Origin of the sequence: Flavobacterium ustbae, assembly GCF_003946915.1 — a bacterium.
In the GTDB taxonomy this organism is placed as follows: domain Bacteria; phylum Bacteroidota; class Bacteroidia; order Flavobacteriales; family Flavobacteriaceae; genus Flavobacterium; species Flavobacterium ustbae.
On sequence record NZ_RPOC01000014.1, the window covers coordinates 1 to 111,179 of the forward strand.

The following is a 111,179-nucleotide window of genomic DNA, read 5'->3' on the forward strand; positions in this document are numbered from 1 at the left end:
AGCTACTGGATGCGAAAGCGCTACAAGATTAACAGTTGACGTAATTGTAAGCGACCCTGGAACTCCGACATTAGTGACAGCAGGAACGCAAAACTTCTGTTTGGAAGATGCTCCTACATTTGCAAGCATTCAGACAAATGAACCAAATATTGTATGGTATACAGCTTTAACAGGAGGAACAGCAATTCCATCTACAACGGCACTTACGACAGGACAATATTTTGCATCGATTTCAGATACAGCGACAGGCTGCGAAAGCGCTACAAGATTAACAGTTGATGTAATTGTAAATGACCCTGGAACTCCAACTTTAGTAACAGCAGGAACGCAAAATTTCTGTACGGTTGACGCTCCAACTTTTGCAAGCATTCAGACTACTCCGGCAGCAAATATTGTTTGGTACACGGCTGCAACTGGCGGAACAGTTATTGCGCCAACAACAGTTTTAACAACAGGACAATATTTTGCGGCGATCTCAGATACAGCGACAGGCTGTGAGAGTGCTACAAGATTAACAGTTGACGTAATTGTAAATGACCCTGGAACTCCAACATTAGTGACAGCAGGAACACAAAACTTCTGTACGGTTGATGCTCCAACTTTTGCAAGTGTTCAGTTTAATGAATCAGCTATTATTTGGTATACAGCTTTAACTGGCGGAACAGCTATTCCATCAGCGACAGCTTTAACTAGCGGTACATATTATGCAGCGATTAGTGATGCTGCAACTGGCTGCGAAAGTGCTACAAGATTAGCAGTTGTAATTAATGTAACAGATCCAGCGACGCCAACAACAACTGCTGCGACACAGACTTTCTGTTCAGGAGAAAATCCAACAGTTGCTAATATTCAAGTAAATGAAAGTAACGTGGTTTGGTATACTACGCAATCAGGCGGAACAGCTTTAGCAACAACAGCGGCATTAACTACAGCAACTTATTATGGAGCTATCAAAGATCCTGCAACAGGTTGCGAAAGCAGTGTAAGATTACAAGTGGCTGTAACAGTTGGTAATACAATTAATCCAACTACAAATAATGCGTCTCAAAGTTTCTGTTCTGCAAATGCACCAACATTTGCTAGTATTCAAGTAAATGAAGCAAACGTAACTTGGTATACTGCTGCTATAGGCGGTACAGCAATTTCGTCAGCAACAGCATTAACTTCAGGAGTTTATTTCGGAAATATAATTGATGCTGCAACAGGCTGCGAAAGTTCAACTCGTTTGCAAGTAACAGTAACAGTAGCAGATCCGGCTGCGACACCAACTACAAATAATGCAACACAGAATTTCTGTACATTAAATTCGCCAACAGTTGCCAATATTCAGGTAAATGAGGCAAATGTGGTTTGGTATGCTACAGCAACAGGAGGAACAGCTATTCCTGCAACTACAGCTCTTGATACAGGTACTTATTATGGCGCTGTTTCAAGTACTGCAGGTTGTGAAAATCCAGTAAGATTAGCTGTTGTTGTAAATGTAAATTCGCCAAGTGTTATTACAACACCACGAACAACACAGAGATTCTGTTTATCAGCTTTGCCAACATTGGCTAGTATTTTGGTAAACGAAGCAAATGTGGTTTGGTATGCAACTGCAACTGGCGGAACACCATTAACAAATACAACTCCGCTTACTGCAACAACATATTATGCAGGTGCTTTAGCTAATACTACAAATGGTTGTGATAGTGGGCCAAGATTAGGAATTACAATTGAATTTGAAAATGATGCTGCAGTGCAATTAGCAACAACAGACGATACTCCTTGTGTATTTAAAGGTGTAACATACTCAATTGCAAATGGTAAATCTAATTATGTATGGACTATCAACGGAGGTACAATTATTTCTGGTGGTGGTACAAATGACGGATCTGTAACAGTTTCTTGGTCAGATATTGGTCCAGGAACGGTAACTGTAGCCTACGTTAATAATTGTGACGAAAGAACTATTAAGACTTTAAATGTTACAGTAGCTAGTTGCTCAGATTTAACAATCACTCATACTGTAGATAATCCAACTCCGAATTTTGGAGATCAGGTAACATTTACCATAACAGTAAACAACGTAGGGGAAGGAGATTTCATAAACGCTCTTGTTAGCGAATTACTTCCTAGTGGTTTACAATATGTAAGTTCATCTACATCTACAGGAACTTATGATCCTACGGCTCAGCTTTGGACAATACCATCACTGCCAGCAGGTCAGAGTGTAGTATTAACAATTGTAGCAGAGGTGTTGCCAGGCGGTACTTATACAAGTGTTGCAACTGTTGAAACTTCAACTCCATTAGATGTTGATGCATCAAACAATTCAGCCTCAGTAACAATAGAGCCAGTTTGTCTAACGGTTTACAATGAGTTCACTCCAAATAATGATGGTAAAAACGATTTGTTCAGAATTGACTGTATTGAATCTTATCCAAACAACGAGCTGAAGGTGTTTAACAGATATGGAGCACTAGTGTATAGTAAAACACATTATGAAAATGATTGGAACGGTACTGCAAATGTATCCGGAGTTGTTAATAGAGGAGATATGCTGCCAACAGGTACTTATTTTTATGTGATAACCATTGGAGATGGAACGGTTAAAAAAGGCTGGTTGTCTATCATGAGATAACCCACTTCTATTAATCATCTAATTAATTAAACTAAATAAGTATCGTTATGAAACTATATATAAAATCATTAGAAACGTATTTTATTCTAATATGTTCTTTTATTACAGTTTGTGCTTCGGCACAGCAAGATCCGGGATATACGCAGTATATGTATAACACTATGGCGGTAAATCCAGCGTATGCTGGATCTACCGGAACCATAGAGGCCGCACTCTTATATCGTTCTCAATGGGTAGGAATGCCGGGAGCACCAGAAACACAATCTTTTTCGGTTCATTCTCCTCTTAGAAATGAAAAATTAGGGATAGGATTAAGTGTTGTGAATGATAAAATTGGACCTTCCAACGAACTCTATCTTGATGGAAACTTCTCTTATTCATTGCCTCTTGGTTATGAAAAAAGACTGGCTTTTGGTATCAAAGCTGGAACAAGAATGTTAAACATCGATTGGTCTAAAGGAAGATATTATGATAATGACGATGTTTTGTTAAATCAGAACATTAACAATCAGATGAAACTAGCAGTTGGAGCAGGAATTTATTACTATACAGAAAAATGGTATGTAGGACTTTCAGTTCCGAGTTTTATTCAGAATGATTACTATGATGATGTTCAAGAATCTATTGATTATGATCGTATGCATTACTATTTAATGGGAGGTTATGTTTTTGACTTAAGTCCAAGTTTGAAATTTAAACCTGCCTTTTTAGTAAAAGCAGTAAGCGGAGCGCCACTTACAGCAGATATATCGGCAAATTTCATGATTCAAGAAAAGTTTGTTATAGGAGGAGCATATCGAACAGATGATTCGGTAAGTATACTGGCAGGTTTTCAAATATCACCAAGTTTCTATCTTGGATATGCTTTTGATTATACTGTGAGCCAATTGAACAAATACAACGATGGTTCTCACGAATTCATCTTACGTTATCAATTTGTGAAAAACCAAAGTAAAATTAAGTCTCCTCGATTCTTCTAAAAATAAAACTTATGAGAAAACTATATATCCTATGTTTAATTTTGAGCGTTACGTTTAGTTTCGCTCAAAAAACAAATTTAAAGAAAGCCGATGCTTTGTTTCGAAACTTTTCTTATGCGGATGCTTCTAAGGCTTACGAAGAAATTTTACAAAACATAAAAGATCCATCAGCGCAGACTTTGAAGAACGCGGCAGATTCCTACTATTTCATTTCAGATTCTAGAAATGCGCTTAAATGGTACAGAAAACTGTATGAAGTTCAAGGAAACAATCTGACTGATATTTACTACTTGCGTTATATCCAATCTATGAAAGCAGTTATGGATTATGATGAAGCAGATAAAATCACAAAAGAATATCTAGATAAAAAAGGAGATAAAGCAGAAATTAATAGATACGTTGCCCAGAAAAAATACATGGACAGCGTTGCCAAAGCAAAACCTCTTTATACCATTAAAAATTTGGATATCAATACGAGTAAATCAGACTTTGGAGCTACATTTTTTAAAGACAATGTAGTGTTTACGTCGGCTCGTGATACAACAAAGTTCAGCGAAAAACTGTATACCTGGAACAATCAGCCCTTTCTTAATCTGTACATTGCAGAAAGAAATCCGGCAGATGGCAGTTTATTCAACGAGACGGTTTTTCTGCCAAATGTAATGACCAAATATCATGAAGCAACAGCAAGTTTTGATAGTGAAGGGAAAACAATTTATTATTCAACCAACATTGTAAAGAAAAATAAACTGGTTGTTGATGAGGCAAAAGTCAATAATTTTCAAATTGTCAAAGGATCGATCGTCAACAATAAATTAGAAAATCCGCAGAAAGTATTTTTTGACAGCGACGATTATTCTGTAGGACATCCTTCATTGAGTGAAGACGGACAATGGCTTTTCTTTGCTTCAGATATGCCTGGAGGTTATGGAGAAACAGATTTGTACATGGTAAAAATAGCGGCAGACGGCACCATGAGTTCGCCTCAGAATTTAGGGCCAAGTATTAATACCATTGGTAATGAGGTATTTCCATTCTTCCAAAACGGAGTATTATATTTCTCTTCTGATGGACACTATGGCTGGGGAGATTTAGATGTATACGAAAGTAAGTTTCTGTCTAATGGAAGTTTTTCAGTACCCAAAAACCTTGGCGCACCAATTAACAGTAACAAGGATGACTTTTCTTTTATAATTGACAGAACAGATGCATACGGTTACTTTTCTTCAAACAGAGCGGAAGGAAAAGGCGATGATGACATTTATTCTTTTGTAAAAGGAAAACCAGTCTGTAACCAAAGTATATCAGGAATGGCTTTCGATCGTAAAACGAAAAAGCCTTTGACAGATGTTACAATAATGGCATACAACTCTTTTAGTGAAGTTTTAGGAGAAACGAAAACCAACTATGAAGGAAAATATGCCATTGAAGTTCCTTGCAACAAAATGGTGAAAATGATTGCCGCAAAACCAAATTACAGCAGTGACGACAAAACAGTAGAAACAACTGGCCAAAATGGCGGAGAAATCACAAATGTAAATTTTGAATTGAGCAATTACGATGATTTGGTAGTTAAGAAACAAGGAGTAGAAAAAGTAGATGTAAACCCAATTTATTTCGATTATGACAAGTATGATATTACGCCAAAAGCCATAGAAGAATTGACCAAAGTAGTTTTTATCATGCAGAAGTTTCCAAACATTAGAATCAAAATTGAGTCGCATACAGATTCACGCGGAAAAGATGCTTATAATTTGAAACTTTCAGATAATAGAGCAAAATCTACACGAGATTATATTCTTTCACAAGGCATAGATGCTTCTAGAATTGAAAGCGCAATTGGTTACGGAGAAAGCCGATTAATTAATAAATGTAAAAATGGTGTAAAATGTACAGAAGAAGAACATGTATTAAATAGACGTTCCGATTTTATCATTATTCAAAAATAGTTTTATATTTGCAGTGTAATTATTTGATTATCAGTAAATAATATAAAACGTCAAAACCATTTGGAAGTTGGTTTTTTTAATTCTTTTTTAGAATAATGGACAAGGAGAGAATCAGACTGCATGAATTTGCAGTCTGATTTTTGATTTTCTAAAACTTTTATTTTTTCTACATTGAAACAAAAATAAATTCTAATTTTGGTATTCAGTTTTTCATCATTATAATCTGCAATATTTTACTATTTATGAGCATTCAAGAGACCATTCAAACATTACGAAATGAACTTAATCAGCACAACTACAATTACTATGTGTTAGACAATGCCACAATTTCAGATTATGATTTTGATATTAAGCTCAAAGAACTTCAGGATTTAGAAAACAAGCATCCAGAATTTTTTGATGAAAACTCACCAACTCAGCGAGTAGGAGGAACTGTCACTAAAAACTTCAAGACAATTGCACACCAATACCGAATGTATTCTTTGGATAATTCGTATTCTAAAGAAGATCTTTTAGATTGGGAAAACCGTATTCAGCGAGTTTTAGGAAATGTAGACTTGCAATATACTTGCGAATTAAAATATGATGGAGCTTCTATAAGCATTACTTACGAAAACGGAAAATTAGTTCAGGCTTTAACCCGCGGAGATGGTTTTCAGGGTGATGAAGTTACAAATAACATCAAAACTATAAAATCAGTTCCGCTACATTTAAAAGGAAATTATCCAGATAAATTTGATATCCGTGGCGAAATTATTCTTCCGTATGCTGGTTTTGAAAAAATGAATCAGGAATTGATTGAAATTGGTGAAACACCCTATTCAAATCCAAGAAATACAGCATCGGGAAGTTTAAAACTGCAAGACAGTGCTGAGGTTGCTAAACGACCGCTGGAGTGTCTCCTTTATTTTGTAACAGGAAACAATTTACCTTTCAAAACCCAACATGAAGGTTTAGAATTGGCTAGAAGCTGGGGATTTAAAGTGCCAAAAGAAGCAAAATTAGTCAACAATATGAATGAAGTTTTTGACTTTATCGATTATTGGGATGTGCACCGTCATAATTTACCTTACGAAACAGATGGTGTAGTAGTCAAAGTAAACAGCATTCAGCATCAAGAAGAATTAGGCTATACGGCAAAATCGCCTCGTTGGGCAATGGCCTATAAATTTAAAGCCGAACAAGTTTCAACCAAATTAAAATCAATTTCTTATCAAGTTGGTAGAACCGGAGCGATAACGCCAGTTGCTAATCTTGAGCCCGTACAGCTTGCAGGAACTATTGTAAAAAGAGCTTCGCTTCATAATGCCGATCAGATTGAAAAATTGGACATTAGAGTAAATGACACTGTTTTTGTAGAAAAAGGAGGAGAAATTATTCCGAAAATCATTGCCGTAGATTTAGAAAAGCGCCCAGAAGATTCAGAAAAAACACATTATATCGCTTATTGCCCAGAATGCCATACAGAATTGGTTAGAAATGTAGGAGAAGCCAATCATTACTGTCCTAATTTTTACGGATGTCCTCCGCAAATTATAGGTAGAGTCCAGCATTATATTTCAAGAAAAGCAATGGATATTGAAGGACTTGGAGGGGAAACTGTTGCCTTACTTTTCAAAAATGATTTAGTGCACAATTATGCCGATTTGTACGAATTGAAAGTAAAAGACATTCTGCATCTAGAAAGAATGGCTCAAAAATCGGCAGAAAACTTGGTAAATGGAGTACAGAAATCAAAAGAAATTCCGTTCGAAAGCGTACTATTTGCGCTTGGAATTCGATTTGTAGGTGAAACAGTGGCAAAAAAACTAGCCAAACATTATAAAAATATCGATGCTCTTAGCCAAGCTTCTTTAATGGATTTGGTTCTGGTTGATGAAATTGGAGAAAGAATCGCCAAAAGTGTTATCGAATTCTTCGAAAATGAAGAAAATAGAAAAATTATTGAACGTTTAAAAAGTTATGGAATTCAATTTGAAATTGAAGAAAAAATAAACCCAAATGCTACTGATAAATTTGTTGGAAAAACTTTTGTGGTTTCCGGCGTTTTTAGTCAATTTTCTAGAGACGAATTAAAGAAAGCCATTGAAGATAACGGAGGAAAAGTAGGAAGCTCAATTTCTGCAAAAACAGATTTTGTAGTGGCGGGAGATAATATGGGACCAGCCAAACTGGAAAAAGCAACAAAGCTGAATATTACCATATTGTCAGAAGATGATTTTATAAACAAATTGAATGAAGCCTAATAAACCATCATTAATTCTGTTTTTTCTAGCCTTATTTTGTACAATCATTTTTGATTGGACAGGACAAGACTTTTTTGCAACGTATGCAAAAGCAATTGTGCTTCCTGCCATTTTTATTTATTTTTTAATTAGTAGCGAGTTCAAAATAGGAAAAACAGAAGGTTTTATTTTCTTTTTTTGTTTTGTTGGGCAAGTTTATGATCTAATGGATGTCGAAAGCTCCGAAATAGGAGGAGTTTTCAGTTTTCTGATTGTTTATAGTTTAATTGTTACCCTATTTATTCGGGAACACGAAAGGATAAAGTTAACCAGACGGGATATTCTGCCTATTTCTATCGTAGTCGTTTTTCTAGTCTACTTATTAGTCTCTGTTCTGAGTCTCCAGCTAGATAGTATGAGAAAGTTTATTCTGATTTATACCGTATACGGAATCGTTCTGAGTCTCTTGAGTTATTTTTGTTTTGTTAGTTATATCACCAAAGGCACACATATAGCTTTATTGATGTCACTTATGGCAATAAGCTACATCTTCTCTGATATCTTTTATATTTTTAATGAATATTTCTCGAATTCTGTTGTTTTACTCCTAATACGAGATACAACTCAAATTCTAGCTTATTTCTTTATGGTAGAATACTTTTTAGAAAAAGCTAGAATTCAAAAAAAGGTTATACAACAATAGTTGCGCTTTGGTTGGTATGGGCTTTGTCTTTATCAAAATAAAAATCGATACGGCCTAAATTAATTCCGTAACAGCCTACTTGATTTACCAAAACTTCTTTACCCGCTTTATTTTTTACAATTGTTGGTTTATCTAAGAAAGTATGTGTATGGCCGCCAATAATTAAATCGATATCCTGAGTTTGTTCAGCAAATTTCAAATCACTTATTTTAGTCGGATCATCTTTGTATTTGTAACCTAAATGCGAAAGGCAAATAACCAAATCACATTTTTGTTCTTTTTTTAAAAGCTGTGCCATGTCTTGGGCAATTTCAACCGGATTGTTATAAACTGTTTCCAAGTACAATTTTTTATCTACTAAACCTTGCAATTCAATTCCAACACCAAAAACACCAACTTTAATTCCGTTTTTATTAAAGATTTTGTACGGCTTAACATGTCCGTCCATAACCGTATTTTTAAAATCATAATTCGAGTTGATAAAATCAAAACTTGCGTGCGGAAGCTGAGCATATAATCCGTCAAGGCCATTATCAAAATCATGATTTCCAATTGTAGAAGCATCATATTTCATCATGCTCATCAATTTGAATTCTAATTCTCCTCCGTAATAATTAAAATATGGTGTTCCTTGAAAAATATCTCCAGCATCCAACAAAAGCACATTCGGATTTTCTTTTCGGATTGTTTCAATTAAAGCTGCACGGCGAGACACTCCACCTTTATTAGGATTACGCGGATCATCAGCAGGAAAAGGATCAATGTGACTGTGCACATCATTAGTATGTAGAATCGTTAAATGCTTATTATCGTTACTTTCAAAACTGCTCAAAGACAATCCTAAACTTAATAGGGCAGTACTTGCTGCTGTTTTTTCGATAAACTCTCTTCTTTTCATTTTTTATGTTTTTTGCAGGAATGCTATACTTGTTTTTGTGATTTTATTCTTCTGTGATTCTGATATTTTTTGGAGCAACAACCGTGTCTACTTCTTTAAAATAATCAATCAATACATCTCTAAGCTTATAATTTAAGTCAAATTTTTGAGTGTTTTTTGCAAAGAAAGTCATGCTGTCGCCACCGTTTGCTAAATAGTCATTTGTGGCAACATAATACGTTTTACTTAAATCAAGCGGTTTGCCTTGCACCATGATGTTTTTTGCTTTTTCGTCTTTAGTAATCGTAAAAGTCATTCCAGACAAAGGTTGAGGTTTTTTCTCCTTAATAATATAAGCAGCAATTTCTGAGATTTGTTCTCCTTTTAATGCCAAAACCACCAAGCTATTTTCAAAAGGCATAATTTCAAAAGCATTTCTTGAGGTAACATTTCCTTTTGGAAGAATAGCACGAATACCACCGTGATTTAAAAGGCAAACATCAATATCTTTCTTTTCACGTTTATTAAAAACGAGGTTTCCTCTCTGCAGACAAACATCAGCCATCAAGCTTCCAATTCCAGTCTGCCATTTTCCAGTGCTTTTGTCAAGTGTTTCAGGGCAATACGCCAATACGTTATCCAAATCCTTATTAATATGATCGCGATAAGGCTTAATGAAGTTTTCAATATCAGGAGTTTCTCCAGTCTTTTCAGTAACAGGAAGTTGCTTTCCTTCAATTTTAGTTAAGTTGTAGTTTTTGGGGCTACAAGAAGAGATTAAAAAAAGTGTTAAGAATATAACAAAAAGTTTTAAAAATCCGTTATACTTTTTTAGTTTTACCATTTTAAATGCAATTGAAATAATTAATTTTGTAATCGAGTAAAAGTAGTATGTTTTTGAATTATATAAAGGAATTTTTCGTAAAAAAATCATTAAAATTTCATTTAAATAATGAAAAACGCGAAGTATTCTCTAAAAACGTTCAAACAATTGGTTTATTGATAGATGAGAGCAATTTTGAGCATTCAGAAGCACTAATAAAGGAGTTAACGCTTCAAGGAATCGCTTTAGAAAACATAAAAGTTGTCGCTTACAGAGAAAAATTCAAAGAAAAAGAGACCTATTCACGTCCGACTTTTGGTAAAAAACATATCAATTGGAGAGGTGAAATTTCAGAAGATTTTTTGAATGAATTTATAGATTCAGAATTTGATCTTTTGCTAAGTTATTACAATGTTGAAGATGTTTTTTTAATGTTGATAACAAGCAAGTCAAAAGCTAAGTTCAAAGTCGGATTCTCTACTATAGATCAAAATCTGAACCGCTGGATGATTCATACAGAATTAGGAAACTATAAACTATTCGTTTCAGAATTGTTTAAGTATTTAAAAAATATAAAATAAATTATAATTAATAATATGCAATCATTGATAGGAACTGGTGTTGCGCTTGTAACGCCATTTAAAAAAGATTTTTCAGTTGACATTGAAGCTTTACAACGTATTGTAAACTTTTCTATAGATGGCGGAGTGGAGTATCTTGTTGTAATGGGTACAACTGCAGAAAATGCAACCCTTACAGCAGAAGAGAAAGAACTGGTTATAAAGACTGTAATCGATGTAAATAAAGGAAGACTGCCTCTAGTTTTAGGAGTTGGAGGTAACAATACTATGCAGATTGTTGAAGAATTAAAGACAAGAGATTTTGCTGCTTTTGAAGCGATTTTGTCTGTTTCTCCATATTATAATAAACCGACTCAGGAAGGAATATATCAGCATTTTAAAGCAATTGCCGAAGCTTCTCCAGTTCCGGTAATCTTATATAACGTTCCAGGAAGAACTTCAAGTAATATGCTTCCGTCAACAGTGGTGCGTTTGGCTAACGATTTTAAGAATGTTGTAGCTATTAAAGAAGCTGCAGGAGATATGGCTCAAGCCATGCAGATTATCAAAAATGCTCCAAAAGATTTCTTGGTGATTTCTGGAGATGATATGCTGGCATTACCTATCGTTTTGGCAGGTGGAGCAGGAGTAATTTCTGTAATTGGACAAGGTTTTCCTAAAGAATTTTCAGAAATGATTCGTTTAGGACTAAATAAAAAAGCTGTCGACGCTTTTAAAACACATTATTTCTTGTCAGATAGTATTGATATGATTTTTGAGCAGGGAAATCCAGCTGGAATCAAACAAATCTTCCAAGCCCTTGGAATTGCTGAAAACACAGTTCGTCTTCCGCTAGTTTCTGTAGATGATTCGCTAGCAACAAGACTGAATGAGTTTGTAAAAAACAGCATTAAATAATTGTTAAAGTGTTAGTATTTTAAGATACTAAAAAATTATTTTGCAGTAGCTAAATTAATAACTAAATTTGCCACCGAAACTTCGGTGCGATTTCACTTTGGCATAATTGTCTGAGAGATTCTAATAACAGTAAGAAAATGAAAAAAATACTATCGCTATTAATTGTTGTAACTCTTTTTTATTCTTGTGGAGAATATCAAAAAGCGTTGAAAAATGAAGACGTTGCAGCAAAATTTGAAATGGCGACAAAAATGTATGATGCTGGCAAATACACAAAAGCGATTCGTCTTTTTGAGCAATTAGCAACTTCTTACAGAGGAAAGCCGCAGGCAGAAAAGCTGTTTTACATGTTTTCTCAGTCTTATTATAAAACAAAACAATATTATCTAGCTGGTTATCAGTTTGAAGCTTTTGTTTCGGGTTATCCAAGAAGTGAAAAAGTACAGGAAGCTGCTTTTTTAGGTGCATATAGCTACTCTAAATTGTCACCAGTTTATAGCTTAGATCAAGCAGATACGGTAAAAGCATTAGAAAAATTACAAACTTTTATCGATAATTATCCAAATTCAGAATACATTCCTCAAGCAAATGAGACTGTACAAAAGTTAAACGGGAAGTTAGAGAAAAAAGCATACGAAAATGCTAAAGGATACAATACGATTTCAGATTACAAATCAGCTTTAATTGCTTTTGATAATTTTATTGCAGATTTTCCTGGAACACCTTTCAAAGAAGATGCATTGTTTTACAAATATGATTCAGCATATAAATTAGCAATTAATAGTGTTCAGTCAAAAATGGAAGACCGTTTGCATGTTGCTCAAACAGCGTATGCCAATTTGATCAAGTTTAAAAGCGATACGAAATATAGAAAAGAGGCAGACGAAATGAATGCCAGAGTTGAAACAGATTTACAAAAATTTACTAAATAAATAAAGTCATGGATTTAAAAAAGACGAATGCTCCTGTTAATACAATAACTTACAATAAAACAGTTATTGAAGAGCCAACAGGAAATGTGTATGAGGCAATTACCATTATGGCTAAAAGAGCAAATCAAATTAATTCAGAGATTAAAAAAGAATTGACTGAAAAATTAGAAGAGTTTGCTACTTATAATGATAGTCTAGAGGAAGTTTTTGAAAATAAAGAACAAATTGAAGTTTCTAAATTTTACGAAAAATTACCAAAACCACACGCTTTAGCTGTTCAAGAATGGTTAGACGGTAAAACTTACCACAGAAGTTCAAACAAATAATAGTACAATGTCAGTTTTAAACGGGAAAAAGATTTTGCTGGGGGTTTCTGGCGGAATTGCAGCGTATAAAACAGCCACTTTAGTACGACTTTTTATAAAAGCAGGTGCACATGTCCAAGTGATCATGACACCTGCTTCTAAGGATTTTGTAACCCCGCTTACATTATCTACTTTATCTAAAAATCCAGTACATTCAAGTTTCTTTAACGAAGATGATGCAGATGCAGTTTGGAACAATCATGTTGAATTAGGTCTTTGGGCTGATTTGATGCTGGTTGCGCCCGCGACTGCCAATACGTTATCTAAAATGGCGACAGGAAACTGCGACAATCTTCTAATTGCAACTTACTTATCGGCAAAATGTCCGGTTTATTTTGCTCCTGCAATGGACTTGGATATGTACAAACATCCTTCAACTTTATCCAGCTTTGCTGCATTAAAACAGTACGGAAATAGTATGATTCCGGCTGAAAATGGAGAATTGGCTAGCGGTTTATCGGGAGAAGGCCGTATGGCTGAACCTGAGAATATTGTCGCTTTCTTAGAAGCTGATTTAGAAAGTAAATTGCCTTTAAAAGGAAAAAAAATACTAGTAACGGCAGGTCCGACATACGAAGCGATAGATCCAGTACGTTTTATTGGAAATCATTCTTCTGGTAAGATGGGGTTTGATATTGCAAATGAAGCGGCAAGTTTAGGAGCTGAAGTTTTTTTAATTGCAGGCCCTACTCATTTTAAAGCAAAAAATAGTCTGATAAAAGTGGTAGATGTAGTTTCTGCCCAAGAAATGTACGACGCTTGCCATTTGTATTTTAATGAAGTTGATGTAGCTATTGCGGCGGCAGCTGTTGCAGATTACAGACCTAAATTTGTTGCAGATCAAAAGATTAAAAAAAATACAGAAGAGTTTTCGATAGAGCTGGAGAAAACAAAAGATATCTTGTCTTCTTTGGGAACCATTAAAAAAAATCAGTTTTTAATTGGTTTTGCATTAGAAACAGAAAATGAAATTGAAAATGCTAAGCTGAAAATTCAGAAAAAAAACTTAGATTTGATTGTTTTAAATTCCTTACAAGATAAAGGGGCAGGTTTTAAAAAAGAAACCAATAAAGTAACTTTTATTGATAAAAATTTTGAAATTGAACCTATGGAATTAAAATCAAAAGAATCTGTTGCGGCTGATATTTTGAATAAAGTTATTCTGCATTTTTCAAAATCATAAATTTAAAATATACGCCGAAAGCATAATTTGGAAGCAATTTATGTTTGTAAAATTTAATATTAGACGATTATGAATAAGATAGTTATACTATTTATGTTTTTAAGTTTTGGTTTTGTACAAGGGCAACAGTTAAACTGTACAGTAACTATTAATACAGATCGTCTAACAAATCCCAATAATCAGGTTTTTAAAACACTTCAGACTTCTTTGGCCGAATTTGTTAATAAAACAGATTGGACAGGATCGGTTTTAAAACAAAACGAAAGAATAAACTGTTCGATGTATATTACTTTGTCGTCAAACAGTTCAGATCAATTTACAGGAACAATTCAGGTTCAGTCTTCAAGATTGATCTTTAATTCTACCTATTCTTCTCCAGTTTTAAATTACAACGATAAAGATTTTAATTTCAGATATACAGAATACGAACCATTATTATTCAATCCAAATACTTACGATTCTAATTTGGTTTCTGTTATATCTTTTTATGCTTATCTAATATTAGGAATGGATGCAGATACTTTTCAAATGGGAGCTGGAAATCCGTACCTTCAAACGGCGCAGAATATTGCCAATGTGGCGCAACAGGGAGGTTTTAAAGGCTGGAATCAATCTGACGGACTTCAAAATCGTTATTATTTGATTAATGATATGATTGCGCCAACCTACAGTGACTTACGTCAAACTACTTATGCCTACCATACAGGATTAGATGCAATGACGCTAGATACAAAAGCGGCTAAAGAAAAAATAAAAAACTCATTATTGCTTATAGGCAAATTAAATTCGGTTAAGCCAAATGCTTTTATAACCCGAGTTTTCTTTGACGCAAAATCAGATGAAATTGTTTCTATTTTTTCTGGAGGACCAAGTATCACAATTACAGATTTAACCGATGTCTTAAATAAAGTTTCGCCGTTAAATTCTACCAAATGGTCGCAGATTAAATACTAATCTTCTTTTTTTATAATCTTAGTTAACTTACATTTTTACAAAACTGCTCTATGATTACATCATTGTCAATTAAAAATTATGCTCTTATTGAAAAACTAGCCATAGATTTTTCTAAAGGTTTTTCTATAATTACAGGTGAGACAGGTGCAGGAAAATCGATTATTTTAGGAGCTATTGGTCTTGTTCTAGGTAAAAGAGCAGATCTTACTTCGTTAAAAAATAAAGAAGAAAAATGCGTAATTGAAGCGCAATTTGAGATTGGAAAATACAATTTAAAGGATTTTTTTGAAGCGAATGATCTGGATTATGAAGATGAAACTATTATTAGAAGAGAAATTTTGCCTTCTGGTAAATCTCGTGCTTTTATAAATGACAGTCCCGTTAATCTTCAGGAACTGCAAGATTTGAGTTTGTATTTGATCGATATCCATTCGCAGCAGCAAACTCAGGAATTATCAGATGAAAATGTTCAGTTTAAAATTATAGATGCCATAGCAGGCAATACAGATATAATTGCTGAATATCAAAAACTGCTAAAATCGTATAAATCAGATAAATCTAAGTTAAACGCGTTGCTTAAAAAACAAAGCGATGCTGGAAAAGAGCAGGAATATCATACTTTTTTATTGAATGAATTGGTTGCTGCTCAATTAAAATCGGGAGAGCAAGAAGAATTAGAAGCAGATTATGAAAAGCTGAATAATGTTGAGATCATTAAAGAATCTTTAGATAAATCTTTAGCAATTGCAAATGAAGAACAGTTTGGTGTTTTTCATAATTTGAACGAAATTAAAAATGCATTGCAAAAAGTAGCTCCTTTTGCTTCAGAATACCAAAATTTATTTGAGAGAATTACTAGTCTAACTATTGAATTTGATGATGTTTCGAAAGAATTAGAAAACTCTTCAGAAAAATTATTGAATGATCCTACGCAATTAGAATTGATAAATCAGAAATTGCAGTCGATTTATAATTTGCAGAAAAAGCATCAGGTGAGTTCTGTTGATGAATTGATTCAGATTCAGGCAGATTTAGGAAATTCTTTATTGGAGTTGGACAATATGGATGAAGAAATTGCTTTTTTGTCTACAATTATCGAAGAAAAAGCGGTAGAATTAGATACTTACGCATCAAAAATTCATCAGAATAGAGTAAATGCAATTCCGAAATTGTCAGAACAATTGGTTTCAATTTTAGAAACATTAGGAATGCCAAATGCTCGTTTTAATATGGAATTATTGCCATCTGAAACGTATTTTCAAAACGGAAAAGACGAATTGCAATTTTTGTTTTCTGCAAATAAAGGAACCGATTTTGGCTTGTTGAAAAAAGTAGCCTCAGGCGGTGAAATGTCTCGTATTATGCTAGCTGTAAAAGCGATTTTAGCTAAATATTCAAAACTGCCAACTTTAATTTTTGATGAAATTGATACTGGAGTTTCTGGAGAAATCGCCATTAGAATGGGAGAGATTATGAAAGAAATGAGTACAACAATGCAGATATTTGCCATTACGCATTTACCACAGATTGCAGCAAAAGGAGATTCGCATTTTAAAGTTTCAAAAGCCACAGTTGGAAATGATACATTGTCTGAGTTGAAACTTCTATCACAAGAAGACCGAATTATAGAAATTGCTCAGATGCTATCAGGAGCAAATATTTCTGACTCCGCTTTAAATCACGCAAAACAATTATTGAATTAAAAAAGAGAAATGGAAAGTTTGAGTTTTTACGAAAATCAATTTATAAAAGCAGATTCATTAATTTCTGAAGGAAATTCAGCAGATGCAAAAGAGCTTCTTGAAGAAATCCTGTCGCAGTATCCAGATTTTGGAAAAGCGCACAATCATTTGGGTTGGATTTATTATAATAAACTGAATGATTATGATAAAGGAGTTTATCATTATAAATTGGCAATGAAATTCGATCCAAAATATTCTGCACCCTATTTAAATTATACGTATTTGCTAATTGATATTGGAAGATATGCAGAGGCAAAAGAGCATATTAAATTTACGTTAGAAAATTTAGAAAATGCAGATAACTCTACTTATAACAGTGAATTAGGAAGAATGGCAGAGTATGAGAATCAATATTCAGCTGCTTATAGCTATTATAAAGACGCGATGAAAAATGCATTAAACCCAAATTTTATTGACAATATGAAGGCTAATATGAAAAGGGTTAAGGATAAAATGTCTATTTTTGAAAAATTAAAACTGAAATTGAAATAATACAAAAAAAATAAATTGCAAGATGATTATAGAACCTAGAATGAGAGGATTTATTTGCTTGACTGCCCACCCAACGGGAGCTGAGCAAAATGTAAAAAATCAAATCGAATACGTAAAATCTAAAGGCGAAATCGCTGGTGCTAAAAAAGTTTTAGTTATTGGTGCTTCTACAGGTTTCGGATTAGCTTCAAGAATTACTAGTGCTTTTGGTTCTGGTGCATCAACAATTGGAGTCTTTTTTGAAAAACCGCCAGTTGAAGGAAAAACAGCTTCTCCAGGATGGTATAATTCTGCAGCATTCGAAAAAGAGGCTCATAAAGCAGGTTTATATGCAAAAAGTATCAATGGTGATGCATTTTCAAACGAAATTAAAAGAGAAACTCTAGAATTGATTAAAGCAGATTTAGGTCAGGTAGATCTTATCATTTATAGTTTAGCTTCTCCAGTACGTACAAATCCAAATACAGGTGTTACGCATCGTTCAGTTTTAAAACCGATCGGACAAACTTTTACCAATAAAACAGTTGATTTCCATACAGGTAAAGTTTCAGATGTTTCTATCGCTCCTGCAAATGAGGAAGATATTGAAAACACTGTAGCGGTTATGGGAGGTGAAGACTGGGCAATGTGGATCGAGGCTTTAAAAAATGAAAATTTATTAGCTGAAGGCGCTACAACAGTTGCTTATTCTTATATCGGGCCATCATTGACTGAGGCTGTTTACCGTAAAGGAACTATTGGCCGCGCAAAAGATCATTTAGAGGCTACAGCTTTTACAATTTCAGATAGTTTAGAATCTTTAGGAGGAAAAGCATATGTTTCTGTAAACAAAGCTTTGGTAACTCAGGCAAGTTCTGCAATTCCGGTAATTCCGTTATATATTTCTCTTTTATACAAAATCATGAAAGAAGAAGGTATTCACGAAGGATGTATCGAGCAAATCCAGCGTTTGTTCCAAGATAGATTATACAATGGTTCTGAAGTTCCTGTTGACGAAAAAGGAAGAATCAGAATTGATGACTGGGAAATGCGTGACGATGTTCAGGAAAAAGTAGCAAAACTTTGGTTGGAAGCTACAACTGAAACATTGCCAGAAATTGGTGATTTAGCAGGTTATAGAAGCGATTTCTTAAATTTATTCGGATTCGAAGTTCCTGGTGTTGATTACAATGCAGATACTAACGAAGTTGTTACTATAGAAAGTATCAAATAATACTATTTTACTTAGTAAAACGAAAAACCATCAGCTAAAAGTTGATGGTTTTTTTGTTAATATACCATATCTTTGTTAAAATTTTGAAACGATAAAAATATACCCTTTAATACGCATATTCTGCTATGATTTTTTCTTTAATTATACCCGTGTATAATCGTCCAGATGAAGTTGATGAGCTTTTGGAAAGTCTCTCAAAATCTGATTATAATGAAGCCTTTGAAATTGTTCTTGTCGAAGATGGATCTTCTGTTCCATGCCGAGATGTGGTGATGAATTATCAAGGAAAATTAAACATATCATATTATTTTAAAGAAAATTCAGGTCCTGGAGATTCTAGAAATTACGGAATGCAGCATGCTAGAGGTGATTACTTTATCATTTTTGACTCAGATTGTATTATTCCGTCGCAATATCTGACCGAAGTTCGTAAAGAATTAGATGAAAAATACGTTGACTGTTTTGGAGGGCCAGATAAAGCTTTAGACAGTTTTTCTGATATTCAAAAAGCAATCAATTTTGCCATGACTTCTTTCTTGACTACAGGCGGAATTAGAGGCGGTTCTGAGAAGATAAACAAATTTCAGCCCCGTAGTTTTAATATGGGTATTTCTAGAAAAGCTTTTGAGGCTTCAAAAGGTTTTGGAAACATACATCCTGGAGAAGATCCAGATTTATCGATCCGTTTATGGAATTTAGGTTTTGAAACAAGGCTGTTTAAAGAGGCTTATGTATACCATAAAAGAAGAATTGACTGGGAAAAATTCTCTACTCAAGTAAATAAATTTGGTATTGCTCGTCCTATTTTAAATAGTTGGTATCCAGAACATAATAAGCTAACTTTTTTCTTTCCTACACTGTTTATACTCGGATTATTATTAGCTTTTTTATTGTTAATTTTCAATATTGATATTTTATTACAATTATATTTCGTATATTTCGTTATAATTTTTCTTACAGCCAGTATTCAAAATAAAAGTATTAAGATTGGGTATCTGTCTGTAATAGCAGTGTGGAAACAGTTTTATGGTTACGGAACCGGTTTTTTAAAATCATATATAAAAGTGATTTTATTAAAGAAAAAACCACAGGAAGCTTTTCCGCGTATGTTTTTTAAATTATAAGAATGACAAAGGTTATTGGTCTTACAGGAGGAATTGGCAGTGGAAAAACAACTATTGCAAATTATTTTGAAGAAATGGGGGTTCCTGTTTACATAGCAGATGACGGAGCCAAAAGAGTAATGCAATCGGCATCCATTTTAGAACAGGTAAGATATGAGTTTGGGGAAAATATTTTTGACGGAGAGGTTTTAAATCGTGCCAAGTTAGCAAGTGTTGTATTTAATGATAAAGGGCAATTGGCCAAATTAAATGCAATTGTTCATCCAGTAGTCAAATTAGATTTTGAAGAATGGATAAAAAAGCACGAAAATCATGATTACGTAATTTATGAAGCTGCAATTTTATTTGAAAGTGGCCGATATAAAGATTGTGATGTAATTATAACCGTTACAGCACCAGAAGAAGTGAGAATTGAAAGGGTTATAAAACGAGATAAAACTAACCGTGAACAGGTTTTAAGTAGAATGAAAATGCAGTGGAATGACGAAAAACGAATTTCTAACAGCAATTTCGTGATTAATAACAATAATCTTAAAAAAGCTAAAGAAGAAGTTGTTGAAATTCTTAAAATTTTAAATATAAAACAAAAACAGTCTTAAATGTTAATATTTGGTTAATGTATTATTTAGTATATTGTTAAAATATTAATTTTGTTTCGATGAATAAATTATTTTTTAGAATACTTGTTTTATTGATGAGTCTGTCCTTAATCGGGATAATTCTAGTTCAAGTATTTTGGTTCAATTCTTCGTTCAAAAATAATGAAGAACAATTTAAATACCACGTTACTCAAGTAATTGGAAATGTTGCAGATAAACTGGAACAGCAAGAAGAGTACAGTTTCTACGACAAATACAACCGTATTAAAGACAGTACGGGTAAAATTCCAAAAAAAGAAGATTTACTAGAAGTACTTTATGTGCAGCGTAACACCAAAACGAATAAAACAATCGTTTATTCAAATACATTGACATCAGAAGATTACGATATTGATGGCTCAGTTTTTAATAAAAAATTCAGTAGCGAACGTTTTAAAAGCTTTAGTTCAAAAAGGATAACGGAAGTTTATAATAACAATGGCGGAATTGACAATAATAATTTGGGACAAAGTATTATTCCGGATCAAAGATTTGAAAAATCAGGAAGTTTAGATATTTTAAATAAAGTTCAGCAGCAGATTCAATATAAAGATATTGCTTCTTTAACTCCAATTGAAGGGAGGATTACAAAAGATAAGCTTTATAAATTATTAAAAAAAGAGCTGGAAGAATACGGCGTTAAAACAAAATTTGAATTCGGAATATACAGTAGTGGCGTTCCAACGAAGATTAAATCGGATGGATTTCATTTTGATAAAGAATCTACATATGATATTCCAATTTATACAGATAATGAAGGAAATAGTAAATATGAATTATCAGTTACTTTCCCTCACAAAAAGAAATTCTTATTATCTGAACTATTAAGTATTACTATTTTATCAATAGTATTTACATTAATTATTATAGTTGCCTATACGAGTGCGTTAAACCAATTATTGCGTCAGAAGCATATTTCTGAAATCAAGACGGATTTTATTAATAATATGACGCATGAGTTTAAAACTCCAATTGCAACAATAAATTTAGCACTAGATGCTATAAGGAGTCCAAAAGTTATTGAAGATAAAGAAAAGGTTTATCGTTATCTTCAAATGATAAGAGACGAAAATAAAAGAATGCACGCTCAGGTTGAAAACGTATTGCGTATTTCAAAATTAGAAAAACGAGAGCTTGATATTACAAAAGAACCAACTGTAATTACAGATATAATTGACGATGCTATTGAGCATGTGAATCTTATCTTAGAAGACAGAAAAGGTACTGTAGTAAAGCATTATAACGCAGCAAGAACTACCTGTTTGATAAACGAAGTTCACTTTACAAACGTACTGGTAAATATTTTGGAAAATGCCATTAAATATTCTCCAGATGCACCAGAGATCGAAATCTTTACTGAAAATATTAAGGATATGATTTTGATTAAAGTAAGAGATCATGGTTTGGGAATGAGTAAGATAGCTCAAAAACGAGTATTTGAGAAATTTTATAGAGAACATACAGGAGATCTTCATAATGTAAAAGGACATGGTTTAGGGCTTGCATACGTAAAAAGAATAGTAGAGGATCACAATGGTCAAGTATATGTAGAAAGCGAAAAAGGGAAGGGTAGCACCTTTATAATAAAAATACCATTAATAAATTAAAATATGGAAAATAATAACAAAAGAATACTTTTAGTAGAAGATGACCTAAATTTTGGGGCAGTTCTTAAAGATTATCTAATGTTAAATGACTTTGAAGTTACTTTAGCTAAAAACGGTATGGAAGGTTTCGAAAAATTCAAGAAAGATGTATATGATTTATGTATTCTTGATGTAATGATGCCTTATAAAGATGGTTACACATTAGCCAAAGAAATTAGAGAGAAGAACAGTGAAGTGCCAATTATCTTTTTAACAGCAAAATCTATGAAAGAAGATGTGTTAAAAGGATACAAAGCTGGTGCAGATGATTATTTAAATAAACCTTTTGATTCTGAAGTTCTTTTGATGAAAATTAAAGCAATCATTCAAAGAAAATCAGCTGATACAAAAGCAGAACAAGTGCAGTTTGAGTTTAATATTGGTAAATTCCATTTAAATTCAAAATTAAGATTCTTGACTTTCCAAGATGAAGAGCCAATTAAATTGTCTCCAAAAGAAAATGAGTTGCTTAAAATGCTTATTCTTCATGAAAATGATTTAATGCCGAGAGAATTAGCGTTAACTAAAATCTGGAGAGACGACAACTACTTTACATCAAGAAGTATGGACGTTTACATCGCTAAATTGAGAAAATATCTAAAAGCAGATGAAGACGTTGAAATCTTAAATATTCACGGAGAAGGTTTCAGGTTAGTGATTAAAAGCAAAGTTTCTGAATAATAATAATTCACCCAAAAATATATAAGCTCTGAGAAATCAGGGCTTTTTTTTATTTAGGGACAAAGACACAAAGAGACAAAGACGCAAAGAGGTTAAACTTTGTGCCTTTGCGCCTTTGCCCCTTTGCAACTTATAACCTTTTTACAATGATTTTCTTAAAATAAATTTGGAAAATTAAAAAAGTATTATGAATATTTGCAGACGAAAAAAATAATAACCCTTTAAAACGAAGAAATAGTGTTTGTACTTACATCGACATCTCAGAGCTTTACACCAAACGGATTTGGTGAAGCAATTCTTCGTGGCTTATTTCAATCTTAGAAATACATTTTTAGATATATAAAAAAGCCCGAAGACATTAAGTTTCGGGCTTTTTTTTTTATTCTAGACTCTTCAAAATTTTCCCGAAAAAGATCTAATAATTTATCCAAAACGGATAAAAGATATTGCGCACTAATGTTTCATTCTAAACACATTAGTTTTAGAATTCATTAGTACGCCCAAATGAATTATAAAAAAAATCATGGGAAATAAATTGTCTGGAAAAGACCTGATTAAATTGGGTTTTCCAAAGAACAATTCAATAAATATAGCCTTAGGGCAAATAAATAGATATAGAAAAAGAGAGAAAAAAGAATCTATTCTAACAGAAGCAAAAGACGTTCTTCTAAATCCTGAAAAATACGAAGGAAACGGAACTTGGGGCAAAGTAGCAGAAGGTTTGATAAAACCAGTTCAGGTAAGAATGCATCAGCTGAATAATACTAGAGCACCTTTTACCATTTTTGGTGAAAACGAAATTGATCAGCAGGCAAAATTTCAATTGTATGATTCTTTGAAACTGCCTATTTCAGTTGCAGGAGCTTTAATGCCCGACGCGCATTCGGGTTACGGACTTCCAATTGGCGGTGTGTTAGCGACTGAGAATGCGGTGATCCCGTATGGAGTTGGAGTTGATATTGGTTGCCGAATGAGCCTTTCAATTTTTGATTTACCAGCTTCTCATTTTAAAGGTAGAGAACATCAGCTGGAAGCAATTTTAAAAGATAATACCAAATTTGGAATGTATGAAGTTCATGCGAATAGAGTAGATCATGAAGTTTTTTATAAAAGTGAATTTCAAGATATTCCGCTGTTAAAGAATCTTTTACCAAAAGCTTATAAGCAATTGGGAACTTCTGGCGGAGGAAACCATTTTGTAGAATTTGGAATTGCAAAAATTGATAATCCAGAAAACGAATGGAAACTGGAAAAAGGCGAATATTTTGCTGTTCTGTCTCACAGTGGTTCACGCGGATTGGGTGCCAATATTGCTAAACATTATACCTATTTGGCAACAAAACAATGTCCGTTGCCAAAGAATGTGCAACATTTAGCTTGGTTAGATTTAAATACGCATGACGGTCAGGAATATTGGATGGCTATGAATTTAGCGGGAGAATATGCAAAAGCTTGTCACGACGATATTCATAGGAGAATTGCTAAAGCGATTGGAAAAAGAGTAGTAGTGACAATTGAAAACCATCACAATTTTGCTTGGAAAGAAATGGTTAATGGACAGGAATGTATTGTCCATAGAAAAGGAGCAACACCAGCCAATGAAGGTCAGTTGGGGATTATTCCAGGTTCGATGACAGCTCCCGGTTTTATTGTAAAAGGAAAAGGAAATGCAGAGAGTTTAAACTCGGCTTCGCATGGTGCTGGACGTTTGTTTTCGAGAGCAAAATGTAAAAGTACTTTCACGCAGAGTTTGATAAATAAAGAGTTGAAAAAACACGAGGTAACTTTGATTGGAGGAAATATTGATGAAGCTCCAATGGCTTACAAGGATATTGAAAAAGTAATGGCAAATCAAACTGAGTTGGTGGAAGTTTTAGGAACTTTTACGCCTAAGATTGTTAGAATGGACCGCTAAAAAGAAAAGTTATGGAAAGATTTCAAGATGAAAATAAGTTTTTAAGAAGTTTTAATGATGAAATTTTGGTGAAATGTCCAAACTGTGACTCTAAAGCTTCTATTGTAGCAAAACTTAAAGAAAATTGTCAATGTGGTAAATGTAAAGTAATGTCTTTTGAATGTAAACATTGTTTTACCAAACCTAAGCAGCCAATTGTAAAGTATGTTGCTTACGGAAAGAGATATTGTATGAATTGCAGGGAACCTTATGAATTTAAATCGCAGGCTTTCAAAAATAAGCCTTTGGTCTATAAAACAAAATGTCCTCATTGTAATTTTGAGGAAGAAGGAAAACCTAAGATTAATGAAATTACCGAAGGATCAAAACTAGACGATGGATTAATGAGAGAATGGTGGTATAACTTACCGCTTTGGTTTCAGAAAGAGTTTGATAATGAAATTTTTTGGGCTTACAATCTGGATCATATTGATTATCTGGAGCGATACATTGGTGCTGGTTTAAGAGAACGCAATTCAAAAGCAAATTACACTTCAAGTTTGGTGGCGAGATTGCCAAAATTTGTAAAAGCAGCAAAGAACAGAGAAAAGCTGCTCAAAATTTTAATGAAATGGAAAGAATAATTCAGATAACAGCGGGTCGCGGACCTGCAGAATGCACTTGGGTAGTCGCCCAAGTGCTTAAAAAAGTTTTGGATGAAGCGCGCGAACAAGGACTTGAAACGGTTTTACTGCAAAGAGAAGCTGGCGAAGAAAACGGAACGATTGAAACGGCTACAGTTGCTGTAAAAGGTAAAAATACTGATCAGTTTGTGAATTCCTGGATTGGAACCATTCAATGGATTGGCCAAAGCCAATTTCGGAAAATGCACAAACGTAAAAACTGGTTTATTGGCATTTTTGAAATTGAGCAGCAGAAAAATGCTGGATATTCAGAAAATGATATTCAGTATCAAGCTATGAGAAGTTCTGGTGCAGGCGGACAGCACGTAAACAAAGTAAGTTCGGCAATTCGTGCAACTCATGTTCCGACAGGAATTGCAGTTGTGGCAATGGATAGCCGTTCGCAACATCAAAACAAAAAATTGGCAACAGAAAGATTAATTAAAAAACTAGAAGACGAGAAGCTTATTCAGCTTAAAAATCATGTAGGAAAGCAATGGGAAAACCAGCTCAATGTACAGCGCGGAAATCCTGTGAGAGTTTTTGCAGGAAGTGATTTTAAAAAGAATAAAATAGAAAAAAGCTACAAAGGAACTCGTCAGAAATTAAAAAACGATTTACGAAATGAAAACAATTGATAAATATCTTTTTCAGGCTTTGGATAATTACCCATATTGGCTGGAAGGAACAATAGAATCTTTAGATTATGCTTTTTCTTATGATGCAAAAAACACCATGATTCTGTGTTTATACGGACGGATTCAGACAGAACAGCTAATGAATTATGAGGAAGCAAAATCTTATTTTCAGGAAGCTTTATCGATTAATATTCATGCGCTTGAAGTGTATCCGTATTATTTACAGACACTGATTTTGAATGAAGATTATGAAGAAGCACAAAAACTGATTGATTTCGCGCTGACTGTTAAGGGAATAAATAAAGCTGAAATTTTTATTAAGAAAGCAATGCTGTTAGAAGTGCAGCATAAATTTAAAGAAGCTTTGAAAGAAATTAAGCAGGCAAAATTATGCTCTATGCAGCACGATTATGATTCTGGAATTAGTGAAGTTGAAAAGCGAATTAAAAGTAAAATAGATTTATTGGAAAACAAGAAATCTAAAAAAAAATAAGAAAGGTTCTAAAAAGAAATCAAAATGATTTTAATGCAACAAAAAACGATGCAATTTTGCATCGTTTTTTGTTGTTATTTGGATGCTATTTGATTTCCTGCAAGATTTCTAAAACCTTGTAGGTTTGTGGCGTATAATTGTATACTTACAAGGTTTTGGAAACCTTGCAGGAGTTGAGCCGTTTTAGTTATTTCCAATGTAATTCTAAAGCAAAACAAGTTTTTTCGCCTTTTGTAATGGTAAAAGTAGTTTCGGTTTGCTCTTCATTATCGCTTTCGTGAATGATAACTTTGTCGTTTAAAGAAAGTTCTTTCAGAAAGTTCATTTCAAAACTTTTTACTTCCTGTTTTAAAATTCTTTTTGGGTTAACGTGATCGAGGCACCATTCCAAATATTTTACGTTATTGGCGTGATTTACAATGTCTAAGTCTGATAAATAAACGGTTTTTTCAAAAACGGATTCTTTATCAGAATGAATATTTATTTTAGAAAAACCTTCAACTGTAGCTCTATTTTCTGGAAATAATTCGAAATGTTCAAAAGGTAATGCCAAGGCTTCTGGACGACGTGCTTTTGTGTTGAAAACGGCCCAATAGGTTTCGCTTCCCACGATTTTTTTACCATTTACATGCATTTCAAGGGCACGTACAGAACGTGAATTTTCCAGACTGTTAATCCATGTTTTTACCGTTACGACATCTTGCCATTTTGGTAAAGCAGTAATTTCTACACGCATACGGCTTAAAACCCAAGCTTGATCAAATTCCTGCATATCGGTAAAGCTGATGCCGCCAACTTCTGAATGCGCAGCAGCAGTAAGCTGTAAAAGATTACACAAATCGGTATATTTTAAATATCCGTTTGGTGTACATTGTGTGAAATTGATTTCCCAGTCTTTGCTTAAAACTGATGTGAAATTGGGAGATATTGGCATTTTTTAATTTTAGATTTCTGATATTAGATTTTTCTTGAGAAAATAGATAGAAGAAAGATTTTACTTTGTGAGATTTTCTATATAGTCTATAATGTTTTTTCTATCTATCGAATAATCAAACCATTTGGTGTTTTCATTTCGTTTGAACCACGTTAATTGTCTTTTTGAAAATCTTCTTGTATTTTTTTTGATTTCTTCAATTGCAAAAGGCAAAGTGAATTCTCCGTCAAAATAACTAAATAATTCTCTATAACCGACCGTTTGTAAAGCATTTAACTCTTTGTTAGGATAAAGTGCTTTTGCTTCTTCCAGCAATCCCATATTCATCATAATGTCGACGCGCTGGTTGATTCGGCTGTAAATTACTTCACGATCTGCATCTAAACCTATTAAAATAGGAGTGAAGTTTCGATTGTTTTTCTTTAGATTTAAAAAAGAAGAATACGGTTTTTGCGATCCAATACAAACTTCTACAAAACGCATCATTCGCTGCGGGTTTTGTAAAGTCTGAGGGTTTTCAATTGTTATTTTTTGATAATAATCTGGGTCTAAATTTTTCAATTGTTCCTGAAGATATTCAATTCCGAATTTTTCGTATTTGTAATTGACTTCCGTACGAACTTCTGGAGCAATTTCAGGAAATTCGTCAAAACCTTTTAAAACGGCATCGACGTATAATCCTGATCCGCCAATTAGAATGGCAAAATCATTATTTTGATATAATTCCTCCAGTTTTGAAAGCGCTTCTTTTTCGTAATCGCCTACAGTATAATTTTCGAAAATGGATTTGTTTTGGATGAAATGATGTTTGGCGGCGTTTAATTCTTCTTGACTAGGAACAGCTGTCCCAATTGTCATTTCTTTAAAAAACTGACGGCTGTCGCAAGAGATTATTTCACACTTGAAATGCTGTGCCAAAGCAATGCTCAAGGCTGTTTTGCCTATAGCTGTTGGTCCGACAATGGTAATTAGGTATTTCATATTTTTTTAGCCCAGATGGAAATGGAAACCCCGGACTTATATTTGTGTGTTTTTTTTGGAATAAAAAAGCGACCGGAGGAAGCTCTTTTTATGACTTAAAAAAACAGCAAAGATAAGGAGGAGTTGCAATGTACAGCTGGATTAGCTTCTTAAATTAATTATTTGGCAGTTCTGATCCACATTCATGGCAATATTTTGCGTTGTCAAAATGAACTTGAGATTGGCATATTCCGCATGTTTTTTTACTGTTTACCGTATTGTTTTTTAGGCTCTTTTTGGCAAATTCAGCCGTTACAATTCCTGTAGGAACAGCGATTATTCCGTAACCTAAAATCATAACAAATGCTGCAATGAATTGTCCTAATGGAGTTTGAGGAGAAATATCTCCGTATCCAACGGTTGTCAAGGTAACAATTGTCCAATAAATTCCCATTGGAATGCTTGTAAATCCTGATTCTTTTCCTTCGACCAAATACATTATGGAGCCAATAATTATTGTGCTGATTAAGACGAAGTAAATAAAAACTAGAATTTTTTCTTTACTCGCGTCAATGGCTTCTTTAAGCTGTAAAGATTGATGGTTAATTTGCGGAATGTGCAAAATTTTGAATAATCGGAGAAAACGAAGTGCTCTTACAATCGATAAAATACTTGCGCCAGGAAAAAATATAGACAAATACATGGGTAAAACGGCCAGTAAATCGATGATTCCGTAAAAGCTGAAAATATATTTTACGGGTTTTTGAATGGAAATAACTCGCAATATATATTCAACGGTAAAAAATACTGTGATGACCCATTCGCAAATAATCAATTGTTGGTGGTATTTAGAACTGATTCCTTCAACGGTGTCGAGCATTATTAAAAGAACGCTCAATAAGATCAAACCTAAAAGAACTAAGTCAAACATTCTTCCTAAAATGGTATTGGTGCCATAAAGGATGATTTTGACTTTTTCTCTGAAAATTTCGTATTGTGATTTTTTCTTTTTCATATCTTAAAGATAATGAAAGTTTTAGTTGTTAGAAATGAAGGATTTTTAATGATTTACTTTTGCGAATGTAATTCTGAATTATGTTTTTTACATCGCGATTGTGCTGCATTGGAATCAGAATGTTTCTGAGAATATCGATATTCGTAATTTGATAGTTTAAATCGTAATACGCATATCCTTTATACAATCCATTTTCTATTAAGATTGCGCTACGTTCGTTTATATTACGGCCTCTGTCTATTAAGATCATGCTTCTGTTTTCGAAGCTATTTTCAGAGATAAACTGTTGTACTCTTAAATTATAAACTTCTGGAGTTACTTCGCCTATACAAGCGCCGTCACATTCTTTAATTTTATATTGAAAGCACTCGTTTTTGGTTTGATATAAACCTGTCAGTTTTTGGCATAAGTGATATTTTGCCGTAAATTTAAAAAGGGCATTTTTTGCTTCCTGTAAAGATGCAAATGATGTAATTTCTTTTTTACGTCCGTCAGCTTTTTCGAGTTTAAGATTAATGTAACCGTTCTCATCTTTTTCGGAATATAACGCGAATGGAAAGAACGTTTTTTTCTGCGAACGATTGTATCTCGGGCGATTGATTTTTACTTCTTGACTTTCTTTTAAAAGCGCAATAAGCTCACTGCCAGTTTCATCGTACGTAATCGTAAAAACTTCTGCTTGAATTCGTTTGCTTTTGGTTGTAACTCCAGTAAAATGCTGATTGACTCTTTTTTTGATGTTTTGGCTTTTGCCGATGTAAATAAGCGTACCAGCTTCATTATAAATATAATAAACGCCTGTTTTGGTTGGCATTTGGCTTAAAAGATCTAAGAATTTTGGAGAAATTCCTTTTTCGACTTCGAGTTTTATAAAATCTTTTACGATTGTTTTCTCGGTGTCTTTTTCCAGAAGCATTTTAAAAAGTTTTGTAGTTGCCATGGCGTCTCCGCTGGCACGATGTCTGTCTGCCATCGGAATTCCGAGTGCTCGTACCAATTTTCCTAAACTGTAAGACGGCTGTTCTGGAATTAGTTTTTTGGCTAATTCTACCGTACAAAGGGTTCTGGCTTCGAAATCGTAGCCTAAACGTCTAAATTCGGTGCGAAGGATTCTGTAGTCAAAAGATGCGTTGTGAGCTACAATAACACAGTCTGAGGTAATTTCGATAATTCGTTTGGCAACTTCATAAAATTTTGGTGCCGACTGTAACATAGCATTATTAATTCCAGTCAGTTTTACCACAAACGGTTGAATCGGAATTTCGGGATTGACAAGGCTAATGAATTGGTCAACTACTTCATGACCATCAAATTTGTAGATAGCGATTTCGGTAATTCCTTCTTCATTAAATTGTCCCCCAGTGGTTTCTATGTCTAATATCGCGTACAAATTCAGTATTCGGTGTTCAGTTTTTAGTATTCAGTTTTTGTAGAGGCGAACCGCAGTGCGCCTTACGATGGGTATTTTTGAAAATTAACGACCTCCAAAAATGCTGCTTCCAATACGTACCATTGTGCTTCCGCATTCAATTGCCAATTGGTAATCTCCAGACATTCCCATTGATATAGTGTTCAGGTCGCAGTTAACAGTTTTCAGTGTTTTGATGGAATCAAAAATCGTTTTTAAATGTGTAAATTCTTTTTTAATTTGGTTTTGGTCTTCGGTGAAAGTTGCCATTCCCATCAAACCTAAGATACGAATATTTTTCAATTCTCTGAACTCAACAGACGTTAAAAGTTCGCTTAATTCCTTTTCATCCAAACCAAATTTAGATTCTTCTCCCGCAATGTAAATTTGAAGAAGACAATCTATAATTCTATTATTTTTTAAAGCTTGCTTATTGATTTCCTGTAGTAATTTCAAACTGTCAACGCCGTGAATCAAAGTCACGTAAGGCGCCATAAATTTGACTTTATTAGACTGAACATGACCAATCATATGCCATTGAATGTCTTTTGGCATTTGTTCCCATTTTTCAGTCATTTCCTGAATTTTGTTTTCTCCAAAAATACGCTGACCTGCTTCATAAGCCTGCATCAAGTCTGAAACAGGTTTTGTTTTTGAAACTGCAACTAGAGTTACGTATTCAGGTAAGGTTGCTTTGATTGTATTTAAATTCGATTGAATCGACATGATTTTTCTTTTTTATAAAAACTGTTTAGAGATTTTCTCTGCTTTTTTACTTTCGCTGTAATCATAAAAACCTTCACCAGATTTCACTCCTAATTTTCCGGCGCGAACCATATTTACCAAAAGTGGGCAAGGAGCATATTTTGGGTTTTTAAATCCATCGTACATTACATTAAGAATAGCAAGACAAACGTCAAGTCCAATAAAATCTGCTAATTGAAGTGGTCCCATTGGGTGTCCCATTCCTAATTTCATAACCGTATCAATTTCGTAAACTCCAGCAACTCCATTGTATAAAGTTTCAATTGCCTCGTTTAGCATTGGCATTAAAATTCTGTTTGCCACAAAACCTGGATAATCGTTTACTTCAACTGGAACTTTACCTAATTTTTCAGATAAAGACATGATAATTTTAGTGACTTCATCGCTTGTATTGTATCCGCGAATGATTTCAACTAATTTCATAATCGGCACTGGATTCATAAAGTGCATTCCGATAACACGCTCAGGATGTGCCACAACTGCTCCAATTTGTGTAATAGAAATAGAAGAAGTATTCGTCGCTAAAATGGTATTGTGAGAACAATATTCGTTTAATTGCTTGAAGATGTTCAGTTTTAATTCCACATTTTCAGTTGCCGCTTCTACAACTAAATCAACGCCTACAACACCATCTTTTAGATCTGTATACGTGATAATATTGGTGATTGTTTTGGCTACATCTTCTTGAGTAATCGTTCCTTTAGACAGCATACGGTCTAAGTTAGCCGCAATAGTTGCCATTCCTTTGTCTAATGATTTTTCAGAAACGTCGATTAATTTAACGGTAAATCCGCTTTGCGCAAAAGTATGTGCAATTCCGTTCCCCATTGTTCCTGCTCCAATTACAGCTATTGTTTTCATAGTATATCTTGAAATTATATTTTATGATTTAGCCACGAGTTCACCGATTAATTTGTGAATTCGTGGCTATTTTATTTTTTTGAAATTTTATTATTTGTTGAAACAATCAATAATTTGATACGCCACTCTTAAAGCATCTGTAGCTTGTTCCAATGTTACTACAGGAGTTGTATCGGTATTAATTGCATTTGCAAAAGACTCTAATTCGTCCAAAATGGCATTGTTTGCTTCAACATCTGGGTTTGTGAAATAGATTTGTTTTTTTACACCTTCAGCATTTTGAAGAATCATATCAAAATCTCCAGGAACTTCTGGCGCATCTTTCATTCTAACCACTTCGCATTTCTTTTCTAAAAAGTCGACAGAAATGTAGGCGTCTTTTTGAAAGAAACGTGATTTACGCATATTTTTTAACGAAATTCTGCTTGCAGTTAAGTTAGCAACGCAGCCATTTTCAAATTCGATTCTAGCATTCGCAATATCTGGTGTATCACTAATTACAGAAACGCCACTTGCGTGAATGTCTTTCACTTTTGAATTTACAACACTCAAAATTGCATCGATATCATGAATCATTAAATCTAAAACCACAGGAACGTCTGTACCACGCGGGTTAAATTCAGCCAAACGATGCGTTTCTATAAACATCGGATTTTCGATCATGTTTTTTGTAGCAATAAAAGCAGGGTTAAAACGCTCTACGTGACCAACTTGCCCTTTTACATTGTATTCTTTAGCTAAAGCGATAATTTCTTCGGCTTCTTCTATAGTGTTGGCAATTGGTTTTTCTATAAAGATATGTTTTCCTGATTTGATGGCAACTTTAGCACATTTGTAGTGCGAAAGTGTTGGAGTTACAATGTCAATCACGTCGACAGCGTGAATGAGTTTTGCAATTGTGCTGAAGTTTTTATAGCCAAACTCTTTTGAGATTCTTTCGGCATTTTCTTGATTTTCGTCGTAAAATCCAACTAATTCGTATTGGTCAGATTGCTGTAATAAGCGTAAATGTATTTTACCAAGATGACCAGCACCTAAAACTCCTACTTTTAACATGAGAATGTATTTTAAACAAAAATATAATTTATTTGTTGAAAGTGAAAATGAATTTTGGTAATTGTGAGTTAGAAGTTATGAGTTATGAGTTATGAGTTATGAGTTATGAGTTATGAGTTATGGGTTATGGGTTATGGGTTATGGGTTATGGGTTATGGGTTGTGGGTTGTGGGTTGTGGGTTGTGGGTTGTGGGTTTTGGATTGTGAGTTATGAGTTGTGGGTTATGGATTGTGGGTTAAGGGTTAGAGGTTAAAGGTTAAAGGTTGTGAGTTATGGATATGGGTTTCGATTTCTAAGATCTGCGTGTACATAACTTCTAATCCATAACTTCTAACTCATAACTCATAACTCATAACTCATAACTCATAACTCATAACTCATAACGTTATTTATTTAAAAATCAATATTTGAAATCCTGTTTTGTTTCTTATTTTTGCGAAAATAAAACCTACCCATTTTGAAAGATACAGCCAAACATCAAGGACTTCGTAATCAATTAGTAAGCACTTTAGAACAAAAAGGAATTACTGATAGAGCTGTTCTAGAAGCGATAAAAAAAATCCCAAGACACCTATTTTTAAATTCAAGTTTTGAAGATTTCGCTTATCAGGACAAAGCTTTCCCAATTGGAGCAGGGCAGACTATTTCGCAACCTTATACTGTTGCTTTTCAGTCGCAATTGCTTGAAGTTAAGAAAGATCATAAAGTTTTAGAAATTGGAACAGGTTCTGGTTATCAGACGGCTGTTTTATTTATGCTAGGTGCAAAAGTGTACACGATTGAAAGACAAAATGAATTGTTTAAAACGACTTCTAATCTTTTTCCGAAATTAAATATCCGTCCAAAGCATGTTACTTTTGGCGATGGTTACAAAGGATTGCCAAATTTTGCTCCATTTGACAGCATTATAGTTACAGCAGGTGCACCGTTTATTCCGCAGCCTTTAATGGCGCAATTAAAAATAGGAGGAAGATTGGTGATTCCGTTAGGAGAAGATGTTCAGATTATGACATTATTGATAAGAAAAAATGAAACTCAATTTGAAAAACATGAGTTTGGAGAATTTAGATTTGTTCCCTTATTAGAAGATAAAAATTAAAAAATGAAACCCGTTTATACGGGTTTTATTTTGTAGTTAAGTCTATTGCATTTTTAAGGTTTTCTTTTTGGATTTTGAACATATAATTGATAAAAACAGATTTGTCGTTTTTGATTTTATATATGTCTAAAGCAGAAAAATATTCTATGTCATTATTTTTATCCGTCGGAACTAATGCGTAAACATAATTATTTTGAAGTAAGATCCAATTCATTATTATGTTTGCAATTTGAAGATTTCCCTTTTCGAAAGGGTTGATGTCAAGTATTTTTAAATATATTTCAGAAGCTAGAATTATTGGGTTGAGATTATTTTTGTGTGTTTCATACCAATTAAAAAGTAAATTCATCTCGCGTAAAATCAGCGGATCATTTTTGTATTTCCCTATATTTTCAGATTGAATTCCTTTGAAAATTAAATTATGAAGCGATAGAAGTTCTTTTTCGCTTAAACCTGCCTTCTTTTGACTTAAATCTTTTATGTATGCTGAAATTTCTTGAAAATTAATTGCTTCGAGATGTTCTCGCATACTTTTTCCTGAAACGGTAATACCATCATTAATAACTGATTTAGTTTCTTCTAAAGTTAGAGAGTTACAGTTTAAATGAATGCTTCTAAAGATAAAATCCAATTCTAATGTTTTGGAAATTTGACGCAGCTGAAAATGATTAAAAGATTGAAATTGATTTTTCAGTTTCTCTATTTTGTCTAAAATGTTCTGATTAGAAGATAGTATTGCTGAATCGATTTCCTTTTTATTTTTCTGAATTTCTTGTTCAGCAAGAAGTAAAGCCTTCAAAGCAAATTCTTCGTCACCAATTTCATAAATAATTTTCTCCTTAAGCCAAGCAATCATCAACGTTTCATAATCAATTTCTAAAAGTTGAGCCAGTTTTATAATTTGATCTTTAGTTGGTTTTCTAGTCCCCGATTCAAATTTACTGATCAATGCCTGGTCGATATTGGCAAGTTGAGCCAATTCACGCGTTTTAAAACCTTTTTGTTCTCTAGCGTTTTTTAAAAGCGATTTCATTTGATGAAAAATTAAGTCTTGACAAAATTAGTCATTTTCTTAAATAAAAGAAAAGCAGCATTTTAAAATACTGCTTTCTAATTTTTATTTTGGAGGAAGCGAACCGTCTTTTCTCATTTCTTTTACAACAGCTTGCATTATAGCATCAACAGTTTGTCCTAAATCAGTAACATATTGTGATTCGGTCGTTCCTGTCCATATTAATTTGTTTTGTTTTAATGAAAATACATTGGTTTCGACCATATAAGAAGTTGTTTCCTGATAATATCCAGGATCATAGAAGTTTGGAGAATACATTCCGTACCAGTTTCCAAAACCGTAGCCGTACATTCCCGTATACAATCCGTCGAAACCTCCATAATACATTCCGGTATAAGTTCCGGGAACATAGGTGGTTTCTTTTTCTTTACTTACTAAACGCATGCTGACAACTCCGTCAAAATTTTCGTCTTGTAAAACCTTTAGTTTTTCTTCTTTCGATAATTGTGAAGCGGCGTTTAAGTACTGGTAGGAAGTTTTAAATACTGGATTACTCGCTGCAATTCTATTTTCGGCAATTCGTCTCGAAGCTTCGTCTTTAACCAAAGCTACAACCAAAACTTTTTTAAATTGTTCTTGAGTGATCGTTACATCAGGATCTCTCCAGCTATTTACAATAGATGTATTACTGCCACAACTTGAAAACGCTGCAATAGCGAAAAACAAAACTAAGTACTTTTTCATATTTTACAGTTGAATTATTTGTAATAAAAATAACAATAAAATATTATAAATACGTAATTAAGAGAGAATTAATTTGTTTTTAATTATAAGCTTTTTTAATACGATCCAAATCACGTTTTGTGTCTTGCTCTTTTAGAGATTCACGTTTGTCATAGTTTTTCTTTCCTTTGCAAAGACCAATCTGTAATTTGGCTAATCCTTTCTCATTTGTGAACAATTTCAAAGGAATAATAGTAAGTCCTTTTGCTTGAACACTTTTATGAAGTGTTTTTAGTTCTTTTTTATTTAAAAGCAATTTTCTTTCGCTTCGCGATTTATGATTGAATTGATTTCCAAAAGAATATTCTTCTATATAGGTATTAATAGCAAAAAGTTCCATGCCGCTGAATTCACAAAAGCTCTCTGTAATATTGGCTTTTCCTAAACGTATTGACTTTATTTCTGTTCCCGCCAAAACAATTCCAGCAGTATATGTATCGATTATTTCGTAATCGAATCTGGCTCTTTTGTTAAGTATATTAACTGATTTTATCATAATTGCAAATGTAAACAAAATTGAAAAAAAATGTAGTAGTTAAAGATAATTAAAGTTTTTTTTCAATATATGATTTTAATCATTTTTAAGGAAAAAGCTTACTCATAAGTTTGTCCCGACAAAAAATCATATTTTAAATTTATTCTTTATTTGATTAACGTAAAATTCTATTTTAGTAATTTTACAAAAAAAAGACCGTACTTATAGAAGTACGGTCTTTTGATATTATTTAAAAAGTTTAAGATGCAAAACCAAAAAGATCCATTACATGGAATTACACTTCAAAAAATTGTCGAAACGTTAGTCGATTATTATGGATTTGATACTCTAGGAGAGTTAATCCCTATTAAATGCTTTACTTCGAATCCTAGCGTAAAATCAAGTCTCACTTTTTTAAGAAAAACAGATTGGGCTCGTAAAAAAGTGGAAAACCTCTATATTAAAATACTTCCTAAGTTGAGCTGATTTATAATTTGTAAGAAATCATAACTCCTCCACGATACGGAAGCCATTCACCGCTTTTATTATAATTTGGTGCTTTTTCATATCTTCCAGGAGTTCCATCATTGTAATACCCGTGATAAAATCCTTGGTGCCATCCGCCACCGACAAAAAAGTCGAGTAAAAATTTATCGTTTAATTTAAGATTGTAGCCAACCGTAGCTCCAATTCTATATCCAAAACCATCTTCATATCTATTACTATCCCAGTAATTCCACTTTTGCAGTTCATATTTGTCAGCTCCAATATGGGCTCCAGCATAAAAGCCATTGTATTTTTCTTTGAAATGGTATCGAATTTCTGGAGTTACGGTAATAAATTTCATCGGATGATGTCCATCAAAAGATTCCCAGAAAGAAACCATTACATCTGCACTAAATGTTGTTTTTTTTCCAATACTGGTTTCTATTCCAATATTTGGAACTAAAAGTAAAGCAGTAGCTCCGTTAAATTTTACAAATGTCTGGCTATGTAATTGAATACAAAATAAAAGAACTAGAAGGGCGTGTATTTTTTTCATAAATTTTAGAATTCAAAAGCAGCAGTTTTTTTACTGATTTTGAGCGCAAATATAGCCTATAATGATAGAAATTAATTTTTTATATGATTATTTTAACAGGAATAAAAAGCTACTTTTCTAGCAATGAGTAGATTACCTTGTCTAGGAATTTTCCTTCCCAAAATTCTGATTCTTTTAAATGCGCTTCTTTAACAAATCCGCATTTTTGTAATACCTTTTCAGAGGCATAATTTTCAGGGTCAATTACCGCTTCAATAGAGTGTAGTTTTAATTCTTTGAAGCCATAATTTGTCAATGCATTTACAGCTTCTGGAACAATCCCTTTGCCATGAGAATCAGAATTTAGCATATACCCAATTTCTGATCTATAATTTTCAAATTGTGTTCTGTAGAATCCAATTATTCCTAATAGTTTTGGATCTCCTTTAAGTCTAATCGCCCAATTTATGCCAATATTTTTGTCGATATTTTCGTTAATAGTATTGATGTGAGCCAATGCATCTTCATGATTTTTTGCCAAAGGACGCGGAATATATTTCATGATTTCAGCATCAGAACGCATTTCGAAAACTTCTTTTACATCAGTTTCATTAAGTCTGTCCAAAATCAGACGCTCGGTTTCTATTACAGGAAATGGAGTAAAATTAAATTCTAGCATTTTGTTTCTTATAATATAGTAATACTAAATTTTGCACTGAAATCTTTGCTTTCATCCAAAGTCAAAATTCCTTCTTTTTCGTATAAATCACCTGTATTTTCATTAGTGTCAGAATAGCCCAACCAAGGTTCAATACATACAAATGGCGCATTCTCTTTGGTCCAGATTCCTAGACTTGGAAAATCATTATAATCCACTTTTACATAGGGTTTTGCATTGTTGAGAATAGTCAATGACTTGGATTTTAATATTTTAAAAATTAAAGCATCATTTTTAAACAAGTCATAATTTAAAGGAACAATGTTATTTTTTGTTTCTAAAATTTTAGTTTGAGATGAAATCAAATCATTTTCAAGAAGATAATATTTTAAATTTTCTTCTTTTTCGAATTGAAAAGCATAATTTTCAAAATCGTCTGGAAGCGCAATTGCAGGATGAGCGCCAATTGAAAAAGGCATTTTTTCTTTTCCATTATTGATTACTTTGTACTCAAGTTCCAATGAGTTTTCTGTAAGCGTATAAATAAGCTGTAATTCAAATTCAAAAGGATATTTCTGTAATGTTTTTTCAGAAGATTTGAGAGAGAAAATAGCTTTGTTTTCCGCTTTTTCAATCAGATTAAATTCCATATCACGAGCAAAACCATGACGTGGCAAATGATATTCTTTTTCATTGATTTTGTATGCATTGTTTTTTAAAGTTCCCACAATAGGAAAGAGAACAGGTGAATGTTTTCCCCAAAAATCGGGATTTCCTTCCCAGATATATTCGTTGTTTTGATTGTCTTTTATCGAAAATAATTCGGCTCCTGCATGTTTGATTGAAGCTGTGAGTATTGAGTTTGAAATAGTTGTAGTCACAATATTGAATATAAAATGAATAATTTTTATAGAGATGTAAATATATTTTATAAAATTTAGTTTTTAAGAAAAAAAGCCTAAATTATTTTATTAATAAAATTTTGCTAAAATTGAATTTATGTTTTAAAATTTCTCCGCAAATAGCTTTTTTTTTCATTAATTTGCTACATAAATAGCTAAAAATATGAAAAAGCAATCTGCGAAAGCCATTTTAACCACGGCTTTATTTTTTGGGATTTCTTCAGTATGGGCGCAGCAAACTCCGTCAGCAACAAATCCAGTAAGCAATTACAATTACCACGATGCCTTTGGGCCTCATTTCTACACTAAAAACGCTACAGCTACACGTACTGCTAGCGGGGAACCGGGAGTAGAGTATTGGCAAAACAGAGCCGATTATCAGATTACGGCAAAATTAAATGGAACTACAAATGAAATTGTAGGTACAGACGAAATTACCTATACAAATAATAGTCCTCAAAAATTATCATTTCTTTGGTTGAATTTAGATCAGAATTTGTTTAAAGAAGACTCAAGAGGAAATGCACTTGTGCCTTTAACAGGAAGCCGTAATGGCGCTCAAGGACAAGTTTTTGATGGCGGAAATAAAATTAAATCTGTAAAAGTAATTTCTGGAGGTAAAACTAAGACCGAAACAACGGCTAAATATATAGTTACAGATACAAGAATGCAGATTTTCCTTCCTCAGGAGTTGGCTGCAAAAGGAGGTTCTGTAAAGATTAAAATCGAATTCTCTTTCATCGCGCCTTTTGAAGGATCGGATAGAATGGGAGTTTTGGAAACTAAAAACGGAAAAATCTTCACTATTGCGCAATGGTACCCACGTATGTGTGTGTACGATGACGTAAGAGGATGGAATACAGCTCCATATTTAGGCGCTTCAGAGTTTTATTTGGAATATGGAGATTTTGATGTAAAACTTACTGTTCCAGGAAATCACTACGTTGTGGCTTCTGGTGAATTGCTAAACGGTCAGGAAGTATTCTCTGCCGAGCAATTGAAAAGATATAAAGAAGCTTCTAACAGCGATAAAACAGTTATGATTCGTACTGCAGACGAAGTGAATTCTACTGCAACTGCAACTGCAGGAACTGAAAAAACTTGGCATTATAAAATCAAAAATGCACGTGATTTCTCTTGGGCATCATCTCCAGCTTTTATTTTAGATGGAGCAAAAATTAATCTTCCAAGCGGTAAAAAATCTTTAGCATTATCTGCTTATCCTGTTGAAAGTGATGGGCGAGATGGTTACGGACGTTCTACAGAATATGTAAAAGCATCTATCGAACATTATTCTAAACAATGGTTTGAATATCCTTATCCAGCGGCTACAAACGTTGCAGGAAATGAAGGAGGAATGGAATATCCAGGAATTGTTTTCTGCGGATGGAAATCTAAAGGACAAGATCTTTGGGGAGTTACAGATCACGAATTTGGCCACATTTGGTTTCCTATGATTGTAGGTTCAAACGAAAGATTATTTGCTTGGATGGATGAAGGATTCAATACCTTTATTAATTCATTAAGTACAGCTGCATTTAATAATGGCGAATACAAAGAACAGCCAACAGATTTGCACGAAATGGCAGAACCGTTTACAAGACCTGATCTTGAAACGATTATGAGTTCTCCAGATAATATGAAGGAAGCCAATATTGGTATGTTATGTTACTTTAAACCAAGTGCAGGTTTAGTCATTTTAAGAGAACAGATTTTAGGAAAAGAGCGTTTTGATACTGCTTTTAGAACTTATATTCAGCGTTGGGCTTACAAACATCCACAACCAGATGATTTCTTTAGAAGTATGGAAAATGTAGCTGGAGAAGATTTAAGCTGGTTTTGGAGAAGCTGGTACGTAAATAACTGGCGTTTTGACCAAGGAGTTAATTCAGTTAAATATGTGAAAAACGATCCAGCAAAAGGCGCTGTAATTACAGTTGAAAATTTTGATAAAATGCCAATGCCAATTGTTTTAGATGTAAAAACAAAAAGCGGAAAAGTAACAAGAGTTAATATTCCTGTAGAAATCTGGCAAAGAAACAATTCTTGGTCTTTCAAACACAATTCGACAGAAGAAATTGAAAGCATCACGTTAGATCCAGATCATGTTTTTCCGGATAATAACACCTCTAACAATGTTTGGAAAGCAGAAAGCGGAAAAATTGAAAAAGACATTATTCTAGACGGATACTTAGGCAATTATGTTACTTCTAAATCTCCATTGACAATTGAATTGACAGAGAAAAATAGTGTTTTATATGCTGAGCTTCCAAATTATCCTAAATTTACTTTAGCTCCTGTTGCAAATGAAAAAGATACATTTGAATCAAAAAGAGCAGGATTAAAATTTAAATTTAATGAAGCTAAAACAGGTTTTGATATGACGCTTATGGATAATGGACAAGTAATTCCATTTACAAAAAAATAAATTTTAGAAATATAAAATATTTAAAACCCGATAGTTAGAGATGATTATCGGGTTTTGTTTTATGCGTATATTCACAAAACGTAAAAAAAATGTTAGAATTTAAATTTTTTGTTTTGTAAATAAAAAAATAATGTACTTTTGCATCGATGAATAAAATAAGTTTACATATAACTTCTTTGTCACGGACAAACTCACCGATTACTTCTCCCGAAGTACGGACACTATCTCTATAGTATCCACTGAGTTTTATAGCCGTATATTTATTCATACCCTTTTTTCATTTTGAAATCACACAATTTGTCCATTGGACAAACATATCCTAAAACTATATATAATTTTGTGAATTTTCTTGATCAAGTTTTTGATTTTGAAGATGTTACTTCTTTTATTCTTATTTTTATCGGATTCAATTCTGGATTTCAATCTAAGCAACACATTTTAATTTTTAACGCTAAACTTCAATTATTGAAATGAAGATCTCTATTGTTGTTACCCAGGAAGAACACTTCAAATTCGCACAAGAAATCTGCGATACGATAGAATCATCTGCCTTGTTAAGAGGTACGGGGATTGCTAAAAGAACTCCTGAGTATATTCAGAAAAAAATGGCAAACGGTGATGCAATGATTGCACTGGCTGATGGAAAGTTTGCAGGTTTTTGCTACATAGAAAGCTGGCAGCACGGAAAATTCGTGGCGCACTCGGGATTAATCGTACACCCAGATTACAGAAGCCACGGTTTGGCTAAAAAGATAAAATCTAAAGTATTTGATTATTCTTTAAAAAGATTTCCAGATGCTAAAATATTCGGAATCACAACTGGTTTGGCGGTAATGAAAATTAACTCTGAATTAGGATACAAGCCAGTTCCTTTCTCAGAATTAACAACCGATCCAAGTTTTTGGGCTGGCTGTAAAACCTGTACCAATTTCCCAATTTTACAAAGCAAAGAAAACAAAATGTGTCTTTGTACTGGAATGTTGTACGATCCAAAAGAAAAACAAAAAACACCGCCAAGACATCCTTTTAATGAGGCTGTTTTAAGCAGACTTAAAAAAATTAAACAAGCATTATTCTTAAATAAAATAATAGCATTTTTTGTTTAACCAATTAATTAGAAAAAATCTCAAACTGCTACATACGAAAGTATTAGCCTAAATTATAAAAAATGAAAAAAGTAGTATTAGCTTATAGCGGAGGATTAGATACCTCGTATTGTTTGAAATATTTAAAAAATGAAAAAGGATACGAAGTTCATACTGTTCTTGTAGACACAGGAGGATTTTCTGCTGAAGAATTAACAGCTATTGAATCAAGAGCTTACGAGTTAGGAAGTGCGCAACACGCCAACCTTACAATCGTAGACAAATATTATGATAAAGCAATAAAATATTTGATTTTCGGAAATGTATTAAAAAACAATACTTATCCGTTATCAGTTAGTGCAGAGCGTGTTTTTCAGGCAATTGAGGCTATAAAATATGCTAAAAAAGTGGGAGCAAGCGCGATCGCACACGGAAGTACAGGTGCAGGAAACGACCAAATTCGTTTCGATTTGATTTTCCAGACTATCGCTCCGGAAATTGAAATCATTACACCAATTAGAGATTTAAAACTTTCAAGACAAGAAGAAGTAGATTATTTAGCTCAAAATGGAGTTCACTATTCTTGGGGAAAAGCGCAATATTCTATCAATAAAGGACTTTGGGGAACAAGTGTTGGAGGAAAAGAAACTTTAACTTCTGGACAGCCATTGCCAAGTGAAGCTTATCCTTCGCAATTGCAAAAAGAAGGAGAAGAGAAAGTAACGCTTCATTTCGAACAAGGTGAATTAGTTGGTCTGAACGGAAAAACGGATAAACCTTCAAACAATATTGTAGCTTTAGAAAAATTAGCAAACGCTTACGCAATCGGTAGAGATATTCACGTTGGTGATACGATTATCGGAATTAAAGGTAGAGTTGGTTTTGAAGCTGCAGCGCCTTTAATTATCATCAAAGCGCACCATTTATTAGAAAAACATACTTTAGGTAAATGGCAGCAATACTGGAAAGAACAACTAGGAAACTGGTACGGAATGTTATTTCATGAAGGTCAATTTCTTGATCCTGTTATGAGAAACATCGAAACTTTCCTTCAAGATACTCAAAAAACAGTAAACGGAACAGTAACTGTTTCGTTAAAACCATATCATTTCTCACTTGACGGAATCGAATCTGAAAATGATTTAATGAACACAGGTTTCGGTCAATACGGCGAAATGAACAATGCTTGGACATCTGAAGATGCAAAAGGATTTATTAAGATTTTAGGAAATGCTCAAAACATTTTTTCATCTGTAAACAAATTAGACCATGATTAATTATAATACATTATTCACAAATAAAACTAATTTGAAAACAAAGATATTTTTTTTGCTCCCATTTCTCTTAATGTTTTTTGCATGTTCAAGTGATAATGATTCTAATCAGGAAAAAGAAACTTTAAAGGCAATCACGTATGAAGTCTTACTATTTGAATATACACCTGATACTGGTAACAATACATCTAGGCTACGTTATGAAATAAAGTTTACTAATCATAATAATGTTGCTGTAAAAGGAAATTATAAGATAACATATAACGCTGATGGACTTATTTTAACTCCTATCATAAGAGTACCCAACGACGACCCTTATGATAAAATTGAAGCAAACTCCTTTTATACCGCTAGTTATGATGTTGAAACTGCATTAGAGCCAACATTAGGAACTATTAAATCAATAAAATTTTTATCTGCTGAATTCGTTCTTGCAGATTTATAAAAATCAAAGATTTTTTACAGAATCTTAAAAAAAATAAAACTATGATTAATGTCGGAATTATTGGTGGTTCGGGTTACACGGCTGGAGAACTCATCAGAATTTTAATGTATCACCCCAAAGTAAACATCGATTTTGTTTACAGTACCACAAACGCCGGAAAACCGCTTTCTGTAGCGCACCACGATTTGATGGGCGATATTGAAATGAACTTTACTGATGAAATCAATCCAAATGTGAATGTCGTTTTCTTGTGTTTAGGGCACGGAAAATCAATTTCATTTTTAAAAGAAAATCAGTTTGGTGGTCATACAAAAATCATCGATTTAGGAAATGATTTCAGATTGAATAAAGACGCTCATTTTGAAGGAAAAGATTTTGTTTACGGTTTACCTGAAATCAACAAAGCCGAAATCAAAAAAGCAGATTATATTGCCAATCCGGGTTGTTTTGCAACTGCTATTCAATTAGCATTATTACCTTTAGCAAAAGACGGATTGCTGAATAATGATGTTCATATTAATGCGACAACGGGTTCGACAGGAGCGGGAGTAGGCCTTGCTGAAACTTCTCACTTTAGCTGGAGAAATAACAATTTTTCTCATTACAAAGCTTTTGAACATCAGCATTTAGGTGAAATCACCGAAAGTCTGGTGCAACTGCAGGATGATTTTGAAAGTGAATTGCTTTTTATTCCAAACAGAGGAGATTTTCCAAGAGGGATTTTTGCAACGCTTTATACTAAATCAGACGACAGTTTAGAAACTTTAGTAGCAAAATACGAAGAATTCTATAAAAATGAGCCTTTTGTAACGGTTACAACGACTAATATCAATATGAAACAAGTCGTACAAACCAACAAATGTATTATTAGTTTATTGAAAAAAGGAAACCGGGTTCTCATAACATCAATTATAGATAACTTAACCAAAGGTGCTTCTGGCCAGGCAATTCAAAACATGAATTTAATGTTCGGATTAGAAGAAACCACTGGTTTACATTTGAAACCAATCGGATTTTAATTTTTTAGTTTCAAGTTTAAAGTTTCAGGTTTCACGTTCTGCACGTGACTTGAAATATCAAAAAGAAACATAAACAAGTTTTCAGGTTTAAAAGTTTCAGTTTTCACATTCAGTGATAAACTTGAAACATGAAACCTGAAACAAAACAAACAAAAAACATGAACTTATTCAACGTTTACCCATTATACGACATAACTCCAGTAAAAGCAATAGATTGTACAATCATTGATGACAAAGGAGTAGAATATTTAGATTTATACAGCGGACATGGAGTTATTTCCATCGGACATACACAGCCGGATTATGTGGCGAAACTGAAAAACCAAATCGATAATTTAGGATTTTATTCGAATGCTATTCAAAATCCTTTACAGGTTGAATTGGCACAGAAACTTGGAAAGCTTTCAGGTTTAGAAGATTATGAATTATTTTTATGCAGTTCTGGAGCTGAAGCAAACGAAAATGCATTAAAATTAGCGTCTTTCCATAATGGAAAATCAAGAGTGGTGGCTTTTCATAATTCTTTCCACGGAAGAACTTCTGCGGCAGTTGCTGTTACCGATAACAAAAAGATTGTTGCACCAATTAATGCACAGCAAGAAGTTACTTTTTTACCTTTAAATCAAATCGAATTAGTTGAAGCTGAATTAGCAAAAGGCGATGTTACAGCGGTAATTATTGAAGGAATTCAAGGAGTTGGAGGTTTAGATCAAGGAACAACCGAGTTTTTTCAGGCTTTAGAAAAAGCTTGTAAAAAATACGACGTAGTTTTAATTTTAGACGAAGTGCAATCTGGATATGGAAGAAGCGGTAAATTCTTCGCTTTTCAGCATCACGGAATCAATGCTGATATTATTTCGGTTGCAAAAGGAATGGGTAACGGTTTTCCTGTTGGAGCGATTTTAATTTCGCCAAAATTCGAAGCAAGTTTTGGATTATTAGGAACGACTTTCGGCGGAAGCCACTTGTCTTGTGCAGCAGGAATTGCGGTTTTAGATGTAATTGAAAAGCTTGATTTACAGAAAAATGTAAATGAAGTTTATGAATATTTCGTAGAAAAAATCAAAGAAGTTGACGGAATCAAACAAGTTAAAGGAAAAGGCTTAATGCTTGGAGTGGAGTTTGATTTTGATGTTGCTGCTTTAAGAAAGAAATTAATTATCGAAAAGCACATTTTTACAGGAAGCGCCAACAATAAAAATCTGTTGAGAATTTTACCGCCATTGACAGTGAAAAAAGCTGATATTGATACGTTTGTAAAAGCTTTAAAAGAAAGTTTAGAAGAACTTAAAAACTAAGTTTTATATAGCTGTTAATTCGTTTAATCGTTTAACTGGTTAATCGATTAAACGAATTAACGATTAACCAATTAAACCAAAAAAATGAAACCATTATCAATTGAAACGCGAAATGCGGTTTTGCGGACCATGGCAAAACTGGTCGAACAGGAGCGGAATCAGATTATTTTGACCAATCAAGAAGATCTGGCTGATTACGACGGTTCTGATCTTGCGATGGAAGAACGCCTGAAAGTAGATGATAAAAAAGTAGATGAAATGATTTTGTCATTAAATCAATTAGCATCTCAGGAAGATCCCGTTGGAGTAGAGCGCTTTCATTTTACACACGATAATGGAATCAAAGTCATCAATAAAACCGCTGCTTTTGGAACGATTTTAATTATTTATGAATCTCGTCCCGATGTAACGATTGAAGCTGGCGGAATCGCTTTTAAATCCGGAAATAAAATTTTATTAAAAGGAGGAAAAGAGTCTTTAAAATCCAATTTAAAAATCGTAAGTCTTTGGCATCAAGCTTTAGAAGAAAATAAAGTTTCAAAAGACTGGGTTGAATATCTGAATTATAACAGAAATGAAACTCAGGCATTTTTAGAAAAACCAACGCAAAAAGTAGATTTAATTGTTCCGAGAGGAGGCGAAAAATTAATCGAATTTGTAAAAGCGCACGCCACTTGTCCCGTAATCGTAAGCGGACGCGGGAATAATTTTGTTTACGTTCATAAAGATGCCGATACTGATTTGGCTTTAAAAGTAATTTTAAACGCTAAAACATCCAAAATTTCGGCTTGTAATGCCGTTGATAAAGTTTTAATTGATCCAAAACTTCCTAATTTTGAAGGTTTTACAGCTATTTTAATTGAAGCATTAAAAGAAAAAAATGTGGAAGTTATTGTAGATAAATCACTTGAAAATTTTGAAGATACCGAAACACTTCAAAACGAAGATATTTGGTACGAAGAGTTTCTGGATTATAAAATCGTAATCGGAACTATTGATTCTGAGGAAAATGCAATTGATAAAATCAATAAATACTGCGGAGGACATTCGGCAGTAATTATTACAAAAGATGATAAAGTTGCCAAAGACTTCATGGAAGCAGTTGACGCAGCAGCTGTTTACCAAAACGCTTCTTCCAGATTTACTGACGGAGGACAATTTGGTTTGGGCGGCGAATTAGCAATCAGCACGGATAAATTGCACCAACGTGGCCCTATTGGTTTACAACATTTGGTCACAAATAAATGGTACGTTTACGGAGAAGGACAAATTCGCTAATTGAGATAATTAGAAAATTCTATAAAAAAAACTTAGAATCTCAGCATCTTAGAACCTTAGTAGCTTAAAAAAAACATGGGTAAAAAACGGATTTTATTAAAAATAGGAAGTAATACTTTAACCAAAGAAACCAATCATATTTCGCGGGGAAAGATTGAAGACCTCGGAGTGCAGATTGCAGCTTTAAACGACGAATATGAATTTATCATCGTAAGTTCGGGAGCCATTGCGGCGGCAAAGCAGTTTGTAAAACTGGATAATCAAGATAAAGATGTTTTCGTAAAGCAGGCTTTAGCTTCAATCGGACAGCCGCATTTAATGCGGATTTACAATGAGAACTTTAAGGATTTAGGATTAAATACTTCGCAGTGTTTACTTTCTTATTCTGATTTTGAAAAAGAGCAGACCAAAAAGAATATTGTAAATACGATTAATGTATTAGTTAAAAACAATTACATTCCAATTATCAACGAAAATGATACCGTGGCAACAGATGAGATTCGATTTGGAGACAATGATAAATTAGCGGCGTTAACGGCGGTGCTGCTAAATGTTGATATTCTGATAATTGCAACCAATACAAACGGAATTTATACCAAAGAATCAATTCACAATGAAAATCCAGAAACCATAAAATTGGTTGAAGATTTAAAACTCTTAGAAAAAGAAATCGGAGATTCAAAATCCTCACACGGAACAGGTGGAATGCAGTCTAAAATAGAAGCTGCAGCAATTGCAAAAGCAGCCAATATTGAAACCTGGATCGTAAATGGATTAAATGATAATTTTATATTGAAAGCATTAAAAGAAGAAATTTCTTTCACAAAAATAATTTAAAAAGGTTTAATTGTTTAATCGTTGATCGGTTAATCGATTAGAAATGAAGTATAAAAAACAAAAAAGAGGTTAAGATTAATTTGTTTACCGATTAAACAAATCAACGATTAACCGATTAAACAAAAAAGACATGAACTACATCTCAATAAAAGAAATCAACTCATTATCAAAATGGGTAAATCAAGCGATAAAAATCAAAAAAAATCCGCTTAAAAATCAAAGTTTAGGAAAGAATAAAACTCTAGGAATGTTATTCTTCAACCCGAGTTTAAGAACGCGTTTGAGTACTCAAAAAGCGGCATTAAACTTAGGAATGAACGTTATGGTAATGAACTTTACGAACGAAGGCTGGACTTTAGAATTTGAAGACGGAGCCGTAATGAATTCTGGTGCTTCAGAACACATTAAAGAAGCGGCAGAAGTAGTTTCTCAATACTGTGATATTATCGCAATTCGTGCTTTCGCAGGATTGGTTGATAAAGAAAAAGATTATGCAGAAACGGTGATTTCAGGATTTTTGAAATACGCTACAGTGCCAATCGTAAATATGGAAAGTGCTGTGCGTCATCCGCTTCAGTCATTAGCAGATGCAATTACGATGGAGGAATTCAAACCGAGACATAAAAATAAACAAAAAGTAGTTTTATCTTGGGCACCGCATCCAAAAGCGCTTCCACAAGCAGTTGCGAATTCATTTGTAGAAATGATGCAGATGCAAAAAGATATGGATTTTGTAATCACACACCCAGAAGGTTACGAGTTAAGTCCGGAAATTACAAAAGACTGTAAAATCGAATACGATCAAGACAAAGCTATTGAAAATGCTGATTTTGTTTACGTAAAAAACTGGAGTAATTTCAACGATTACGGAAAAGTAACGAATTCAGATTCAAGTTGGACCGTTACAGCAGAAAAAATGGCTTTAACGAATAACGGAAAATTCATGCACTGTCTTCCGGTTCGTCGTAACGTAATTGTAAGCGACGAAGTTTTGGATGGAGAAAATTCAATCGTAATCGAACAAGCGAATAACAGAACGTATTCGGCACAATTAGTTCTACAGAAGATTTTGAAAAAGCTATAGCTTTTTTTAAAGCTTCTAAGGTTCTGAGGTACTAAGCTGCTAAGTATACAGAATCTAAAAAAAACTTAGCAGCTTAGAATCTTAGCACCTTAGCACCTTATGAAGGTATCAGTAATAAAAATCGGTGGAAACATCATAGACAATCCCGCAGAATTAGAGCAGTTTTTAACTGATTTTTCTAAAATTGAAGGACATAAAGTATTAGTTCACGGCGGTGGAAAATCGGCTACGAAAATGGCGCAGAGTATTGGTTTGGTTCCGCAAATGATTGACGGACGCCGAATTACAGATGCTCCAATGCTGGATGTTGTGGTAATGATTTACGCTGGACAAATCAACAAACATGTCGTAGCACAATTACAGGCAAAAGACAACAATGCAATCGGTTTTTCTGGAGCTGACGGGAATTTAATTCAATCCACAAAAAGAAATCACCCAACAATAGATTACGGATTTGTAGGCGATGTTAAACAAGTAAACACTAAATTACTGGCTACTTTATTAGAAACCGGAATTGTTCCCGTTTTCTGTGCGATTACACACGACAAAAACGGACAATTATTAAATACAAATGCCGATACAATTGCAAGCGAATTATCAATTGCGCTATCAGAAGTTTTTGACGTGACGCTGACGTATTGTTTTGAAAAACAAGGCGTTTTACAGGATTCAGAAGATGATTCATCTGTAATTACCGAAATCAACGAAACATTATACAACAAACTAAAAGAAGAAAAAGTAATCCATTCGGGAATGATTCCAAAACTGGATAACTGCTTCAATAGTTTGTCAAGAGGTGTGCAGAAAATCAAAATTGGGCATCACAGAATGCTTCAAAATTCAGATATTCCTCATACAACGATTACGTTATAAAAGTTAATGCCACAGATTAAAGGATTAAAATGATTAAAAAAAATCTGTGAAAATTCTTTTAATCTGTGGCAAAAAAATAAAATAGCGCAGTGCTTTTAATTATTAATTTAAGAAATTTGCGCAAGTAAAAATGGTCTAGGAAAGCACTTAAAAACTTTGATGCTTTGTCCCTTTGAGCCTTTGAACCTTATTAAAATGAAAAATATAGATACGCTTACTAAAGAAGCCATTCAATTATTAAGAAACTTGATTGAAACGCCTTCATTTTCAAGTGAAGAAGATCAAACAGCTCTTTTGATAGAGAATTGGTTCAATCAGAATGAAATTCCGTTCAAGAGAGAAAATAATAATGTGTGGGCTTTCAATAAATATTTCGACGAAAACAAACCAACACTTTTATTAAACTCACATCACGATACCGTAAGACCCAATCAAGCATATACAAATGATCCGTTTAAAGCAATCGAAAAAGACGGAAAACTATTCGGATTAGGAAGTAACGATGCAGGAGGATGTTTAGTTTCGCTTTTAGCAACTTTCGTTCATTTTTACGAAAACCAAAATTTATCACATAATATTGTAATTGTGGCTTCGGCAGAAGAAGAAAGCAGCGGAAAAAATGGTTTAAACAGCGTTTTAAAACATTTACCAGAATTAGATTGTGCAATTGTTGGCGAACCGACTTTAATGCAATTGGCTGTAGCCGAAAAAGGACTTTTAGTTTTAGATGTAAAAGTAAAAGGAACCGCAAGCCACGCCGCGCACCAAAACGATGATAATGCATTATACAAATCAATTCCGGTAATGGAATGGTTTAAAAACTATAAATTCGACAAAATCTCAGATGTTTTAGGTCCCGTAAAAATGACCGTAACGCAGATCAATGCGGGAAAACAGCACAATGTAGTGCCATCAGAATGTGATTTAGTTGTTGACATTCGCGTAACAGATCGCTATACCAATGCGGAAATTCTGGAGGTTGTAAAAGCCAACGTAAATGCCGAAGTAACACCAAGATCAATGCATTTAAATGCTTCGTCTATTCCGATTGCACACGGTTTAGTTCAGGCAGGAATTGCTTTAGGAAGAACAACTTATGGTTCGCCGACACTTTCAGATCAGTCCGTTTTAAGCTGTCAGTCGTTAAAATTAGGACCAGGAGAAACATTGCGTTCGCATTCAGCAGACGAATTTATTTTTGTAAATGAAATAGAAGAAGGAGTCGATCTTTATATTAAAATATTGACTGGTTTCTTTAAATTATAAGAAAAGAAAAACCGCCACGAATTCACAAATTATTTTTTACTATTTAGACGAAAATATTAATTCGAATTAATTCGGAAAAATAAGCACAAAGATTATCAAAAATAATTCGTGAATTCGTGGCGAAAAAAAATAAAGCCTATGAAACTTTGGGAAAAAGGAATACCAACAGATAAACAAATTGAGCAATTTACCGTTGGAAACGACCGTGAACTGGATTTAGTTTTAGCAAAATACGATGCTTTAGGTTCAATTGCTCATGCAAAAATGTTGGGGCAAATCGGATTATTAACTGAAGAGGAAACGACATCTTTAGTTAACGCATTAAACGAAATCATTGCCGATATCGTAGTTGGGAATTTCGAAATCGAAGACAGTTTTGAAGACGTTCATTCAAAAATAGAATATTTACTGACTGAAAAATTGGGCGATGCCGGAAAGAAAATCCACACGGCGCGTTCTCGTAACGATCAGGTTTTGGTGGACGTTCATTTATATTTAAAAGATGAATTAAAAGCAATCAAAGAACAAGTAAAAACGCTTTTTGATCTTTTGATGGAATCAGCAGAAAAATATCAGCATGTTTTATTACCAGGTTATACACACTTGCAAATTGCCATGCCGTCGTCTTTCGGAATGTGGTTTTCGGCTTACGCAGAAAGTTTTATCGATGATATTACAATGTTGAATGCAGCTTCTAAAATTGTAGATCAGAATCCATTAGGTTCTGCGGCGGGTTACGGAAGCTCATTCCCGATCGACAGAACATTTACAACAAAAGAATTAGGTTTTGAAACCTTAAAATATAATGCCGTTGCTGCACAAATGAGCCGTGGAAAAGCAGAAAAAACAGTTGCTTTTGCTATGACAAGCGTAGCAGGAACATTATCAAAATTTGCAATGGATGTTTGTTTGTACATGAGCCAGAATTTTGATTTTATCGGGCTTCCAGCGCATCTTACAACAGGTTCGAGCATTATGCCGCACAAAAAAAATCCTGACGTTTTCGAATTAATCAGAGGAAAATGTAATAAGATTCAGGCACTTCCATATGAAATTACATTAATTACCAATAATCTTCCGAGCGGATATCACAGAGATTTACAACTTTTAAAAGAAGGTTTGTTTCCTGCGATTCAAACTTTAAAATCTTGCTTAGATATTGCCATTTTCTCTATCAAAGATATTACAGTTAAGGAAGGTATTTTAGAAGATAAAAAATACGATTACTTATTTACTGTAGATACTTTAAACGAAATGGTGGTAGACGGAATGCCGTTTAGAGATGCTTATAAAGCTGTTGCTGAACAATTAGAAGAAGGAACTTATAAATCTCCAAAAGCAACCAAACACACACACGAAGGCAGTATTAATAATTTATGTCTAAACGATATAAAAGACAAAATGGATAATAGTTTTTTGATGTAAAAGCTAAAAATATAAAAGTAAAAGGTCATTGATTAAGTTCTATGACCTTTTGTTTTATAGGGAAATTTAGTTTTTTACCAGCTTAAAAGTTTTGCTTCTATTTTCGATTTGAACTTTACAGATATAAATGCCTTTAGCAAGATTTCCAACATTCAGCTAATTTTTCATCTGGAGAAACACTTTTGGAGTGCGAATATACTTTTGATCCATTTGAAGAAAACAAATCTACTTCAGCCAAGCCATTGTCTGAACTTGAAAAATCAATATTCAAAAGTTTATTAATGATAGAGGGATAATATTTTAAATCTCAATTATGGACATTTTCATTTAATCCTAAATTATTACAGCTTGTCGATATAACGCCTTGAGCCGTAACTTGAAGTGTTGCACCAGCACCACAAGAAGGATTTGAAATAAATCCTGCAACATTTGCAGTTGGTAGAACCGAATAATTATAAGCTTGTTTGGTTACAGTAGTACCTGAATTTGCAGGCGCATTTAAGCAATCCTTAAAAGTAATTCTAATTGTCCCGCCGTCTGTACTTGTATAATTTTTAAAAGCAGTTCCAATTTTTGCAAAATCAGTACCTTCAACGTAGCAAGTAGTATTGTTGCTTCCACCGCCTAGTCCAATGGCTAGCGAACCCGAAACAGAGGTATTGTAATAACAGTTTAGAATATGAAGTTCGGCATTTCTGGCTCTTGGCATTCTTTCTTTACAGCCTTCTGCCCAATAGCAATTTTTAAAAGTAATGCTATAATGGCCGTCTGCAGGAGCATCAGTTTTAGACGAACCGATTAAATCAGAAAAACGGTGATCATCAGCTCCACCGGGACCACCTGCTTTTGGAGCTTTTAGATAAGTAAATTTGCACCAAGAAACCGTAACATTATCGGCAGCGCCTTTATTATCAAAATTACCATCTGTACCATCTTGAAATTCGCAATGATCTACCCAAAGATTGGTAGCTTCAGAAGTTAGGTTATCATGGCCATCAGTATCGTAAGCGCCAGGCCCTTCAAAAATTAAATTTCTGATGATGATATTATTAGATCCTGCTTTTAAATTTAAAATTCCAGAACCAGAAGCAGTTTGATCTAAGTTAATTAATCGCGCTCCAGGAAGCCCAAGGATAGTTTTGTCTTTTGCCTGAACACTGGTATAGGTACAGTTTATTGTTCCCGAAACTAGAATAACTTGTGGAGTAGTCAGTTTTAATTTAGCAGTTAAGTCAGTTAAAGTAGTCACTGTTACGGGAGTTGCACTTCCGCCTCCAGTTGTAGCAGCTCCAAATCCTTCTGGTGCACTCATATAATAGTTTTGAGCAAATAGAAAGCTGCAAGGCAGTAGCAAGGCTAATAAAATAAGTTTTGTTTTCATTTAAGTGTGGTTTTTTTGTGGTTTGAATAGCTAATGTAATCGATTACACAAATGTAAAAGAATAAAAACAATTTCAAATTAATTTGGTTAAGATTTATGTTTTAAAAGTTGAAAATGCGAGAGTTATAAATTTGTTTTTTACACTTTTTTTGTTTTTATGTAATCCTTTTAATGCAAGAGATACAGGAATTTTCGAAAACTAAAAAATAGCTATTTTCATCCTAAAATACTTATATTTGAAAACCACAACCTAAATTGACCAATGAAAAAATTTGATAGCCAGTTTACTCAAAATCTTTTTGAAAGAGGCTTAATTACAGAAAATCAGTTTGACGATGTTAAATCTTATCGAAATCTGAATATCTTTTCGCTCAATGCAGAATTGAAACTTTTTTTATATCTGTCTGTATTGTTATTTACTTCTGGAATTGGAATTTTAATTTATGAAAATATCGATTCAATAGGGCATATTGCTATTCTTTCGTTGCTTTTGATTGTTATAGCGGTTTGCTTTTTTTATTGTTTCAAATTTTCTAAAGGTTTCCAAAAAGAAGAAACAACTTTTGATCATCCCGTATTAGAATATCTGGTTTTGGCAGGTAATATCTTGACTTGTATTTTTATTGGCTATCTTCAGTTTCAATATAAACCTTTTGGAGAACATTACGGATTGGCGACGTTGGTTCCCACAATAGTGAGTTTCTTCTGTGCTTACTATTTTGACAACAGAAGTGTGCTAACAATTGCAATTACTGGTTTGGCGGCTTATGTCGGACTTTCTGTTACTCCACAAACTTTGTTGGATAATAACGATTTTTATGCTAGTCAGAGTTTAAGTTATTCGGCTGTAATGCTTGGGGTATTACTTATTTTGTGGACTATTTATAGCTGTCGTATTTCACTAAAAACACATTTTAGCTTGATTTTCCTCACTTTTGCACTTCATATTATAAGCATTGCTTCAATTAGCAATTTAACCAATTACGATATTCTTACCTGGATGGTTTTTGGAGTTATTTTAGCAGGTTCAACTTATTATTTTTATAAAGCTAGTTACGATCAAAAAGCAATGTCTCTCTATGTCTTTATGATTTTATACGCGTATATTGGAGCAAATATTTTTGTGTTTAGAATCTTTGAAAATGTTGATTTCTCAGACCTTTGGGAAATATTTATCTTTTTGTTGCCAGCGTATTTCATCGGTTCAATTGTAATTTTTATAAAACTAATTAAAAACTTTCATAAAGAAATTGCATAATGATAGTATACGATAAAAAAATATTGAATAATGAAGCTTTAATTGATGAAGCAGCTTCTTTGCATAGTGGAGGTTTTATTAGTAAAGACCAAAAGAAATTTATAGAAAAGGAGTTGGAAAGTATTAAAAGCCAGAAAAACATTTTGGTTAGAATTGGTTTCTTTTTACTAGGAGCATTATTGTTCGGATCGATTTGTGGTGCGATTACTATATTCGGAGTGAGTTCTGAGCGCATATTTTTTCAAATCTGCTGTTATATTTTTGCCATAGTTGGATTTGTGGGAGCTGAAATTCTAGCCTCAAAAAACTTTCATAATCACGGTTTAGATGATGCTTTTATTTTGGGAGCGCTTTTAAATGTCGGATTTGCAATAGGAATTACAACTGAAGGTTACGAAATGGTTATTGCTTTCTTTGTTGCAATAGTAGCGTTGTTTATGTTTTTGAGGTATTTGCATCTCTTGTCAATGCTCGTTTTCTGCCTTGCCATAACAGCTTTTTTGTTTTATGGGATGTTTGAATTGGGACAAATTGGAAAAGCTGTTTTACCATTTACAGCGGCGATTTTTGCTGGAGTTTTTTATTTTTTTACTAAAAGAATAATCGGCCGTTTGACTCAAATTTATTATTACAATGGGCTTTTATTAGCAAACAGCTTTTGTCTCGTTTTATTTTATCTTTCTTGTAATTATTTGATTGTAAGAGAACTTTCTGTAGAGCTTTTAGGAGCAGATGTAAAACCGGGAACCGATATTCCGTTTGCATTTTTCTTTTATGCCTTTACTTTTATAGTTCCAATAATTTATTTGGTTCAAGCTTTGAGAACAAAAGACCGATTAATGCTTTGGATCAGCTTTTTGGCTATTGCATTTTCAATTTACACGATTCGATTTTATTATTTGGTTTTGCCGATAGAAGTCGCACTTACACTTGGCGGTACGGTTTTATTTGCAATAGCCTATTTTTCTATTAAAAAATTAAAAGAAAAAGAAAGTGGATTAACTTTTAAGCCTGATAGGATTACTCATTCAGATGCATTACTAAACGCCGAGGCTTTAGTAGTAGCCTCAACTTTTGGAATGAAACCAGAAGTAAAACCACAAGCTTCTCCAATGGAATTTGGAGGTGGAGGCTTTAGCGGTGGCGGTTCTGGGGGAAGTTTTTAATTGTATTTTGCCACAGATTAAAAGATTTTCACAGATTATTTTTGAATAAAGCAGCCACGAATTTCACAGATGCAGGCCTAATTAATTAGTGTAATTTGTGAAATTCGTGGCAAAATCATTTTAATCTGTGGCAAAAATTATACTTTACTTTTCAATGCCTCCGCATCAATATCGTTGTGCGAAACGTCGTAAACTGCTTTTCCGTTTTTGATTAAAATCAATTGAGGCGATTCGTGGTAAACACCAAATCGGCTTGCAATTTCGTTTGAAATATCTCTATGTGCGATTAAGTCTAAAAAATACGCATCAACAACACCTTCAAGATCATATTCTCTTTCAAATTGCTTTAGAGCCATACGGCTAATACTGCATCTTGTACTATGCTTGAAAATTACCACTGGCTTTTCATTAGAAATAGCTTCGATTTCCATTAATTGAAGCATATCTGTTAATTCTGTCCAGTTTACTTTACTTTTTGATGCTTCTGAGTTCTCAGAACTTCCGAAGATTGAATTAAAAAAACTCATATTTGGCTTGTTTTGTGACTTTTTGACGTGTTTTAATCGTAGAAAACTGATTTTTACCGTCATTTTGTCTGTTTTTTTACTGTGGAATATAATTTGTCTATTTCAATGCAAAGTTAAATTATTTTGAACAACAAATGTAGCTCAATAAATCGTAACTTTAATCTTATAAAATTCAAACAAAATAAAATCAATCAAATCGTAAAAATATGAATATTAACAAGTTTACTATTAAATCGCAAGAAGCCATTCAGCTGTCACAGCAATTAGCACAGCGAAATGGTCAGCAGCAAATTGAAAATGAACACATTTTCAAAGCAATTTTTGAAGTTGATGAAAACGTAGCGCCATTTATATTGAAAAAATTAAATGTAAATGTGCCTCTGTTTTTGCAGGTTTTAGATGCTACAATTCAAAACTTTCCAAAAGTTTCTGGAGGAGAAATTATGCTTTCTAGAGACGCAAATAAAGCTTTGAATGAAGCTGAAATTATCGCTCAGAAAATGAACGATGAATACGTTTCTATCGAACATTTAATTTTAGCCATTTTTGATTCAAAGAGTAAAGTTTCTCAGATTTTAAAAGACCAAGGCGTTACAGGAAAAGGCCTAAAAGCAACAATCGAAGAATTACGAAAAGGAGAAAGAGTAACTTCGGCTTCAGCTGAAGAAACTTATAATTCGTTGAATAAATACGCTAAAAACTTAAACGAATTAGCTCGTACAGGAAAACTAGATCCGGTTATTGGCCGTGATGAAGAAATTCGTCGTGTACTGCAAATTCTAACCCGTAGAACCAAAAACAACCCAATGCTTATTGGTGAGCCTGGAGTTGGTAAAACGGCAATTGCAGAAGGTTTGGCGCATAGAATTGTTGACGGTGACGTTCCAGAAAACTTAAAAGAAAAAATCGTTTTCTCTCTAGATATGGGAGCTTTGATTGCAGGAGCGAAATACAAAGGAGAATTTGAAGAGCGTTTAAAATCGGTTGTAAAAGAGGTTACAGCTGCAGAAGGAGATATTGTTCTTTTTATTGATGAGATTCATACGCTTGTAGGAGCGGGTGGAGGCGAAGGCGCAATGGATGCTGCCAATATCTTGAAACCAGCTTTGGCGCGTGGAGAATTGAGAGCAATTGGAGCCACAACTTTAGATGAATATCAAAAATATTTTGAAAAGGATAAAGCGCTTGAAAGACGTTTCCAAAAAGTTCTAATTGACGAACCAGATACAGAAAGCGCGGTTTCAATTCTTCGTGGAATCAAAGAAAAATACGAAACACACCATAAAGTTCAGATCAAAGATGAAGCAATTATTGCTGCAGTTGAGCTTTCGCAAAGATACATTACCAATCGTTTCTTGCCAGATAAAGCAATTGACTTAATGGATGAAGCGGCTTCTAAACTGCGTATGGAAATCAATTCGAAACCAGAAGAATTGGATGTTTTGGATCGTAAAATCATGCAGTTGGAAATTGAGATCGAAGCCATTAAACGTGAGAAGGAAGAAAGCAAGCTTAAAATTTTAGGTATGGAATTGGCCAACCTGAAGGAAGAGCGAAACGAAATCTTTGCAAAATGGAAATCTGAAAAAGATATTGTTGATGGAATTCAAGCCGTAAAACACGAAATAGAAGACTTTAAGTACGAAGCAGAACGTGCAGAACGTGATGGTGATTACGGAAAAGTAGCTGAAATTCGTTACGGAAAAATAAAAGAAGCGCAAGAACGTCAGGAAACGTTGCAAAAACAATTGCAGGAATTTCAACAAGGAAATTCTTTAATTAAAGAAGAAGTTACCAGAGAAGACATTGCCGAAGTTGTAGCAAAATGGACTGGAATTCCAGTAACTAAAATGCTTCAGACAGAAAGAGAAAAACTATTGCATTTAGAAGACGAATTGCACAAACGTGTTGTTGGTCAGGAAGAAGCGATTGAAGCTGTGAGTGATGCAGTTCGTAGAAGCCGTGCCGGTTTGCAGGATATGAAAAAACCAGTTGGAACTTTCTTGTTCTTAGGGACAACGGGAGTTGGTAAAACCGAATTAGCAAAAGCGTTGGCGGAATATCTTTTTGATGATGAAAATGCTATGACGCGTATCGATATGAGTGAGTACCAAGAACGTCACAGTGTGAGCCGTTTGGTTGGTGCACCTCCAGGATATGTGGGTTATGATGAAGGTGGGCAGTTGACAGAAGCCGTTCGTAGAAAACCGTATTCCGTTATTTTGTTAGATGAGATCGAAAAAGCGCATCCAGATACGTTCAATATTTTATTGCAAGTTCTTGATGAAGGTCGATTAACTGATAACAAAGGTCGTTTGGCCGATTTCAAAAATACGATTATCATCATGACTTCTAATATGGGAAGCCAGATTATTCAAGAGAAATTTGAAAATCTGAAAGGCGGAGTAGAAGCAGCGACAGAAGCAGCGAAAAACGAAGTTTTAGGATTGTTGAAACAAACAGTTCGTCCAGAGTTTATAAACCGTATCGATGAAATTGTAATGTTTACGCCGCTTACGGTAGATAATATTTCTAGAATTGTTGGTTTGCAGCTGAAAGGTGTTACCAAAATGCTGGCTCAGCAGGGCATTACAATGGATGCAACTCCAGAGGCAATTGCTTACTTGTCAGAAAAAGGATTTGATCCTCAGTTTGGTGCAAGACCAGTAAAAAGAGTCGTGCAGCGAGAAGTTTTAAATCAATTGTCAAAAGAAATTTTGGCTGGAAATATAACAACAGAAAGCATTATTCTGATTGATGCTTTCGATGGAAATTTAGTATTTAGAAATCAGACGCATAAAGGTTAATAATTTTATTTAGTTAATTATTAATTGGAGAAAACATCAGTCGAAAGGCTGGTGTTTTTTTGTGCTATAAATTCTGAAACTTTTTAGGCAATTCATATAACAAGATATTTTGAAAAAAGAATCAATTTTAAACTAATAAAAATCAGCAAATTATTAATTAAAATTTAAAGAACATGAACAATTTATTTAGAGGATTACTTGCAGGATATGGAGCCAAAAAATTAGGTGGAGGCTGTTTTGGAACTATTATAGTTTTCATTATTTTGTGGGTGCTGTTAGGACAATGCAGTTAAGAACAGCATTACATAAAATTGAGAATAAAAACATAAATTTAGGTGTGATATTGTTGGGAAGATTCAAACAAAATGTATAGATTCGCATCACAAAAAATAACAAATTTAAAAGATGGCTTCAGGTTTTTTCGTTCTATTAGATGATATCGCAGCAATTATGGATGATGTTGCAGTAATGAGTAAAATTGCAGCAAAGAAAACAGCTGGAATCTTAGGAGATGATTTGGCTGTAAATGCTGAAAAAGCTTCAGGATTTGCATCATCTAGAGAACTTCCTGTTCTTTGGGCAATCAGTAAAGGCTCTTTGCTAAATAAAATTATTATACTTCCTATTGCTTTTTTGTTGAGCGCTTTTCTTCCGGCAGCTATTATCGTAATATTGGTTCTTGGGGGATTGTTTTTAGCCTATGAAGGAGCCGAGAAAGTTTATGAGTTTATCGTTCCTCATAAACATGCAGAATCAGAAGGGATTACAGAAGAAACTCTAACCGAAGAACAAATCTTAGCAGTAGAGAAAACTAAAATCAAATCTGCTATTATAACAGACTTTATTCTTTCTGTCGAAATTGTAATTATCGCCTTAGGAACTGTTATAGAAGAGCCTCTAACGCAACAGATTATCGTAACTTCTATTATTGCCTTAATTGCTACAATTGGAGTTTATGGTATTGTAGCGCTTATTGTTAGAATGGATGAAGCGGGTTATAAACTTATTAAGGTTAGCAAAAGTGAAAAAAGCTTTTCTGCTATGATAGGAAATATTTTGGTGAAGGCTCTTCCTTTGGTAATTAAAGGATTAACGGTAATTGGAACTATTGCTTTGCTTTTGGTTGCAGGAGGAATTTTTGTACATTACATTCCTTATTTCCATCATTTGTCAGAAGAAATCAAAATGCCTGCGATTATTAAAGAATTTGTAGTAGGATTGGTTTTAGGATTTGCAGTTCTTTTAGTTATTAACTTAGTTAAAAAGATTTTCAAAAAGAAAACGGCTTAATCTAATTAACATCATCATATAAAAACATCAGTCGAAAGGCTGATGTTTTTTTTTTGGAACAATAATACTTTTGAGGTTTAAAATAGTTTGACTTTTTGCTCTCTTTTTATTGTTATGAAACGAGATCAAAGAAAAGTTGAAGAAGTGTAAAACTGTAATTTTTTAAAAAGTATTAAAGAAATATGCATTTTTTTTAAACGAATAAAAACTTGATTTTTAGTTATTTAGTTCCTTAGTGGAATTTTTAACATTTTGTTTTAAGCAACCATTGCAACTAAGCGACATCTTCATAGTAATTAACAATTAATTATTATTTTATATGAAAAGTTTTAGTTTAAAATCAAGTTTAGTAGTATTATTTTTATCAATTGCATTTGTTTCATGCAATAGTGATGATGACGTGGAAACACCAGTTGAAACCTCTAAAGCTGCTTTAGCAACCGAAATTAAAGGACCAGCAACAGGAAAAGTAAATGATGAATTAAGCTACGAAGTAACGTATGTTGTAGATAATGCCTGCGGAGAATTTGATAAAATTTCAGAAGTAACAATTGGGGCAGTAAAAGGATTGCAAGTAGTAGCTAAATATCCAGCAGAAGTTTGCACGCAGCAAGTGCCAGAGCCAAAAAAGACAGTTTACAAATTTAAATCGGCAGCAAAAGGAACTTTCGAAATTAAATTCAAAAAATCAGAAACAGAATTCCTTACTCAAAAAGTAGTGATCGAATAGTAAAAAATTTAGTTGAGTTTATTTAGGTTTGAAAAGCCATTTTGCAGAAGTTCAATTTTAAACTGATGTAGAATGGTTTTTTTACCTAAAAATATGGACGAAAATTTCTATCTTTGAATGATCAAATATGATAAGATTATGGGAGCTTTAGAGTTGAGAGAAAGTGTTTTAGAATATATTAGTACTGCCGATGAGCGTCTTTTAAAAGTTGTAAAAGCAGTTATTGAAAGTTATCAAGAAGAAGATATAGTTGCATTTTCGGTAGAAGGGCAGCCAATTACTAGAGTTGAGTATAAAGCTCAGTTGGCTAATACGAAATTAGAAATTGAAAGAGGAGAATATACTTCGCAAGAAGATTTAGAAAAGGAATCTGATAATTGGTAACATACAAAACTATGAAGGTAGTTTGGACCCACACTGCCAAGAATCATTTAAGAACAATTTTTAATTTTTATAAAGAGAAATCGATTCAAGGCGCTAATAATATTAAGAATGAAATTCTAGATGCAACTAAAAAAATACATTTTGCAGAACAATATCAAAAAGATGAAATTGAACCTGAATATAGAAGAATTATAATTAGAGATTATAAAATATTATTTAGTAGAAGATGATGTGATTTACATTTCTAAAATATTTTCTACAAAACGAAATTCTGCAGAACAATTATAAAGAGCTTTTAGGCTCTTTTTTAATATCATAAAGTTAAATAAACTCATATTGCTATTCTTTCAAAAAGTACTATTTTTGCACTCTAAATTTTATGTCATGGCGAAAAGAAAGTATAAAGTATCGGTTATTCAGTTAAATCTGAATGATGTTGCCGAAAATAATCTTAAAAAATGTATCAGCTGGGTAAGAGATGCTGCAAGCCAAGGTGCTGAAGTTATACTATTACCTGAATTATATAGCAGTCATTATTTCTGCCAAAGCGAAGATGTAGATAATTTTGCATTAGCAGAACCATTATACAGTACTTCATTTATTGCTTTTAGTGAATTAGCAAAAGATTTAGGAGTAGTGATTATTGTTCCTTTCTTCGAGAAAAGAATGGCTGGAATTTACCACAATAGTGCTTATATTATTGACACTGATGGAAGTGAAGCTGGTTTGTACCGTAAAATGCATATTCCAGACGATCCACATTTCTATGAGAAATTCTATTTTACTCCAGGTGATTTAGGTTTCCAAGCAATCGAAACTAAAAAAGGAACGGTTGGGACTTTGATCTGTTGGGATCAATGGTATCCTGAAGCAGCTCGTATTACGGCGCTTAAAGGTGCTGAGGTTTTATTCTACCCAACTGCTATTGGATGGCATCCTAAAGAAAAAGAGCAATACGGAGAAAACCAATACGGTGCTTGGATGAACGTAATGAAAGGCCATGCAGTAGCAAATGGAGTTTTCGTAGCAGCAGCAAATAGAATTGGTTTAGAAAAATATATCGACGGTACAGAAGGAATTCAATTCTGGGGAGCTTCTTTCATCGCTGGACCACAAGGAGAAATCTTAGCTCAGGCATCTCACGATAAAGAAGAAATCTTAATTGCTGAAGTTGATTTGGATTTACAAGAAAATGTTCGCCAAAACTGGCCATTTTTCAGAGACAGAAGAATTGATGCTTTTGGAGATATTACAAAAAGAGCAATAGATAAATAATTAGATTTATCTGAAATATGTAAAGGGACAAAATGTAAATTTTGTCCCTTTTAATTTTGTTCTTTTTGTAAGCTTCGGAGAAGCGAAATATTTATAGCAAATAATAAAAGTAACACTATAAAGCTCTAGCGGAGCGACATGTCTTTTTTCAATCTAATGCATGTCGCTCCGCTAGAGCTTTTTTCATTTTTTTCTATTCAAATTCTATAAATATTTTTGTTGCTCTGGAACTCTTGTTTTTTATAACAAAAAAGAGCTGTCTCATATGTAACAGCTCCTTTTCTTGTTTTTAGCCTTATATGTATTACTTCACTTGGAAAGTAACTCTTCTCACGATCTGACGTGCCTCTTTAGAATTTTTGTTAACAGAAGTATCTTCTCCGTTAGCAATTACATTCAATCTTGATGCATCAATTCCTGCATTTACAGCTACTTTTTTCACAGCTTCAGCTCTTTTTCTAGATAATTCAGTGTTGTAGCTTGTGTTTCCAATTTCGTCAGCATAACCAATAATGTCAGCAGATTTTCCTGGATTGTTTTTCAAATATTTCACTAAGAAATCTACGCCTGATAAAGATGCGTTTGTAGGTTTAGACGAATTGAAATCGAAATAAACATTTACATAACCTCCGTTGATTAATTCTTCAACAGTATTGTTTGTATTTACACCTGCGCCTTTCTTTTCATACGTTTTGTCTAAATAGCTTTCTAACTCATCTGGCACACCATTTTGATTCGTATCAATAGATTGTCCTTTTGTGTTAACAGCAACTCCTGCAATAGAATTTGGCTCTAAATCGTACAAATCAGCAACTCCATCTTTGTCTGTGTCCAAAAGACCAGTTTCGATTAAGTCCACTCTTTTTTCCAATTCACCGATTCTATCTTCTTCACCAACCCAGTCAGCATGTTTTTCATTTTTACCCAAGTAGAAAGTTAGACCAACAGAAGCATTTAATAATACTCCGTCAAAAGAACTATTCGAATTAGTTGTACCCATTCCGTCAAAGTTCCAGTTTTGTCTTCCGTTAACAATTCCTGTCAAGTCTCCTGTTAAAGCAACTCTATTGCTTAATCTGATTTGACCTGTTAAACCAGCGATTCCGTGCGCCACATAATCTTGTCCGCCAAAACCAGTTTCTGTACTAATCTGTCCAACTCCAAAACCACCATGTGCCAAAAGTCCGATAGTGTTAGTCCATGTTTCAAAGTTTAAAGCACGTCCAACATTCACAACTCCTTGTAAACTTGCTCTAACGTAGCGGCTTTCGAAGTCTGGAGTGTCTTTTTTCTCTTTAAATTGATCGTATCCAACATCTAATTTCAAACCAAATTTTGGATTAAACATATATCTAACTCCTAAATCTCCGTGAAAGAAGTTTGCAGATTCTGTTGTATAACCTGGTGTCATTGCTCTGGTTGGTTTGTTAACACCACCATTAAGTTCGATCGACCATTTGTTATATTCTTGCTCTACTCTTGGTGTAGTAGATGTGGTAGCCATATTTTGCGCGCCTGCCGCGAAGGATAGTAATAATAAAGAGGCTGATACTAATTTCTTTTTCATGATATCAAAAATTAAATTGTTTTTATTTTAAACTCATGAACAAAATTAGCCGTCGAATTCCACAATGCGTTGTATATGCTCTTACATAATTTCCATCTTTTGGCTTTTAATTGTGTAAATCCGTTAAAATAAGCCTAATAGAAGCCCAAAAAAAAGGACAAAATTCACATTTTGTCCTTTTTTGCTATCCTAAAAGTTTATTTATTTCAAATCTGGCTGATAAATTTTAACAGATCCATCTCCTTCGCTGCTTACTACTAGCAAACTTCTTTTGGTAGGGCTTTTTGAAGCCGGAATAAAAAGAAGCCCTTCTGGAGCGTCTCCAGTTTTTACAGTTTGTAAATATTGTGGCGAAGTTGGGGTTGTAGCATCATATACCATAAAAGCATCAGATCTTTCTAAGCCAACAAATAAAATGTTTTGATTACCCATTTTAGCAGCAACTACCGCTTCTGGTTCAGAACCTTTATCGTCACTTCTCTTATCGTCGTAAGTTCCTAATTCATTCGTTTTTTTATCTACATCATTTTTACTGTCAAAAACAATTTTTCCAGTATTTCCGTTCCAGATTGAGAATGATCTTGCTCCAAAACTTACCATTTCGTCCAAATCTCCATCTCCATCAGTATCTCCCATGTCGGCAACAAGATTAAGTCTTCCAAGATTAGTTTCTAGTTTTAAAGTAGCAGCATCAGGAAAAACAGTTGCGTCAAGTTTCATGTCTTTCATACGTTTAACATCAGAATAAGCATCGTATTCTCTTGCATCTCCTTCATTTGCTGTAACAAAATAAGGTGTATTGTTTACAGTAAAATGGCTGATAGCATCTGGCATATATAAACCTTTTACTTTCCACGGACTAAAAGCTACTTTGTCGTCTTTATCACTTATGTCAATTGCATTTTCAGCTGTATTGTAGTCTTTTAAACCTAAAGGATAAATAGCAGTAATTGTTTTAGAAATTAAATCAACTTTGGCAACACCATTATTCTCCTGTAAAGTTACCCAAGCAGTTTTTGAGTCATCAGAAATAGTAATGTATTCTGGTTCAATATCCTGAGCGAAACTTTTAGCAAATTTTGAGATTCTGAAACCATCTTTTGCTAAAGTCGCTGCCTGACCACTAAAAGAAGCGAAATCTAAATTAGTAACATTATAAGTAGCAGTTTCAATAATAGAAACCGTTCCGTTAGGATCTTGAGAATAATCAGCATTTGGCTCTCCTTCGTTTGCCGTCATGATATATTTTCCGTCTGGAGAATAAGTAATCATATCAGGAAGTGCACCAACTGTAACTTGTTTGATTAAGCTATAATCTGTAGTGTTGAAAACAACAACTTTACCATTTCCTTGTTTGTTTGCAGAAGATTCTAAAGCAACTGCTAATTTTCCGTCAAAAATTGAGACACTGTTTGCAGCTCCTTCGTAAGTTGCTAAGTCAATTTTTCCAATTTTCATTGGTTTTGTTGGGTCAGCAATATCAATAACATCGATTTGATTTACACCACTGTTATTAACTGTAAATAGTCTTTTCGTTTTTTCGCAGTAAGCAGAAATTTCAGCCGCACCTTCTCCGCCAATTGTAATAGAACCAATTTCTTTAAATGTTCCAGGATTTTCGTTTACAACAACTTCAGGTTCGTTGTTAGAATTTTCATCATTGTTACAGCTTGCCAATATAGAAAGAGCAGCTAATAATGAGATCGATAATTTTTTCATGTGTTAGTTTTTAGTTTCGGCAAAAGTAATTCTGAGCTTTCTGTTAAATATTAAGGATGTATTATTTAATCTTTAACTTAATTTTTGCAAGATATTTTTTGTGAAATTATTATCGAATTTGATATAAATGTTTTAAAATCCTAACGAATGCTTATCTTTGCACTTTCTAAATTAGAACCTATTTATGTCAACAAATAATAGAAGATTTCCAGCAGAATGGGAAAAACAGCAAGGAATTGTATTGTGTTTTCCGCATAATGGCAACGATTGGCCAGGAAAATACGAAGCTGTTCAATGGGCTTTTGTAGAATTTATAAAAAAAGTAGCCACTTTTGAAACTGTTTTTTTGGTAGTTGCCGATGAAAAACTAAAAGAAAAGGTTGCTGATATGCTAGAAAGAGCTCGCGTAAACATTAAAAACGTTTCTTATATTATACATAAAACCAACAGAAGCTGGATGCGTGACTCTGGACCAATTATTGTAAAAAATGGTTCTAAAAGAGAAGCTTTGAATTTCAATTTCAATGGCTGGGCGAAATATAAAAACTACCAATTAGATAAATTTGTTCCAGGTAAAGTCGCTGATTTTATCGATGTTCCACTAACTCAGGTTATGTACAAAGGAAAACCGGTAATTGTAGAAGGTGGAGCGATTGATGTAAATGGGAAAGGAACTTTGCTAACTTCTGAAGAATGTTTGATGCATCCGACAATTCAGGTTCGTAATGCTGGTTTTACAAAAGAAGACTATGAAGCTGTTTTTAAAGAATATCTTGGCGTTACAAACGTAATCTGGCTTGGAGATGGAATTGAAGGCGATGATACACACGGACACATTGACGATTTATGCCGATTTGTTAATGAAGATACTATTGTAACCATTGTAGAAACAGATAAAAACGATTCGAATTACAAACCTTTACAGGATAATTTGAAACGTTTGCAAAATGCAAAATTAGAAAACGGAAAATCTCCTGTAATTGTAGCATTGCCAATGCCAAAACGTGTAGATTTTGAAGATTTACGTTTACCAGCAAGTTATGCTAATTTCTTAATTTTGAATAACTGCGTTTTAGTCCCAACATTCAACGATAGTAACGACAGAGTAGCTTTAAATATACTTTCAGAATGTTTCCCAGACCGCGAAGTAATCGGAATAAGCTGTATCGATTTTATTTGGGGCTTTGGAACTTTACACTGTTTAAGCCAGCAGATTCCGGCTTAGTAAGTTTAAACCATATAATTTATGTAAGTTTCATTTAAAGAATTCTTGAATTTCTTATATGATTTATATGGTTTAAAAAACATAGTTATAAAAAAAACCTTGGTTCATAGCCAAGGTTTTTTGTTTTCTATATCTCTTCAGATTGATCTGCTCTTCATTGTCTCGTAAATGGAGGTAAAAGCTGACTTGCAACTTCTCCAAAACCAATTCTTACTTCGGCATTTTCGCAAAATCCTCGAATAATAACCGTATCATTATCTTCAATAAATTTACGTTCGCTACCGTCATTTAGCTTTAGTGGATTTTTACCGCCCCAAGTTAATTCTAGCATAGAACCAAAAGTATCAGGCGTTGGACCAGAAATTGTTCCAGAACCCATCATGTCGCCAGAATTTACGCGGCATCCGTTTGAAGTATGATGCGCCAATTGCTGACTCATTGACCAATATAAATATTTAAAGTTCGATTTAGAAATTACGGTTTCTTCCTGATCTTCAGGTTTAAGAGAAACTTCTAAATGAATATCAAATGCTTTTTTGCCTTTTGTCTGTAAATAAGGGAGCGGAGTCGGATCTTGTTTTGGTCCTTTAGTTCTAAAAGGCTCCAAAGCATCCATAGTTACTATCCACGGTGAAATTGATGTCGCAAAGTTTTTAGCTAAAAATGGCCCAAGTGGCACATATTCCCATTTCTGAATATCACGTGCACTCCAGTCATTTAGTAAAACCATTCCGAAAATATAATCTTCAGCTTCGTAAGTTGAAATATTTTCGCCCATTACATTTACATCTGTAGTAATGAAAGCCGTTTCTAATTCAAAATCTACTAAGCGTGAAGCACCAAAAACAGGCGTGTCGTGACCAGCTGGTAAAGTTTGTCCCATTGGTCTGTGCACCGGAATTCCAGAAGGCACAATCGTTGAACTTCTTCCATGGTATCCAACTGGAATATGCAGCCAGTTTGGAAGCAAAGCATTTTCAGGATCGCGAAACATTTTTCCTACGTTCGTAGCATGTTCTTTACTGGAATAAAAGTCTGTATAGTCACCAATTAAAACAGGAAGTTGCATCTCTACATCTTCGATTTTAAATATAACAATATCTCTGTGTTTTGTTGAATCTCTTAATTGCGGGTTAGTCTCGTCGAAAATCTCAGCGATACGATTTCGAACCAAACGCCATGTTTTTTTTCCATCAGAAATAAAATCATTTAGCGTATCCTGCATAAACATATCATCGGTTAATTCTATTCCTTCAAAATAGTTTAATTGCTGTAAAGCGCCTAAATCTATAGCATAATCGCCAATTCTCGTTCCTACTGTAACGACATTTTCTTTGGTAAGAAACACGCCGAAAGGAATATTCTGAATAGGGAAGTCGCTATTTTCTGGCACTTCTAACCATGATTTTCTACTGGTATCGTTGGCGGTTATTGGCATGTTTAATGTTAATTGTTTGTTGAAAAATTACATGTCAAATATATCATAATCTAGCAGTTTGACAAACGTTTTTTTGTATTTTTGCGTGAAATTAACGAAAAACAAAAAAATGCAACGCGACGAACAAATTTTTGATCTTATCCAGGAGGAGAAAGAAAGACAAATTCACGGACTAGAGCTTATTGCTTCAGAGAATTTTGTAAGTGATGAAGTAATGGCAGCAGCAGGGTCTGTTTTAACAAATAAATATGCTGAGGGTTATCCTGGCAAAAGATACTACGGCGGTTGTGAAGTAGTTGACGTAATTGAGCAGATTGCTATTGACAGAGCTAAAGAATTATTTGGTGCTGAATATGCAAACGTACAGCCTCACTCAGGTTCTCAGGCAAACACTTCTGTGTACCACGCTTGTTTAAATCCTGGTGATACGATTTTAGGTTTCGATTTATCTCACGGAGGTCACTTAACTCACGGTTCTCCTGTAAACTTCTCAGGTCGTTTGTACCGCCCTGTTTTTTATGGTGTAGATGCTGAAACTGGTCGTTTAGATTATGATAAAATTCAAGAAATTGCAACAAAAGAACAGCCAAAATTAATTATCGCTGGAGCTTCGGCTTATTCTCGTGATATGGATTTTGCTCGTTTCAGACAAATTGCAGACAGCGTTGGAGCTATCTTATTTGCTGATATTTCTCACCCAGCTGGTCTTATTGCAAAAGGATTAATGAATGACCCAATTCCACATTGTCATATTGTTTCTACAACAACTCACAAAACATTAAGAGGACCACGTGGAGGTTTGATCTTAATGGGGAAAGATTTCCCAAATCCACTAGGATTAACAACTCCAAAAGGAGAAATTAGAATGATGTCTTCTTTATTAGATTTAGCTGTTTTCCCAGGAAATCAAGGAGGACCTTTAATGCACATTATCGCTGCTAAAGCCGTTGCTTTTGGCGAAGCATTAAAAGACGAATTCTTTACGTACGCTATGCAATTGCAGAAAAATGCAAACGCAATGGCAGATGCTTTTGTAAAAAGAGGATACAAAATTATCTCTGGCGGAACTGATAACCATATGATGCTTATTGACTTAAGAAATAAAAATATTTCTGGTAAAGAAGCTGAAAACGCATTAGTAAAGGCAGAAATCACAGTAAATAAAAACATGGTTCCTTTTGATGATAAATCACCATTTATCACGTCTGGTATTCGTGTAGGAACAGCTGCGATCACAACTCGTGGTTTAGTTGAAGCTGATATGGAAACTATCGTAGCTTTAATTGATAAAGTACTGTCTGATCATACAAACGAAGATCTTATCGAAGAAGTTGCTGCTGAAGTAAACGAAATGATGAGCGAAAGACCAATCTTCAAGTATTAAATAGTTTTAAAGTTTCTCCCGAAACTTCGGGATCAAGTTTAAAGTTTTGTAATGCGGAATATAACGTAGAGCAAAACTTTAAACTTTTTTCGTTTTTAATTGACATCAAGTAGAAAACTTGAAACTTGAAACAAAATAAACTTAAAACAAAAACACATGGGCGTATTAAGATTACAATTGCCAACCGACCCAAGATGGGTAAACATTGTTGAGAAAAACATCGAAGAAATTTTGACCGATCACGCTTGGTGCGAGCAAAAAGCAGCAACAAATGCGATTACGATTATCACGAACAATTCTGAACATCAGGATTTAGTGGTAGATTTATTGGCTTTAGCCAAAGAAGAAATCGATCATTTTGAGCAGGTTCATAATATCATAATCAAACGCGGATTAAAACTAGGACGCGAGCGTAAAGACGATTACGTAAACGAACTCTATCAATACATGAAGAAAAGCGGAGACGGAAGCCGTGTTTCTGGCCTTGTAGAAAGACTTTTGTTCTCAGCCATGATCGAAGCCAGAAGCTGCGAACGTTTTAAAGTGCTTTCTGAGAATATTCAGGACGAGGAATTGGCTGTTTTCTACAGAGAATTAATGGAAAGTGAAGCAGGACATTACACTACTTTTATCACTTACGCAAGAAAATATGGAGTTGGAATTGACGTAGAAAAACGCTGGAGAGAATGGTTAGCATTTGAAGAATCTATCATTACGAATTACGGAAAAGGAGAAACGATCCACGGATAGTTTTTTTAGTGGTCAGTGTTCAGATTTTTTAGTGATCAGTTTTCGGCTTTGTCAGGCTGAGCGTCCCGAAGCTTCGGGAGAAGCCCCGTTGCTATTAAAAACTTAGCGAATCTCTGAGAAATCTCTGTGCATCTCTGCGGAATAAAACTAGGTGCATTGTTCAAAAGTTCAGCTTTTTGTTAATCTAATATCTGAAATCTAAAATCATAAATTCCTAAATTTGAGAGTAACCAAAATCTCGAATTATGAGAATAGAAATGGATTTAAAATTAGGGTTTAAAGATGTGATGTTTAGGCCGAAAAGATCAACACTTAAAAGCAGATCGGAAGTTAGTTTAGACCAAAATTTTAAGTTTTTGCATAGTACATCAAATTGGACAGGAATTCCGATTATGGCTGCCAATATGGATACTGTTGGAACTTTTGAAATAGCGAAGGTTTTGGCTGAAGAAAAGCTTTTTACAGCGATTCATAAACATTACACTTTAGAAGAATGGAATCATTTTCTAAAAAATGCAACTTCAGATATTTACGATTATATTGCGGTAAGTACAGGAACAGGAAAAGAAGATTTTGAGAAAATAGGAAAAATCATTACTGCAAATCCGTTACTGAAATTTATCTGTATTGATGTAGCAAATGGTTATTCTGAGCATTTTGTCCAATTTTTAAAGAAAACCCGTAAACAATATCCCGATAAAATAATTATTGCCGGAAATGTGGTTACTGGCGAAATGACCGAAGAACTTTTATTGGCCGGAGCCGATATCGTAAAAGTCGGAATTGGACCAGGCTCTGTCTGCACTACTCGTGTAAAAACAGGCGTTGGTTATCCGCAATTGTCTGCCATTATCGAATGTGCCGATGCCGCCCATGGTTTAGGTGGACACATTATAAGTGATGGTGGCTGTACAACTCCAGGCGATGTTGCTAAAGCTTTTGGCGCTGGAGCCGATTTTGTAATGTTGGGCGGCATGCTTGCCGGACATACTGAAAGTGGCGGAGAATTAATCGAAGTAAAAGACGAAAAATTCAAACAATTTTACGGAATGAGTTCGAAAACTGCTATGGACAAACATGCAGGCGGCGTAGCAGAATATCGTGCAAGCGAAGGAAAAACCGTTCAAGTGCCGTTTAAAGGCGATGTAATTTATACGGTTTTAGATATTTTAGGCGGAATTAGAAGTACTTGTACCTATGTCGGTGCTTCAAGATTAAAAGAATTGACTAAACGAACGACTTTTATCCGCGTAAGCGAACAAGAAAATCAAGTTTTTACAAAATAAATATGATTCAAATTACCGAAGCGTCTCTTAATGATATTGCTAAAATTCAAGAGATTGCAAACATAACTTGGCCAATAACGTATGGCGAAATTTTAACAGCTGAACAATTAGAGTATATGTTAGATCTCATTTATTCTGACGAAGCTTTATCAAAACAAATTCAGAATAAAGAGCAGTTATTTTACTTAATTTCAGATGCTAATTCTGTAATTGGTTTTATCGGAATTGAGCATAATTATAAAAACGAAGCGATAACAAAAATTCATAAAATTTATCTTTTGCCAGAAACACAAGGAAAAGGTTATGGAAAAATTGTTTTTGAAGAAATCCAAAAAATGGCTTTAGAAAATAATTCTTCGGCTCTTTTATTAAATGTAAATCGTTTTAACACCGCTTTAAATTTCTATAAAAAACTAGGTTTTGAAATTAAAGAAACTGTAGATATTGAAATTGGAAATGGTTTTTTGATGGAGGATTATGTGATGGGGAAAAATATTTAATTATAAATAAAATTTAGACGCGGATAAAACAGATTCGCTATCGCGAAGAAGCAGATTTACACGGATTTTTTTATAATATGAGTTGCCTACAGCTTTAGCTTTGGGGGTATAATAAAAAAGCACAAAAGGCTTTAGCCAAACTTTAAGAGTTCGGCTAAATCCTTTTTTACATTTCTAATTTGTCCATCCAGCTAAAGCTGGAGGCAATTGATTTTATTTTTTAATAAAAAAATAAAAAAATCGGCGGAAATCTGCGTCTTCGCGATAGCGAATCCGTCTTATCCGCGTGCCATTTACTACGTCACAATTACATCATGCGTAAACAACAACCCTTTCACTTCCTTCAAAGAAAAAATAGCTTTCTTCAATTTCGTTTTTGATGGATCGATGGTATAATTAAAACTTGTTCTAAAATTAGCTTTATTAGCAATCGCTTTTGAAAATTCTGCACGATACAAATCGCAATTATCAAAAAGAACATTCGTTAAATCTACGGCCATAAAATCTACAGCAATAAGACTACAGCTGTTGAATGTTGTTCCTTTTAGCTTTAAAGTGTAAAATTTTGAAAAGTCTAAAATGCAGTCGTAAAAGTGAACTTCGAAAATCAATTTGTCGCACATGGCAAAATTAACTTCTTTGATTTCGCAGTTATAAAAAGTGACACTTCTAAAAGCCACATAATTAATTTTGGCTTCGTTGAAAATACAATCGTTAAAAGTGCAGTCGATAAAGGTAACGGCAAGAAAAGTGCAGGCAGAAAAATTACAATTATTAAAAACGCAGCATTCGAAGTCTTTAAAATTAAGATCATCTTTGGCGTAAATAATCGTATTGTATTCTTTATCAAGAAAATATTCGCTTTCTTTTTTCAACTTTTTAGATCATTATTTGAGGCTGAAAAGGTACTAATTTGCTGTAAAATTTTCGATGAAAATCGAGAATAATAAGAAAAAGTATTGTTTTCTGAGAGAATTAGAATTTCAATCTAACTATGAAAAATACATTACTAAATAGTAAAAACACATTTTAAACCAAATCCGTCAAATATTTTTGACGGATTTTTTTGTTAAATTATTTGAGTTTTGTTTTTAAGTTGTTGAAAATAAGGTTTATATTTACAATGAGTTGAATCTTATTTCTAAAAACAAAACTTTGCAAATGGTGATTTTTCCAGAAAATAATGCCGTTCCGTACAAGTATAAAATCTTAGGATTAGTATTTCTTATTTCCTTTACTTTATTTTCTCAAGAAGAAAGTAGAAATTCAGAAATTGATTCTTCAAAAATTTGTCCTCCCAAAACAGTATTTGATCTTTTTAAAAAACAAGATGATGCATTAGTAGTTAAGCCTACAAAAAACAATTTCTTTTTATTAATTCCAGCTATTGGCTCTCAGCCCGCAACAGGCTTCTTTTTTGGAGCGGTGGCGCAATATACCTTTAAAGGAAAAGAAGCAAAAGACAAATATTCAATTGCCAACATAGGAATTACTTATACCGTAAAAAATCAGTGGTTAGTAAACGTCAAAAACAATATTCTACTTAAAAATAATAAAATCTTTTTGAGTGGCGATTACCGTTTGTATTTGTTCTCGCAGCCAAATTATGGACTTGGAACTGATATAATTCCGCCAAGACAAGATCGCCCGCCTGGTTTTAGTATAGATTCGCTTGCTCAGGATATGGATTATAATTACTTAAAATTTCATCAGACGGTTTCTTTTGAAGTGAAAGAGAATTATTATGTTGGCGGAGGCGTGAATATAGATTGGTATTCAAGTATTAAGGACAAGGAATTGGATGTCGCAAACGGAAATTATACCTACCATTACAATTATAGCCAAAAATATGGGTTTAATAATCTAGAATATTATTTGACAGGGGTTAGTTTGAATCTGGTTCACGATTCAAGAGATAACCAAGTTAATGCTTCTAAGGGCTGGTATGCCAATATAAATTATAGATTTAATCCTGTTTTGTTTAAAAATCAGAACTTTAGTAATGTGCTATTTGCCGAATACCGCAACTTTATTCCTGTTTCTCATAAAAATCCTCGTTATATTTTGGCAATCTGGACTTACGGACAATTTGTAACTAGGGGAAAAGTGCCTTATTTAAACCTTCCTTCAATTGGTTGGGATCAGCGGAGCAGGAGTGGAGAAGGCTACACGCAGGGATTGTTTAGAGGAAACGGATTAGTTTATCTTTCTACAGAATTTCGTTTTCCAATTACCTGCAATCAATTGCTAAGCGGTACGGTTTTTACCAATTTTGTTACGGCCAGCAATTCTGATACTGATTTAAAACTTTTCAAATCCATACAGCCTGCTGCTGGTATTGGTTTAAGGCTTTTGATCGATAAAGCATCCAAAACCAATTTAATTTTCGATTATTCTTGGGGTAACAACTCCAAAGGATTCTATCTAAATGCTGGTGAGACTTTTTAATCTTTATCTTTTTGTTTATCTTTTTGAAAATTAGCAGATTCTAAATTGAAGAATCTAAAATTTTAGTCCTAAAAAATAGCAAAAATGATGCTCATGATGCCGCTTTTTCTTATTTGGTTCAATTTGCGGATAATTTTTTAAGTTGTGCTTATTATGTGAATTTCAATTCCTATTTTTGTTGTATATACAAACTTCTTAAGATGAAATTACTTATAGTTGAAGACGAGCCAAATCTATTATCGATATTGCGTAAAGGATTTGCAGAAAATAATAATGAAGTAAGCGTAGCAATGGACGGTAAAACGGCTATGGAGATGATTCATAATTATACTTTCGATGTGGTAATCTTAGATGTAATGCTTCCTGATCTTAACGGAATTGAAATCTGCAGAAGACTTCGCGCAGCAAAAAACTTTGTGCCTATTTTGCTTTTAACGGCTTTAGGAACTTCAGAAAACATTGTAACAGGACTCAATGCCGGTGCCGATGATTATTTGGTTAAACCTTTTAAATTTGGAGAATTAGACGCTAGAGTTAATGCGCTATACCGAAGATCGCATCAGGAAACAGAAAAAATCGATACGATCACAATTGGTGATCTAGAAATAAACGGACGCGCCAAAACGGTTAAAAGAGGCGGAGAGAACATTGTGCTAACAGCAAAAGAATTTAAACTTTTATATTATCTGGCTAAAAATACAGGTCGCATCGTTTCGCGCGATCAGATTTTGGATAATGTCTGGGATATTAATTTTGACATGAATACCAATGTTGTCGATGTCTATATTACATACTTAAGAAGAAAAATAGATAAGCCTTATTCGACCAAACTTATTCATACCATGAAGGGATTGGGTTATGTTATAAAACCATAGTATGGATATTAGAAAAAAGATTACTTTTAATTACGTTGCCCTTTCTACCTTTAGTACGTCTCTGTTGTGCATCATCGTTTTCTTTTTGTTTAGAGAAAACAATCGATATCACTTTTTAAAACGTCTAGATGATAGGGCCAAAATTGTGTCTTCTATTCATTTTCAAAAAGATCCGGAAAAGATCAGATATTACAAAAACCTTAAAAAGAACGGTCTTGAAGAATTGATCGAAGAAGAAGAATATGTACTAAAAATCAACAGTCATAACAGTTTTGATTATAATACGAATCTGAATCTTCCAAATTCTTTTTACACCAATATTCTAAATACAGGAAAAGATTCTTTTGAAAGAGATAATAAATATTATTTAGGACAGATTTTTCAAGAAAATAATCAGAAATATATTGTAATTGTTGGTGCTAGAGACCGTAAAGGAAAAGATACAACGGTTTATATTGTCAAAATCATGCTTTTTGGCGGAATCGGTTTTGTGATTCTGGCTTTTCTCTTAGGACGATTTTTAGCCAAACGTGTCATAAATCCCGTAGCGCGAATTACAAAAGAAGTGAAACGAATTAGTGCTTCTAATCTTCATAATCGTTTGCCCGAAGTTAAAAACTCAGATGAAATATCAGATTTGACGAATACTTTTAATAATATGCTGGATCGATTAGAAACTTCGTTCGAAATTCAGGCTAACTTTATTAATAACGCTTCTCACGAATTAAAAACTCCAATAACCACCATTATTGCCGAAGCAGAAATTATGCTGCTTAAAGAAAGAGAAAAAGAAGAATATGTAGAATCTTTGCAAAATATTTACAGTCAGGCTTCTAAATTAGGAAATCTGACAGAAAGCCTTCTGAAACTCACACAAACAGGTTATGACGGGCAAAAGCAAGTATCTGATGTTGCCAGAATGGACGAATTATTGTTAGATGTAAAATCGGATCTAGACAAGATTTATCCAGATAATCGCGTTAGCATAAGACTTAATTTTGCTCCAGAAGATTCTAATTTGCTATTGCTGCCCTGCAATAAACCACTTTTAGAATTGGCTATCAATAATATTATTACCAATGGAGTAAAATATTCTGATAATAATGAGGTGTTTGTGAGCCTTTCGGCTAATAAAGAAATGATTAAAATCGCAATTAACGATATCGGAATAGGAATTCCGCCAGAGGATATTCCGCATTTATACGAGCCGTTTTTTAGAGGTAAAGATGCCGCAAGATATATAGGATATGGTTTGGGACTTCCTTTGGCTTCGAAAATTATCCGAATGCATGACGGCGAACTTCAAGTGCAATCAGAACAGAATAAAGGAACAATTGTAACGATCATCTTTAAAAAAACAAACATTAAAAAATCTAATGTTTAATCTTAGAAAATTCTAATTTTAGATTAATAAAGGTCTAATTTGCGGATAGTTGTTTTGTAGGTATAAACTAAAAGAATATACTTATGAAAAATTTTCTTATACCTACGACTTTAAAAGATGATACAATCTCGGCTGTTAAATCTGCGGTAAATCAGTCCAAAAAAACTGAATCAGAAATTATATTAGTATTAGTTTCAGAAGCTCCCGATACTTTTTCTTCTTCGGGATTCTTAAGAGAAATGAAATCAGGGCTTACCAAAAGTCAGGAAGAAGTTTTAGAAACCTGCCGATATATTGTCGAGCACACTTCAAACGTAAAATTAAAAGTTCATACTCAATACGGACTTTCAGCGCCAATTTTTAAAAGGCTGATCGAAGTTTTTTCTGTAAAATTGGTCATTCTTACTCATTCTTATAAACAGGAAACAAAAAGAATTCATCAGTATATGGTGCAATTAGCTGGAAACCAGAAATGTCCGATTCTGCATTTAAGCACAGAAATTAACAAAGAAGTTTTCCATAAAGCACTTTATATAGAAAATTCTAGCATGAACATTCATGTAAAAGATGTACAAGAGTTTTTGAGCGCCAATTTCTCTTTCGAGATTGTAAGCCAAACAGCTAGTTTTGAAGATAACTACGAAAATGTCGCTCCATTATTGTCAGAAGCCATTTCAAAACACAACATCGACATGTTGGTTGAAACCAGAAAAGGCGAAAAAATCAAATTTAAAAAGTCGAAAAAAGAAAACGTCAATGAAAAATTAGGACTTCCAGTTCTTTCATTGTATGAGGAGATGGTTTGACTCTAAGGTTCTGAGGTTCTAAGTTGCTAAGGCACTAAGAATTAAAAGTTAAAAATTAAAAACCTTAGCAACTTAGAACCTCAGAACCTCAGAACCTTTAAAAAAAACTTAATTTAAATCCGAAAATATGTTATTAAAGAAAAGAATACCAATGAAGTACGTTCTCGGGAAAATTAAAGTAGAAATTGCTCTATTATTGGCTTATACCGTACTGTTTGAAATATTTCATCACTATTTTGTTACACTTCCCGTAGATATTCCGATTGCGATTCCGACCATGATCGGAACTATTATTTCTCTGCTATTAGCTTTTAAGTCCAATCAGGCCTATGACAGATGGTGGGAAGCCAGAATTGTTTGGGGAGCAGTTGTAAACGATTCGAGAACCTTGATTCGTCAAGTTTTAACGTTTTATGAGGATCCCGATTATTCTATTGAAGCGAGCGAGTTTAAAGAAAAATTTGCAAAAAGACAGATTGCATGGTGTTACAGTTTAGGAGAATCTCTTCGAAAAAGAGATGCCATAAAACCACTCGAAGGTTTGATGAGCGAAGAAGAAATTAATTATATAAAAAACCATCAAAACGTTCCGAATGCCATTTTAATGCTGCATGCGAGAGATTTAAAAAATGCAAAAAATGATAAACGATTCAACATGTATCAGCAAGTTGAAATTGACAACACTTTATCAAGACTTTGTGACGAAATGGGAAAGTGTGAACGAATTAAAAACACCATTTTTCCAACCACTTACAGTATGTATACTAGATTAACATTGTGTTTGTTCATTCTGTTATTGCCGTTTGGCTTAACAAGTGTATTAAGTTGGTTTGCCATTCCGTTGATTACGGCAATTGGAGGAGCTTTCTTTTTGATCGAAAGAATGGCAATTCATTTGCAGGATCCGTTTGAGAATAGACCAAGCGATACACCGGTTACGTCGATTGCAAACACGATTGAGAAAAATATCAAACAAATGTTGAACGAATATCAAAGCGAATTTGATATTCTAAACGAATTTCACTTAAACGACGAACCTAAGAAAGTTGAAAAAGACGCTTATTTTGTCTTGTAAGAAATTAATTTTGGTCTTCTTTTAATTGTTGACTGGACAGTGAGTAGTTGCACTGTCCAGTTTTTTTTACGGGCTTATTTTTTTGAAACACATAGAAACATAGATTTTATTTTTATAGAAAAGAATAAAGAAAGAAACTAGTTTCTCACACATAGCCTATGTGTATTCAAATAAGTGAAACGCCTTTAGGGACAAAGAATAACTATGTTTCTATGTGTTAAAATTTCATTTATAATTGATGAGCCAATCTTCCCAACGTCTGAATTGCAATTCTCAATTCATTAGACCAAGGCAATCCAAAACTCAATCGCATACAGTTTGAAAATTGGTTTTGAAAAGAAAAAATCCTGCCCGGTGCAATACTGATATTATGTTTTAAAGCCAAATGATAAAAAGCAGCCGTATCGATTTTTTTATCCAATTCTACCCAAAGAAAAAATCCGCCTTGTGGCTGACTCACTTTTGTTCCCTCGGGAAAAGATTCTAAAACGGTATTGATATAATTCGTGCAGTTTCGATTCAAAATCTGACGAATTTTCCTCAAATGATTTTCATAACGGCCATTTTTTAAGAAATCACCAACCACTTCATGCGTAATAGTTGTGGAAGAAATAGTATGATACAATTTGGTTCTTAAAATCTCTTTTTTGAATTTTCCTGGCGAAACCCAGCCTACGCGATAACCAGGAGCTAAAGTTTTAGAAACCGAACTGCAGCACAAAACAATTCCACTTTCATCATAAGTTTTACAATTGGTTGGTCGGCTTGAGCCAAAGTACAAATCGCCGTGAATGTCATCTTCAATTAAAGGCACATTATAAAAATCCATTAAACGGACAATTTCTTTTTTATGTTCGTTAGGTAGCATACTTCCCGACGGATTACTGAAATTAGACATCAAAACACAAGCCTTTACTTTATTAGACGAAAGTGTTTTTTTTACCGCGTCGAGTTCAATTCCGGTAGTCATATTCGTAGGAAGTTCCATTACATACAAGCCTAAAGATCTTGCCAATTGCAGAATGCCAAAATAAACCGGACTTTCTGTAATAATGGTATCTCCGGGTTTTGTCAGCGTTAGCAAACAGTCAGAAATAGCCGAAATACAACCAGGAGTCGTAATAATATCCTCTTCGGTCAAAGAACCGCCCCAAGTAAAAGACCAGCGCGCAATCTCTTTTCGCAAATTACTGTTTCCTTCAATTTCCTCGTAACTCGTACCGCTGTTGGGCAATTGGCGCATGGCCTGAACCATTCCTTTATTCAGTTTGGCAATTGGAAGCAATTCGTTAGACGGAAAACCAAGCGAAAGCATCGTGACATCTTTCGTTCGCATATCGCCGTAAACGAGATCAATTAAATCTTCACGTTCAATGTTTTCAAGACTTAAACGAGGTTTGCTTGCCGAAGGTTCTGCTATTGTTCTTGCCGAAATATTACTCACATAATACCCCGATTGAGGACGAGATTCTATAAGCGAACGGCTTTCCACTTCATAATACGCCTTGCTCACGGTGCTCATGCTGTAACCTGTTTCTGCGCAGACTTCACGAATAGACGGCAGTTTGTCGCCCACATTTAGAACACCCGATTTAATCTGTTTTTCGATTCGGTCGGCAAATTGAAGATATAAGTAGTTGGAATTTTTCATAAAAACAAAACTGTTATGCTGCAATTTACAAAAACTGTATCTGTATTGCTGTTTTATTTTTAAGAAATTTGCTCTTTCAAAAACAACACATTTTCAAAAGCAATTTTGTGAAAACAACAAAGTATTACATAGCAGCAATCTCAGCCTTTATTACGTGGGGGCTTTTCAGTTTGGTTTTAAAGCCAATTAATGAATATCCGTCGTTGGATATTTTGTTTTACCGTGTTTTTAGCTGTGCTGTTTTAATGCTTTTAATTGCTTTTCTATTCAAAAGAAAACAGATAAAGGAAACCATTGAAATCTTCAAAGCTTTACCAAAAACTGAAAAAAGAAAATCGATTTTACTGAATATCGGTGGAAGCGCCTTTTTGATGGCCAACTGGTTCACTTTCATTTATGTTGTCAATCACGTCAGCGTAAAAGCGGCTTCGCTGGCCTATCTTGTTTGTCCAATCTTGACAACATTGTTGGCTTATTTTATATTACACGAAAAATTGCTCAAAACGCAATGGCTTTCTGTTGGTCTGAGTATTTCAGGCTGTTTGTTGCTTTCTTATAGCGATATTATGGATATGTTTTTCAGTATCATTATTGGTCTAACTTATGCGGCCTATTTAGTAAGTCAGCGCGCAAACAAAGGGTTTGACAAATTTATTGTGCTGACATTTCATATCACATTGGCAGGGTTAGTTTTATTGCCTTTTTATCCAGCTTATGCGGGACCAGTTCCAACAGCATTCAAATTCTATTTCTGTATCGAGACGATCGCGATCGTATTTACAATAGTGCCGCTTTTCTTAAACCTGTACGCGCTTTCGGGAATAAATTCGTCAACGGTGGGGATGTTGCTGAATATAAATCCGATGATTGCTTTTGGATTGGCGGCCTTTGTTTTCAAAGAAAATATTACCCCTTTGCAAATCACAGCTTACGGTGTCATTTTTACCGCAGTGTTAGTTTTTAATTCACATCATATTTTTGCCATAAAGCAAAAAATGACCTCAATATCCAAGGGTTCTTAACTTTTAGTTTTCATATTTTTTATTGGTTTAAAATCGAAAATTATCAGAATCTTAACAGGATGTTTAAACAGGAATGAGTATTTTTCATTCCTGTTTTTTTATGCTCTAAAACGTGATAAAAAAAGAATAGCCACAGATTTTACAGATTTAAAGGATTAAAAAAGTTTGCCACGAATTTCACGAATTTCACGAATGGATTGCGAAAAAAATTGGTGTAATTAGTGAAATTCGTGGCTAAAAAAATCCTTTTAATCTGTGAAATCTGTGGCAAAAAAACATTAAAAACCGAACCCCTATTGATATGAAAAATACCAAACTTCAAGCCTTTACTCCGTTATTTTACTTAGTGTGGTCAGATGATTTGCTGACACAGAAAGAATTTTCTACATTACAAGATTTTATTAATTCGCTAAGCGTTTTATCAGAAGAAGACAAAGCATATTTGCTTTCTAAAGTAGATATTTCAAATCCGCCTTCGCGAAATGAACTCACACAATGGAAATCGGATATTGAAAAAAGTATTCAGGATACATCATCTATAAAATCGATTTTTGATATTGCAAAAGCCCTTTCAGCTGGAGAATTGGATTTAACTCCAATAGAAAAAGATTTCGTAAAACTAGAAAATGACTTAGGGATTTTAGGCGAAGAAGCGCTTCAAAACTTCAAAACCAAAGCAGGTTCTTTTACAGCCAATTCGCAAACCAATGCCAGTTTTGACATTCAGAAAATCACACAGATTCTAGACGGAAAAGAAGCGACAATTATTGAAAGAGTAAAATCGGTTATTTCAAGACCTGAATTTGCGTATGAAACTTCTACAGATATTAATGTTTTCAGAGAAACCGTTTATAAATGGTGTAAAATCTTAGCAGATGAAAATCTCGGAAGCATGGCGTATCCGAAAGAATATGGTGGCGGAGGAAATATCGAAGATTATTTTGCCATTATGGAAACGCTGAGTTACCATGATTTAAGTTTGGTAATTAAATTTGGCGTTCAGTTTGGACTTTGGGGAATGAGTGTTCAATCTTTAGGAACTGAAAAACATTATGCTAAATATTTAAAAGATATTGGTTCGCTGAAACTTCCAGGTTGTTTTGCCATGACTGAAACGCATCACGGATCGAATGTAAAAGGTTTGGAAACTACAGCAACTTACAATCACGCAGATCAAACGTTTACCATTCATACACCGAATAAAAATGCACAGAAAGAATATATAGGAAACGCTGCAGTTCACGGACAGGCAGCAACTGTTTTTGCTAAACTAATTATAGACGATCACGATTATGGCGTAAATGCTTTTGTGGTTCCATTGCGAGATCCAAACGGAAATGTTTTAGATGGCATTACAATTGGCGATTGCGGTCATAAAATGGGATTAAACGGCGTTGACAACGGGACAATCAGTTTTGATAATGTTGTGATTCCGAAAGAGAATATGCTGGATCGTTTTGCTTCGGTAAATGAAAAAGGCGAATTTGAAAGTCCGATTCCGAGTGATAACAGACGATTTTTTACGATGTTAGGAACTTTGGTAGGAGGAAGAATCGGAATTCCGCGTTCGGCTTTAGCGGCAGCGAAATCAGGATTAACGATTGCCATTCGCTACAGCGATCAAAGAAGACAATTTGGACCTGAAGGCGGCTCAGAAGTTCCGATTTTAAATTACAGAATGCATCAGCGCAGACTATTACCGCATTTGGCAAAAACATACGCCGTTCATTTTGCATTGCAATATTTGACCAGCAGATTTTTGAATAGAACCGAAGCTGAAATGCAGGAAATCGAAGCTTTGGCGGCCGGAATGAAATCGTATTCTACTTGGAGTACCAGAGATATTTTGCAGGAATGCAGAGAAGCGTGCGGCGGAAAAGGCTATTTGTCTGAAAACCGAATCGATGCGCTTAAAAATGATACAGAAATCTATACCACTTTTGAAGGCGACAATACCGTTTTGATGCAATTAGTAGCTAAAAATCGCCTGGCAGAATTTAGAAAATCATTTGGAGAAATGGGATCGCTTGGCATAATTAATTATGTTTACGAAAACGCTAAAACAGTAATTTCTGAGAAAAACCCAATTGCAACCCGAAGAACAGACGATGAACATTTGTTAGATGGAGAATTCCATTTACAAGCATTTGTTCACAGAGAAAAAACAATTTTGGCATCAGCAGCAAGACGTATCAAAAAATTGATCGATGGGGGATTAGAACCTTATGATGCCTTTAATGTCGTTCAGCATCAAATGATTGATGTGGCGCAGGCTTATTTGGAGAGAATTGTTTTAGAGCAATTTCAGATCGCGATTAAAGCGGTTGAAGATGAATCATCAAAAGCGATTTTGACCAAATTGAGTCAATTGTATGCGCTTTCTCAGATCGAAAAAAATAAAGCTTGGTTCTTAGAAGATGGTTATATGGAAGCGGTAAAAACCAAAGCAGTCCGTAAAATAGTAAATCAGCTTTGCTGGGACATTCGTCCAGATGCTGTAGCGCTTGTAAATGCTTTCAATATTCCAGAAAGCTGTTTATCTGCGCCGATTGCAGCGCATATTTAGTTTTGAAAAAAAGAGACGTTAATAGTGATTTCGGATTTGGTTCCTGCCATTCCGAAATCATTTTATTTATAGCAGATCCAGTTTTGTGATTTGATATTTTATAAAAGATATTTAAATCTCACCTATTTCAAGTACATTTTAACCACTGAGAAATAATTCGTTTTTTATATTTTCGCTTTGCTATATTTGTATTTCCTTATCTTAAATCGCTTTGAAAAAATATTGTCTATTTCTGTTTCTTATTATAAACCTTCCGCTTTTTGCATTGGAGCGTACAGATGTTATTTTAAAAGAATTAAACGAAGCGATCAAAAATAAACAGCATTACGTGCAGCTTAAAGAAGAACGGATTCTGAATTTTAAGAAAATTAAATCAGATAATCTAACGAAAGAGCAGGAGTACAATTACAATAAAACACTCTATTTTGAGTATCAGAAGTTAAATACAGATTCGGCAATTCAATACGTAAAAAAGAATCTCAAAATTGCAGAAGAACTTCAAAATGCAGTACTTTTCAATTTAGCGCAGTTGCAGTTGGTAACCTTATATTCTTCATCAGGAAAATACCGCGAATCAGAAGCGATTTTAAAGAGTATAAATAAACAAAGTCTTGTCGCTTCGCTGCTTCCCAACTATTATATTTCATATCGCGAGTTTTTTGAGCATTATGCGGCCAACAGTTATAGCCCCGAGTATAGAAAACAGATCGGCAAATATCGAGATTCACTATTAAGCGTTTTAAATCCAAATACGTTGGATTACAAAATTAATAGAATTCAGCAGGATGTTTTTAATAATAAAAAGTATAAGAATCCCAAAAAGGAATTATTAGCTTTATTAAATAAAACGAATGAAGAAAGTCCGCAATATGCGATGATTGCCTATTTGCTCGGGAAAATTGCAGAAGCGGCTCATGATTTAGAATCGAGAAAAAAATACTACGCACTTTCTGCGACATCAGATATTAAAAATGCTAACAAAGACAATGCTTCACTGCAAGAATTAGCTTTAGTTTTTTACGAAATTGGCGATGTCGATATGGCGTACAAACTCACGCAGTCGGCTATTGAAGACGCTCTTTACTGTAATGTTCAGTTTAGAACTTTGCTCATGTCAGAAGTGTATTCGATTATCAATACCGTTTATTTAGAGCGAGAAGCACAAAGAAAAAGCGAATTACAGATTTATTTGCTTTGCATCAGTCTTCTTTCGCTGTTTTTATTGGTTGCGATAATTTACGTGTACAAACAGATGAAAAAGGTTTCTAGAATTAGAACCGAATTGTACGAAACGAGTCAGAAACTGGCAGAATTAAACAAAGATATTACCCAAACCAATAGTCGGCTTCAGGAAAGTAACCTGCAATTGTCTGAATCTAATTTGGTTAAAGAAGAATATATTGCGCATTTCTTCAATCTTTGCTCGACTTACATCAATAAGTTGGAGAATTACCGTATTATCTTAAACAAAAAGGCAACGGCAAAACAATTCGACGAAATTTATAAGATTTTAAAGTCAACTACTTTGGTTGATAATGAGTTAGAAGAATTGTATAAGAACTTCGATATTATCTTTTTAAACTTATATCCAACGTTTGTTAAAGATTTCAATGCATTATTAATTCCTGAAGAACAGATTGTCCTCAAACAAAATGAATTGCTGAATACAGAACTTCGAATTTTTGCTTTAATCAGACTCGGAATTACAGACAGTGTTAAAATAGCAGCATTTTTACGTTATTCTTTAAGTACAATTTACAACTACCGTACAAGAGCTCGAAATAAGGCAGCAGTTTCGCGAAATGATTTCGAAGAAATGGTCATGAAAATCGGTTCTATGGCTTTGAAAGCATAAATATTTATTTCAAATCTACTACTTTTTTTAGGGGTTAAAAATTATTAAATATTTGTAAATCAATATTTTGACTTTTTAATTCACTACTTTTTTTTATCTAAAAATGGAATGTGAACGATAACGTTTTAGTTTTACAATATGATAAAAAATGATTTTCGTTAAGAAGATTTCCCTATTATAACTAATGCTTTAATAATTACTGTTATGTTAAAAAACGTTAAAACAATTGTTGTTTTACTTTTACTAAGTTCTGTGGGAATAAATGCCCAAAACAAAGTTCCAGTTTATCTAGATGATAAAAAACCGATTGAAGAGCGTGTTGAAGATGCGCTTAAGCGAATGACAACCGATGAGAAAATTGCCATGATTCATGCGCAATCTAAATTTAGTTCTCCAGGTGTAAAACGTCTTGGAATTCCAGAAAACTGGATGACCGATGGACCACACGGAATTCGTACAGAGGTAAAATGGGACGAATGGGACCAAGCAGGATGGACAAACGATTCTTGTATTGCTTTCCCAGCGCTTACAGCACTTTCGTCTACTTGGAACAAAGAATTGGCTTCTTTATATGGTAAATCTATTGGAGAAGAAGCACGTTACCGTAACAAAAACGTATTATTAGGACCTGGTGTAAACATTTACAGAAGCCCATTAAATGGTCGTAACTTTGAATATATGGGAGAAGATCCGTTTTTGGCTTCAAAAATGGTGGTTCCTTATATTAAAGGAGTTCAAGCAAATGGAGTTGCTGCCTGCGTAAAACACTTCGCATTAAACAATCAAGAAACAAATCGTAACTCAGTTAACGTAATTGTTGACGATCGTGCCTTATACGAAATCTATCTTCCTGCTTTTAAAGCTGCGGTTCAAGAAGGTGATGTTTGGTCGATTATGGGATCTTACAACAAATACAAAGGACAGCAATGCTGCCACAACGAATATTTATTAAACGATATCCTTCGCGGAGAATGGGGCTTTAAAGGAGTTGTAGTTTCAGATTGGGGTGGAGTTAACGATACGAAACAAGCTATTCACAATGGTTTGGATATGGAATTCGGTTCTTGGACAAACGGTCTTTCTTGGGGAACAAGTAATGCGTATGACAACTACTATTTAGCAAAACCATATTCTGAAATGATCAGAAAAGGGGAAGTTGGAACTAAAGAATTAGATGAAAAAGTACGTCGTATTCTACGTTTATCTTTCTTGACTACAATGGACAGAAATCGTCCTTTTGGTTCTTTCGGAACAGAAGAACACGCTTTAGCTGGGCGTAAAATCGCTGAAGAAGGAATTGTTTTATTGCAAAACAACAATAATATTTTGCCAATCAATCTTTCTAAAACAAAAAAGATTGCTGTAATTGGAGAAAATGCTATCAAAATGATGACAGTTGGTGGAGGAAGTTCTTCGCTTAAAGCAAGATACGAAATCACTCCGCTTGAAGGTTTAAAGAAAAGAATCGGAAACCAAGCAGAAATCGTTTATGCAAGAGGTTATGTAGGAGATCCAACAAGTAACTATAACGGAGTTGTAGCTAAAGTAAGTTTAGAAGAAAAACGTTCTCCTGCAGAATTAACTGCTGAAGCTTTAAAAGTGGCTAAAGATGCTGATATCGTTCTTTTTATTGGAGGTTTGAACAAAAGCCCAAATCAAGATGACGAAGGACACGATCGTAAAGAATTGAATTTGTCTTATGGTCAAGATAAATTAATTAGCGAATTGGCGAAAGTAAATAAAAATATTGTTTTCGTAAATATTTCTGGAAATGCTATTGCAATGCCGTGGGTTAAAGAAGTTCCTGGAATTGTACAAGGTTGGTTTTTAGGTACTGAGGCAGGAACTGCTTTGGCAAATGTTTTAGTTGGAGACGTAAATCCTTCTGGAAAATTATCTTTCACTTTCCCAGTAAAATTAGCAGATAACGGAGCTCACGCTTTAGGAGAATTTCCTGGTGGAGACGACGTAAAATATAACGAAGGAATTTTTGTAGGATACCGTTGGGCAGACAAAAACAAAATTAAACCTTTATTCTCTTTTGGTCACGGTTTAAGCTATACGACTTTTGCTTATGGAAAAGTAACGGCTGATAAAAAACAAATGAACGCAGGTGATAAAATTACATTCTCTGTTAATGTGAAAAATACAGGAAGTAGAGAAGGGTCTGAAGTGGTGCAATTGTACATTACAGATGTGAAATCTTCATTGCCTCGTCCGATAAAAGAATTAAAAGGCTTTGAGAAAGTAGCTCTTAAAGCTGGAGAAGAAAAAACAGTAACATTTACAGTTGACAAAGCGGCTTTAAGCTTCTTTGACGATAAAAAACATGACTGGGTTGCAGAACCTGGTGATTTTGAAGCGATTATTGGCGCTTCTTCAACAGATATAAAATCTAAAGTGAATTTCTCACTTAAATAGTTTTTATTTCTAAAATTGGTTGGTTTGTAAAGCTGCAAGTGTAAATATTTGCAGCTTTATTTTTAAAACAGTAATGTTAAAAGTTAAATGTTATAAATTATTTTTATGAAAAGAATATTATATTTTGTTGGAGTTTTGTTTATTGTACAAAACCTTTCTGCACAAAGCTTAAATAAAATGCAATGGTTTAATGAACCTGAAAAATGGGAAATTAAAAACAATGCATTAATAATGAATGTTACAGCAAACAGTGACTATTGGAGAATTTCGCATTACGGATTTACAGTAGACGATGCTCCGTTTTACTACGCCAATTATGGAGGCGAATTTGAAGCAAAAGTAAAATTGACAGGAAACTACATCGCACGTTTTGACCAAATGGGATTAATGATCCGTATTGACGAAAAGAATTATATTAAAACCGGAGTAGAGTTTGTGGACGGAAAATTTAACGTTAGCACCGTTGTAACACACGATAAAAGCGATTGGAGCGTAACAACTTTAGAAAAGGTGCCTCCTTTTATTTGGATTAAAGCCGTAAGAAGATTAGATGCCGTTGAAATATTCTACTCTTTTGATGACAAAAATTACATCATGACTAGAAATGCACCTTTGCAAGACAATACGCCAGTTATGGTAGGTTTAATGGCTGCTTCGCCTGACGGCAAAGGCTTTGAAGCGAAATTCGAAAATTTCTCTGTAAAACATTTACCAGATCAGAGAAGAACAGAATGGCTGAAGAATCATCAGTAGATTTAAGTAGTTAATTATGAATTATGAGTTATGAATTAAAAATTTAATTGTTCTACAACTCTTAATGCGTACTTCAAAGTGATAACCTATAATTCGTAATTAATAATTCATAACTCATAATTCATAATTCAAAACCAAATGAATATTAAACCAAAAAAGCATTACGAAATCCTTGATGGATTGCGAGGTGTTGCAGCTATTTTAGTTGTTGCCTTTCATATTTTTGAAGCTTTTGCAGGCGGAAACCGTTTTGTGCAAATTATCAATCACGGATACCTTGCGGTTGACTTCTTTTTCCTTTTGTCTGGATTTGTTGTGGCGTATGCCTACGACGATCGTTGGGGAAAAATGGGGCAATGGGAGTTTTACAAACGCCGATTAATCCGCCTTCAGCCCATGGTAATTATGGGAATGATTATTGGCGCTATATTTTATTATTTTCAAGCTTCAGATATTTTGTTTCCAATGATTGCAGGAATGGAAGTCTGGAAAGTTATTTTGACCATGGTAATTGGTTTTACATTATTGCCAATTCCGCCTTCTTTAGAAATTAGAGGTTGGGGAGAAATGCATCCTTTAAATGGGCCGGCGTGGTCGCTTTTCTTCGAATATATTGCAAACATCTTGTACGCCTTAATCTTTCGTAAATTTTCGAATAAAGTACTATCAATTTTTGTACTGATATTTGCTGGACTGTTAATTAATTACACGGTTTTTGGACCAAAAGGAGACGTAATTGGCGGGTGGTCATTAAATTTAGAACAATTGAATGTTGGGTTTACTCGTCTATTGTATCCGTTTTTTGCTGGAGTATTATTATGCCGTTTAGGAAAATTAATTCATATAAAAGGTGCTTTCTGGATTTGCAGCATTTTAATAACAATTGTTTTAGCGGTGCCAAGATTTGGAGACGAAAACAGTCTTTGGATGAACGGATTATACGAATCAATTGCTATTATTTTTATTTTTCCTCTTATTGTCGCAATTGGAGCAGGAGGAGAGATTAAAAATGAATTTTCGCTTAAAATATGTAAACTTCTAGGAGATATTTCATATCCAATTTACATTACCCATTATCCATTAATTTATTGGTTTACAGCTTGGGTAGTAGACAATAAAGTAACTATGGCAAATGGATTTTTAGAAGGAATCGGAGTTTTGATTGTAAGCATCGTACTCGCTTTTGTGTGCTTAAAATTATACGACGAACCAGTTAGAAACTGGCTTGTAAAAAAGTTTCAAAATAAAAAGACCGTAGCGGTATAAAGATTTTTTTTAGAGTTTGTAATTTTTGTTAGTTACAAATGTTAAAAGGGATGAAATGCTTTAATTTCATCCCTTTTTTGATTTAAATTTATGCAGTTTTTAAAAGTGATAAAATGTCTCCAATAGAAGAAACCCATAATATGCCGATTTATCAAAAGGCAGAACAAATTTTTCAGCTTACACAAGGACTTATTCAGATTGTCCCAGAAGAAGATCAATTTTTGCAGGAAACAGTTGTAAAATTCATGTCAGAAAATGCAATGTTAATTCCGGTTAAAATTGCAGGAGCAGAAGGAGCAGATTTGTACGATTTAAGAATGGAAAGTGCCGCAATAATTCGAAAAGCTGCCAGAGAATTATACGTTCAAGCGGGAAGTCTTCGTTTTGCAGAAGGAATTAGAGATAAAGATTATATTGAATTACTGCGAAATACTATTGAGGAATTTCGTCTTTTATTTGTAGACTGGGTAGCAAGTTTCGATCAATGGAACTATATTAAAGACAACTGGGGATTGTTTAATCCACCTGGAGTAAGTGCACATGACAAAGACCCTGATCAGGATATTCCTTTTGATCCAAATGCCTTTTTTGAATTTGGCGGTGATGACGATGATGATTTTGAATAAATTTAATAAAAGGTTCAAAGTTGCAAAGGGACAAAGGAACAGCGGTTTTTCTCTGCTTCTTTGTCCCTTTGTCCCTTTGTTACTTACTCTAAAACCAACTGTCCTAAAGCTTCTTTGCTGAAACCTTTCAATTCATCTGTTTTTCCCGCTTTAATTTTAGCCACCCAATTAGGATCGGATAAAAGCGGCCTTCCAACAGCAACCAAATCAAAATCGCCTCTATCGAAACGTCTGTTTAATTCTTCTAATGAAGTTGGCTGCGAACTTTCTCCTGCAAATGCGCCGAAGAAATCTCCAGAAAGACCAACAGAACCAACGGTAATGGTTGGAGCTCCAGTCACTTTTTTAGCCCATCCTGCAAAGTTCAAATCAGAATCTTCAAATTCTGGTTCCCAGAAACGACGTTGCGAAGCGTGAATAATGTCAACTCCAGCATCTACAAGTGGTGTAAGCCAAGCTTCTAGTTCCTGTGGATTTTTAGCCAATTTATAATTGTAATCAGAAGGTTTGAATTGAGAAAAACGCATAATTACGGCAAAGTCATTTCCGACTTGTTTTCTCACTTCTTTGATAACTTCAATAGCAAAACGATTACGCTCAGGTAATGTTTTTCCGCCATAAATATCTTCACGAAGATTTGTTTCAGCTCTAAAAAACTGATCGATTAAATAACCGTGCGCGCCGTGAATTTCGATAGTATCAAAACCTAATCTTTTAGCATCAGCCGCAGCTTTACCAAAAGCCAGAATAGTATCTTCGATATCTTTTTCGGTCATAGCAACACCATTTCTAAAATCAGGACGGTTTAATCCAGACGGTCCTTCAAACGGAACTGGCGGAACCCATCCAGAATGGTGATTGTCCATAATTCCCATATGCCAAATCTGCGGTCCCATTTTTCCGCCCGCAGCGTGAACTTCGTCAATAACTTTTTTCCATCCGTTTAATGCTAGTTCTCCATGGAAATGCGGAACATTAGCATCGTTAGAAGAAGATTTTCTGTCAATTACAGTTCCTTCAGATAAAATTAAACCAACTTCACCTTCAGCTCTTTTTTGGTAGTAGGCTGCTACTTCGTCGGTTGGAACTCCGTTTGGAGAAAAAGAGCGCGTCATTGGCGCCATTACAATTCGGTTTTTCAGATTTAACGATTTTAAGTTAAATGCAGAAAAGAGGTTGTTTGTACTCATAGTAATTTTACAAATTAGATTGAATTAATTTACTAAGTGCTTCAAAGGCACCTTCGTTACGTTTATAATAAGTCCATTGTCCAACACGTTTAGCTTCAATAAAGCCAGCGCGCTGTAAAATAGACAGGTATTCGGATACTGTCGATTGCGTTAAACCAGCTTTGGCCTGAATCTGCCCAACGCAGACTCCATGCTCAAATCCGGCATGTTCAAGCTGCCCTGGAAAGTTAATTTCAGGTTCTTTTAACCATTCCAGCATTTGTAATCTGGATTTGTTCGAAAGTGCTTTAAAAATTTCTATCTTTTCCATGGCGCAAATATATCGACTTTTCCCGATATACCAATTTCCCGATATGCTTTTGTGATAATTTTATGATTGTGACAGATTAGTTAGAATAAAAAACAAAGAAATTTTATATTTGCTATTAGAATCTCGCAAAGTCGCAAAGAGAATTAAACCATATATGTCATATAAGATAATTTAAGTTTTGCCTAAAATGAACTTATATGACTTATATGGTTAAGAGAAAAAACTTTGCGTCTCTGCTCCCGAAGCCTCGGGATTGCGAGATTAAAAAAAAACGCCCCAAACAATAACACAATCAAACTATGAAAAAAATCTACTTAGCATTAACTTTTACATTCTTTAATTTATTAATAAGCAATGCCCAAGTCGTAGGAACTGACATTGGCGATATTGCTCCAGAAATCGATCTTCCAGACACAAAAGGAGAGAAGATTGCGCTTTCTTCTTTAAGAGGCTCTTTGGTTTTAGTTGACTTTTGGGCTTCTTGGTGCGGACCTTGTATAAAAGAACAGCCGTTATTGCTAAAATTGCACAATGCTTATCCAGATAAATTATCGATTTATGGTGTTTCTATGGATACAAAAAAGCCATTATGGGCAGGAGCCATCGCAAAAGGAAAATTACCGTGGACAAACGTCAGCGATTTGAAATACTTGACTTCGCCAGTTGTTGGAGATTATATGTTGCAATCTATTCCGTTAAACTTTCTAGTAGATAAAAACGGAATCATTATAGCGAAAAATATTCACGGACAAGCTTTAGAGGAGAAAATCAACAGCTTATTGCAATAATTAATTAAACCATATAAGTGATATAAGTTCATTTTAGAAAAACTTAAATGTCTTATATCACTTATATGGTTTTTAAAAAAGAACTTTGCGCCTTCGCGACTTTGCGAGATTTTTTATTTAACCCTTGCGAACTTAGCGTAAAACCTTGCGTTCATTGCGATTAAAAAAAATCCAATCGAAACCACAGCTTCAATTGGAATTTGGTCCCGAAGCTTCGGGATTAATCTTGGATTTTCTTGTTTCTAAGACTCCTTAATAACTTTTTTTACACCTCCAAAACTCGTTTTCAGCATTTCTCTAATCTGAAACTGCGTTTTGGTTCCTGAAGCATTTTTCCAATCTTTGAGATCAAAAATATGAATCTGATCTGCGTAAGGATTCGTAAGAAATGAAATTCTCGAAATGGTATATTTATAATATTTCAGTTCATGAGAAACATGTCGATTTGGAACAACAATAAGTATGTTTTCCCAATTCAAAAAGTCTTTCGGAACGTCTTTTCTTTCTAATAATCCTAAAGATTCAAAAAAAGCGCTAATCTTCTGATCATTAAGCTTGCTAATCTTCTGATCGAGGTTTTTAAAAGTGCTGTGGAGCCTATTTTCATTACTAATAGTACTCATATGGTAATTGCTTTTTATGATTTTACTATAAAATTACATCAAAAGAAAATCATTTTTAAATCTAAAGCCATTAGATTCATTCTAAATTTTGAAACCCCCTCTAGAAGCATTTGTTATGAATGAGTTATCATATTTTGATAAAATACTATTAATGTTTGTTCTCCAAAAGCCTTATTTTTATCGCTATCTGATTTTACTAACAAACCAACTATGAAAACCACTCTTACTAAAAAAACAATTCTTTACTTTTTACTCTTTTGCTCTTTCCATTTACTAGCTCAAAATAAGTCGGGGAGAGAACTTATATTAATGGATAAAGACTGGAAGTTTTCATTTGGCCATTTATATGATACTAAAAAAGATTTTAACCATGCAGAAGGCTATTTTTCATATCTAACCAAAACCGGATTTGGCGACGGGCCAGCTGCAAAAGATTTTGACGATCGCGCTTGGAGAAAATTAGATTTGCCGCACGATTGGGTGGTTGAACAATCTTTTAGCGAAAGCGCCAGTTTTAGCCACGGATTTAAAGCAGCGGGTAAAAACTATCCCGAAAAAAGCATTGGCTGGTACAGAAAAAAAATAACGATTCCGAATGAAGATTTGGGGCGCATTATTTCATTAAAATTTGACGGCGTTTTCAGAAATTCAAAAGTGTTTTTTAACGGATTTTATTTGGGAACGCATGAAAGCGGTTACAACGGATTTGAATACGATGTAACGGCTTATGTCAATTACGGAGGCGAAAATACGATTGTTGTCCGTGCAGACGCTTCAATGGAAGAAGGCTGGTTTTATGAAGGAGCAGGGATTTACAGACATGTTTATTTGCAGAAAACAAATCCGTTGCATGTGGCGCAAAACGGGACTTATGTAACTTCAGAAATCAATAAAGATAATGCTTTAATTACCGCAGAAATAAAACTCGAAAATAAAGGCTATTTTAAAGGAAATGTTGAAATAAAACAAACCATTTTAGACGCTTCAGGAAAACAAGTTGCAACTGTTTCTGAAAGTATTTTGGTTCCTGAATTTTATAAAACAAATACATATTCATCAAAGTTAAATGTCAAAAGGCCGCTTTTGTGGGATATTGATTCGCCTAATTTATATCAGTTAATTACTGAAATAAAAAGTGACGGAAAAGTTATTGATCAATACAAAACTTCTTTCGGAATCAGAACCATAAAGTTTGATCCTGAAAATGGGTTTTTCTTGAATGGAAAAGCATTAAAATTAAAAGGAACTAATAATCATCAGGATCATGCTGGAATTGGAACCGCTTTGCCAGACGAACTTCAATATTATAGAATTAAAAAGCTGAAAGAAATGGGTTCGAATGCGTATCGTTGTTCGCATCATCCGCCGACACCTGAACTTTTAGAAGCTTGTGATAAACTAGGAATGTTGGTTATTGATGAAACCCGTTTGATGGGAATTAACGATTATCATTTGAATGATTTACAACGAATGATGGAGCGCGACCGTAATCATCCGAGTATTTTCTGCTGGTCGGTTGGTAACGAAGAATGGCAGATTGAAGGCGGAATTACTGGCGAAAGAATTACCAATATCATGCAGGATTTCGCTAAAAGCATTGATCCGACAAGACCAGTTACAGTAGGAATTAGCAGCGGATTTAAAAGCGGGATTTCTTCTGTAGTCGAAATTATGGGTTATAATTATTTAGGAAACGGAGATATCGATGCGCATAGAAATCAGTTTAAGAATCAGCCAGGAATGGGAACGGAAGAAGGCTCAACGTTTGCAACACGTGGCATTTATTTTACCGATGATGCCAAGCATTATCAAAGCGCTTATGATAAAAAACCACGCCCAACATTTTATAGTATAGAAGAAGGCTGGAAATTCTACGCCGAAAGACCATATTTAGCAGGAATGTTTATTTGGACAGGTTTTGATTATCGTGGCGAACCAACTCCGTACGGATGGCCGTCTGTAACTTCGTATTTCGGAATGATGGATGTTTGCGGTTTTCCTAAAGACAATGTTTTTTATCTGAAATCGTGGTGGGGAAAAGAGCCTGTTTTGCACTTATTGCCGCATTGGAATTGGAGCGGAATGGAAGGCAAAGAAATTGATGTTTGGGCATATTCGAATTGCGATGAAGTAGAACTTTTTCTCAATAAAAAGAGTTTGGGAAAAAAGAAAATGCAATTGAACGGACATTTAGAATGGAAAGTAAATTATGCTCCAGGAACTTTAGAAGCTGTTGGCTATAAAAACGGTAAAAAAGTATTGACTGAGATTCAGAAAACTACTGGAAAAGCAGAAAATATTAAATTATCTATAGATAAAGAAAATGTTTTAAAAGGAAAGGTCTCTGTTTTAACGGTTGAAACTATTGATAGAAATGGCTTGCATGTTCCGACAGCCAATGATGAAATTACATTTTCTATAAAAGGAGGAAAGATTTTAGGAGTAGGAAACGGCGACCCAACTTCACTAGAAAGCGATCAGTTTATTGATGACATTGCTCTAGTTGCTATAAATAATTTTAAAGAACAAAAAGGAACAAATACTTCTTTGCCTCCGCAATTGCCGAATTATTCTGAAAGCGAATGGACAGAAGCTTTTAAAGATCGTGATTATAGAAAACAAGCGCCATCGTATGTGTATAAAGGTGAATTTGATTTGAAGAATAATTCGAATTCTAATATTGTGAGTTTCTTTTATAAAAAAATAGGAGTAGAGACAATCATTTTTGTTAACGGAAATAAAGTAGAACCAAGTAAAGAAGATGCTCAAAAAAATATTCTGAATGCATCAATTTTAAAGCAAGGAAAAAATACAATTCATATCGCGGCAACACCATTACAAAAAATAAAAGATTGGGATGTATTGAATACAGATCCAGGAATTATTCAGGTAATAACGCCCGCAGAATCATGGAAAAGAAAACTTTTTAATGGTTACGCACAAATCATCATTCAAAAAGATGAAAACGCAAAAGAAATTGTTTTAAGCGCTTCCGCGAAAGGTTTAAAAAGCACTTCAATTGTAGTGAAGTAGATTTTTTAACCGGCAAGGAACGCTAAGGTTTTTCGCAAAGCACGCTATTTTTTTTAATCTCGCAAAGTCGCAAAGTAAATTAAACCATATAAATAACATAAGAATTATTTAAGTCTAGCTTAAAATGAACTTATATGACTTATATGGTTAAGAAAAAACTTTGCGTCTTTGCGACTTTGCGAGCATTTTTCTCTCCAAAATAAAAAACCTAAAGTCCTTTGCAGTTAAAACCTCAAACATGAAACTTTAAACCTGAAACAAAAAAACATTATTTGATTTTCATAACTTTGCAAAATGAATAATCAGACAGAAACACAGAATTGCGATTTTACTTCAGATTTAAAAATGAAGGGTTTTAAAGTTTATCCTATAAATGGAGATTTCAGTAAAGTTCCCGTTTACAGCCGAAGAGACTTTTATAAAATCTGCATTAATACCAGCAAAAGCATCATACAATATGCTGACCGCGGAATAGAAACCGACGGAACGATTCTGTTTTTTGGAAATCCGATTATTCCATATTCATGGGAAACGGTTTCTGAGAAATATGAAGGTTATGCTTGTGTTTTTACGGAAGAGTTTTTTAAAACTAAAGACCGATCAGAAACACTTCACGAATCGCCTTTGTTTAAAATTGGAGGAACACCTATATTTACTTTAAATGCTGAACAAAAGGTGTTTATCGATTCTTTATTCCAGAAAATGATCGAAGAATACGAAACGGATTATGCGTTTAAAGACGATTTGATGCGCAGTTACGTCAATTTGATTATTCATGAATCGATGAAAATGCAGCCTTCAGAAAATTTCTTTAAACATAAAAATGCTTCTTCAAGAATTACTTCTTTGTTCTTAGAATTATTAGAAAGACAATTTCCGATAGAAACTAAAGATCAGCCTTTAGCGCTAAAGACTCCGCAAGATTATGCGCAAAGTCTTTCTGTGCACGTCAATCATTTAAATCGTTCTGTAAAAGAAGTTACAGGAAAACCAACCACGGCTCATATTACAGAAAGAGTCATCAATGAAGCAAAAGCTTTATTGCAGCATACCGATTGGAGTATTTCTGACATTGGCTATTCGCTTGGATTTGAATATCCAAGTTATTTTAATAATTACTTTAAAAGGCTTACAGGAACGGTTCCGAAATCACTTCGAATGTAAATTGTTTCAAATTCTTAATTTTTTGTTTGAATATTGTTATTTCAGCATTGTAGTATTGTGCTACATTTGCCCTGAAATAACAACGAATCTTTGTATCAGTTTTTGAATGACTAAATAAACACTTCATAAAGCGGCGTCAGCTTTACCGTTTAGTTTTAAATTTTGATTACAGCCTAACATATACAGTTTTAACGCATTAATGAAATCAAATTCTCATTCGAAAAGAGATTCGATACGTTGGTTATTTTACTGAAAAGTTTATCAATAAAATTCAAACAAATTATTAACCCGAAAAACAACGAAATTATGTCGACACAATTCACAGCCGTAACAGAAGAAGGTAAAGTTCCAAACACTTATATGACAGGTGAGGTGTCATATAAAAAACAAACCAGCGAAATTCATCCAGAAAACACCATCGTCAAAGACGTTTCTTTTGAACCTTGTGCAAGAAGCAATTGGCACAGTAATGCAAGTCTCCAGCTCATTATTGTAACGCAAGGAGAAGGCTATTACCAAGAAAGAGGCGGAAAAATTAATCTATTGCAAAAAGGGCAGGTATTAACGATTTTACCAGGTATTGAGCATTGGTACGGAGCTACGCCAGAAAGTTCGTATTCGCACATCACAATCGTAACAGAAATTGACAAAGGTTCTGGAACTTGGATGGAAAAAGTTACAGACGAAGAGTATTTTTCTTTTTAAGGTACTAAGGTACTGAGGTTCTAAGTTGCTAAGGTTTTTTTTGCTACTAAGGCGAGAAGACGCGAAGTTTTTTTAACTTTATTAAGTTGTAATCATTTGGCAGTTAGAATTTTATGATTTTAATAAGTTTTTAAAAGTAAAATCTGCATGAAACTCTACGTCTCGTAAAACTTGAAACCTGAAACTTGAAACCTGAAACTTGAAACCTGAAACTTGAAACTTGAAACCTGAAACTTGAAACCTGAAACTTGAAACCTGAAACCTGAAACCTGAAACAAAAAAACAAACTATAAAAATTATGGAAACAAAAAACATTAAAGCCTTTGGTACAGAAGCTGCTGAAGCACCATTAAAAACATTAGGCATTAAACGTAGAGAAGTTCTGGCACATGATGTCGAAATCGAGATTTTATACTGCGGAATCTGCCATTCTGATTTGCATTCGGCTCGAAACGAATGGCATGGTACTATTTATCCGATTGTTCCGGGGCACGAAATTGTAGGACGTATTACAAAAGTTGGAGAACATGTAAAAGGCTTTAAAGTTGGCGATTTGGCTGGAGTGGGCTGTATGGTAGATTCTTGCAGAGAATGCGAACATTGTAAAAATGATTTAGAGCAATTCTGCGATGAAGGAAACATTCAGACATTCAATTCACCAGACAAACATTTAGGCGGACAAACTTTTGGAGGTTATTCTGAAAGTATTACGGTTGATGAAAGCTTTGTTCTTCATATTTCAGACAAGTTAGAACTTTCTGCGGTTGCGCCTTTATTATGCGCCGGAATTACAACTTATTCTCCATTAAAACACTGGAAAGTTGGTCCTGGCCAAAAAGTTGGAATCGTAGGGATTGGCGGACTGGGACATATGGGAATTAAAATTGCGAAAGCAATGGGCGCACATGTAGTAGTTTTTACCACTTCGTTATCTAAAACAGAAGACGCAAAACGTCTAGGCGCAGATGAGGTTGTATTGTCTACAGACGAAGCTCAAATGGCAGAACACGCCAGAAGTTTAAACTTTATTTTAGACTGTGTTTCTGCTGAACATAATATCGATTCATACCTAAATTTATTAAAAGTAGACGGAACTCTTACTTTGGTTGGCGCTCCAATGGATCCGCTTCCTGTAACTTCTTTCAGTTTGATTTTAGGCAGAAGAAGCTTCTCTGGTTCATTAATTGGAGGAATCGCAGAAACTCAAGAAATGCTTGATTTTTGTGCAGAACACAACATCACATCAGATGTAGAAGTAATCGGCGTTAACGATGTAAACAATGCCTACGAAAGATTATTAAAAGGAGATGTGAAATATCGATTTGTGATTGATATGGCTTCGCTTAAATAAGCTTCTAAGATTCTGAGCTACTAAGCTGCTAAGTTTTTCCTTAGTAGCTTAGAACCTTAGCGCCTCAGTAGCTTAAAAAAAAAACAAAACCCCCCAAGCAATTCAACTCTTGAGGGGTTTATAGCAAAGATTTGAGGCTCTTAAATACTCAATAGATCTTAGAGCCTTATAATCTTGCTCTAAAAATAAATAATAACCAATTAAATTTATTTTACTTTTTGTCTAGGTTTTGTTTCAGCATTTTAGCGTGTTCCAAATGCGCTGTTAAACCTGCAATATTGTTAGAAGCCCAAGTTCTTACTTCCTGATCGTTAGCATCTTTTGCTGCTTTTTCTAATTTTTTGATCGCTTTTTCGTGACCATCGATCATCATGTCAGCAAATTTTTTGTCAAAATCAACACCAGATTTCTCGTTTAATTTATTGTATTCCTCTTGTCCTTCTTCCGTTAGAGAAGTTGGCAGAGTAAAGTTTTTTGCTTTTGCTAAAGCACTAACTTCAGAAGCCGATTTAGTGTGCTCGTCAACAAGCATTTTACCAAATTTTTTCACTTCAGCGTTGGTACTTTTTGTTTGAGCCAGCTTACCAATTTCGATTTCAGCTAAATTGATTTCAGCTTGATCTACTAAAAATTCAGAATCATCTTCTTTACTGTCAATAGAATCGAATTTTGCTTCATTTGCATCTTCTGCAACTTCTTTAGGATCTTCTTGTTTAGTCTCATTTTTACAAGATTGAAGAGATAAAATAATAAGTCCTGCTCCTAAAATGGCTTGTCCAGCTAATAATAACTTTTTCATGATTTTAATAGTTTAAATGTTATGATGTAAAATTATTGAGAACCTCTAAGAAAAAATTACACGATTTTTACGGATTGTTATAGGATTTGAAGTTTGAATTATTATATATTAGCCAAAAATGAATATTTATTAAAAATAAAAATGCGATGAATATAGAAAGTTATATTGATGATTTAAAGATCATTTTCTACGGGAAAGCTCATTTAAAATTAGATCAAATTTTAAAAATTAAACTTCCGGCACCAGATCCAGGTGAAATAGAAATGGTTTTTAAAAATGATTCTAAAACAAACAGTAATGTAACATGGCAAATAGAGGAAAAATTATTAAAAATTAATTTCTTCAATTATGTAACTGATCCTGGCGGCGGAGTACTTCAGCCTTGGAAGATAGGAAGCTATAATGGAAGAGAATTTTATATTACGGTATATGTTACTCGAGTAAGCGATTTTAAAAATGAATTTGCAGTAGTTGATTATATTTTTTATTCAGGAAAGGAGGTCGCAAATGAATAATATAGATATTCAGTCTCCTCCTAGTAATGACAGAAAAAAAACTAACCTTAAACCTGAAAGCTCGCCAGATTTACATGGTAGTATAACTAATACTATTGGAACTGGTGAGGTGGCAAAGGACTCAATAATTTATTTAGTTATTAAATGGAGCTTTATTTCTGGAAGCTTTATAACATTTTTATTAGCATTAAATAATTGGTGTTTTCGAGAAAATGAAAAAGTTCCAGAGCTAACCAGCGATATTAAAGCTACTTGGGGTATAATTATACCAATTATTACATTAGCATTGGGTTATGCATTTGGGAAATCGAAGAAATGATTTTATATTTTATAAATGAAAAAGACTTTATAAGCTAGAATGAAAAAAACATAATATTTTTATAAATTGTTTTTCATCTTAGATCGATAAATCGTAAAAGATTTCAATGATCAAAAGTAAATCTTAAATATTCTATAACTCTAAATATTTACTTTAATGAATTTTTTTGACAAATTTTTTGATTTTGTTTTTGATGAAAGAAAAAAAATTTCATCAAAAGCGGCAATTATAACATTAGTTATTTTTGGAATTTTTCTAATAAATAATCTTTTGGGAGTTTCTCAAAATTATATTGTAAATAATAAAATTGAGCAAATAGAAAAATTAAATATAATAATTTCTAATCCAGTATCAGATAGTATAACTATTAAATCTGCTCAAAAAATCAGGCAAGAAATTTTATCTAGAAAAACTATTTTTGAGCATTCGATTGATTATTTTGATGAATTGTCATTCAATAAAAAAATAGTTCAAAATAACACTAAAAAAAGCCATCAATCTTTAAACGATCAAACTACACCAAACAGTTTTTGGTTTTATTTTACATCATCAGGAATATATTATATTCTTGGGGTTATAATGATATTTTTAATGTTTCTTATTGATAAAGTGTCGACAATTTCTCAAAGAATAGCCGTAACACTAATTTTAGTAAGTACTTTTTGGGGAATAGGGCAATTGTTTTACTGGATTTGCAGTTTAATTCCAATGATATTGACTAACTCATGGGGGATTAATTATTTTTTTAATTTAATGATCCAAATTGGTAGCATATTATTATTTATTTGGATAAATAATAAAGTGCAAAAATTGTGACCAATTGTGTATTTCACAAATCCCAACTCTAAAAATAGTTGGGATTTTTTTTTGCTTCATACATTCCACAACTTCATTTTACATTTCCCCTTTCACAATTCCCATCCCACAAATTTGAAAATTCAAACCAAAATTCTATAACAGAATCGCCTTACTTTTTAGTGAACTTTGACTTATCAGATTTTTACAAATAATCTAAAAAAATAATGTCATGCCAGATCCAAGAATTAAGAATGAAGAGCAGTATGAAGCATTGGTAAAAAAAGGATACAGCAAAGAAAAATCGGCTCGTATTGCCAACACGCCAGATGCAGGAAAGAAAGGTGGAAAAGCAAAGCCTTATGACGAATGGACGAAAGAAGAACTCCAAAAACAAGCCAGTAAAGTAGGCATAAAAGGAAGATCTTATATGAATAAGAAAGACTTGATCGAGTCTTTAAGAAATAATTAAAACAAACAGCAAAACTATTTCTGTGATAAAAATTTAAATACCATGAATGCGGCGAGAAAAGAAAATTTGATGAATCAGCTAATTAAAGCGCCACAGCTAGTAATTGAAAAACTAGACTTAGAATATATTAATGATCATCAATTGACAATTGTACGCTGTCGCGAAGGAGAAAATTTCGTTTATAAAAAAAACGGAAGAAATGTGAAAAGCAAACATGAGATTAAACGCATTAATAGTTTAGTGCTTCCGCCAGCTTGGGAAAACGTTCGTATTACAGCTATTACAAACGGACACTTGCAAGCTGTGGGAACAGATCTTAAAAACAGGAAACAATATCGTTATCATCCGAAATGGAATTTGATTCGTAATCAAACCAAGTTTTATAAAATCGCCGAATTTGGAGCTAAACTTCCATCAATAAGAAAACAAGTTGATTTGGATTTGGAGCAAAAAGAATGGTCTAAAGAAAAAGTAACGGCTTTGGTTATTCGGTTAATGGAAGAAACGCATATTCGAATCGGAAATGAAAAATATGCCAAAGACAACAAATCGTACGGACTTTCGACTTTAAGAAAACGCCATATTAATATCAATAGAAATTCGCTTCGATTTGAATTTATTGGAAAAAAAGGAAAACAGCATACTATTACCACTCGAAACAAAAAATTGATCAAATTGGTAAGCCGCTGTGAAGAGATTCCAGGTTATGAGGTTTTTAAATATTACGATAAAAACGGTGAAAGAAAGGTTTTGGACAGTCATGCTGTAAATGAATATCTGCATGCAATTTCGGGCGAATATTTCAGCGCTAAAGATTTTAGAACTTGGGCCGCATCGATTATTTTCTTTGAAAGTTTAATGGAAATTGGTGTCTCTTCTAATGAAAAAGAGATTAAAAATAACATTATAACAGCTTTTGACTTAACCGCTGAAGCACTCGGAAATACGAGAAAAGTCTGCAAAGATTATTACGTTCATCCGCTTTTAATTTCGACTTATGAAGATGGTTCTATCCAGAAATATTTCGATTCGGTTAAAAAAAGCCGAAGCAATAAAAAGTATTTTACAAGAACAGAAACCGCATTTTCAGAACTGATTAAAAATTATGAAGTCAATTTTGAGCAAGAATGCGCCTAGATATAAGAGTTGAGCATCTCTCCAAAAGCTTTAAATGTTTGAATGCAAACAAAATCATTATTAACTAAAAAACTATTATTATGTTACGTTGGACAGTCACTTTTATTATTCTAGCCATAGTGGCCGGAATATTTGGTTTCGGTGGAATTGCCGCTGGAGCTGCTAGTATCGCTAAAATTTTATTCTTTATATTTTTAGTTCTTTTCGTTATTTCTTTAATCAGCGGAAGATCAAGAGTATAAGAAAGGTAGAAGATTTACAAGACATTTAAAACGGCACATTCTTTAATAATGTGTCGTTTTTGTGATTTTAATAAATAAAAAAAGAAATGATGGGAAAACAAAGTGGGGCTTATCAGGATGTTTATATTAAGAGAGAGGATGCAATGGTAAGTTTAAAAAAGGACGTTACAGATTTTTGTGAAAAATACATAAAACCTGTTCATCCTGAAAATTGGGACTGGTCGGTTCGTGATTTTGAAAATCCTAATAATGACCCAACACCGGCAGAAGCTCGAGCTATTGCAAATGTTGTATTTAAAGATTTAAGTGATTCAAAACACACAGATGTCGATCTTTCTACAATGAATAATGTCTATGCAATTAAGGCATACTTGGATCCGAAAAGTAAGCATGAAGCTTTTAATATGGAAGAGTTTGCTTTTGCTTTAAAAGTAGAATTGGAACACGGCAGAATAAAAGAGGTGAATGTGACCAATAATCATCCGTTTTTGACTGCTATGATTGCGCTTGCACACATGACAGAAAGTTTGACTTACTATAAAAGACTGCAAGTAATGGAAGCTGAGGGCGAAATATATGAAATACTTCGAAAAATAGAAGCCTCATCTGAAGGAAAAGAAGAATGGTATAAAGAGCTTGGAAAAGCCGAACAAGAACTCAACGATGCCAGATCGGGATTAGCAGAACGCCTGGCACGTATGGACGATATTCCAGTATTGAAAATTATTGGAGATTAAGTAGTTAGATTTTAAACTCAAAAAACCGTCCCGATACATCGGGACGGTTTTTTCTTTTTCTTTAAAAGGAGATTAGAATCGGCGAGGGTCATTTTCTGGATATTCTTCGGGATCGTTATCTTCCTGAACATCATCTTCAATATAATCATTATCCTCTTCATCTATATCTTCATCTATATCTTCTTCAATATAATCATCATCATCATCATCATCTTCGTCTTCATCATCAATGTCTTCTAAGGCATCTTCTGTTTCGTTAAAATCATATTCATCTTCCTTAAGATCTGAAGGATTATCAAATTCGTCATTCTCTTCCATATAATCTTCATCTTCCAGTTCAACCTCATAAATATCATCGTTGTTATCTTCTAGGTCTCTATCAGTATGAAAATCATCATTTAAATCTTCTAAATCATCATCGCTCAAAAATTCGTCTGGATTTGGTCCATCCGGATTGTGTCCATTTCGCACCATATAACCGCGCTCTGCAATTTCACTAGCATTGTTATCAGGCTGTTTAATATCTGCATCAAGATCTTTACTTAAGTTTCGGTCGTTTGAGAAATGATTTTTTAAATCTCCATTAATGCTGTTTTTTTTATCTATAGTATTCATGACATCTAGTTTTTGTGATTAATATATAACAAAGCTAATAGGAAGATAAACGAATTGCTTATAAAATTTTAAAGTCTAATTGTATAATTAACAGATGTTTAGAATGGAATTTTAAGTTGAAATTTTATAAGCTGATAGGAACTACAGGTAGTAATTTTATCTCATATTAATCACATAAAATTATTACCCATGAAAACTACAGATAGTAAAAAAACAGCTACTGCAAAAGAAACCACACCAAGAGGAGTCACTAAGCCAAAATCGAATGCTGCTTCAGGGCTGAACGAATTATTTGAAGACGGACTAAAAGATATTTACTGGGCAGAGAAAGCTTTGACTAAAGCTTTGCCTGTAATGGTTAAAAATGCTTCTTCTGTTGAATTGAAAGATGCAATTGACAATCATTTGACAGAAACTGAAGAGCAGATAAACCGTTTGGAAGAAGTATTTAAAATTATTGGTAAGAAAGCAACAGCAAAAAAATGCGATGCTATGGAAGGTTTAATTGAAGAAGCAAAAGGGATGCTGGAAGAAACTGAATTAGGAGTTGTTCGCGATGCTGGAATTATAGCTGCAAGTCAGAAAATTGAGCATTACGAAATTGCTACTTACGGTACTTTAAGACAATTTGCAGAAACTTTAGGTCTTCCAGAAGTTGCCACATTATTAGAGCAAACACTCGATGAAGAGAAAGGCGCAGATAAAATACTGACAGAAGTTGCTGTAAATGCAGTAAATCTTGAAGCTTCAGAAATAGAATAGATTATTCTGAAAGAAAATAAAAGTGCAGTCTTTGGACTGCGCTTTTTTAGTTTTTTTAACATTTGAATATATGCCCGAAGGTCCATCTATAGTAATCTTAAAAGAAGAAGTGCATCAATTTGCAGGACAGAAAATAATTTCTGTATCTGGCAATACTTCTATTGATATTTCTCGTCTAGAAAATGAAACAATTCTTGCTTTTAAAACTTGGGGAAAACATTTTTTAATCTGTTTTGATTCTTTTACAGTAAAAATTCACATGCTCATGTTTGGAACTTACCTAATTAATGAGCGTAAAGCTGCCAAACCAAGATTAAGTCTGGTTTTTAAAAAAGGAGAACTTAATTTCTACACCTGTTTGGTCAAAATTCTAGAAGGCGATATCAATTCTTATTACGATTGGACTGTTGATGTTATGAACGAAAATTGGGACCCGAAAAAGGCTCAGATGAGTATGGAAAAACTGCCCGAAAAAATGATCTGTGATGTAATTCTCGATCAGGATATTTTTTCTGGAGTAGGCAATATCATAAAAAATGAAGTTTTGTATCGGTGTTATGTTCATCCAGAATCAATTGTAGAAAAAATTCCACTTGATGTAAAAAGTCAGATAATTGCCGAATGCTCGACGTATAGTTTTGAATTTTTATACTGGAAAAAAAAGTTTGAACTCAAAAAGCATTGGCAAGCCTATGCTCAAAAGACTTGTTTAAGATGCAATATTCCGTTTGAGAAGAAAAAGACTGGAGCCGGAAAACGCAGAAGCTTTTTCTGCACTAACTGCCAACAATTATATAAATGAAAAATCAAGTAGCTATAGGGTGTTCAAGCTTTTACAACAGTTTTTGGAAAAATGTTTTTTATCCTCGAAACCTTCCTTCAAAAAAATGGTTTGAGTTTTATTGCCATCATTTTAACACGTATGAGTTCAATGGTAGTTTTTATAAATTTCCAACTGTTCGCATTTTCCAAAATTGGTACAATAAAACGCCAGAATCTTTTTTGTTTTCGATAAAAGTGCCAAAGGAAATTACACATGTCAAAAAATTGATAGACTGCGAAAGCCGTTTAAATGAATTTTATTCTGTTTGTAAAGAGGGAATGCAAGAAAAGCTTGCCGCAATTTTATTTCAATTTCCGCCAAGTTATGCTTTTAGTAGACAAAAATTGGATGCAATTATCGGTATTCTAAACTATAATTTTAAAAACGTGATAGAGTTTCGCCACGAAAGCTGGTGGAATGATGAGGTTTTTTCTCTATTTAAAGAAAATAATATTACGTTTTGTAGCGTGAGTTATCCCAATCTTCCTCAAACTATTTTTAAAGATTTTCCACTTCTATACATGCGTTTTCACGGAATTCCTAGATTGTTTCATTCGAGTTATTCTACAGAAGAATTACAGCATGTACACCAACAGATCAATTCCCAAAAAGGATTTATCTATTTTAATAATACTGCGAGTGAAGCAGGAATTTTGAATGCTTTAGAATTGAAAAGAATGTCTGTTTAGTTTAGTTTTAACGCAAAGTGCGCTAAGATTTTTTTATTTTGATTCTCAATGAAGGCGTTTAAAAGTTCGCAAAGCTTTGCCAATAATTTTTTCCCGCAGATTTTGCAGATTTTTGGGATTTTTGACATGTTTAAAAGATCGATGCAATGCAGATTTTTAATCCTTTTAATTTTTCTAATCTGTGGCAAAAAAATAACGCAAAGTGCGCTAAGACTTTTTTTATTTTGAAGAATTAATACTGGTGTTTTAAAGTTCGCAAAGCTTTGCCAGTAATTTTTTCTCGCAGATTTAGCAGATTTAGCGGATTTTTGATTCGTTCAAAAGATTGATGCAGATTTTTAATCCTTTTATTTTTTATAATCTGTGGCAAAAAAATAACGCAAAGTGCGCTAAGACTTTTTTTATTTTGAAGAATTAATGCAGGTGTTTTAAAGGTCGCAAAACTTTGCCAGTAATTTTTTCTCGCAGATCAAGCAGATTTAGCGGATTTTTGATTCGTTCAAAATATCGATGCAATTTTTAATCCTTTTAATTTTTTTAATCTGTGGCAAAAAATAACGCAAAGTGCGATAAGATTTTTTTATTTTGATTGCTTAATGCAGGTGTTTTAAAGTTCGCAAAGCTTTGTCAATAATTTTTTCTCGCAGATTTTACAGATCGAGGGGATTTTTGATACGTTCAAAAGATCTATGCAGATTTTTAATCCTATTAATCTTTTAATCTGTGGCATAAAATAAACGCAGAGTAAAGAAATTTTTTTCCCGCAGATTTAGCAGATCAAGCAGATCTTGTTGCAGTTAAAAAATTTTGCAGATTAAAAATCTGCAAAAATCTTCACAGCTTAATAAAAATCTGCTAAATCTGCTAAATCTGCTAAATCTGCGGGAAACAAAATTATACGCAATACTTTAATATAAAAAATAACCGCAAAGAGAGCAGGAAATTCTTTACGAAAACCTTTGCGCTCTCCTATGTTTGTAATGTTGTTTTATAAGTTTTTACAATTTGTAAATTTACAGTATTAAAGTGAAAAGGGATGAGAGTACATTCGCGTCTAAATAGTTCAAAGAAACATAT

General features: G+C 33.8%; 104 protein-coding genes. 76 read left to right on the top strand and 28 right to left on the bottom strand.

Annotation, left to right across the window (positions count from 1 at the left end; translation table 11 throughout):
- The 5 genes from EG814_RS15840 to EG814_RS15860 all read left to right on the top strand — a co-directional run.
- Nucleotides 1-2,623 (top strand): Ig-like domain-containing protein (locus EG814_RS15840; protein WP_125722873.1); only part of this gene is annotated, 2,623 nt, incomplete at its 5' end.
- A 47-nt stretch (nt 2,624-2,670) separates the two neighbouring features.
- Complete coding sequence (locus EG814_RS15845; RefSeq protein WP_125722874.1) at nt 2,671-3,603, top strand: PorP/SprF family type IX secretion system membrane protein; 933 nt, start codon at nt 2,671-2,673, stop codon at nt 3,601-3,603.
- An 11-nt stretch (nt 3,604-3,614) separates the two neighbouring features.
- On the top strand, nt 3,615-5,552 hold the full coding sequence (locus EG814_RS15850; RefSeq protein WP_125722875.1) for an OmpA family protein: 1,938 nt from the start codon (nt 3,615-3,617) through the stop codon (nt 5,550-5,552).
- A gap of 242 nt (nt 5,553-5,794) precedes the next feature.
- Nucleotides 5,795-7,798 (top strand): NAD-dependent DNA ligase LigA, encoded by a 2,004-nt coding sequence (ligA, locus tag EG814_RS15855; RefSeq protein WP_125722876.1) that lies wholly within the window; start codon nt 5,795-5,797, stop codon nt 7,796-7,798.
- Entirely contained in the window at nt 7,788-8,480 is a 693-nt protein-coding gene (locus EG814_RS15860) for a hypothetical protein (RefSeq protein ID WP_125722877.1), read from the top strand. The genes ligA and EG814_RS15860 overlap by 11 nt, the downstream gene beginning before the upstream one ends.
- Here EG814_RS15860 and EG814_RS15865 read toward each other — a convergent pair.
- Together EG814_RS15865 and EG814_RS15870 are read right to left on the bottom strand one after the other, a co-directional pair.
- Nucleotides 8,467-9,378: a bifunctional metallophosphatase/5'-nucleotidase gene (locus EG814_RS15865; protein WP_125722878.1), complete on the bottom strand. Its 912-nt coding sequence runs from the start codon at nt 9,376-9,378 to the stop codon at nt 8,467-8,469. The genes EG814_RS15860 and EG814_RS15865 overlap by 14 nt on opposite strands.
- Before the next feature lie 43 nt (nt 9,379-9,421).
- Nucleotides 9,422-10,201: a 5'-nucleotidase C-terminal domain-containing protein gene (locus EG814_RS15870; protein WP_125722879.1), complete on the bottom strand. Its 780-nt coding sequence runs from the start codon at nt 10,199-10,201 to the stop codon at nt 9,422-9,424.
- Nucleotides 10,202-10,248: 47 nt separating this feature from the next.
- Here EG814_RS15870 and EG814_RS15875 point away from each other — a divergent pair, with 47 nt between their 5' ends.
- From EG814_RS15875 to EG814_RS15955, 17 genes are all read left to right on the top strand, one after another.
- The gene (locus tag EG814_RS15875; protein WP_125722880.1) at nt 10,249-10,761 is read left to right on the top strand and encodes a DUF6913 domain-containing protein; all 513 of its coding nucleotides are present in this window, start codon (nt 10,249-10,251) and stop codon (nt 10,759-10,761) included.
- Between the two features lie 15 nt (nt 10,762-10,776).
- Nucleotides 10,777-11,658 (top strand): 4-hydroxy-tetrahydrodipicolinate synthase, encoded by an 882-nt coding sequence (gene dapA / locus EG814_RS15880; protein WP_125722881.1) that lies wholly within the window; start codon nt 10,777-10,779, stop codon nt 11,656-11,658.
- A gap of 137 nt (nt 11,659-11,795) precedes the next feature.
- Nucleotides 11,796-12,590, top strand: coding sequence for an outer membrane protein assembly factor BamD (locus EG814_RS15885; RefSeq protein ID WP_125722882.1), 795 nt, complete (start codon nt 11,796-11,798; stop codon nt 12,588-12,590).
- An 8-nt stretch (nt 12,591-12,598) separates the two neighbouring features.
- The gene (locus tag EG814_RS15890; RefSeq protein WP_008463064.1) at nt 12,599-12,916 is read left to right on the top strand and encodes a DNA-directed RNA polymerase subunit omega; all 318 of its coding nucleotides are present in this window, start codon (nt 12,599-12,601) and stop codon (nt 12,914-12,916) included.
- 7 nt (nt 12,917-12,923) lie between these two features.
- Nucleotides 12,924-14,138: a bifunctional phosphopantothenoylcysteine decarboxylase/phosphopantothenate--cysteine ligase CoaBC gene (gene coaBC / locus EG814_RS15895; protein ID WP_125722883.1), complete on the top strand. Its 1,215-nt coding sequence runs from the start codon at nt 12,924-12,926 to the stop codon at nt 14,136-14,138.
- Nucleotides 14,139-14,207: 69 nt separating this feature from the next.
- Nucleotides 14,208-15,092 (top strand): type IX secretion system protein PorD, encoded by an 885-nt coding sequence (gene porD / locus EG814_RS15900; protein WP_125722884.1) that lies wholly within the window; start codon nt 14,208-14,210, stop codon nt 15,090-15,092.
- A gap of 50 nt (nt 15,093-15,142) precedes the next feature.
- Nucleotides 15,143-16,795 carry a DNA repair protein RecN gene (gene recN, locus EG814_RS15905; RefSeq protein ID WP_125722885.1) on the top strand — a complete coding sequence of 551 codons (1,653 nt, stop codon included), beginning with the start codon at nt 15,143-15,145 and terminating at the stop codon, nt 16,793-16,795.
- A 9-nt stretch (nt 16,796-16,804) separates the two neighbouring features.
- The gene (locus tag EG814_RS15910) at nt 16,805-17,326 is read left to right on the top strand and encodes a tetratricopeptide repeat protein (protein ID WP_125722886.1); all 522 of its coding nucleotides are present in this window, start codon (nt 16,805-16,807) and stop codon (nt 17,324-17,326) included.
- Between the two features lie 22 nt (nt 17,327-17,348).
- On the top strand, nt 17,349-18,539 hold the full coding sequence (gene fabV, locus EG814_RS15915; RefSeq protein WP_125722887.1) for an enoyl-ACP reductase FabV: 1,191 nt from the start codon (nt 17,349-17,351) through the stop codon (nt 18,537-18,539).
- Between the two features lie 125 nt (nt 18,540-18,664).
- Nucleotides 18,665-19,663 carry a glycosyltransferase gene (locus tag EG814_RS15920; RefSeq protein WP_125722888.1) on the top strand — a complete coding sequence of 333 codons (999 nt, stop codon included), beginning with the start codon at nt 18,665-18,667 and terminating at the stop codon, nt 19,661-19,663.
- A gap of 2 nt (nt 19,664-19,665) precedes the next feature.
- Nucleotides 19,666-20,262: a dephospho-CoA kinase gene (gene coaE, locus EG814_RS15925; RefSeq protein WP_125722889.1), complete on the top strand. Its 597-nt coding sequence runs from the start codon at nt 19,666-19,668 to the stop codon at nt 20,260-20,262.
- A 59-nt stretch (nt 20,263-20,321) separates the two neighbouring features.
- Nucleotides 20,322-21,908: a sensor histidine kinase gene (locus tag EG814_RS15930; protein WP_125722890.1), complete on the top strand. Its 1,587-nt coding sequence runs from the start codon at nt 20,322-20,324 to the stop codon at nt 21,906-21,908.
- A gap of 3 nt (nt 21,909-21,911) precedes the next feature.
- Entirely contained in the window at nt 21,912-22,628 is a 717-nt protein-coding gene (locus EG814_RS15935) for a response regulator transcription factor (RefSeq protein ID WP_125722891.1), read from the top strand.
- A gap of 523 nt (nt 22,629-23,151) precedes the next feature.
- Nucleotides 23,152-24,543 (top strand): RtcB family protein, encoded by a 1,392-nt coding sequence (locus EG814_RS15940; RefSeq protein WP_125722892.1) that lies wholly within the window; start codon nt 23,152-23,154, stop codon nt 24,541-24,543.
- An 11-nt stretch (nt 24,544-24,554) separates the two neighbouring features.
- On the top strand, nt 24,555-25,166 hold the full coding sequence (locus EG814_RS15945) for a hypothetical protein (RefSeq protein ID WP_125722893.1): 612 nt from the start codon (nt 24,555-24,557) through the stop codon (nt 25,164-25,166).
- On the top strand, nt 25,154-25,843 hold the full coding sequence (prfH, locus tag EG814_RS15950) for a peptide chain release factor H (protein ID WP_125722894.1): 690 nt from the start codon (nt 25,154-25,156) through the stop codon (nt 25,841-25,843). Before EG814_RS15945 ends, prfH begins: the two co-directional genes overlap by 13 nt.
- Nucleotides 25,830-26,336, top strand: coding sequence for a hypothetical protein (locus tag EG814_RS15955; RefSeq protein WP_125722895.1), 507 nt, complete (start codon nt 25,830-25,832; stop codon nt 26,334-26,336). The genes prfH and EG814_RS15955 overlap by 14 nt, the downstream gene beginning before the upstream one ends.
- 187 nt (nt 26,337-26,523) lie before the next feature.
- Here the strand turns inward: EG814_RS15955 and EG814_RS15960 are convergent, their stop codons facing one another.
- The 7 genes from EG814_RS15960 to EG814_RS15990 all read right to left on the bottom strand — a co-directional run bounded on the left by EG814_RS15960 (nt 26,524) and on the right by EG814_RS15990 (nt 33,335).
- Nucleotides 26,524-27,270 carry an acyl-[acyl-carrier-protein] thioesterase gene (locus EG814_RS15960; protein ID WP_125722896.1) on the bottom strand — a complete coding sequence of 249 codons (747 nt, stop codon included), beginning with the start codon at nt 27,268-27,270 and terminating at the stop codon, nt 26,524-26,526.
- Nucleotides 27,271-27,330: 60 nt separating this feature from the next.
- Nucleotides 27,331-28,251, bottom strand: a complete 921-nt coding sequence (miaA, locus tag EG814_RS15965; protein ID WP_125722897.1) for a tRNA (adenosine(37)-N6)-dimethylallyltransferase MiaA — start codon at nt 28,249-28,251, stop codon at nt 27,331-27,333.
- Nucleotides 28,252-28,405: 154 nt separating this feature from the next.
- Nucleotides 28,406-29,245 (bottom strand): ion transporter, encoded by an 840-nt coding sequence (locus tag EG814_RS15970; RefSeq protein ID WP_125722898.1) that lies wholly within the window; start codon nt 29,243-29,245, stop codon nt 28,406-28,408.
- A gap of 28 nt (nt 29,246-29,273) precedes the next feature.
- Nucleotides 29,274-30,635 (bottom strand): exonuclease domain-containing protein, encoded by a 1,362-nt coding sequence (locus EG814_RS15975; RefSeq protein ID WP_125722899.1) that lies wholly within the window; start codon nt 30,633-30,635, stop codon nt 29,274-29,276.
- An 84-nt stretch (nt 30,636-30,719) separates the two neighbouring features.
- Complete coding sequence (locus tag EG814_RS15980) at nt 30,720-31,379, bottom strand: YggS family pyridoxal phosphate-dependent enzyme (RefSeq protein WP_125722900.1); 660 nt, start codon at nt 31,377-31,379, stop codon at nt 30,720-30,722.
- A gap of 12 nt (nt 31,380-31,391) precedes the next feature.
- Nucleotides 31,392-32,279, bottom strand: coding sequence for a 3-hydroxyacyl-CoA dehydrogenase family protein (locus EG814_RS15985; protein WP_125722901.1), 888 nt, complete (start codon nt 32,277-32,279; stop codon nt 31,392-31,394).
- Between the two features lie 90 nt (nt 32,280-32,369).
- Nucleotides 32,370-33,335, bottom strand: a complete 966-nt coding sequence (locus EG814_RS15990; protein WP_125722902.1) for a Gfo/Idh/MocA family protein — start codon at nt 33,333-33,335, stop codon at nt 32,370-32,372.
- Nucleotides 33,336-33,793: 458 nt separating this feature from the next.
- On the opposite strand from EG814_RS15990, the gene EG814_RS15995 reads away from it, so the two are divergent.
- Nucleotides 33,794-34,435, top strand: coding sequence for a protein-L-isoaspartate(D-aspartate) O-methyltransferase (locus EG814_RS15995; protein ID WP_125722903.1), 642 nt, complete (start codon nt 33,794-33,796; stop codon nt 34,433-34,435).
- Between the two features lie 25 nt (nt 34,436-34,460).
- On the opposite strand, the gene EG814_RS16000 is transcribed toward EG814_RS15995, so the two are convergent.
- From EG814_RS16000 to smpB, 3 genes are all read right to left on the bottom strand, one after another.
- Nucleotides 34,461-35,468, bottom strand: coding sequence for a helix-turn-helix domain-containing protein (locus tag EG814_RS16000; RefSeq protein ID WP_125722904.1), 1,008 nt, complete (start codon nt 35,466-35,468; stop codon nt 34,461-34,463).
- Nucleotides 35,469-35,552: 84 nt separating this feature from the next.
- Nucleotides 35,553-36,191 (bottom strand): hypothetical protein, encoded by a 639-nt coding sequence (locus EG814_RS16005; RefSeq protein ID WP_125722905.1) that lies wholly within the window; start codon nt 36,189-36,191, stop codon nt 35,553-35,555.
- Between the two features lie 79 nt (nt 36,192-36,270).
- Entirely contained in the window at nt 36,271-36,726 is a 456-nt protein-coding gene (gene smpB / locus EG814_RS16010) for an SsrA-binding protein SmpB (protein ID WP_095927676.1), read from the bottom strand.
- Nucleotides 36,727-36,969: 243 nt separating this feature from the next.
- Here smpB and EG814_RS16015 point away from each other — a divergent pair, with 243 nt between their 5' ends.
- A complete protein-coding gene (locus tag EG814_RS16015; protein ID WP_125722906.1) occupies nt 36,970-37,191 on the top strand; it encodes a VF530 family protein in 222 nt (73 codons plus the stop codon).
- Between the two features lies 1 nt (nt 37,192).
- Here EG814_RS16015 and EG814_RS16020 read toward each other — a convergent pair whose 3' ends face one another.
- The 3 genes from EG814_RS16020 to EG814_RS16030 form a co-directional block, all read right to left on the bottom strand.
- On the bottom strand, nt 37,193-37,747 hold the full coding sequence (locus tag EG814_RS16020; protein ID WP_125722907.1) for a DUF3575 domain-containing protein: 555 nt from the start codon (nt 37,745-37,747) through the stop codon (nt 37,193-37,195).
- Between the two features lie 109 nt (nt 37,748-37,856).
- Entirely contained in the window at nt 37,857-38,405 is a 549-nt protein-coding gene (locus EG814_RS16025) for a GNAT family N-acetyltransferase (RefSeq protein WP_125722908.1), read from the bottom strand.
- A gap of 8 nt (nt 38,406-38,413) precedes the next feature.
- On the bottom strand, nt 38,414-39,265 hold the full coding sequence (locus EG814_RS16030; protein WP_125722909.1) for an aldose 1-epimerase family protein: 852 nt from the start codon (nt 39,263-39,265) through the stop codon (nt 38,414-38,416).
- 184 nt (nt 39,266-39,449) lie between these two features.
- Between EG814_RS16030 and EG814_RS16035 the strand changes: the two genes are divergently transcribed.
- The 12 genes from EG814_RS16035 to argH all read left to right on the top strand — a co-directional run bounded on the left by EG814_RS16035 (nt 39,450) and on the right by argH (nt 53,598).
- Complete coding sequence (locus tag EG814_RS16035) at nt 39,450-41,714, top strand: M1 family metallopeptidase (protein ID WP_125722910.1); 2,265 nt, start codon at nt 39,450-39,452, stop codon at nt 41,712-41,714.
- Between the two features lie 470 nt (nt 41,715-42,184).
- Nucleotides 42,185-42,820 carry a GNAT family N-acetyltransferase gene (locus tag EG814_RS16040; protein ID WP_125722911.1) on the top strand — a complete coding sequence of 212 codons (636 nt, stop codon included), beginning with the start codon at nt 42,185-42,187 and terminating at the stop codon, nt 42,818-42,820.
- 62 nt (nt 42,821-42,882) lie between these two features.
- Nucleotides 42,883-44,076, top strand: a complete 1,194-nt coding sequence (locus tag EG814_RS16045) for an argininosuccinate synthase (RefSeq protein ID WP_125722912.1) — start codon at nt 42,883-42,885, stop codon at nt 44,074-44,076.
- Between the two features lie 31 nt (nt 44,077-44,107).
- Nucleotides 44,108-44,518, top strand: coding sequence for a hypothetical protein (locus EG814_RS16050; RefSeq protein ID WP_125722913.1), 411 nt, complete (start codon nt 44,108-44,110; stop codon nt 44,516-44,518).
- A 41-nt stretch (nt 44,519-44,559) separates the two neighbouring features.
- Nucleotides 44,560-45,537, top strand: a complete 978-nt coding sequence (gene argC, locus EG814_RS16055; RefSeq protein ID WP_125722914.1) for an N-acetyl-gamma-glutamyl-phosphate reductase — start codon at nt 44,560-44,562, stop codon at nt 45,535-45,537.
- A 158-nt stretch (nt 45,538-45,695) separates the two neighbouring features.
- A complete protein-coding gene (locus tag EG814_RS16060) occupies nt 45,696-46,835 on the top strand; it encodes an aspartate aminotransferase family protein (protein WP_125722915.1) in 1,140 nt (379 codons plus the stop codon).
- Between the two features lie 84 nt (nt 46,836-46,919).
- Nucleotides 46,920-48,113 carry a glutamate-5-semialdehyde dehydrogenase gene (locus EG814_RS16065; RefSeq protein WP_125722916.1) on the top strand — a complete coding sequence of 398 codons (1,194 nt, stop codon included), beginning with the start codon at nt 46,920-46,922 and terminating at the stop codon, nt 48,111-48,113.
- Nucleotides 48,114-48,188: 75 nt separating this feature from the next.
- On the top strand, nt 48,189-48,950 hold the full coding sequence (gene proB / locus EG814_RS16070) for a glutamate 5-kinase (protein ID WP_125722917.1): 762 nt from the start codon (nt 48,189-48,191) through the stop codon (nt 48,948-48,950).
- A gap of 130 nt (nt 48,951-49,080) precedes the next feature.
- Entirely contained in the window at nt 49,081-50,034 is a 954-nt protein-coding gene (locus EG814_RS16075; protein WP_125722918.1) for an N-acetylornithine carbamoyltransferase, read from the top strand.
- A gap of 99 nt (nt 50,035-50,133) precedes the next feature.
- Nucleotides 50,134-50,907 (top strand): acetylglutamate kinase, encoded by a 774-nt coding sequence (gene argB / locus EG814_RS16080; RefSeq protein ID WP_125722919.1) that lies wholly within the window; start codon nt 50,134-50,136, stop codon nt 50,905-50,907.
- Between the two features lie 195 nt (nt 50,908-51,102).
- Nucleotides 51,103-52,173 (top strand): M20 family metallo-hydrolase, encoded by a 1,071-nt coding sequence (locus EG814_RS16085; protein ID WP_125722920.1) that lies wholly within the window; start codon nt 51,103-51,105, stop codon nt 52,171-52,173.
- Between the two features lie 138 nt (nt 52,174-52,311).
- Complete coding sequence (gene argH, locus EG814_RS16090; protein WP_125722921.1) at nt 52,312-53,598, top strand: argininosuccinate lyase; 1,287 nt, start codon at nt 52,312-52,314, stop codon at nt 53,596-53,598.
- A 66-nt stretch (nt 53,599-53,664) separates the two neighbouring features.
- Here the strand turns inward: argH and EG814_RS21315 are convergent, their stop codons facing one another.
- Both EG814_RS21315 and EG814_RS16095 read right to left on the bottom strand, forming a co-directional pair.
- Entirely contained in the window at nt 53,665-53,754 is a 90-nt protein-coding gene (locus tag EG814_RS21315) for a T9SS type A sorting domain-containing protein (protein WP_317133049.1), read from the bottom strand.
- A 151-nt stretch (nt 53,755-53,905) separates the two neighbouring features.
- Nucleotides 53,906-54,979 carry a pectate lyase family protein gene (locus EG814_RS16095; RefSeq protein ID WP_235830988.1) on the bottom strand — a complete coding sequence of 358 codons (1,074 nt, stop codon included), beginning with the start codon at nt 54,977-54,979 and terminating at the stop codon, nt 53,906-53,908.
- A 262-nt stretch (nt 54,980-55,241) separates the two neighbouring features.
- On the opposite strand from EG814_RS16095, the gene EG814_RS16100 reads away from it, so the two are divergent.
- Both EG814_RS16100 and EG814_RS16105 read left to right on the top strand, forming a co-directional pair.
- Nucleotides 55,242-56,237, top strand: a complete 996-nt coding sequence (locus EG814_RS16100; protein WP_125722922.1) for a DUF2157 domain-containing protein — start codon at nt 55,242-55,244, stop codon at nt 56,235-56,237.
- Nucleotides 56,237-57,403: a hypothetical protein gene (locus EG814_RS16105; protein WP_125722923.1), complete on the top strand. Its 1,167-nt coding sequence runs from the start codon at nt 56,237-56,239 to the stop codon at nt 57,401-57,403. The genes EG814_RS16100 and EG814_RS16105 overlap by 1 nt, the downstream gene beginning before the upstream one ends.
- A 137-nt stretch (nt 57,404-57,540) precedes the next feature.
- Here EG814_RS16105 and ytxJ read toward each other — a convergent pair whose 3' ends face one another.
- Nucleotides 57,541-57,930 (bottom strand): bacillithiol system redox-active protein YtxJ, encoded by a 390-nt coding sequence (ytxJ, locus tag EG814_RS16110; protein ID WP_125722924.1) that lies wholly within the window; start codon nt 57,928-57,930, stop codon nt 57,541-57,543.
- A 206-nt stretch (nt 57,931-58,136) separates the two neighbouring features.
- On the opposite strand from ytxJ, the gene clpB reads away from it, so the two are divergent.
- From clpB to EG814_RS16140, 6 genes are all read left to right on the top strand, one after another.
- On the top strand, nt 58,137-60,737 hold the full coding sequence (clpB, locus tag EG814_RS16115; RefSeq protein ID WP_125722925.1) for an ATP-dependent chaperone ClpB: 2,601 nt from the start codon (nt 58,137-58,139) through the stop codon (nt 60,735-60,737).
- 405 nt (nt 60,738-61,142) lie between these two features.
- Nucleotides 61,143-62,027, top strand: a complete 885-nt coding sequence (locus tag EG814_RS16120; protein ID WP_125722926.1) for a DUF808 domain-containing protein — start codon at nt 61,143-61,145, stop codon at nt 62,025-62,027.
- A gap of 319 nt (nt 62,028-62,346) precedes the next feature.
- A complete protein-coding gene (locus tag EG814_RS16125; RefSeq protein WP_125722927.1) occupies nt 62,347-62,757 on the top strand; it encodes a hypothetical protein in 411 nt (136 codons plus the stop codon).
- A gap of 117 nt (nt 62,758-62,874) precedes the next feature.
- Nucleotides 62,875-63,141: a hypothetical protein gene (locus EG814_RS16130; protein WP_125722928.1), complete on the top strand. Its 267-nt coding sequence runs from the start codon at nt 62,875-62,877 to the stop codon at nt 63,139-63,141.
- A gap of 11 nt (nt 63,142-63,152) precedes the next feature.
- On the top strand, nt 63,153-63,371 hold the full coding sequence (locus EG814_RS16135; protein ID WP_125722929.1) for a type II toxin-antitoxin system RelE/ParE family toxin: 219 nt from the start codon (nt 63,153-63,155) through the stop codon (nt 63,369-63,371).
- 154 nt (nt 63,372-63,525) lie between these two features.
- Nucleotides 63,526-64,416 carry a carbon-nitrogen hydrolase gene (locus tag EG814_RS16140; RefSeq protein WP_125722930.1) on the top strand — a complete coding sequence of 297 codons (891 nt, stop codon included), beginning with the start codon at nt 63,526-63,528 and terminating at the stop codon, nt 64,414-64,416.
- Between the two features lie 304 nt (nt 64,417-64,720).
- Here EG814_RS16140 and EG814_RS16145 read toward each other — a convergent pair whose 3' ends face one another.
- Together EG814_RS16145 and EG814_RS16150 are read right to left on the bottom strand one after the other, a co-directional pair.
- On the bottom strand, nt 64,721-65,983 hold the full coding sequence (locus EG814_RS16145) for an OmpA family protein (RefSeq protein WP_125722931.1): 1,263 nt from the start codon (nt 65,981-65,983) through the stop codon (nt 64,721-64,723).
- Between the two features lie 201 nt (nt 65,984-66,184).
- Nucleotides 66,185-67,702, bottom strand: a complete 1,518-nt coding sequence (locus EG814_RS16150; RefSeq protein ID WP_125722932.1) for a choice-of-anchor I family protein — start codon at nt 67,700-67,702, stop codon at nt 66,185-66,187.
- A 184-nt stretch (nt 67,703-67,886) separates the two neighbouring features.
- Here EG814_RS16150 and EG814_RS16155 point away from each other — a divergent pair, with 184 nt between their 5' ends.
- Nucleotides 67,887-68,927: an agmatine deiminase family protein gene (locus tag EG814_RS16155; protein WP_125722933.1), complete on the top strand. Its 1,041-nt coding sequence runs from the start codon at nt 67,887-67,889 to the stop codon at nt 68,925-68,927.
- 154 nt (nt 68,928-69,081) lie between these two features.
- Here EG814_RS16155 and fahA read toward each other — a convergent pair whose 3' ends face one another.
- Nucleotides 69,082-70,365, bottom strand: a complete 1,284-nt coding sequence (gene fahA / locus EG814_RS16160; RefSeq protein WP_125722934.1) for a fumarylacetoacetase — start codon at nt 70,363-70,365, stop codon at nt 69,082-69,084.
- A 109-nt stretch (nt 70,366-70,474) separates the two neighbouring features.
- Between fahA and glyA the strand changes: the two genes are divergently transcribed.
- The 4 genes from glyA to EG814_RS16180 all read left to right on the top strand — a co-directional run bounded on the left by glyA (nt 70,475) and on the right by EG814_RS16180 (nt 74,285).
- A complete protein-coding gene (gene glyA / locus EG814_RS16165) occupies nt 70,475-71,749 on the top strand; it encodes a serine hydroxymethyltransferase (RefSeq protein ID WP_125722935.1) in 1,275 nt (424 codons plus the stop codon).
- 156 nt (nt 71,750-71,905) lie between these two features.
- On the top strand, nt 71,906-72,499 hold the full coding sequence (gene miaE, locus EG814_RS16170; RefSeq protein WP_125722936.1) for a tRNA-(ms[2]io[6]A)-hydroxylase: 594 nt from the start codon (nt 71,906-71,908) through the stop codon (nt 72,497-72,499).
- Nucleotides 72,500-72,744: 245 nt separating this feature from the next.
- A complete protein-coding gene (locus EG814_RS16175; RefSeq protein WP_125722937.1) occupies nt 72,745-73,785 on the top strand; it encodes a GMP reductase in 1,041 nt (346 codons plus the stop codon).
- A 2-nt stretch (nt 73,786-73,787) separates the two neighbouring features.
- A complete protein-coding gene (locus tag EG814_RS16180; protein WP_125722938.1) occupies nt 73,788-74,285 on the top strand; it encodes a GNAT family N-acetyltransferase in 498 nt (165 codons plus the stop codon).
- A 296-nt stretch (nt 74,286-74,581) separates the two neighbouring features.
- Here EG814_RS16180 and EG814_RS16185 read toward each other — a convergent pair whose 3' ends face one another.
- Complete coding sequence (locus EG814_RS16185; RefSeq protein WP_125722939.1) at nt 74,582-75,160, bottom strand: pentapeptide repeat-containing protein; 579 nt, start codon at nt 75,158-75,160, stop codon at nt 74,582-74,584.
- A 286-nt stretch (nt 75,161-75,446) separates the two neighbouring features.
- Between EG814_RS16185 and EG814_RS16190 the strand changes: the two genes are divergently transcribed.
- From EG814_RS16190 to EG814_RS16210, 5 genes are all read left to right on the top strand, one after another.
- Nucleotides 75,447-76,733, top strand: coding sequence for a BamA/TamA family outer membrane protein (locus tag EG814_RS16190; RefSeq protein WP_125722940.1), 1,287 nt, complete (start codon nt 75,447-75,449; stop codon nt 76,731-76,733).
- A gap of 200 nt (nt 76,734-76,933) precedes the next feature.
- A complete protein-coding gene (locus EG814_RS16195) occupies nt 76,934-77,608 on the top strand; it encodes a response regulator transcription factor (RefSeq protein WP_125722941.1) in 675 nt (224 codons plus the stop codon).
- A gap of 1 nt (nt 77,609) precedes the next feature.
- Nucleotides 77,610-78,992, top strand: coding sequence for a HAMP domain-containing sensor histidine kinase (locus EG814_RS16200; protein ID WP_125722942.1), 1,383 nt, complete (start codon nt 77,610-77,612; stop codon nt 78,990-78,992).
- Nucleotides 78,993-79,075: 83 nt separating this feature from the next.
- On the top strand, nt 79,076-79,798 hold the full coding sequence (locus EG814_RS16205) for a hypothetical protein (protein ID WP_125722943.1): 723 nt from the start codon (nt 79,076-79,078) through the stop codon (nt 79,796-79,798).
- A 127-nt stretch (nt 79,799-79,925) separates the two neighbouring features.
- Complete coding sequence (locus EG814_RS16210) at nt 79,926-80,873, top strand: bestrophin family protein (RefSeq protein WP_125722944.1); 948 nt, start codon at nt 79,926-79,928, stop codon at nt 80,871-80,873.
- 229 nt (nt 80,874-81,102) lie between these two features.
- Here EG814_RS16210 and EG814_RS16215 read toward each other — a convergent pair whose 3' ends face one another.
- Nucleotides 81,103-82,524, bottom strand: a complete 1,422-nt coding sequence (locus tag EG814_RS16215) for an aminotransferase-like domain-containing protein (RefSeq protein ID WP_125722945.1) — start codon at nt 82,522-82,524, stop codon at nt 81,103-81,105.
- A 107-nt stretch (nt 82,525-82,631) separates the two neighbouring features.
- Here EG814_RS16215 and EG814_RS16220 point away from each other — a divergent pair, with 107 nt between their 5' ends.
- From EG814_RS16220 to EG814_RS16250, 7 genes are all read left to right on the top strand, one after another.
- Entirely contained in the window at nt 82,632-83,546 is a 915-nt protein-coding gene (locus EG814_RS16220; protein WP_125722946.1) for an EamA family transporter, read from the top strand.
- A 301-nt stretch (nt 83,547-83,847) separates the two neighbouring features.
- Nucleotides 83,848-86,112, top strand: a complete 2,265-nt coding sequence (locus tag EG814_RS16225; protein ID WP_125722947.1) for an acyl-CoA dehydrogenase family protein — start codon at nt 83,848-83,850, stop codon at nt 86,110-86,112.
- A gap of 211 nt (nt 86,113-86,323) precedes the next feature.
- Nucleotides 86,324-87,967 (top strand): DUF6377 domain-containing protein, encoded by a 1,644-nt coding sequence (locus tag EG814_RS16230; protein WP_125722948.1) that lies wholly within the window; start codon nt 86,324-86,326, stop codon nt 87,965-87,967.
- Nucleotides 87,968-88,171: 204 nt separating this feature from the next.
- Nucleotides 88,172-90,388, top strand: coding sequence for a glycoside hydrolase family 3 C-terminal domain-containing protein (locus EG814_RS16235; protein WP_125722949.1), 2,217 nt, complete (start codon nt 88,172-88,174; stop codon nt 90,386-90,388).
- Nucleotides 90,389-90,493: 105 nt separating this feature from the next.
- A complete protein-coding gene (locus EG814_RS16240; RefSeq protein ID WP_125722950.1) occupies nt 90,494-91,141 on the top strand; it encodes a DUF1349 domain-containing protein in 648 nt (215 codons plus the stop codon).
- Between the two features lie 138 nt (nt 91,142-91,279).
- Nucleotides 91,280-92,407: an acyltransferase family protein gene (locus EG814_RS16245; RefSeq protein ID WP_125722951.1), complete on the top strand. Its 1,128-nt coding sequence runs from the start codon at nt 91,280-91,282 to the stop codon at nt 92,405-92,407.
- 113 nt (nt 92,408-92,520) lie between these two features.
- Entirely contained in the window at nt 92,521-93,033 is a 513-nt protein-coding gene (locus tag EG814_RS16250) for a hypothetical protein (RefSeq protein ID WP_125722952.1), read from the top strand.
- Nucleotides 93,034-93,116: 83 nt separating this feature from the next.
- Here EG814_RS16250 and EG814_RS16255 read toward each other — a convergent pair whose 3' ends face one another.
- Both EG814_RS16255 and EG814_RS16260 read right to left on the bottom strand, forming a co-directional pair.
- The gene (locus EG814_RS16255) at nt 93,117-94,223 is read right to left on the bottom strand and encodes an NADH:flavin oxidoreductase (RefSeq protein ID WP_125722953.1); all 1,107 of its coding nucleotides are present in this window, start codon (nt 94,221-94,223) and stop codon (nt 93,117-93,119) included.
- A 7-nt stretch (nt 94,224-94,230) separates the two neighbouring features.
- Nucleotides 94,231-94,533, bottom strand: a complete 303-nt coding sequence (locus EG814_RS16260) for an ArsR/SmtB family transcription factor (RefSeq protein WP_125722954.1) — start codon at nt 94,531-94,533, stop codon at nt 94,231-94,233.
- Between the two features lie 299 nt (nt 94,534-94,832).
- On the opposite strand from EG814_RS16260, the gene EG814_RS16265 reads away from it, so the two are divergent.
- On the top strand, nt 94,833-95,321 hold the full coding sequence (locus tag EG814_RS16265; RefSeq protein WP_125722955.1) for a TlpA family protein disulfide reductase: 489 nt from the start codon (nt 94,833-94,835) through the stop codon (nt 95,319-95,321).
- Nucleotides 95,322-95,563: 242 nt separating this feature from the next.
- Here the strand turns inward: EG814_RS16265 and EG814_RS16270 are convergent, their stop codons facing one another.
- Nucleotides 95,564-95,944 (bottom strand): hypothetical protein, encoded by a 381-nt coding sequence (locus EG814_RS16270; protein WP_125722956.1) that lies wholly within the window; start codon nt 95,942-95,944, stop codon nt 95,564-95,566.
- A 210-nt stretch (nt 95,945-96,154) separates the two neighbouring features.
- Here EG814_RS16270 and galA point away from each other — a divergent pair, with 210 nt between their 5' ends.
- The 4 genes from galA (at nt 96,155) to EG814_RS16290 (ending at nt 102,197) form a co-directional block, all read left to right on the top strand.
- Nucleotides 96,155-98,977, top strand: coding sequence for a beta-galactosidase GalA (galA, locus tag EG814_RS16275; protein ID WP_125722957.1), 2,823 nt, complete (start codon nt 96,155-96,157; stop codon nt 98,975-98,977).
- Between the two features lie 294 nt (nt 98,978-99,271).
- Nucleotides 99,272-100,141 carry a helix-turn-helix domain-containing protein gene (locus EG814_RS16280; protein ID WP_125722958.1) on the top strand — a complete coding sequence of 290 codons (870 nt, stop codon included), beginning with the start codon at nt 99,272-99,274 and terminating at the stop codon, nt 100,139-100,141.
- 306 nt (nt 100,142-100,447) lie between these two features.
- Nucleotides 100,448-100,846, top strand: a complete 399-nt coding sequence (locus tag EG814_RS16285) for a cupin domain-containing protein (RefSeq protein ID WP_125722959.1) — start codon at nt 100,448-100,450, stop codon at nt 100,844-100,846.
- A gap of 298 nt (nt 100,847-101,144) precedes the next feature.
- Complete coding sequence (locus EG814_RS16290; protein ID WP_125722960.1) at nt 101,145-102,197, top strand: NAD(P)-dependent alcohol dehydrogenase; 1,053 nt, start codon at nt 101,145-101,147, stop codon at nt 102,195-102,197.
- 211 nt (nt 102,198-102,408) lie between these two features.
- Here the strand turns inward: EG814_RS16290 and EG814_RS16295 are convergent, their stop codons facing one another.
- Entirely contained in the window at nt 102,409-102,996 is a 588-nt protein-coding gene (locus tag EG814_RS16295) for a DUF4142 domain-containing protein (protein WP_125722961.1), read from the bottom strand.
- 146 nt (nt 102,997-103,142) lie between these two features.
- On the opposite strand from EG814_RS16295, the gene EG814_RS16300 reads away from it, so the two are divergent.
- The 7 genes from EG814_RS16300 to EG814_RS16330 all read left to right on the top strand — a co-directional run bounded on the left by EG814_RS16300 (nt 103,143) and on the right by EG814_RS16330 (nt 107,213).
- Complete coding sequence (locus EG814_RS16300; RefSeq protein WP_125722962.1) at nt 103,143-103,511, top strand: DUF6864 domain-containing function; 369 nt, start codon at nt 103,143-103,145, stop codon at nt 103,509-103,511.
- Nucleotides 103,504-103,830, top strand: coding sequence for a hypothetical protein (locus EG814_RS16305; RefSeq protein WP_125722963.1), 327 nt, complete (start codon nt 103,504-103,506; stop codon nt 103,828-103,830). Before EG814_RS16300 ends, EG814_RS16305 begins: the two co-directional genes overlap by 8 nt.
- 156 nt (nt 103,831-103,986) lie before the next feature.
- Complete coding sequence (locus EG814_RS16310) at nt 103,987-104,646, top strand: hypothetical protein (RefSeq protein WP_125722964.1); 660 nt, start codon at nt 103,987-103,989, stop codon at nt 104,644-104,646.
- Between the two features lie 211 nt (nt 104,647-104,857).
- On the top strand, nt 104,858-105,097 hold the full coding sequence (locus EG814_RS16315) for a DUF7218 family protein (protein ID WP_125722965.1): 240 nt from the start codon (nt 104,858-104,860) through the stop codon (nt 105,095-105,097).
- A 42-nt stretch (nt 105,098-105,139) separates the two neighbouring features.
- The gene (locus EG814_RS16320; RefSeq protein WP_125722966.1) at nt 105,140-106,234 is read left to right on the top strand and encodes a DNA topoisomerase IB; all 1,095 of its coding nucleotides are present in this window, start codon (nt 105,140-105,142) and stop codon (nt 106,232-106,234) included.
- Nucleotides 106,235-106,314: 80 nt separating this feature from the next.
- The gene (locus EG814_RS16325) at nt 106,315-106,476 is read left to right on the top strand and encodes a DUF1328 domain-containing protein (protein ID WP_012026284.1); all 162 of its coding nucleotides are present in this window, start codon (nt 106,315-106,317) and stop codon (nt 106,474-106,476) included.
- Nucleotides 106,477-106,562: 86 nt separating this feature from the next.
- Complete coding sequence (locus EG814_RS16330; RefSeq protein WP_235830990.1) at nt 106,563-107,213, top strand: DUF5661 family protein; 651 nt, start codon at nt 106,563-106,565, stop codon at nt 107,211-107,213.
- Between the two features lie 72 nt (nt 107,214-107,285).
- On the opposite strand, the gene EG814_RS16335 is transcribed toward EG814_RS16330, so the two are convergent.
- Nucleotides 107,286-107,828, bottom strand: a complete 543-nt coding sequence (locus EG814_RS16335) for a hypothetical protein (protein WP_125722967.1) — start codon at nt 107,826-107,828, stop codon at nt 107,286-107,288.
- Nucleotides 107,829-108,017: 189 nt separating this feature from the next.
- On the opposite strand from EG814_RS16335, the gene EG814_RS16340 reads away from it, so the two are divergent.
- The 3 genes from EG814_RS16340 (at nt 108,018) to EG814_RS16350 (ending at nt 110,102) form a co-directional block, all read left to right on the top strand.
- The gene (locus EG814_RS16340) at nt 108,018-108,590 is read left to right on the top strand and encodes a YciE/YciF ferroxidase family protein (protein ID WP_125722968.1); all 573 of its coding nucleotides are present in this window, start codon (nt 108,018-108,020) and stop codon (nt 108,588-108,590) included.
- A gap of 70 nt (nt 108,591-108,660) precedes the next feature.
- Entirely contained in the window at nt 108,661-109,392 is a 732-nt protein-coding gene (locus EG814_RS16345; protein WP_125722969.1) for a DNA-formamidopyrimidine glycosylase family protein, read from the top strand.
- Complete coding sequence (locus EG814_RS16350) at nt 109,389-110,102, top strand: DUF72 domain-containing protein (RefSeq protein WP_125722970.1); 714 nt, start codon at nt 109,389-109,391, stop codon at nt 110,100-110,102. Before EG814_RS16345 ends, EG814_RS16350 begins: the two co-directional genes overlap by 4 nt.
- Nucleotides 110,103-111,179: the final 1,077 nt, after the last annotated feature.

Coding starts and splice junctions, on each gene's coding strand:
- EG814_RS16345 (WP_125722969.1), top strand. CDS start 108,661: ATGCCCGAAGGTCCATCTATAGTAATCTTAAAAGAAGAAGTGCATCAA.
- EG814_RS16315 (WP_125722965.1), top strand. CDS start 104,858: ATGCCAGATCCAAGAATTAAGAATGAAGAGCAGTATGAAGCATTGGTA.
- EG814_RS15875 (WP_125722880.1), top strand. CDS start 10,249: ATGTTTTTGAATTATATAAAGGAATTTTTCGTAAAAAAATCATTAAAA.
- EG814_RS15960 (WP_125722896.1), bottom strand. CDS start 27,270: ATGCCAATATCTCCCAATTTCACATCAGTTTTAAGCAAAGACTGGGAA.
- EG814_RS16195 (WP_125722941.1), top strand. CDS start 76,934: ATGAAATTACTTATAGTTGAAGACGAGCCAAATCTATTATCGATATTG.
- EG814_RS16020 (WP_125722907.1), bottom strand. CDS start 37,747: ATGAAAAAAATACACGCCCTTCTAGTTCTTTTATTTTGTATTCAATTA.
- EG814_RS16250 (WP_125722952.1), top strand. CDS start 92,521: ATGTCTCCAATAGAAGAAACCCATAATATGCCGATTTATCAAAAGGCA.
- EG814_RS16235 (WP_125722949.1), top strand. CDS start 88,172: ATGTTAAAAAACGTTAAAACAATTGTTGTTTTACTTTTACTAAGTTCT.
- EG814_RS16310 (WP_125722964.1), top strand. CDS start 103,987: ATGAATTTTTTTGACAAATTTTTTGATTTTGTTTTTGATGAAAGAAAA.
- ligA (WP_125722876.1), top strand. CDS start 5,795: ATGAGCATTCAAGAGACCATTCAAACATTACGAAATGAACTTAATCAG.
- EG814_RS15935 (WP_125722891.1), top strand. CDS start 21,912: ATGGAAAATAATAACAAAAGAATACTTTTAGTAGAAGATGACCTAAAT.
- EG814_RS16125 (WP_125722927.1), top strand. CDS start 62,347: ATGAAAAGTTTTAGTTTAAAATCAAGTTTAGTAGTATTATTTTTATCA.
- argC (WP_125722914.1), top strand. CDS start 44,560: ATGATTAATGTCGGAATTATTGGTGGTTCGGGTTACACGGCTGGAGAA.
- EG814_RS16225 (WP_125722947.1), top strand. CDS start 83,848: ATGAAAAATACCAAACTTCAAGCCTTTACTCCGTTATTTTACTTAGTG.
- EG814_RS15920 (WP_125722888.1), top strand. CDS start 18,665: ATGATTTTTTCTTTAATTATACCCGTGTATAATCGTCCAGATGAAGTT.
- dapA (WP_125722881.1), top strand. CDS start 10,777: ATGCAATCATTGATAGGAACTGGTGTTGCGCTTGTAACGCCATTTAAA.
- EG814_RS16135 (WP_125722929.1), top strand. CDS start 63,153: ATGAAGGTAGTTTGGACCCACACTGCCAAGAATCATTTAAGAACAATT.
- argB (WP_125722919.1), top strand. CDS start 50,134: ATGAAGGTATCAGTAATAAAAATCGGTGGAAACATCATAGACAATCCC.
- EG814_RS16105 (WP_125722923.1), top strand. CDS start 56,237: ATGATAGTATACGATAAAAAAATATTGAATAATGAAGCTTTAATTGAT.
- EG814_RS16325 (WP_012026284.1), top strand. CDS start 106,315: ATGTTACGTTGGACAGTCACTTTTATTATTCTAGCCATAGTGGCCGGA.
- EG814_RS16255 (WP_125722953.1), bottom strand. CDS start 94,223: ATGAGTACAAACAACCTCTTTTCTGCATTTAACTTAAAATCGTTAAAT.
- EG814_RS15955 (WP_125722895.1), top strand. CDS start 25,830: ATGAAAACAATTGATAAATATCTTTTTCAGGCTTTGGATAATTACCCA.
- EG814_RS15940 (WP_125722892.1), top strand. CDS start 23,152: ATGGGAAATAAATTGTCTGGAAAAGACCTGATTAAATTGGGTTTTCCA.
- clpB (WP_125722925.1), top strand. CDS start 58,137: ATGAATATTAACAAGTTTACTATTAAATCGCAAGAAGCCATTCAGCTG.
- EG814_RS16190 (WP_125722940.1), top strand. CDS start 75,447: ATGGTGATTTTTCCAGAAAATAATGCCGTTCCGTACAAGTATAAAATC.
- EG814_RS16350 (WP_125722970.1), top strand. CDS start 109,389: ATGAAAAATCAAGTAGCTATAGGGTGTTCAAGCTTTTACAACAGTTTT.
- miaA (WP_125722897.1), bottom strand. CDS start 28,251: ATGAAATACCTAATTACCATTGTCGGACCAACAGCTATAGGCAAAACA.
- EG814_RS16005 (WP_125722905.1), bottom strand. CDS start 36,191: ATGAAAAAGTACTTAGTTTTGTTTTTCGCTATTGCAGCGTTTTCAAGT.
- coaE (WP_125722889.1), top strand. CDS start 19,666: ATGACAAAGGTTATTGGTCTTACAGGAGGAATTGGCAGTGGAAAAACA.
- EG814_RS15845 (WP_125722874.1), top strand. CDS start 2,671: ATGAAACTATATATAAAATCATTAGAAACGTATTTTATTCTAATATGT.
- EG814_RS16130 (WP_125722928.1), top strand. CDS start 62,875: ATGATCAAATATGATAAGATTATGGGAGCTTTAGAGTTGAGAGAAAGT.
- EG814_RS16260 (WP_125722954.1), bottom strand. CDS start 94,533: ATGGAAAAGATAGAAATTTTTAAAGCACTTTCGAACAAATCCAGATTA.
- EG814_RS15990 (WP_125722902.1), bottom strand. CDS start 33,335: ATGTTAAAAGTAGGAGTTTTAGGTGCTGGTCATCTTGGTAAAATACAT.
- argH (WP_125722921.1), top strand. CDS start 52,312: ATGAAACTTTGGGAAAAAGGAATACCAACAGATAAACAAATTGAGCAA.
- EG814_RS15865 (WP_125722878.1), bottom strand. CDS start 9,378: ATGAAAAGAAGAGAGTTTATCGAAAAAACAGCAGCAAGTACTGCCCTA.
- EG814_RS15850 (WP_125722875.1), top strand. CDS start 3,615: ATGAGAAAACTATATATCCTATGTTTAATTTTGAGCGTTACGTTTAGT.
- EG814_RS15860 (WP_125722877.1), top strand. CDS start 7,788: ATGAAGCCTAATAAACCATCATTAATTCTGTTTTTTCTAGCCTTATTT.
- EG814_RS16150 (WP_125722932.1), bottom strand. CDS start 67,702: ATGAAAAAATTATCGATCTCATTATTAGCTGCTCTTTCTATATTGGCA.
- galA (WP_125722957.1), top strand. CDS start 96,155: ATGAAAACCACTCTTACTAAAAAAACAATTCTTTACTTTTTACTCTTT.
- EG814_RS16280 (WP_125722958.1), top strand. CDS start 99,272: ATGAATAATCAGACAGAAACACAGAATTGCGATTTTACTTCAGATTTA.
- porD (WP_125722884.1), top strand. CDS start 14,208: ATGAATAAGATAGTTATACTATTTATGTTTTTAAGTTTTGGTTTTGTA.
- EG814_RS16155 (WP_125722933.1), top strand. CDS start 67,887: ATGTCAACAAATAATAGAAGATTTCCAGCAGAATGGGAAAAACAGCAA.
- EG814_RS16060 (WP_125722915.1), top strand. CDS start 45,696: ATGAACTTATTCAACGTTTACCCATTATACGACATAACTCCAGTAAAA.
- EG814_RS16205 (WP_125722943.1), top strand. CDS start 79,076: ATGAAAAATTTTCTTATACCTACGACTTTAAAAGATGATACAATCTCG.
- EG814_RS16025 (WP_125722908.1), bottom strand. CDS start 38,405: ATGCTAGAATTTAATTTTACTCCATTTCCTGTAATAGAAACCGAGCGT.
- EG814_RS15945 (WP_125722893.1), top strand. CDS start 24,555: ATGGAAAGATTTCAAGATGAAAATAAGTTTTTAAGAAGTTTTAATGAT.
- EG814_RS15890 (WP_008463064.1), top strand. CDS start 12,599: ATGGATTTAAAAAAGACGAATGCTCCTGTTAATACAATAACTTACAAT.
- EG814_RS16295 (WP_125722961.1), bottom strand. CDS start 102,996: ATGAAAAAGTTATTATTAGCTGGACAAGCCATTTTAGGAGCAGGACTT.
- glyA (WP_125722935.1), top strand. CDS start 70,475: ATGCAACGCGACGAACAAATTTTTGATCTTATCCAGGAGGAGAAAGAA.
- EG814_RS16290 (WP_125722960.1), top strand. CDS start 101,145: ATGGAAACAAAAAACATTAAAGCCTTTGGTACAGAAGCTGCTGAAGCA.
- fabV (WP_125722887.1), top strand. CDS start 17,349: ATGATTATAGAACCTAGAATGAGAGGATTTATTTGCTTGACTGCCCAC.
- EG814_RS16100 (WP_125722922.1), top strand. CDS start 55,242: ATGAAAAAATTTGATAGCCAGTTTACTCAAAATCTTTTTGAAAGAGGC.
- EG814_RS16145 (WP_125722931.1), bottom strand. CDS start 65,983: ATGAAAAAGAAATTAGTATCAGCCTCTTTATTATTACTATCCTTCGCG.
- EG814_RS15985 (WP_125722901.1), bottom strand. CDS start 32,279: ATGAAAACAATAGCTGTAATTGGAGCAGGAACAATGGGGAACGGAATT.
- EG814_RS16015 (WP_125722906.1), top strand. CDS start 36,970: ATGCAAAACCAAAAAGATCCATTACATGGAATTACACTTCAAAAAATT.
- EG814_RS16210 (WP_125722944.1), top strand. CDS start 79,926: ATGTTATTAAAGAAAAGAATACCAATGAAGTACGTTCTCGGGAAAATT.
- EG814_RS16075 (WP_125722918.1), top strand. CDS start 49,081: ATGAACTACATCTCAATAAAAGAAATCAACTCATTATCAAAATGGGTA.
- EG814_RS16140 (WP_125722930.1), top strand. CDS start 63,526: ATGGCGAAAAGAAAGTATAAAGTATCGGTTATTCAGTTAAATCTGAAT.
- EG814_RS16330 (WP_235830990.1), top strand. CDS start 106,563: ATGATGGGAAAACAAAGTGGGGCTTATCAGGATGTTTATATTAAGAGA.
- EG814_RS15870 (WP_125722879.1), bottom strand. CDS start 10,201: ATGGTAAAACTAAAAAAGTATAACGGATTTTTAAAACTTTTTGTTATA.
- EG814_RS16200 (WP_125722942.1), top strand. CDS start 77,610: ATGGATATTAGAAAAAAGATTACTTTTAATTACGTTGCCCTTTCTACC.
- EG814_RS16300 (WP_125722962.1), top strand. CDS start 103,143: ATGAATATAGAAAGTTATATTGATGATTTAAAGATCATTTTCTACGGG.
- EG814_RS16270 (WP_125722956.1), bottom strand. CDS start 95,944: ATGAGTACTATTAGTAATGAAAATAGGCTCCACAGCACTTTTAAAAAC.
- prfH (WP_125722894.1), top strand. CDS start 25,154: ATGGAAAGAATAATTCAGATAACAGCGGGTCGCGGACCTGCAGAATGC.
- recN (WP_125722885.1), top strand. CDS start 15,143: ATGATTACATCATTGTCAATTAAAAATTATGCTCTTATTGAAAAACTA.
- EG814_RS16065 (WP_125722916.1), top strand. CDS start 46,920: ATGAAACCATTATCAATTGAAACGCGAAATGCGGTTTTGCGGACCATG.
- coaBC (WP_125722883.1), top strand. CDS start 12,924: ATGTCAGTTTTAAACGGGAAAAAGATTTTGCTGGGGGTTTCTGGCGGA.
- EG814_RS15885 (WP_125722882.1), top strand. CDS start 11,796: ATGAAAAAAATACTATCGCTATTAATTGTTGTAACTCTTTTTTATTCT.
- EG814_RS16085 (WP_125722920.1), top strand. CDS start 51,103: ATGAAAAATATAGATACGCTTACTAAAGAAGCCATTCAATTATTAAGA.
- EG814_RS16045 (WP_125722912.1), top strand. CDS start 42,883: ATGAAAAAAGTAGTATTAGCTTATAGCGGAGGATTAGATACCTCGTAT.
- EG814_RS15980 (WP_125722900.1), bottom strand. CDS start 31,379: ATGTCGATTCAATCGAATTTAAATACAATCAAAGCAACCTTACCTGAA.
- EG814_RS16000 (WP_125722904.1), bottom strand. CDS start 35,468: ATGAAATCGCTTTTAAAAAACGCTAGAGAACAAAAAGGTTTTAAAACG.
- EG814_RS16215 (WP_125722945.1), bottom strand. CDS start 82,524: ATGAAAAATTCCAACTACTTATATCTTCAATTTGCCGACCGAATCGAA.
- EG814_RS15910 (WP_125722886.1), top strand. CDS start 16,805: ATGGAAAGTTTGAGTTTTTACGAAAATCAATTTATAAAAGCAGATTCA.
- EG814_RS16240 (WP_125722950.1), top strand. CDS start 90,494: ATGAAAAGAATATTATATTTTGTTGGAGTTTTGTTTATTGTACAAAAC.
- EG814_RS16335 (WP_125722967.1), bottom strand. CDS start 107,828: ATGAATACTATAGATAAAAAAAACAGCATTAATGGAGATTTAAAAAAT.
- miaE (WP_125722936.1), top strand. CDS start 71,906: ATGGGCGTATTAAGATTACAATTGCCAACCGACCCAAGATGGGTAAAC.
- EG814_RS16035 (WP_125722910.1), top strand. CDS start 39,450: ATGAAAAAGCAATCTGCGAAAGCCATTTTAACCACGGCTTTATTTTTT.
- EG814_RS16040 (WP_125722911.1), top strand. CDS start 42,185: ATGAAGATCTCTATTGTTGTTACCCAGGAAGAACACTTCAAATTCGCA.
- EG814_RS16265 (WP_125722955.1), top strand. CDS start 94,833: ATGAAAAAAATCTACTTAGCATTAACTTTTACATTCTTTAATTTATTA.
- EG814_RS16305 (WP_125722963.1), top strand. CDS start 103,504: ATGAATAATATAGATATTCAGTCTCCTCCTAGTAATGACAGAAAAAAA.
- EG814_RS16285 (WP_125722959.1), top strand. CDS start 100,448: ATGTCGACACAATTCACAGCCGTAACAGAAGAAGGTAAAGTTCCAAAC.
- EG814_RS16340 (WP_125722968.1), top strand. CDS start 108,018: ATGAAAACTACAGATAGTAAAAAAACAGCTACTGCAAAAGAAACCACA.
- proB (WP_125722917.1), top strand. CDS start 48,189: ATGGGTAAAAAACGGATTTTATTAAAAATAGGAAGTAATACTTTAACC.
- EG814_RS16245 (WP_125722951.1), top strand. CDS start 91,280: ATGAATATTAAACCAAAAAAGCATTACGAAATCCTTGATGGATTGCGA.
- EG814_RS16095 (WP_235830988.1), bottom strand. CDS start 54,979: ATGAAAACAAAACTTATTTTATTAGCCTTGCTACTGCCTTGCAGCTTT.
- EG814_RS16120 (WP_125722926.1), top strand. CDS start 61,143: ATGGCTTCAGGTTTTTTCGTTCTATTAGATGATATCGCAGCAATTATG.
- smpB (WP_095927676.1), bottom strand. CDS start 36,726: ATGATAAAATCAGTTAATATACTTAACAAAAGAGCCAGATTCGATTAC.
- EG814_RS16175 (WP_125722937.1), top strand. CDS start 72,745: ATGAGAATAGAAATGGATTTAAAATTAGGGTTTAAAGATGTGATGTTT.
- EG814_RS16180 (WP_125722938.1), top strand. CDS start 73,788: ATGATTCAAATTACCGAAGCGTCTCTTAATGATATTGCTAAAATTCAA.
- EG814_RS15930 (WP_125722890.1), top strand. CDS start 20,322: ATGAATAAATTATTTTTTAGAATACTTGTTTTATTGATGAGTCTGTCC.
- EG814_RS15970 (WP_125722898.1), bottom strand. CDS start 29,245: ATGAAAAAGAAAAAATCACAATACGAAATTTTCAGAGAAAAAGTCAAA.
- EG814_RS16320 (WP_125722966.1), top strand. CDS start 105,140: ATGAATGCGGCGAGAAAAGAAAATTTGATGAATCAGCTAATTAAAGCG.
- fahA (WP_125722934.1), bottom strand. CDS start 70,365: ATGCCAATAACCGCCAACGATACCAGTAGAAAATCATGGTTAGAAGTG.
- ytxJ (WP_125722924.1), bottom strand. CDS start 57,930: ATGAGTTTTTTTAATTCAATCTTCGGAAGTTCTGAGAACTCAGAAGCA.